General features: G+C 43.1%; 103 protein-coding genes, 4 tRNA genes and 5 pseudogenes (2 of these 112 running past the window's edge). 56 read left to right on the forward strand and 56 right to left on the reverse strand.

Annotation, left to right across the window (positions count from 1 at the left end):
* Both yegQ and E5Y90_RS04580 read right to left on the reverse strand, forming a co-directional pair.
* Nucleotides 1-240 carry the 5' portion of a tRNA 5-hydroxyuridine modification protein YegQ gene (yegQ, locus tag E5Y90_RS04575; RefSeq protein ID WP_174659537.1) on the reverse strand. The gene continues 1,152 nt to the left of window position 1, outside the view, so only the first 240 of its 1,392 coding nucleotides appear in the window; its start codon is at nt 238-240; its stop codon lies beyond the left edge, outside the window.
* Nucleotides 241-389: 149 nt separating this feature from the next.
* On the reverse strand, nt 390-800 hold the full coding sequence (locus E5Y90_RS04580) for a Cd(II)/Pb(II)-responsive transcriptional regulator (RefSeq protein ID WP_174659538.1): 411 nt from the start codon (nt 798-800) through the stop codon (nt 390-392).
* Nucleotides 801-886: 86 nt separating this feature from the next.
* On the opposite strand from E5Y90_RS04580, the gene E5Y90_RS04585 reads away from it, so the two are divergent.
* Nucleotides 887-1,507, forward strand: a complete 621-nt coding sequence (locus E5Y90_RS04585) for a cation transporter (protein WP_151204653.1) — start codon at nt 887-889, stop codon at nt 1,505-1,507.
* 65 nt (nt 1,508-1,572) lie between these two features.
* On the opposite strand, the gene E5Y90_RS04590 is transcribed toward E5Y90_RS04585, so the two are convergent.
* On the reverse strand, nt 1,573-2,352 hold the full coding sequence (locus E5Y90_RS04590) for a ferredoxin--NADP reductase (RefSeq protein ID WP_151204652.1): 780 nt from the start codon (nt 2,350-2,352) through the stop codon (nt 1,573-1,575).
* 105 nt (nt 2,353-2,457) lie between these two features.
* Between E5Y90_RS04590 and tsaA the strand changes: the two genes are divergently transcribed.
* The gene (gene tsaA, locus E5Y90_RS04595) at nt 2,458-3,162 is read left to right on the forward strand and encodes a tRNA (N6-threonylcarbamoyladenosine(37)-N6)-methyltransferase TrmO (protein WP_174659539.1); all 705 of its coding nucleotides are present in this window, start codon (nt 2,458-2,460) and stop codon (nt 3,160-3,162) included.
* A gap of 60 nt (nt 3,163-3,222) precedes the next feature.
* Here the strand turns inward: tsaA and E5Y90_RS04600 are convergent, their stop codons facing one another.
* Nucleotides 3,223-4,479 carry an MgtC/SapB family protein gene (locus tag E5Y90_RS04600; protein WP_174660557.1) on the reverse strand — a complete coding sequence of 419 codons (1,257 nt, stop codon included), beginning with the start codon at nt 4,477-4,479 and terminating at the stop codon, nt 3,223-3,225.
* Between the two features lie 212 nt (nt 4,480-4,691).
* Here E5Y90_RS04600 and E5Y90_RS04605 point away from each other — a divergent pair, with 212 nt between their 5' ends.
* The 4 genes from E5Y90_RS04605 to E5Y90_RS04620 all read left to right on the forward strand — a co-directional run bounded on the left by E5Y90_RS04605 (nt 4,692) and on the right by E5Y90_RS04620 (nt 9,056).
* Nucleotides 4,692-6,449: a GspE/PulE family protein gene (locus tag E5Y90_RS04605; protein ID WP_174659540.1), complete on the forward strand. Its 1,758-nt coding sequence runs from the start codon at nt 4,692-4,694 to the stop codon at nt 6,447-6,449.
* Nucleotides 6,450-6,540: 91 nt separating this feature from the next.
* Nucleotides 6,541-6,906 carry a NirD/YgiW/YdeI family stress tolerance protein gene (locus E5Y90_RS04610; RefSeq protein ID WP_174659541.1) on the forward strand — a complete coding sequence of 122 codons (366 nt, stop codon included), beginning with the start codon at nt 6,541-6,543 and terminating at the stop codon, nt 6,904-6,906.
* A gap of 135 nt (nt 6,907-7,041) precedes the next feature.
* The gene (locus tag E5Y90_RS04615) at nt 7,042-7,707 is read left to right on the forward strand and encodes a response regulator transcription factor (protein WP_174659542.1); all 666 of its coding nucleotides are present in this window, start codon (nt 7,042-7,044) and stop codon (nt 7,705-7,707) included.
* Nucleotides 7,708-7,709: 2 nt separating this feature from the next.
* The gene (locus E5Y90_RS04620) at nt 7,710-9,056 is read left to right on the forward strand and encodes an ATP-binding protein (protein ID WP_174659543.1); all 1,347 of its coding nucleotides are present in this window, start codon (nt 7,710-7,712) and stop codon (nt 9,054-9,056) included.
* Between the two features lie 64 nt (nt 9,057-9,120).
* Here E5Y90_RS04620 and hemP read toward each other — a convergent pair whose 3' ends face one another.
* Nucleotides 9,121-9,291 carry a hemin uptake protein HemP gene (hemP, locus tag E5Y90_RS04625; protein WP_151205563.1) on the reverse strand — a complete coding sequence of 57 codons (171 nt, stop codon included), beginning with the start codon at nt 9,289-9,291 and terminating at the stop codon, nt 9,121-9,123.
* A gap of 138 nt (nt 9,292-9,429) precedes the next feature.
* Between hemP and E5Y90_RS04630 the strand changes: the two genes are divergently transcribed.
* A complete protein-coding gene (locus tag E5Y90_RS04630; RefSeq protein WP_174659544.1) occupies nt 9,430-10,329 on the forward strand; it encodes a thiamine phosphate synthase in 900 nt (299 codons plus the stop codon).
* A 40-nt stretch (nt 10,330-10,369) separates the two neighbouring features.
* Here E5Y90_RS04630 and E5Y90_RS04635 read toward each other — a convergent pair whose 3' ends face one another.
* Nucleotides 10,370-10,915 carry a tetratricopeptide repeat protein gene (locus E5Y90_RS04635; protein ID WP_174659545.1) on the reverse strand — a complete coding sequence of 182 codons (546 nt, stop codon included), beginning with the start codon at nt 10,913-10,915 and terminating at the stop codon, nt 10,370-10,372.
* A gap of 14 nt (nt 10,916-10,929) precedes the next feature.
* On the reverse strand, nt 10,930-13,317 hold the full coding sequence (mrcB, locus tag E5Y90_RS04640; protein ID WP_151205151.1) for a penicillin-binding protein 1B: 2,388 nt from the start codon (nt 13,315-13,317) through the stop codon (nt 10,930-10,932).
* Nucleotides 13,318-13,792: 475 nt separating this feature from the next.
* Between mrcB and E5Y90_RS04645 the strand changes: the two genes are divergently transcribed.
* Nucleotides 13,793-14,731, forward strand: a complete 939-nt coding sequence (locus E5Y90_RS04645; protein WP_151205150.1) for an NAD(+) kinase — start codon at nt 13,793-13,795, stop codon at nt 14,729-14,731.
* Nucleotides 14,732-14,733: 2 nt separating this feature from the next.
* Nucleotides 14,734-15,006, forward strand: a complete 273-nt coding sequence (locus E5Y90_RS04650) for a YeaC family protein (RefSeq protein ID WP_151205149.1) — start codon at nt 14,734-14,736, stop codon at nt 15,004-15,006.
* Between the two features lie 615 nt (nt 15,007-15,621).
* On the opposite strand, the gene E5Y90_RS04655 is transcribed toward E5Y90_RS04650, so the two are convergent.
* Complete coding sequence (locus E5Y90_RS04655) at nt 15,622-16,623, reverse strand: glycosyl transferase family protein (protein WP_174659546.1); 1,002 nt, start codon at nt 16,621-16,623, stop codon at nt 15,622-15,624.
* Between the two features lie 428 nt (nt 16,624-17,051).
* On the opposite strand from E5Y90_RS04655, the gene E5Y90_RS04660 reads away from it, so the two are divergent.
* Nucleotides 17,052-18,395, forward strand: coding sequence for a dicarboxylate/amino acid:cation symporter (locus tag E5Y90_RS04660; protein ID WP_174659547.1), 1,344 nt, complete (start codon nt 17,052-17,054; stop codon nt 18,393-18,395).
* Nucleotides 18,396-18,558: 163 nt separating this feature from the next.
* Nucleotides 18,559-19,701, forward strand: a complete 1,143-nt coding sequence (locus tag E5Y90_RS04665) for an acyl-CoA dehydrogenase family protein (protein ID WP_151205146.1) — start codon at nt 18,559-18,561, stop codon at nt 19,699-19,701.
* A gap of 112 nt (nt 19,702-19,813) precedes the next feature.
* On the opposite strand, the gene E5Y90_RS04670 is transcribed toward E5Y90_RS04665, so the two are convergent.
* A complete protein-coding gene (locus E5Y90_RS04670) occupies nt 19,814-20,332 on the reverse strand; it encodes a DJ-1/PfpI family protein (RefSeq protein ID WP_151205145.1) in 519 nt (172 codons plus the stop codon).
* Nucleotides 20,333-20,821: 489 nt separating this feature from the next.
* Here E5Y90_RS04670 and pheA point away from each other — a divergent pair, with 489 nt between their 5' ends.
* The 4 genes from pheA (at nt 20,822) to E5Y90_RS04690 (ending at nt 25,804) form a co-directional block, all read left to right on the forward strand.
* The gene (gene pheA, locus E5Y90_RS04675; protein ID WP_151206388.1) at nt 20,822-21,931 is read left to right on the forward strand and encodes a prephenate dehydratase; all 1,110 of its coding nucleotides are present in this window, start codon (nt 20,822-20,824) and stop codon (nt 21,929-21,931) included.
* A 65-nt stretch (nt 21,932-21,996) separates the two neighbouring features.
* Entirely contained in the window at nt 21,997-23,088 is a 1,092-nt protein-coding gene (hisC, locus tag E5Y90_RS04680) for a histidinol-phosphate transaminase (protein WP_151206387.1), read from the forward strand.
* 3 nt (nt 23,089-23,091) lie between these two features.
* Nucleotides 23,092-25,338, forward strand: a complete 2,247-nt coding sequence (locus tag E5Y90_RS04685; RefSeq protein ID WP_174659548.1) for a bifunctional prephenate dehydrogenase/3-phosphoshikimate 1-carboxyvinyltransferase — start codon at nt 23,092-23,094, stop codon at nt 25,336-25,338.
* Nucleotides 25,339-25,438: 100 nt separating this feature from the next.
* Nucleotides 25,439-25,804, forward strand: coding sequence for a hypothetical protein (locus E5Y90_RS04690; protein ID WP_151204464.1), 366 nt, complete (start codon nt 25,439-25,441; stop codon nt 25,802-25,804).
* 70 nt (nt 25,805-25,874) lie between these two features.
* Here the strand turns inward: E5Y90_RS04690 and E5Y90_RS04695 are convergent, their stop codons facing one another.
* Nucleotides 25,875-26,507: an alpha/beta hydrolase gene (locus E5Y90_RS04695; protein ID WP_151204465.1), complete on the reverse strand. Its 633-nt coding sequence runs from the start codon at nt 26,505-26,507 to the stop codon at nt 25,875-25,877.
* Nucleotides 26,508-26,631: 124 nt separating this feature from the next.
* Between E5Y90_RS04695 and yaaA the strand changes: the two genes are divergently transcribed.
* From yaaA to rnhB, 7 genes are all read left to right on the forward strand, one after another.
* Nucleotides 26,632-27,414: a peroxide stress protein YaaA gene (yaaA, locus tag E5Y90_RS04700; protein ID WP_174659549.1), complete on the forward strand. Its 783-nt coding sequence runs from the start codon at nt 26,632-26,634 to the stop codon at nt 27,412-27,414.
* Nucleotides 27,415-28,199: 785 nt separating this feature from the next.
* Nucleotides 28,200-28,951 (forward strand): IS5 family transposase gene (locus E5Y90_RS04705; protein WP_373688395.1). Its coding sequence is split into 2 segments (ribosomal slippage): nt 28,200-28,434 and nt 28,434-28,951, totalling 753 coding nucleotides; the frame shifts between segments, so codons are not numbered across the junction.
* A 408-nt stretch (nt 28,952-29,359) separates the two neighbouring features.
* Nucleotides 29,360-30,682, forward strand: a complete 1,323-nt coding sequence (locus tag E5Y90_RS04710) for an NCS2 family permease (RefSeq protein ID WP_174659550.1) — start codon at nt 29,360-29,362, stop codon at nt 30,680-30,682.
* 73 nt (nt 30,683-30,755) lie between these two features.
* Nucleotides 30,756-31,757: an adenosine deaminase gene (locus tag E5Y90_RS04715; RefSeq protein ID WP_174659551.1), complete on the forward strand. Its 1,002-nt coding sequence runs from the start codon at nt 30,756-30,758 to the stop codon at nt 31,755-31,757.
* A gap of 64 nt (nt 31,758-31,821) precedes the next feature.
* Nucleotides 31,822-32,172, forward strand: a complete 351-nt coding sequence (locus E5Y90_RS04720) for a hypothetical protein (RefSeq protein WP_174659552.1) — start codon at nt 31,822-31,824, stop codon at nt 32,170-32,172.
* A gap of 937 nt (nt 32,173-33,109) precedes the next feature.
* Complete coding sequence (locus E5Y90_RS04725; RefSeq protein ID WP_174659553.1) at nt 33,110-33,484, forward strand: hypothetical protein; 375 nt, start codon at nt 33,110-33,112, stop codon at nt 33,482-33,484.
* 56 nt (nt 33,485-33,540) lie between these two features.
* Entirely contained in the window at nt 33,541-34,131 is a 591-nt protein-coding gene (gene rnhB, locus E5Y90_RS04730) for a ribonuclease HII (protein ID WP_151204471.1), read from the forward strand.
* A gap of 88 nt (nt 34,132-34,219) precedes the next feature.
* Here the strand turns inward: rnhB and csrA are convergent, their stop codons facing one another.
* The 3 genes from csrA to alaS all read right to left on the reverse strand — a co-directional run bounded on the left by csrA (nt 34,220) and on the right by alaS (nt 38,765).
* On the reverse strand, nt 34,220-34,474 hold the full coding sequence (gene csrA, locus E5Y90_RS04735; protein WP_151204472.1) for a carbon storage regulator CsrA: 255 nt from the start codon (nt 34,472-34,474) through the stop codon (nt 34,220-34,222).
* A 251-nt stretch (nt 34,475-34,725) separates the two neighbouring features.
* Nucleotides 34,726-36,006, reverse strand: a complete 1,281-nt coding sequence (locus E5Y90_RS04740; RefSeq protein WP_174659554.1) for an aspartate kinase — start codon at nt 36,004-36,006, stop codon at nt 34,726-34,728.
* A gap of 65 nt (nt 36,007-36,071) precedes the next feature.
* Nucleotides 36,072-38,765 (reverse strand): alanine--tRNA ligase, encoded by a 2,694-nt coding sequence (gene alaS / locus E5Y90_RS04745; protein WP_174659555.1) that lies wholly within the window; start codon nt 38,763-38,765, stop codon nt 36,072-36,074.
* Between the two features lie 385 nt (nt 38,766-39,150).
* Between alaS and E5Y90_RS04750 the strand changes: the two genes are divergently transcribed.
* The 6 genes from E5Y90_RS04750 (at nt 39,151) to E5Y90_RS04775 (ending at nt 45,635) form a co-directional block, all read left to right on the forward strand.
* Nucleotides 39,151-40,179 carry a type I glyceraldehyde-3-phosphate dehydrogenase gene (locus E5Y90_RS04750; RefSeq protein ID WP_174659556.1) on the forward strand — a complete coding sequence of 343 codons (1,029 nt, stop codon included), beginning with the start codon at nt 39,151-39,153 and terminating at the stop codon, nt 40,177-40,179.
* 184 nt (nt 40,180-40,363) lie between these two features.
* A complete protein-coding gene (locus tag E5Y90_RS04755; protein WP_151204475.1) occupies nt 40,364-40,657 on the forward strand; it encodes a hypothetical protein in 294 nt (97 codons plus the stop codon).
* Nucleotides 40,658-41,685: 1,028 nt separating this feature from the next.
* A complete protein-coding gene (locus E5Y90_RS04760; protein ID WP_174659557.1) occupies nt 41,686-42,852 on the forward strand; it encodes an ATP phosphoribosyltransferase regulatory subunit in 1,167 nt (388 codons plus the stop codon).
* A gap of 71 nt (nt 42,853-42,923) precedes the next feature.
* Entirely contained in the window at nt 42,924-44,243 is a 1,320-nt protein-coding gene (locus E5Y90_RS04765; protein WP_174659558.1) for an adenylosuccinate synthase, read from the forward strand.
* Between the two features lie 194 nt (nt 44,244-44,437).
* Complete coding sequence (locus E5Y90_RS04770) at nt 44,438-44,746, forward strand: hypothetical protein (protein ID WP_151206750.1); 309 nt, start codon at nt 44,438-44,440, stop codon at nt 44,744-44,746.
* 112 nt (nt 44,747-44,858) lie between these two features.
* Nucleotides 44,859-45,635: a M48 family metallopeptidase gene (locus tag E5Y90_RS04775; protein WP_174659559.1), complete on the forward strand. Its 777-nt coding sequence runs from the start codon at nt 44,859-44,861 to the stop codon at nt 45,633-45,635.
* 158 nt (nt 45,636-45,793) lie between these two features.
* Here E5Y90_RS04775 and slyD read toward each other — a convergent pair whose 3' ends face one another.
* The 3 genes and pseudogenes from slyD to E5Y90_RS04785 form a co-directional block, all read right to left on the reverse strand.
* Nucleotides 45,794-46,276 (reverse strand): peptidylprolyl isomerase, encoded by a 483-nt coding sequence (gene slyD / locus E5Y90_RS04780; RefSeq protein WP_151204480.1) that lies wholly within the window; start codon nt 46,274-46,276, stop codon nt 45,794-45,796.
* Between the two features lie 136 nt (nt 46,277-46,412).
* Nucleotides 46,413-46,587, reverse strand: a pseudogene (locus E5Y90_RS17450) (NAD(P)/FAD-dependent oxidoreductase); the annotation flags it as partial.
* Nucleotides 46,588-46,845: 258 nt separating this feature from the next.
* Nucleotides 46,846-48,159, reverse strand: a complete 1,314-nt coding sequence (locus E5Y90_RS04785) for a D-alanyl-D-alanine carboxypeptidase PBP6B (RefSeq protein WP_151204481.1) — start codon at nt 48,157-48,159, stop codon at nt 46,846-46,848.
* A gap of 175 nt (nt 48,160-48,334) precedes the next feature.
* On the opposite strand from E5Y90_RS04785, the gene E5Y90_RS04790 reads away from it, so the two are divergent.
* On the forward strand, nt 48,335-50,038 hold the full coding sequence (locus E5Y90_RS04790) for a M61 family metallopeptidase (RefSeq protein ID WP_174659560.1): 1,704 nt from the start codon (nt 48,335-48,337) through the stop codon (nt 50,036-50,038).
* Between the two features lie 171 nt (nt 50,039-50,209).
* Nucleotides 50,210-50,674, forward strand: coding sequence for a BLUF domain-containing protein (locus E5Y90_RS04795; protein WP_151204483.1), 465 nt, complete (start codon nt 50,210-50,212; stop codon nt 50,672-50,674).
* Nucleotides 50,675-50,777: 103 nt separating this feature from the next.
* Here E5Y90_RS04795 and E5Y90_RS04800 read toward each other — a convergent pair whose 3' ends face one another.
* The 3 genes from E5Y90_RS04800 to E5Y90_RS04810 all read right to left on the reverse strand — a co-directional run bounded on the left by E5Y90_RS04800 (nt 50,778) and on the right by E5Y90_RS04810 (nt 54,150).
* Nucleotides 50,778-51,509: a carbonic anhydrase gene (locus tag E5Y90_RS04800; protein ID WP_174659561.1), complete on the reverse strand. Its 732-nt coding sequence runs from the start codon at nt 51,507-51,509 to the stop codon at nt 50,778-50,780.
* A 554-nt stretch (nt 51,510-52,063) separates the two neighbouring features.
* Nucleotides 52,064-52,837 (reverse strand): glucose 1-dehydrogenase, encoded by a 774-nt coding sequence (locus tag E5Y90_RS04805; protein ID WP_174660558.1) that lies wholly within the window; start codon nt 52,835-52,837, stop codon nt 52,064-52,066.
* A gap of 98 nt (nt 52,838-52,935) precedes the next feature.
* On the reverse strand, nt 52,936-54,150 hold the full coding sequence (locus tag E5Y90_RS04810; RefSeq protein WP_410553621.1) for an alpha/beta hydrolase family protein: 1,215 nt from the start codon (nt 54,148-54,150) through the stop codon (nt 52,936-52,938).
* Nucleotides 54,151-54,772: 622 nt separating this feature from the next.
* Between E5Y90_RS04810 and E5Y90_RS04815 the strand changes: the two genes are divergently transcribed.
* Nucleotides 54,773-57,001, forward strand: a complete 2,229-nt coding sequence (locus E5Y90_RS04815) for a phosphocholine-specific phospholipase C (RefSeq protein WP_174659563.1) — start codon at nt 54,773-54,775, stop codon at nt 56,999-57,001.
* 169 nt (nt 57,002-57,170) lie between these two features.
* Here the strand turns inward: E5Y90_RS04815 and E5Y90_RS17455 are convergent.
* Nucleotides 57,171-57,607 (reverse strand): annotated as a pseudogene (locus tag E5Y90_RS17455) (IS3 family transposase); the annotation flags it as partial.
* Nucleotides 57,608-57,696: 89 nt separating this feature from the next.
* Between E5Y90_RS17455 and E5Y90_RS04825 the strand changes: the two are divergent.
* From E5Y90_RS04825 to tnpC, 3 genes are all read left to right on the forward strand, one after another.
* Nucleotides 57,697-58,080: a transposase gene (locus tag E5Y90_RS04825; protein WP_001055589.1), complete on the forward strand. Its 384-nt coding sequence runs from the start codon at nt 57,697-57,699 to the stop codon at nt 58,078-58,080.
* The gene (gene tnpB / locus E5Y90_RS04830) at nt 58,077-58,412 is read left to right on the forward strand and encodes an IS66 family insertion sequence element accessory protein TnpB (RefSeq protein WP_004733288.1); all 336 of its coding nucleotides are present in this window, start codon (nt 58,077-58,079) and stop codon (nt 58,410-58,412) included. Before E5Y90_RS04825 ends, tnpB begins: the two co-directional genes overlap by 4 nt.
* A gap of 74 nt (nt 58,413-58,486) precedes the next feature.
* Nucleotides 58,487-60,112 carry an IS66 family transposase gene (gene tnpC, locus E5Y90_RS04835; RefSeq protein ID WP_160255506.1) on the forward strand — a complete coding sequence of 542 codons (1,626 nt, stop codon included), beginning with the start codon at nt 58,487-58,489 and terminating at the stop codon, nt 60,110-60,112.
* 29 nt (nt 60,113-60,141) lie between these two features.
* Here tnpC and E5Y90_RS04840 read toward each other — a convergent pair.
* Both E5Y90_RS04840 and E5Y90_RS04845 read right to left on the reverse strand, forming a co-directional pair.
* Nucleotides 60,142-60,506 (reverse strand): annotated as a pseudogene (locus E5Y90_RS04840) (IS3 family transposase); the annotation flags it as partial.
* 122 nt (nt 60,507-60,628) lie between these two features.
* Nucleotides 60,629-61,420 carry an rRNA large subunit pseudouridine synthase E gene (locus E5Y90_RS04845; protein ID WP_151206756.1) on the reverse strand — a complete coding sequence of 264 codons (792 nt, stop codon included), beginning with the start codon at nt 61,418-61,420 and terminating at the stop codon, nt 60,629-60,631.
* A 640-nt stretch (nt 61,421-62,060) separates the two neighbouring features.
* Between E5Y90_RS04845 and E5Y90_RS04850 the strand changes: the two genes are divergently transcribed.
* Entirely contained in the window at nt 62,061-63,146 is a 1,086-nt protein-coding gene (locus E5Y90_RS04850) for a glycerophosphodiester phosphodiesterase (RefSeq protein WP_174659565.1), read from the forward strand.
* 307 nt (nt 63,147-63,453) lie between these two features.
* Here the strand turns inward: E5Y90_RS04850 and E5Y90_RS04855 are convergent, their stop codons facing one another.
* The 3 genes and pseudogenes from E5Y90_RS04855 to E5Y90_RS17670 form a co-directional block, all read right to left on the reverse strand.
* Nucleotides 63,454-63,630, reverse strand: a complete 177-nt coding sequence (locus tag E5Y90_RS04855) for a hypothetical protein (protein ID WP_174659566.1) — start codon at nt 63,628-63,630, stop codon at nt 63,454-63,456.
* A 384-nt stretch (nt 63,631-64,014) separates the two neighbouring features.
* Nucleotides 64,015-64,343, reverse strand: a pseudogene (locus E5Y90_RS04860) (IS5/IS1182 family transposase); the annotation flags it as partial.
* Nucleotides 64,341-64,517, reverse strand: a pseudogene (locus tag E5Y90_RS17670) (IS5/IS1182 family transposase); the annotation flags it as partial. The pseudogenes E5Y90_RS17670 and E5Y90_RS04860, both read right to left, overlap by 3 nt.
* 320 nt (nt 64,518-64,837) lie before the next feature.
* On the opposite strand from E5Y90_RS17670, the gene icd reads away from it, so the two are divergent.
* From icd to E5Y90_RS04870, 3 genes are all read left to right on the forward strand, one after another.
* Nucleotides 64,838-66,094 (forward strand): NADP-dependent isocitrate dehydrogenase, encoded by a 1,257-nt coding sequence (gene icd / locus E5Y90_RS04865; RefSeq protein WP_174659567.1) that lies wholly within the window; start codon nt 64,838-64,840, stop codon nt 66,092-66,094.
* 300 nt (nt 66,095-66,394) lie between these two features.
* Nucleotides 66,395-66,523 carry a hypothetical protein gene (locus E5Y90_RS17570; RefSeq protein WP_257234961.1) on the forward strand — a complete coding sequence of 43 codons (129 nt, stop codon included), beginning with the start codon at nt 66,395-66,397 and terminating at the stop codon, nt 66,521-66,523.
* Between the two features lie 178 nt (nt 66,524-66,701).
* Nucleotides 66,702-67,223: a M23 family metallopeptidase gene (locus E5Y90_RS04870; RefSeq protein ID WP_151204758.1), complete on the forward strand. Its 522-nt coding sequence runs from the start codon at nt 66,702-66,704 to the stop codon at nt 67,221-67,223.
* Here E5Y90_RS04870 and E5Y90_RS04875 read toward each other — a convergent pair.
* Nucleotides 67,202-68,413 carry a YbfB/YjiJ family MFS transporter gene (locus E5Y90_RS04875; protein ID WP_174659568.1) on the reverse strand — a complete coding sequence of 404 codons (1,212 nt, stop codon included), beginning with the start codon at nt 68,411-68,413 and terminating at the stop codon, nt 67,202-67,204. The two genes, E5Y90_RS04870 and E5Y90_RS04875, sit on opposite strands and share 22 nt — an antisense overlap.
* A gap of 214 nt (nt 68,414-68,627) precedes the next feature.
* Nucleotides 68,628-69,863 (reverse strand): pyridoxal phosphate-dependent aminotransferase, encoded by a 1,236-nt coding sequence (locus tag E5Y90_RS04880; RefSeq protein WP_151204751.1) that lies wholly within the window; start codon nt 69,861-69,863, stop codon nt 68,628-68,630.
* Between the two features lie 152 nt (nt 69,864-70,015).
* On the opposite strand from E5Y90_RS04880, the gene msrB reads away from it, so the two are divergent.
* Both msrB and E5Y90_RS04890 read left to right on the forward strand, forming a co-directional pair.
* Nucleotides 70,016-70,435, forward strand: a complete 420-nt coding sequence (msrB, locus tag E5Y90_RS04885; protein ID WP_151206759.1) for a peptide-methionine (R)-S-oxide reductase MsrB — start codon at nt 70,016-70,018, stop codon at nt 70,433-70,435.
* On the forward strand, nt 70,432-70,908 hold the full coding sequence (locus E5Y90_RS04890) for a glutathione peroxidase (protein ID WP_174659569.1): 477 nt from the start codon (nt 70,432-70,434) through the stop codon (nt 70,906-70,908). The genes msrB and E5Y90_RS04890 overlap by 4 nt, the downstream gene beginning before the upstream one ends.
* Nucleotides 70,909-71,029: 121 nt before the next feature.
* Here the strand turns inward: E5Y90_RS04890 and dapC are convergent, their stop codons facing one another.
* From dapC to E5Y90_RS04915, 5 genes are all read right to left on the reverse strand, one after another.
* Nucleotides 71,030-72,199 (reverse strand): succinyldiaminopimelate transaminase, encoded by a 1,170-nt coding sequence (gene dapC / locus E5Y90_RS04895; protein WP_174659570.1) that lies wholly within the window; start codon nt 72,197-72,199, stop codon nt 71,030-71,032.
* A 22-nt stretch (nt 72,200-72,221) separates the two neighbouring features.
* Complete coding sequence (gene glnD / locus E5Y90_RS04900) at nt 72,222-74,888, reverse strand: [protein-PII] uridylyltransferase (RefSeq protein WP_174659571.1); 2,667 nt, start codon at nt 74,886-74,888, stop codon at nt 72,222-72,224.
* A gap of 26 nt (nt 74,889-74,914) precedes the next feature.
* Nucleotides 74,915-76,129, reverse strand: a complete 1,215-nt coding sequence (purT, locus tag E5Y90_RS04905) for a formate-dependent phosphoribosylglycinamide formyltransferase (protein ID WP_171480657.1) — start codon at nt 76,127-76,129, stop codon at nt 74,915-74,917.
* 785 nt (nt 76,130-76,914) lie between these two features.
* Nucleotides 76,915-77,262, reverse strand: coding sequence for an L-valine transporter subunit YgaH (gene ygaH, locus E5Y90_RS04910; protein ID WP_174659572.1), 348 nt, complete (start codon nt 77,260-77,262; stop codon nt 76,915-76,917).
* Nucleotides 77,259-77,987, reverse strand: coding sequence for an AzlC family ABC transporter permease (locus E5Y90_RS04915; RefSeq protein WP_174660559.1), 729 nt, complete (start codon nt 77,985-77,987; stop codon nt 77,259-77,261). The genes ygaH and E5Y90_RS04915 overlap by 4 nt, the downstream gene beginning before the upstream one ends.
* A gap of 127 nt (nt 77,988-78,114) precedes the next feature.
* Here E5Y90_RS04915 and E5Y90_RS04920 point away from each other — a divergent pair, with 127 nt between their 5' ends.
* On the forward strand, nt 78,115-78,612 hold the full coding sequence (locus E5Y90_RS04920) for a hypothetical protein (RefSeq protein WP_174659573.1): 498 nt from the start codon (nt 78,115-78,117) through the stop codon (nt 78,610-78,612).
* A gap of 76 nt (nt 78,613-78,688) precedes the next feature.
* Here the strand turns inward: E5Y90_RS04920 and E5Y90_RS04925 are convergent, their stop codons facing one another.
* Nucleotides 78,689-79,942 (reverse strand): L,D-transpeptidase family protein, encoded by a 1,254-nt coding sequence (locus E5Y90_RS04925; protein WP_151203866.1) that lies wholly within the window; start codon nt 79,940-79,942, stop codon nt 78,689-78,691.
* A 204-nt stretch (nt 79,943-80,146) separates the two neighbouring features.
* Between E5Y90_RS04925 and hemE the strand changes: the two genes are divergently transcribed.
* The 5 genes from hemE to E5Y90_RS04950 all read left to right on the forward strand — a co-directional run bounded on the left by hemE (nt 80,147) and on the right by E5Y90_RS04950 (nt 86,208).
* A complete protein-coding gene (gene hemE, locus E5Y90_RS04930) occupies nt 80,147-81,217 on the forward strand; it encodes a uroporphyrinogen decarboxylase (protein WP_151203865.1) in 1,071 nt (356 codons plus the stop codon).
* Nucleotides 81,218-81,227: 10 nt separating this feature from the next.
* Nucleotides 81,228-82,034 carry a DUF817 family protein gene (locus E5Y90_RS04935; protein ID WP_174659574.1) on the forward strand — a complete coding sequence of 269 codons (807 nt, stop codon included), beginning with the start codon at nt 81,228-81,230 and terminating at the stop codon, nt 82,032-82,034.
* A gap of 148 nt (nt 82,035-82,182) precedes the next feature.
* Complete coding sequence (locus tag E5Y90_RS04940; protein WP_151203863.1) at nt 82,183-82,653, forward strand: DUF3015 family protein; 471 nt, start codon at nt 82,183-82,185, stop codon at nt 82,651-82,653.
* Nucleotides 82,654-82,717: 64 nt separating this feature from the next.
* Nucleotides 82,718-84,604, forward strand: a complete 1,887-nt coding sequence (locus tag E5Y90_RS04945) for a DUF4105 domain-containing protein (protein ID WP_174659575.1) — start codon at nt 82,718-82,720, stop codon at nt 84,602-84,604.
* Between the two features lie 203 nt (nt 84,605-84,807).
* Nucleotides 84,808-86,208 (forward strand): diguanylate cyclase, encoded by a 1,401-nt coding sequence (locus E5Y90_RS04950; RefSeq protein WP_174659576.1) that lies wholly within the window; start codon nt 84,808-84,810, stop codon nt 86,206-86,208.
* Nucleotides 86,209-86,227: 19 nt separating this feature from the next.
* On the opposite strand, the gene E5Y90_RS04955 is transcribed toward E5Y90_RS04950, so the two are convergent.
* The 7 genes from E5Y90_RS04955 to E5Y90_RS04985 form a co-directional block, all read right to left on the reverse strand.
* A complete protein-coding gene (locus tag E5Y90_RS04955; RefSeq protein WP_174659577.1) occupies nt 86,228-86,782 on the reverse strand; it encodes a DUF4385 domain-containing protein in 555 nt (184 codons plus the stop codon).
* A 222-nt stretch (nt 86,783-87,004) separates the two neighbouring features.
* Entirely contained in the window at nt 87,005-87,361 is a 357-nt protein-coding gene (locus E5Y90_RS04960; RefSeq protein ID WP_174659578.1) for a cupin domain-containing protein, read from the reverse strand.
* A 56-nt stretch (nt 87,362-87,417) separates the two neighbouring features.
* Nucleotides 87,418-87,966 (reverse strand): GTP cyclohydrolase I FolE, encoded by a 549-nt coding sequence (gene folE / locus E5Y90_RS04965; RefSeq protein WP_171478796.1) that lies wholly within the window; start codon nt 87,964-87,966, stop codon nt 87,418-87,420.
* Nucleotides 87,967-88,060: 94 nt separating this feature from the next.
* A complete protein-coding gene (locus E5Y90_RS04970; RefSeq protein WP_174659579.1) occupies nt 88,061-88,744 on the reverse strand; it encodes a Smr/MutS family protein in 684 nt (227 codons plus the stop codon).
* Between the two features lie 406 nt (nt 88,745-89,150).
* Nucleotides 89,151-89,957: an indole-3-glycerol phosphate synthase TrpC gene (trpC, locus tag E5Y90_RS04975; protein ID WP_174659580.1), complete on the reverse strand. Its 807-nt coding sequence runs from the start codon at nt 89,955-89,957 to the stop codon at nt 89,151-89,153.
* Between the two features lie 20 nt (nt 89,958-89,977).
* Nucleotides 89,978-91,024 (reverse strand): anthranilate phosphoribosyltransferase, encoded by a 1,047-nt coding sequence (gene trpD, locus E5Y90_RS04980; RefSeq protein WP_151203856.1) that lies wholly within the window; start codon nt 91,022-91,024, stop codon nt 89,978-89,980.
* 17 nt (nt 91,025-91,041) lie between these two features.
* A complete protein-coding gene (locus E5Y90_RS04985) occupies nt 91,042-91,626 on the reverse strand; it encodes an anthranilate synthase component II (RefSeq protein WP_217485915.1) in 585 nt (194 codons plus the stop codon).
* A 1,085-nt stretch (nt 91,627-92,711) separates the two neighbouring features.
* Here E5Y90_RS04985 and glnA point away from each other — a divergent pair.
* From glnA to E5Y90_RS05015, 6 genes are all read left to right on the forward strand, one after another.
* Nucleotides 92,712-94,127: a type I glutamate--ammonia ligase gene (gene glnA, locus E5Y90_RS04990; protein ID WP_171480655.1), complete on the forward strand. Its 1,416-nt coding sequence runs from the start codon at nt 92,712-92,714 to the stop codon at nt 94,125-94,127.
* 88 nt (nt 94,128-94,215) lie between these two features.
* Nucleotides 94,216-94,491: a hypothetical protein gene (locus tag E5Y90_RS04995; RefSeq protein WP_174660561.1), complete on the forward strand. Its 276-nt coding sequence runs from the start codon at nt 94,216-94,218 to the stop codon at nt 94,489-94,491.
* 77 nt (nt 94,492-94,568) lie between these two features.
* A complete protein-coding gene (locus tag E5Y90_RS05000) occupies nt 94,569-95,048 on the forward strand; it encodes a chorismate--pyruvate lyase family protein (RefSeq protein WP_174660562.1) in 480 nt (159 codons plus the stop codon).
* Between the two features lie 8 nt (nt 95,049-95,056).
* Nucleotides 95,057-95,935, forward strand: coding sequence for a 4-hydroxybenzoate octaprenyltransferase (gene ubiA, locus E5Y90_RS05005; protein ID WP_174659581.1), 879 nt, complete (start codon nt 95,057-95,059; stop codon nt 95,933-95,935).
* Nucleotides 95,936-96,044: 109 nt separating this feature from the next.
* Entirely contained in the window at nt 96,045-97,292 is a 1,248-nt protein-coding gene (locus E5Y90_RS05010; protein WP_228723976.1) for a lipase family protein, read from the forward strand.
* Nucleotides 97,293-97,390: 98 nt separating this feature from the next.
* Complete coding sequence (locus E5Y90_RS05015) at nt 97,391-97,636, forward strand: hypothetical protein (protein WP_151203851.1); 246 nt, start codon at nt 97,391-97,393, stop codon at nt 97,634-97,636.
* 276 nt (nt 97,637-97,912) lie between these two features.
* On the opposite strand, the gene E5Y90_RS05020 is transcribed toward E5Y90_RS05015, so the two are convergent.
* From E5Y90_RS05020 to E5Y90_RS05055, 8 genes are all read right to left on the reverse strand, one after another.
* Entirely contained in the window at nt 97,913-98,902 is a 990-nt protein-coding gene (locus tag E5Y90_RS05020; protein ID WP_174659582.1) for a diaminopimelate dehydrogenase, read from the reverse strand.
* A gap of 312 nt (nt 98,903-99,214) precedes the next feature.
* Nucleotides 99,215-99,658 (reverse strand): DUF2726 domain-containing protein, encoded by a 444-nt coding sequence (locus E5Y90_RS05025; RefSeq protein WP_151203849.1) that lies wholly within the window; start codon nt 99,656-99,658, stop codon nt 99,215-99,217.
* A 61-nt stretch (nt 99,659-99,719) separates the two neighbouring features.
* A tRNA-Asn gene (locus tag E5Y90_RS05030) sits at nt 99,720-99,795 on the reverse strand.
* 6 nt (nt 99,796-99,801) lie between these two features.
* Nucleotides 99,802-99,877, reverse strand: a tRNA-Asn gene (locus tag E5Y90_RS05035).
* Nucleotides 99,878-100,160: 283 nt separating this feature from the next.
* A tRNA-Asn gene (locus E5Y90_RS05040) sits at nt 100,161-100,236 on the reverse strand.
* Between the two features lie 6 nt (nt 100,237-100,242).
* Nucleotides 100,243-100,318: transfer RNA gene (locus tag E5Y90_RS05045), tRNA-Asn, on the reverse strand.
* A 146-nt stretch (nt 100,319-100,464) separates the two neighbouring features.
* On the reverse strand, nt 100,465-101,091 hold the full coding sequence (locus E5Y90_RS05050) for a superoxide dismutase (protein ID WP_151203848.1): 627 nt from the start codon (nt 101,089-101,091) through the stop codon (nt 100,465-100,467).
* 153 nt (nt 101,092-101,244) lie between these two features.
* Nucleotides 101,245-102,003, reverse strand: a complete 759-nt coding sequence (locus E5Y90_RS05055) for a Nif3-like dinuclear metal center hexameric protein (protein WP_174659583.1) — start codon at nt 102,001-102,003, stop codon at nt 101,245-101,247.
* A gap of 170 nt (nt 102,004-102,173) precedes the next feature.
* Between E5Y90_RS05055 and E5Y90_RS05060 the strand changes: the two genes are divergently transcribed.
* The 3 genes from E5Y90_RS05060 (at nt 102,174) to E5Y90_RS05070 (ending at nt 104,538) form a co-directional block, all read left to right on the forward strand.
* The gene (locus E5Y90_RS05060; protein WP_174659584.1) at nt 102,174-103,352 is read left to right on the forward strand and encodes a S1C family serine protease; all 1,179 of its coding nucleotides are present in this window, start codon (nt 102,174-102,176) and stop codon (nt 103,350-103,352) included.
* Between the two features lie 586 nt (nt 103,353-103,938).
* Nucleotides 103,939-104,118 (forward strand): hypothetical protein, encoded by a 180-nt coding sequence (locus E5Y90_RS05065; RefSeq protein ID WP_267314039.1) that lies wholly within the window; start codon nt 103,939-103,941, stop codon nt 104,116-104,118.
* Between the two features lie 93 nt (nt 104,119-104,211).
* Entirely contained in the window at nt 104,212-104,538 is a 327-nt protein-coding gene (locus E5Y90_RS05070; protein ID WP_267314042.1) for a transposase family protein, read from the forward strand.
* A gap of 53 nt (nt 104,539-104,591) precedes the next feature.
* Here the strand turns inward: E5Y90_RS05070 and E5Y90_RS05075 are convergent, their stop codons facing one another.
* The 4 genes from E5Y90_RS05075 to lipA all read right to left on the reverse strand — a co-directional run bounded on the left by E5Y90_RS05075 (nt 104,592) and on the right by lipA (nt 110,586).
* A complete protein-coding gene (locus E5Y90_RS05075) occupies nt 104,592-105,566 on the reverse strand; it encodes an IS110 family transposase (protein WP_150378074.1) in 975 nt (324 codons plus the stop codon).
* Nucleotides 105,567-106,063: 497 nt separating this feature from the next.
* Complete coding sequence (locus tag E5Y90_RS05080; RefSeq protein WP_174659585.1) at nt 106,064-106,456, reverse strand: carboxymuconolactone decarboxylase family protein; 393 nt, start codon at nt 106,454-106,456, stop codon at nt 106,064-106,066.
* A gap of 112 nt (nt 106,457-106,568) precedes the next feature.
* A complete protein-coding gene (locus tag E5Y90_RS05085; protein WP_174659586.1) occupies nt 106,569-109,145 on the reverse strand; it encodes an acyl-CoA dehydrogenase in 2,577 nt (858 codons plus the stop codon).
* Nucleotides 109,146-109,572: 427 nt separating this feature from the next.
* Complete coding sequence (gene lipA / locus E5Y90_RS05090; protein ID WP_174659587.1) at nt 109,573-110,586, reverse strand: lipoyl synthase; 1,014 nt, start codon at nt 110,584-110,586, stop codon at nt 109,573-109,575.
* A gap of 212 nt (nt 110,587-110,798) precedes the next feature.
* Between lipA and sthA the strand changes: the two genes are divergently transcribed.
* Nucleotides 110,799-112,214 (forward strand): Si-specific NAD(P)(+) transhydrogenase, encoded by a 1,416-nt coding sequence (sthA, locus tag E5Y90_RS05095; protein WP_151203842.1) that lies wholly within the window; start codon nt 110,799-110,801, stop codon nt 112,212-112,214.
* A gap of 126 nt (nt 112,215-112,340) precedes the next feature.
* Here the strand turns inward: sthA and E5Y90_RS05100 are convergent, their stop codons facing one another.
* The 4 genes from E5Y90_RS05100 to E5Y90_RS05110 all read right to left on the reverse strand — a co-directional run.
* Nucleotides 112,341-112,670, reverse strand: a complete 330-nt coding sequence (locus E5Y90_RS05100; protein WP_174659588.1) for a four-helix bundle copper-binding protein — start codon at nt 112,668-112,670, stop codon at nt 112,341-112,343.
* Nucleotides 112,671-113,089: 419 nt separating this feature from the next.
* Nucleotides 113,090-113,224 carry a hypothetical protein gene (locus tag E5Y90_RS17575; protein ID WP_257234967.1) on the reverse strand — a complete coding sequence of 45 codons (135 nt, stop codon included), beginning with the start codon at nt 113,222-113,224 and terminating at the stop codon, nt 113,090-113,092.
* Entirely contained in the window at nt 113,217-114,431 is a 1,215-nt protein-coding gene (locus E5Y90_RS05105; protein WP_174659589.1) for an MFS transporter, read from the reverse strand. Before E5Y90_RS05105 ends, E5Y90_RS17575 begins: the two co-directional genes overlap by 8 nt.
* Nucleotides 114,432-114,603: 172 nt before the next feature.
* Nucleotides 114,604-115,343, reverse strand: the 3' portion of a protein-coding gene (locus E5Y90_RS05110; RefSeq protein ID WP_174659590.1) for an OmpW/AlkL family protein. 340 nt of this gene lie beyond the right edge of the window; the window shows 740 of its 1,080 coding nt (coding positions 341-1,080); its start codon lies off the right edge, out of view; the stop codon is at nt 114,604-114,606.

The following is a 115,343-nucleotide window of genomic DNA, read 5'->3' on the forward strand; positions in this document are numbered from 1 at the left end:
ACTTTTCAGTTTAGAATTGTGAGGCTGGATATTGACCACCACATAAAATTTCTTACCCAGTTCATGGGCTTCTTGAATGCCAATCGCAAGATTGTCATGATCAAATTCATTGTTACGAACACGCAGACTATAACGCGGCTGTCCTGCATAGACTGCATCTGCACCATAAGCAAAAGCGTAGCGCATATTTTTGAGTGAGCCAGCAGGTGAAAGAAGTTCTGTAACGGTCGTGATGCTCATGCTTGATCAAAAGACATAGAAAAAGTATGGCTTTATTCTAATCATCTAAAAACAGGATTCAACCTAGTAAATAACTCGGAATTGGCCAATGGCGCTTAAATTTTGAGCTAAATATACAGCAGTCATTACCTTAAAAATGGAAAGTAAACTCAGCTAGTTTCACCTGCTTCCAGCATTTTTAAAATCTGGCAATGGTCGATAGTGGTCGGGGTATTACAGCTTTCCCGCAGTGCCTTCAATTGCTGCTTAAATATATATAACTCTTTAATTTTATTAGAAACATCTGAGAGATGCTGGTCGATAAGCTGATTGACTGCACAGCAGTCCTGATCCGGATTTTGTTCTAGTTGAATCAGATGTTCAATCTCTTTTAGAGACATACCTAAGGCACGACAACGCTTGATAAAAATTAAGCGTTTAAGAGCATCTTCCGTATAATAACGATACTGATTGCTTGCTCGAAAATTCGGCTGAATCAGGCCTTTTTTTTCATAAAAGCGAACGGTATCGGTGCTGAAACCGGCTTTTTGGGCGACTTCTGAAATTAAATATAAAGACATTTTTATTCCGGGCTTGACCTTGGAGTTACTCCATAGTTTCTAATTAATCTAACCTATTTTTTTAGATAAAAACACTGGAGATTATAATGGCCTGTAGCTGTAGTCATGAACCTGCTCCTCCCAAGCCTAACAGCAAATTTAGAACGGCATTGTGGATTGCCCTGTTCATTAACCTTGCCATGTTCGTGGTGGAGCTGATAGGTGGAACCTATGCACATTCATCGGCATTATGGGCAGATGCGCTGGACTTTTTTGGAGATGCAGTCAATTACGGTATTTCACTTGCGGTATTAGGTGCAAGTCTGTATTGGCGTGCAACCGTTGCACTGCTAAAAGGGGTGACCATGGCCTTATTTGGTATTGTCGTGATTGGCAAGGTGATTTATGCCTATCTTCAGGGTATTCCGCCTGAAGCCATTACGATGGGTGTAATTGGAGTGGCCGCCTTGATTGCCAATGTCACTACCGCAGTGATTCTCTATGCCTTTCGTGATGGGGACTCCAATATGAAATCAGTCTGGCTGTGTAGCCGAAATGATGCGATTGGTAATGTCGCGGTGATTCTGGCTGCAATTGGGGTATTGGGTACAGGCAGTTTATGGCCGGACATCATTGTGGCAGTCATTATGGCCAGTTTAGGATTAACTGCAGGCTATCAGATCGTTAAACAGGCGATCAATGAAAGAAAAAATTATACAGTGGTTTAATCTGTATGAAAAAACCGAGCTAAACAGCTCGGTTTTTTTGAGTATGCTTCTAAAGAATCGAAATCTTATTTTTCCACAAAAGCACGTTCAATTACGTAATCGCCTAGAACACCCATACGAGGAGATTCTTTTAAGCCATGCTGGTCTAGCAGTGCGGCAACATCATCAAGGAAGGCCGGGCTACCGCAAAGCATCGCGCGGTCAGTTTCAGGATTGAAACGTGGTAGCCCGATTTTTTCAAACAGCTCACCGCTTTCAATCGCAGTCGTTACGCGGCCCTGGTTTGGATATTCTTCACGGGTTACGGTTGGGTAATAAACCAGTTTTTCACGAATACCCAGCTCTTCAAAGAACTCATGGTTCGGAAGTTCGTTCAGAATCAGGTCCTGATAAGCCAGTTCAGAAATGAAGCGGGTTCCGTGAACCACGATAACTTTTTCAAAACGCTCATACGTTTCAGGATCTCGAATCGTTGCCAGGAACGGTGCAAGCCCTGTACCAGAAGAAAGCAGATACAGGTTTTTACCCGGGTTCAGGTCATCCAGAACCAGTGTGCCTGTCGGCTTTTTAGACACCAGAATTTCATCTCCCACTTTTACTTTTTGCAGGATCGAGGTCAGCGGGCCATCGGGTACTTTAATAGAGAAAAACTCTAACTCTTCTTCATAATTTGCGCTTGCAATCGAATATGCACGCATTAACGGCTTGCCGTTCATTTCAAGGCCGATCATCACAAACTGACCGTTTTTAAAACGCAGTGCAGTGTCGCGAGTCGTTTTAAAAGAGAATAAAGTATCATTCCAGTGGTGGACGTGAGTAATCTTTTCGACGTTAAAAGCAGCCATTAAAGGTCTCAATAAATTATCAAATTAGAACAGCTTGCTATTCTAATCTAAAATCATTCTTGATAAACTGAATATATTTAATTGAACTTATCAGAAAAAGTTATTATGACTGGGTTGAAAATGCCGATTATTGGCTATATGCGTTCTCCTTACAAAGAAAAATTTGGTATTCCTCGTCAGCCTAATCTGGTTCAGGTGGAGAGTTATATTGAAATGACTGGCCCTTATAATGACTTGCTGGCATTTGAAGGAATTGACGCATTCAGTCATCTGTGGCTGGTCTGGCAGTTTCATGCGAACAAGAACCAGCAGCATAACCAGTTTCGTCCGCAGGTACGGCCACCGCGTCTGGGAGGGAATAAAAAAATTGGGGTATTTGCGACCCGGAGCATGTATCGTCCCGCAGCACTCGGTTTATCGGTTGTAAAACTGAAAGACGTGCAAAAAGTGGGTAAAGATGTCCGTGTCTATGTTACGGGCAGTGACCTGCTAGATGGGACGCCAATTATTGATATTAAGCCTTATATTCAATATTCGGATGCGTTGGTTGATGCGCAAAGTGGTTATGCCCAGGAAGAACCAGCCCGTAAAATTGTGATCTGGAGTGATAGGGCAGAACAGCAAAAGCAGGCTTTACTGGCGGCTCAAAAAATCTTACCCAAGACTTTTCAAGAGCTGGAGGAGGTATTATCTCTGGACCCAAGGCCCGCCTATCAGGATGATGAAGAACGGATGTATGGAATGAAGTTTGCTGACTTAGATGTGAAGTTTAACTTTCAGCAAAGCTGTATAGTCATACAGGAGCTATAAGTTCCTGTATGAATTAGAACCTAAGCAATTGATTCTCAATATCGAGTTTGTGGTGGTATATTAAAAAACCATCCACCACATCAGAGCAATCAACACTGCCATATGCAGGATTTGTACCGGAACAAAATACAGGGCAAATTTAATACCGCCAGTCAGCGCCGCATTGACCGACTTTGCCAAGGCATGAGCACCGAGTCCCAAAAGTAGAGCATAAATCAAGTGGCTATTTGAAGGATCTCCTTGAACGGTGACACCAGCCATGGCAGCATGAATTTCGAACAGGGAGGCGAGCAAGGTGCCGGCCAGTAAGCCGGCATTTCCCAACAGCTGTTCCAGTCCATAAACTCCAGCCTGAATCAGGGTTAAAGTCACCGCAATAATTACTGCTTCCTTTAAGCTAAACATCCGGCTGTCTGAAGATTCCAGATTTGAACTCGGTTTAGCCTTGCGCAGTAATAAAAATGCACAGGCTGCCAGAATGACCCCAGCGACCAAGGTAGGCAAGAACAGAATTCTCAGCCAGCTCAAGGATACACCCCCCACCACAACCAACAGTAGCACTAGGGTTGAGATACAGGACATCAGTGCGGCACCCGCATTCGATTTGGCATCCACTTTACTTTTACGTACCTGTAAACCCAAATGCGCAATAGTCGCAGTACTAGAAACGAAACCCGAAGCAATAGACGACAGCATCAAGGCATTTTTACTCGACAATAAGCGTTTGGCAATATGTGCAAGAGCCTGTACCACTAAGATCAAAGTCAACAGTCTTAAAATCAGATGCGGATTCAGGACTTCGCCCCATAGGGGCTTATCAGGCGTCAGCGGTAAAGCAATCAGAATGAGTGCCAGTAAAAGTATGCCATCTCTAAATTCAGCTTCGCTAATCCATTGTCCGGCAATATTATGCATGGAGTGTTTGGCCATCAGAATAATCGTGACCAAGACCGCCAGTCCTGCGGCCAGCGGAATATTCCACAGGCACATGGCCCCAATAAAATAGGTCATCATAAAGGCCAGTTCTGTGGTAATACCGGGATCTTGCAGCTGATTCCGAAGGGAAAACATGACTATTCCACCGACTAACAGGGCGCCTGTCAGACCAATATTCATGCCAAATAAAAAACACAGCGCACCCAACAAGGCACAGAGGGCAAAAGAGCGTAATCCGGCAAAGCTAGGCTGCTGTTCACGCTGTTTATGCCGCTCACGTTCCAGGCCAATCAGCAAACCACAACCAAGCGCCGAAGTGAGGATAGTCAGCAGTTCCTGAAAAGAACCGCTGCTATTGAGAGGCACCACACTAAAATCCATATTAGTCTCAGTCATTTAAAAGACGGTCTGTTTGAAATATAGGCGATAAACTAAACTATGAACAAGCAGGAAAAATTATATTTTGAAATAATCAGCAGGCGTGAAGATGAATTGCTGTGAAAATCTGCCGCTCAACCATGACATGCAGACACAAAATGCGAAAAACAAGAAAAACTTGTTATAGTGAATACTGCTTTGGGGAGCAATAAAACATGAACTTTGATTTTGAAATTGATACAGGCTGGTGCTTAGACCAGTTATTAAAAGATGGCAAAATAGCTGAATGCGACCGAATGCGGGTTCAGACCACCCATCGCCAGCGTGAGCAGATTAAATGGCATCCTTTGCAATGGATTGCACATTTTAATCTGGTCGATCAGTCTCATCCTCAAAGCACCCTTACATTAAACCGTCTATGTCAGTGGTTGGCAGAAAAAACCGGATTAATGTTCTATATCATCGATCCTTTAAAAGCGGACGTACAGGCATTGACCCATGTTATGTCACAGGAGTATGCCGTACGCAACCATATTTTGGCGGTAGAGATTCAGGCAGACAAAGTCCTGATTGCCACGGATCAGCCTTATAAAACTGAATGGGTGTCGAATCTCGAGCAGAATATTTCCCCGAAAAAAATACAACGGGTACTGCTAAATCCGGAACAGCTACAACGTTATATTACTGAATATTATCAGGTCAGTCGCGCTGTCAGCGGCTCACAGAAATCATCAGCCTATGACCGGGAAAATAAAGGCGTAGAAGCCTTATTACAGCTGGGCGATTCACAAAACCCGGATGCCAATGACCAGCATATTGTCAAACTGGTAGACTGGGTGCTGCAATTTGCCTTTGAACAGGGCGCCAGTGATATTCACATGGAGCCGCGCAAAGATACGGGCAAGATTCGTTTTCGGATCGATGGTGTACTGCATACCATTTATAACATGCCGGCCAATACACTGACCGCGGTCATTTCCCGGATCAAGATTCTGGGACGGATGAATGTGGCGGAAAAACGCAAGCCTCAGGATGGCCGCCTGAAAACCCGGACACCCAAAGGACAGGAAACTGAACTGCGTCTGTCAACTTTGCCGACGGCATTTGGTGAAAAACTGGTAATGCGTATTTTCGATCCAGAAGTGCTGGTCAGGAGTTTTCAGCAACTCGGTTTTGAAGAGCATTTGCTCAATGACTGGAATAATCTGACCAACCACAGTCATGGCATTATTCTGGTGACCGGGCCAACGGGTTCCGGTAAAACCACCACCTTATATTCAACCTTGAAGCAGCTGGCGACGGAGCAGGTGAATGTCTGCACCATTGAAGATCCGATCGAGATGCTGGAGCCGAGCTTTAACCAGATGCAGGTCAATCACGGCATCGATCTGGGGTTTGCGGACGGGGTGCGTGCACTGATGCGTCAGGACCCTGACATTATCATGGTGGGGGAGATCCGTGATCAGGACACTGCCAATATGGCGATTCAGGCGGCACTGACCGGTCATTTGGTACTGTCTACCTTGCATACCAATGATGCACCGTCGAGTCTGACCCGTTTGCACGATCTGGGGGGGCAACCCTTTCTGACTGCCGCAACGATCCTGGGGGTTCTAGCCCAACGTCTGGTGCGTAAGCTCTGCCCACACTGCAAGCAGGAAAGTTTCCTGAATGAGCAGGAGTGGCAACATCTGGCAGCCGATTATCCTCTGCCGCGACCAGAATTCGTCTTTAAAGCGGTGGGCTGCGAAGAATGCCGGCATACCGGTTATAAAGGCCGTATCGGGATTTATGAGTTTATGCCACTGAGTCTGGCCACTAAACAGCTGATTGGTGCCGATGCGAACCTGAACCAGTTGCGTCAGCAGGCGAAAAAGGAAGGGGTAGAGCCGCTCAGAATTGCCGGGGCGCGTAAGATTCTGGAAGGTGTGACCACACTGGAAGAAGTCCTCAGAGTCGTGCCTTTAACTTAATTTTAAAAATGAAGCCATCTTAAGATTCAATTCATCTTCGGCTGTTTTAATAGCATCATCGAAATAAGGCAACTTTAAAGAGGTAACTTCAATGAAAATGATGATAAATACAGTTCTGGCAGCTGCATTGATGGGTTCTATTGCCACCGCTACGGTAGCAAGTAGTGACACCGCTGTGAATCAGGCCGCTTTTGCTCAATCGACTACGGTCAAACAGGCACTGGCCATGAAAGATGACAGCAAGGTTCAGCTGAAAGGATATGTAGTCAAAGCAGTCGGTGATGAAAAATACCAGTTCCGTGACAGCACCGGAACCATTACGGTTGAGATTGATGACGAACTTTGGCAGGGTAAACCAATTTCAGCCAAAACACCGGTAATCATCACAGGTGAAATTGACATTGATTATAAACCGGCCAAACGTGTTGAAATTGAGGTTGATCAGGTTCGTTTCTAATATCGCCTGATTTGCTGAAAGCAGCTCGAACACAGCAACAAAAAACCACATGCAAGTTACCAAAAAGCATGTGGTTTTTTTGAGTCTGGAACTTTTTCAAGGCAAGATAGAACAAGGAAGCAAACGGAGCAAAGTATGCGTATTCTTTTGGCGGAAGATGACTCCTCTCAGGCAGACAGTATCCAGACCTGGCTGGAGATGGATGGCTATGTGATTGACCGGGTCGAGCGCGGTGATCATGCGATTCTGGCAATTGAGCAGCACCAGTATGACTGCATTTTACTGGATCGTGGTCTGCCGAAGGCCAACGGAGATGAGATTCTTAAAAATTTGCGCAGTCGACAGAAAGATACTCCGGTGATTTTTATTACCGCCAAAGACAGTATTGATGATCGGGTAGAAGGGCTGGATTTAGGCGCCAATGATTATCTGGTCAAACCTTTTAGTCTGGAAGAGTTGTCGGCCCGGGTGCGCACCCAGCTCAGACTTCGACAGCAAACGCCGAATCATATTCTGCACTGGCAGGATCTCAGCCTCGACACTCAGGCCAAGACCCTGCACAAAGCCGGTCAGAATATTAACCTGACGGCAAAGGAATTCCAGATTCTGTATAAACTGATGCAGCAGCCTGAACATATTGTCACCCGTGAACAGCTGGAAGAGTCGCTTTATGCTTGGGGCGATGAAATTGAAAGCAATGCCATCGAAGTATTTATTTACCAGTTGCGTAAAAAAATCGGCAGCCAGATGATTAAAACCCTTCGCGGTTTGGGTTATCGCATGTATAAACCGGAAACATAATTATGTCAGCGCCTATTTCCCTGCAAACCCGGTTGATTCAACACGCTCTGTTCAGTTCTGTATTGGCGGGGCTGTTGGCGTGGTTGCTCTCTTTGGGAATCTCCAGTTATCAGGCAATCCAGCTGCATGATGACTTGATGCAGCAGATTTCCGAGCTTCTATTGGGCGATCTGACCCAGATGAAAGATACCCAGGTGGATGAAATTAGTGAGCAGTTTGACATCCAGTATGCGTTATTACTGGATCAGAAGATTCTTACCACTTCGGTTGAGCATGAACTATTAACTGAAATACCGCTTGTGCAGAAAAACGGCTTTCACTTTGCTTATGAACAAGGCCATTTTATTCGGATTCTTAACGCTGAAGATGACGGTTTGCAGGTTAAGGTAGTACAGCCGCTGTCGGTACGCTTTGAAGAACTCTGGCAAACGACTTTGAGTTTTCTTGGTATTTTACTGGTGTTATGGTTATTACAATGGTTAATTTTATATATTGCGATCAAACGTCAGTTAAGGCCGTTAAATAAAATTTCCCAGGCCATTGCATTCAAATCCGCTCAGGAACTCAGCCCGATCGATCGTCCGGAACCTGAAATTACGGAGCTGCAGCCGATTGTACGTCAGTTGAATGCCATGCTCGGCCGGCTGGAAAAATCACTGACTGCCGAACAGCGTTTTACCGCAGATGCTTCCCATGAACTGCGTTCGCCACTTTCTGCGATTCAGATGCGCTTACAGGTGCTGAAACGTCAATATCAGGATGATGCATCATTAGCTCATGCCTTGCAGCTGATCCAAAATGATGTCAATCGCGGCACGCTGGTACTGGAAAATCTGCTCTTGCTGGCACGACTCGATCCGGAGCGGGCAGAGCAACTACCCAAACAGGTGGTCAATCTTAAACTTCTGGTTCAGGATGCTTTGCAAGCCTTACAACCAGTGGCTCAGGAAAAAAACATCCATTGGAATTTATGGCTTGAAGATGCCGTGATTGAAGCCAATGCAGAACTCATTTTTAGTTGTATCCGCAATCTGCTGGATAATGCCATCCGTTACACACCAGTCCAAGGACAGGTGGACATTCGAACCAATATCCAGCAACAGCAGATCCAGTTGCTGATCGAAAATTCAGGTGAGGGTATGACGGCTGAAGTCATAGAACGTTTGGGTGAGCGTTTCTATCGTGCCTTGGGCACTCAAACGCAAGGTTCAGGCTTGGGCTTGTCTATTTGTCAAAAGATTATGCAGCTGCATGCGGCCAGAATAGATTATGCAGCTTCAGATTTGGGCGGGCTGAAAGTGTCATTAAGCTTTGCAGGTCAGGCGCAGAATTTAAAGTCATGCCAATAAAAAAAGCAGTAGGGGCTGATTCATACTGCTTGTTCCCACGTTGGTTATTATTGAACTATGCTAATTATTTAGTAAGAATGAGTCGGTTGTTGCGAGTCAGACGCAAACGGTATTCCTCACCAGCATGCATGATTCGGATTTCACGGCCAAGAGCAAAAAGATTATTTGAGTGCAGCATGGGCAAGGTATGGTGAGTTTCGGTATTGCGAGTAAACAAGCTAAATGGTGCATTCATTCCATCGACTCCGTGGTGTATTTTGGATTGGTTTAAATGATAATCATTATCAAATTGGTCTGTCAACGGAATATTGAATAATTTATAAAAAGCTCTAACTTGCTTACAATCTGTAAAACTTTCATGGTTCATCATATTATGTCTAAACCTACCATTCATGTCGCAATTGCTATCTTGTTTTATCAAAATCAGATCCTGGTTGGCTGGCGTGAAGCCGAGCAACATCAGGGGAACAAGTCTGAATTTCCAGGCGGTAAAGTAGAGCAAGGTGAATCACCGCTTGAGGCATGTCGACGTGAGGTTCTTGAAGAGGTGGGAATTGATCTAGATGTCTGGCATGCATTTGATTTTATTTTGCATGAATATGAAGATGTCATTGTCAATTTACATATTTTCCATAGCTCGGTGTCATCTGAACAGTTGGCGCACATCAAAGCACCTTGGGGCTGGTATCGTCGTGAACAGCTCAGCCAGCTGAATTTTCCTAAAGCCAATCAGGCCATGATTCAAAAGCTGCAATGGCCACAGAGAATAAAAATTTCTGACAACCTGAATGTTTTAAATCATCTTGAGGCCAATCAAATGCTGTATTGGCGGGCAGAGGCCAGTCCTGAGCGAGTAATGCAACTGCAACAACTGCCGATTGAGCAGCTATCTAAATTGATCGTTAATCAGGCTATGTGGGAGCAATTGAATGAATTACAGCAGCACACCATTCGCAGCATTCATTTAAAACAGTCGCAATTAATGGCCTTGCAAAAAGGGGAGCTTCACTGTGGTTACCGCTATATTGCTGCCTGTCATGACTTGAAGGCATTAATCCAGGCGCAGCAGATTGGCTGTGAGGCGGCTTTACTCAGTCCAGTGCTGGCCACAGCGACACATCCCGATACCCCTGCACTCGGCTGGGAGCAGTTCAAGGAGATGGCAGAACAGGTACAAATTCCGGTATTCGCCCTTGGCGGGATGAAAGCGGAAGATCTGAGCTATGCACAAGCTCAACATGCTTATGGCATTGCCGGAATTCGCCATATGTAAGACATTCACATACAGCGTTCAGTATTTGCCAAAGCAGGCCCTAATATTTGCTGAGGGCCTGGCGGGCTTGCTGAATGGCTGTGCTATTTTTCTGCTGTTGAGCCGCTTTCAGGCGAACTTGCCAGAGCTGCTTTTTCATGGCCTTGGACTGGGCATAACTCAGACCACGCAAAGCAAAAGCATCGGCGCGGGCGGGCTGGTTGGTGCGGTTGGCAATCATTCCCAGATAGAGATAGGTTTCAGGCGCTTGAGGTGCCAGACGCTGGGCTTGCAATACAGTGGTTTCAGCCTGAGCAAACTGCTGCTTGCTATACGCTTTCTGGGTTTGTTGCATCAGCTTTTTAAAGGCAGGCAGATTGCGGCCATCATTAAATTTTTGTGCCTGTGGTTTCTGCTCAGGAAGGATAATCTTCTGGCGTTTAATTTCCGGGCGCTCATAAGGACGAATCACCACACCATCCGGTGTGGCAACTTTCGGCTGCTCCTGTGCCGGTTTAGCCGGGGTAAGAGGCTGCTCTGGTTCAGAAATGGTCTGGCAGCCCACCAGACCGAGAATGAGCAGACCAGGAATGACTTTATCTAACATGATGACAGGCTCAATTATTGACTATAACTTCCACTCGAGATAATACGGGTTTCGCTAGACAGATCACGTTCTATTTCTGTTTCAGTTTCTTGTATATAGCGGCTGATTTCATCCATTTCTTCAGTTTCAGCAGGTTCTGAGTCAATGGTATAAGGTTCAGTGGCATAGTGCGATATACCACACGCCGTAGCCTGATTCGGTATGGCATGGCTGGAGATTGGAATATACATGGCACCTTCACAACCTTGTGCAGATAACTGTCCTGTATAGCGGTCTAGCCAGTGCCATTGAATCTCATTCGGTTGTGCCAGATTAACCGGTTTTTGACGCAGCTGCTTCATCACATTGGTCCAAACCGGCAGGGCACCTGAAGAACCGGTTAAACCGGTTGTCTTGTTATCATCTAAGCCCAACCAGACCACAGCCATATAGTTACCGGAATACCCTGCAAACCAGGAGTCACGTGTGTCGTTGGTGGTTCCCGATTTTCCGGCCAGATTCAGGCTACGTGGCAGGCTGTTATAGGCTGCACGGCCAGTCCCGCTATTCATAACCTGCTGCAAGCCATAATTCAGCGCATAGGCCGATGCCGGATTAATCGTCGGCTGTACATCCAGGCTATAGCGATCCAGAGATTTGCCATTGGCATCCACCACTGAGCGAATCGCTTTGACCGGATATTTAAACCCGCCAGTCGCGAAGTTGCCATAAATGTTCATCACTTCCATCGGTGACAGATCGACCGCACCTAAAAAGATCGATGGATAAGATGGAATATCCGAGCTCACACCAAATTTTTTCAGATGATTGATAAAGGAGGATAGACCGAATTCTTGTCCTAAACGTACCGTAGACAGGTTATAGGATTGAGACAGGGCTTGTACCATCGGCACCACACCATATTCACGCCCACTATAGTTTTTAGGAGTCCAGGCTTTGCCATCACTTTGTATACTGAGCTGGCTATCCTCAATCGGGCTGGCCCAGTGATAGCGGTTAGACTCCAAAGCAGTGAGATAAATGACCGGTTTTAATAAAGAACCGACCTGACGCTTGGCATCCAGCGCACGGTTAAAGCCGGTAAAATCCTGAGTAGACCCGACAGCTGCGACCAGCTCACCATTTTCAGGATGTGCCACCAAAACAGCGCCCTGTAAATCTTTCAGGCGACGCGGATTAGATTTACTTAAACTGCTTACCGTATTTTTGAAACTCTCCTGAATGCGCGTTTGTGCCAGTGGATCAAGTGTCGTGAAAATCCGCAGGCCCTGATTGGTCAGATCGGCTTCCTGATAATCGGTACGCAGCTGACGACGCACAATGTCCAGAAAATCCGGGAAGCGCGCCGGACCTAAGGTCGGCTTGGCAATCACATTCAGCGGACGTGCCGTTTCAGTTTCATACTGTTCCTGAGTCAGATAACCCATGACTTGCATATTGTTCAAGACAATATCACGACGCTTTTTAGCAGCTTCTGGATTACGCCACGGGTTATATAAACTCGGGCCCTGGACCAGACCGACCAGAAATGCTTGCTGGGAAATATTTAATTCACGTAGAGGAAGGCCAAAATAGAACTGTGAGGCCAGACCGTAACCATTAATAGAATAACTGCCGTTTTGGCCCAGATTTACCTCATTTAAATAGGCTTCCAGAATTTCATCTTTACTGTAGTGCAACTCAATCAGCATGGCCATAAAGGCTTCATTCACCTTACGCTTTAAGGTGCGTTCAGGGGTGAGATAGAAGTTCTTGACCAGTTGCTGGGTCAGGGTTGAACCCCCCTGACGTTTACCCCCGGTAATATTGCTGACCACCGCACGGGCAATACCACGCGGCGACACCCCATGATGATGGTAGAAGTTACGGTCTTCTGTGGCAATGAGTGCTTCAATCAGCGGTTTAGGAACCTTATTAAGCTTAATCAGAACCCGGTCTTCATTATGCTGCGGATAAATACCACCGATTAATAAAGGTTCTAAACGGGCAATTCCCGAGCTGGAAGGCTTGGTTGCACTGACATCACTGATCTGTTCGCCATTGAAGCTGACTTTTAGGACTTGTTCCGGTTCAACCCGGTCACCAAAATCAAAGCCACGGGTATGTACATATAAGATATTCCCCGTACTGACAAAGCTGCCCGATTTGGCATAGCTGTCAGAGTTTTTATAACCTAATAGTTTTAATTCTTGCTGTACGTCCTGCTGGCTGACTGGCGCATTGACATAAACTTCCATCGGGCGTGCAAATACTTTAGCCGGAATATCCCAGCGCTGGCCTTCAAACTTGTCACGTACTATATTATCTAGACGAATCAAATAGATACTAAAAGCAACGAAGGCGGAAATGACGAGAATGGAGAAGAGTAAGGCGAGCAGACCCAGGCCACGTTCAGACTTCATAAATAATGATAAGATCCTGTGAAATTGTGCTAATCATGCGAAGCTTTTCATTATTTTGCAATAATTATTCAAGTATTGTGATTAAAATTAAAATCTAAAACCACAATTTCTCCTTAATTGGAGACTGTTGACACTGTTTATACATGCAGTGTGCTATAACTAAAACCGAGTACACCAGGCATGAAATGAGAGAAATAACCAGACTTGCCAAGTTTTATAATGAAAGCCGAGAGCGTCTTCGCTATGGCCTTTCAGAACAAACCTGTTTTTTGCTGCTATCTCGTTTATGGGGTCATGCCTTTAGCATGGCTAAATCTTTGAACTCAGGCCTGATATCAGCTAAAAAATCTTGCGCGATATCTCTCTTAAGGTCGCACACATAGATAGAGTGTCAACAGGCCTTAAATATATATCGAAGAAACGAAGACATAATCAGCCTGCTTTATAAATTGTCAACCGGGTATGGCTTAATGTTATGATAGCGAAGATTCGTAATGGAGCGACGATACTGGTGCAAATTTCCCATAAGACATTTCGAAATATCGGGTTAATAGGACGTCCTGATAAATCATCTGTGGTTGAAACCTTATGTCTTATCCATGATCATCTACTGAACCTCGGTCTGCATCCGGTATTTGATGCTGACACTGCTGAGCTGGTGCCTTATCAGAATACGCAAACGGTTAGCCGGGCCTTACTGGGTGAAGTGGTCGATCTGGTGATTGTGGTAGGCGGTGATGGTTCACTGCTGCATGCAGCACGTGCACTGGTCAAGTACAATACCCCGGTCATCGGAGTAAACCGTGGACGTTTGGGTTTTCTCACTGATATCAAGCCTACAGAAGTGATCTTTAAGCTGGATCAGGTGTTAAAAGGGGATTTTCAGACCGAACGCCGTTTTCTGCTAGAAGTGGAAATCCGCTCCAAAGGCGAAATTATTTACGATGCCATTGCCCTGAATGATATTGTTTTACACTCGGGTAAGTCGGTACATATGATCGATTTTGAGCTGAATATTGATGGACAGTATGTCTACCGTCAGCACAGTGATGGCTTGATCGTAGCGACTCCAACCGGCTCAACTGCTTATGCCTTGTCTGGTGGTGGACCCATTTTGAATCCAAGTATGGATGCCATTGTGTTAGTGCCCATGCATCCACATACTTTATCTTCCCGACCGATTGTGGTGGGGGGGCATAGCGAAGTGAAATTACTAATTCGTGAAAATCGCGTACTGCCGATGGTAAGTGCGGATGGACAACACAGCGTGTCTTTGAATATTGACGATAGCGTCCATATTCGTAAGCATCCATTTAAACTGAATCTTCTGCATCCACCAGGTTATGACTTCTATAATGCGTGTCGAACCAAACTGGGCTGGAACCAGGACTTTGATTATTTTAAGCAGGATTAAACATGAATATTGAACAAATGCTTGCCGTACTCAATCCTGAAATTGTTGAGCGCCTGAGAACAGCAATTGAGATTGGAAAATGGCCAAATGGTGTGGCATTAACCGAAGAACAGCGCCAGACCTGTATGCAAGCCGTCTATGCCTGGGAAATTAAGCATCTGCCGGAAACTGAACGTAGTGGCTATATTGACCGCGGGACCAAAGAGGAAGGTGAGCAATGTGATGATGATCATCACAAAAATGAACCAGAATTCAAGCCGATCCGTTTTGTATAATCTGGCCCGACATTTTAAAGAAGTGTTGAAAACTAAAAAAGCATTGTGATGTTCACAATGCTTTTTTCATGGGCGCAGAAATCCAGACTTAACTTTCCATGCAAGATGTTGACCGGCTGCCCATCTTCAAACTGGCTAATCTCATCAGCTAATTCAAAGTTCAGATGATTGTCATAATAATTCAGCTCTTCCTGCTCCAGGTCGTCTTTATCCAGAAATGGACGGGCACTGCCTTACAGCTTATGCAGGAGCTGCTCGGCATCAGGCTAGAGTATCAAAATTTTGCTGCCTGTAAGCAGCCGCAATTTCGGCCAGAGGATACTGAATAAAAAAATGCTGATTGTTTCGTCAAGATGATTGGAATTTATCAGGGTGTGCTGAAGGGGAAGCCGTACCTGATGTTCTTTGCTCGTTAGAGTATTCATGAGAAGGTCATAAACAGGATCTTCAACTCACAATTTATTTTGAGCTGAATAATGGGGCGGCCGAAAGATCAACTTACCGGCGAACCTGCTGCTGTTTCTATACGTTGGCATCACACTTTATGTCAGCCGGTTCAGATTACAGCAGAGGCTTAGCATACGAGCCGATTCGCCGTTAAATTAAGGAAAAACTTTATAGTGGATGGCGCTGCGCCCACAGAGTTTTCGCTTGCTGCATAGCGGCCGCATAGCTGTCACATACACCCATGGTATAGAGCGCAATCCCCATGGTTTCAGTCACCGCCATTTCCCCATAGTCATGCTGCTCCCTGCCCTCCCAAACTGCTTTGAAAACCTCCAGATCCAGCTCTTCCTCAGTTGGACTGCGGTTATCAGTCAATTTAGGCAATTCATGCTCATAAAGTTCGCCATTTTTAATCCCGCAGATTAAAGTTCTGGCATCCGGATTGCGTTCGAACTCGCCCCCTTCACCTTTAATGACCGCACTGTTTTGATAGCCCAGTTTAAATGCAGCCTGTTGATGTGAACTGCGATAAGCCGGGTGGAAAATAGCCTGTAAAGTGGCTTTGGCGTTAAAGGGATTGATCAGACGTGCCAAAGTATGAATCGGGGAGCGTAGGCCCATAATATTACGTAATGCAATTAAATCGGCCAGAATCGGTGAAATAACCTCGAGGGGGAGATAAGCAAAATGCTGTTGCTGAAGCTGTTGCTCCACGTCCTGATCATCCTGACAGATTGGATAGCCTAAGTAAGTCAGGACTTGCTCAGTATAGATCCGGTTCATTGTATGCCCGGAAGCACCATGCATGACTATCTTGTAGCCATGTTTGGCCAAAGTTAAGGCAGACAGAATAAACCACGGATAATGCTTGCGCTTACCTGCATAAGAGGACCAGTCCAGATCAACTTCCAAGGCTTTAAAGTGAAGCTGATCACGAGTGGCCTTTACAAATCCGGCCAGCTCATCTACCGATTCTTCTTTGACCCGAAGCAACATTAAGAAGGCTCCCAGTTGAACATCCAGTACTTCATCTTTCAAAATCATGCTAAAAGCCTGATAGGCTTCTTCATAACTTAAAGAGCGTGCGCCATTTTTTCCTTTCCCAATAATCCGTACAAACTGGGCAAAAGGATGTTCAAAATCTTTATAAATATTTCTTTTGCTATTCATAACTTACTCGGCATGCCCTGAAAAATGATCATTAAGATAAAGAATATGTCAACTCATCTGGAGATGGATTTCAGTATACGATAAACCGGAATATATAGTTCACTATCGACTAAGGTCTAATTGGGTCTCGCCCAAAAAGTGACCAAATGTGTATTTACCTCTACACATTCAGGCTAATTATTCGGTAAAATTTAACCAATCCTTAGAGTGTGTTTAATTTTTCTTAATCTCTTTCTCCCGTTCTCATACTTTCGTCGGATGCTAAGCATCAGATGAGAGCATTGGCGTTTCACAATTGTGAAACGCTATTTTGACTGAATGAATATTTGGTTGAATTTCACTCTTTTGCCAGAGGGGGCAGGTCGTGCGCTTAAAAAAGTGCATTTTTTTGTTTGTTTTTATTGAAACATCGTTCAAGTAGATTTGTTATGGCGAAACAACCAATTTATAAATCACTTTATTTCCAAGTGATTGTAGCCATTATCGCAGGTATTTTGGTAGGACATTTTTCACCAAGTGGTACACAAATCATCAATGGCGTAGAACAGTATGTTCCGGGCCTGGGTGAGCAGCTAAAACCTTTAGGTGATGCATTTATTCGTTTGATCAAAATGATCATTGCACCCGTGATTTTCTGTACGGTCGTGAGTGGTATTGCGGGTATGGAAAGCATGAAGTCAGTCGGTAGAACCGGTGGGGTTGCTTTACTTTACTTTGAAATCGTATCGACCATTGCACTGATTATTGGTCTGCTGGTGATTAATATTGCCAAGCCGGGTGTGGGCATGAACGTTGATCCTGCCTCACTTGATAGCAGTGGGATTAGTAAATATGTAGCCTCAGGTGAGTCGCAGTCTACCATCGACTTCCTGATGAATATTATTCCAAATACAGTCGTAGGTGCATTTGCAGAAGGCGAAATTTTACAGGTTCTGTTATTTGCCATCATGTTCGGTTTTGCATTGCATAAACTGGGCACCCAAGGCAAGCCAGTCCTGAAATTCATTGATCAGATCTCGCATGTATTCTTTAACATCGTGAATATGGTGATGAAGCTTGCTCCACTTGGTGCTTTCGGTGCGATGGCTTTTACCATCGGTAAATACGGCATCAGTTCACTGGCGCAGTTGGCACAGCTGATTATTTGTTTCTATATTACCTGTCTCCTGTTTATCTTTATTATTCTAGGTACGATTGCACGTATTGGCGGCTTTAGCATCATGAAAATGATCCGTCTGATCCGTGAAGAGCTGCTCATTGTTCTGGGAACGTCATCTTCAGAATCGGTGCTGCCACGTATGCTGAAAAAACTCGAGCTGGCAGGTGCAGAAAAATCTGTGGTGGGTCTGGTTATTCCAACAGGTTATTCGTTTAACCTGGATGGAACCTCAATCTACCTGACCATGGCGGCAATCTTCATTGCGCAAGCGACCAATACCCAGCTGGATCTTTCACATCAGATCACTTTGCTGCTGGTACTCTTGATTTCATCAAAAGGTGCAGCAGGGGTCACAGGTTCCGGCTTTATTGTTATGGCTGCAACGCTGTCTGCGGTAGGTCATATCCCAGTTGCCGGTCTGGCCTTAATCCTGGGTATTGACCGCTTTATGTCTGAAGCACGTGCCTTGACCAACCTGGTGGGTAACTCTCTGGCAACTTTAATGGTTGCAAAATGGGTGGGCCAGCTGGATAAAGAAAAACTGGATTGGGCGCTGGCAAATCCGGCTGAAATTGATAAACAAATGCTACAGGACGGCCCACAAGCAAATTAATGCGCTGTCTGGATAGAAAAGGAAGCTACGGCTTCCTTTTTTTATGGGAAAAACTTATTGACTCAGGAGTTTGGGAAAAAGTCAGCTTCAGCACATGACAGTGGCTTTAAAAATAGCTAGTCTGTGCTCGGGATATAATGATAAACGCCATAAGGATAAAAGAATGCTGGCCTATGATGCTGACCTAGAATTATTTCGCGATAACTTTAAACGTTTTATGAATGAACATGTTGCCCCGCATTATGCGCAATGGGAGCGCGAAGGCATGATACCGCGTTCTGTCTGGCATGCGATGGGCGAAAATGGTTTCCTGTGCGTAGATGTGCCGGAAGAGTATGGCGGTTATGGAGTGCCGACGCATTATTCCCTGATGCTGATTGAAGAGTCTGCACGGGCAGGCTATAGCGCAATTTCCACCGGGTTGTCGTGTCATTCAGATATTGCTGCGCCTTATATTCTGCATATTGGATCAGAAGAACAGAAAAAATACTGGTTACCTAAAATGGTGACGGGAGAAGTGGTGGGTGCCATTGGAATGACCGAACCGGGTGCCGGCTCAGACTTGCAAGCCATACGTACGCATGCGATTTTGCAAGATGATCATTATTTATTAAATGGTTCCAAAACCTTTATTTCAAACGGGCAACATGCAGATCTGGTGGTGCTGGCGGTAAAAACCGACCCGCAGGCACGTGCGAAAGGAGTCTCACTGCTATTAGTCGATACCCATCTGGAGGGCTTTAAAAAAGGCACCAATCTGGAAAAAATTGGTTTGCATTCTCAGGATACTTCAGAGCTGTTCTTTGATCAGGTCAAAGTGCCCAAAGATCAGTTGCTGGGCCAGCCGGGTCAGGGTTTTGCCTATTTAATGCAGGAATTGCCACGTGAACGTACTGCCATTGCAGCAACTGCCTTGGGTGCAATACGCGGTTCTATTGATGTCACCACACAATATGTCAAAGAGCGTCAGGCTTTTGGTCAGGCTATTGCCCAGTTCCAGAATACCCGTTTTGTACTGGCTCAGGCCAAAATTGATGAGCTGGCAACTGCTGCATTCTATAATCAGAATGTCGAGCTTTATATGCAGGGCAAACTGGATGTTGAAACCGCAGCAGCCTTAAAAAGCTTCTCGACCGATATGCAGATGAAAGTTGCTGATAATCTGCTTCAGTTGTTCGGTGGTTATGGCTATATGACGGAATATCCAATTTCCCGTTTCTTTGTGGATGCGCGTATTCAGCGAATCTATGGGGGTACCAATGAAATTATGAAGGAAATTGTGGCACGAGGTCTGCTAGGACGGTAAGTTTCAAGTAAAAAAGAGTTCGTTATGAACTCTTTTTTTACAGGGGAAATATTTAAAAATCCAAGGAGAAAACAGGATGTAAAAATCTGGAAAGTATCAATATATTATTGTTTTAAGATTTAAGTACATTCAGGCATTCGTGAATAAAAATAGGCAAGTCGTTGGGAACTCGTGATGAAATCAGCTGATTATTATCGTTGACCAGTTCGGCATCATAATAGGTTGCTCCTGCATACTGTACGCGCAGTGCATGGGCACGGATACTGGTAATCATCCGGTTTTTTAATACATCGGCTTCACTGAGTAATAATGAAGCATCGCACAGACTAAAAATGGTTTTTCTGGCCTGATTAAAAGCCTGAATAAAATGCAGCACCCGAACATCATGGGCCAGTGCAAGCGGAGACTCACCCCCTGGAATGAGTAAAGCATCAAAATCATCAATACTGATCTGTTCAATACTACGGTCAATAGTAACGGCTAGACCACCATGCAAGCCATAAACCACCTTGCCTGCACGTAGTTCAATATTGCAGATAGTATGCTGGGCTGCGCGTAAGGCTTCCACAGGTTCCAGATATTCCTGATCATCAAAATTGTTCGTCACCAGTACAGCTATTCTTTTTGGCATGATAAACACCCCAATCCTCGTTTCAAATCAGACTAGCGACTTAAGGTTAAAAAAACGTCTCTGCTTTGTAAGCGATCAGTATTTTACTGTAAAAAAGTTAAGCTAAATCAAGCAAAAGTGGGTAAATACCTTGATGAGCATGTGCTTAATATTGTGAACAGTCCAGCAAGTCACTGGGGCAGGAATGGGGGAGGTGAGTTTGCTTTATTTTTAATTTTCTTATGCTTAAAAAAGTTATCAAGATTCAGAAATAGTGATATTTCATCTTGCTTAAAATCAGTTAAGATGGGCAGACCAAATTTACAATTTAATAATGTAAATGCGGTGAAAAGGCTGCCATGAGTGTTACCAGATATGACGAAAACCGATAAGCGGTTAAAAACAAATGACTGTTTTTAAAACTTAATCCAATAAAGTTATATTGCGTAACATTTGCAGCTGACTATTGTTATACTGGAACAGATAAGGTTTATGAAGGGCGATATAATAATGATCAACGACGATCAAGACACCACGACTTCTCTAGATTTGGCTAACATTCGTGAAGATATCGATTCTGTTGATCAGCAAATCCAGCAATTGATTAACCGCCGTGCACGTTTGGCTGAAGCAGTAGCGAAAGCAAAGTTCGCTTTGGAAGAGAATCCACTGTTTTACCGTCCGGAACGTGAAGCGCAGGTATTGCGTAATGTTATGGAGCGTAACGAAGGTCCATTGTCAGATACCACCATGGCACGCCTGTTCCGTGAAATTATGTCAGCCTGTCTAGCCCTTGAAGCGCCACAAAGTATTGCCTTTTTGGGGCCGGTAGGAACATATACGCACTCGGCAGTACTTAAACATTTTGGACACGATGCAGTGGTGCGTCCATTGCCGACCATTGATGAAGTTTTCCGCGAAGTGGAAGCGGGAGGTGCCCATTATGGTCTGGTACCAGTTGAAAACTCGTCTGAAGGTGTAGTGAACCATACGCTGGATTGCTTTAAAACATCGAACCTGAATGTGATTGGCGAAGTGGAACTGCCAATCCATCATCAATTCCTGATTTCTGAAAATACTCGTAAAGATAGTATCAAGCAGATTTATGCCCATCAGCAGACTTTGGCGCAATGTCGTAAGTGGCTGGATGCACATTATCCCGGTGTAGAGCGTGTGGCTTTAAGCTCAAATGCCGAAGCAGCACGCCGTATTCGCAATGAATGGCATTCGGCTGCAATTGCGTCCGAGATTGCGGCAAATATTTATGGCCTTGAAATCATGCATGGCAATATTGAGGACAACCCGGAAAATACCACACGTTTCCTGGTAATTGGCCGTGAAAAAGTACCGCAAAGTGGTAATGATAAAACCTCATTACTGGTGTCTGCTCATGACCGTGCAGGTGCATTGCTGGAAATTCTGACTCCGTTTGCCAAGCACAATATCAGCCTGACCAGTATTGAAACCCGTCCGGCACTTCCGGAAAAATGGGCCTATGTGTTCTTTATTGATCTGGAAGGACATATTGAACAGGAAAATGTCAAAGCGGCAATTGCAGAAATTCGCCCACTGGTTAAAGAAGTTCGGGTATTAGGTTCATATCCTCAAGCTGTACTTTAAGTCAACCATTTGTGGCCAGTGCGAGGGTATTGGTCACTGTTTCATCTGTAAATCGGAATTCAAAAATGTCATTTGTCCCAGCCAATGAAGGCATCTCTAAATTAAAGCCATATCAACCAGGCAAGCCAATCAGTGAGCTTGAGCGTGAATTGGGTATCACCGACATCGTGAAACTGGCTTCTAATGAAAACCCGTTGGGTTGTTCAGATAAAGTCAAAGAAGCTGTCGCTGCTGAAATTGCTGAAATTGGCCGTTATCCGGATGGCGGCGGTTTTATTTTAAAAGACCAGATCAAGGCACAGTTTGGTTTTAATCATGACCAGATTACTTTAGGTAATGGTTCAAATGACCTGTTAGAAATTTTTGCCCGAGCTTTTGTCTCCGAACAAGATTCTGTGGTGTATAGCCAGCATGCATTTGCTGTCTATGCCCTGGTGACCCAGGCGATTAATGCAGAAGCGATTGAAGTCCCGGCAAAAGGTTTTTCGCACGATCTTGATGCGATGGCTGCGGCTATTAAAGACAATACCAAGCTGATCTTTATCGCAAACCCGAATAACCCGACAGGCACCTGGTTTGAAGAAGCTGAATTTGAAAGCTTTATGCAAAAAGTGCCTGCCAAGGTCATCGTCGTGCTTGACGAAGCTTATGTGGAATATTTCCCGGAAAATTTTAATAGTCTGAAATTCCTGAAACAGTATCCAAACCTGATCGTGAGTCGTACTTTATCTAAGTGCTATGGTCTGGCTGCACTGCGGGTAGGTTTTGCTCTGGCTTCTGCTGAAGTAACGGATTATCTGAACCGCATTCGTCAGCCATTTAACGTTAACCATTTGGCGATGGTCGCTGCTGTTGCGGCCCTGAAAGACGAAGCGTTTATTGAAAAATCTCGTGAAGCGAACAAAGCGGGCATGGCTCAGCTTGAAGCAGGTTTTCAGGCTTTAGGTCTGAACTACGTGCCTTCACGCGCCAACTTTATTCTGGTTGATATACAGGCTGATCCGGCACAAATATTCAATAGCCTGTTGAAAGAGGGTGTGATTGTACGCCCTGTAGGGATTCAAAATCATTTGCGTGTATCGATTGGAACCGAAGCAGAAAATGCCAAATTCCTGAGCGCACTTGCCAAAGTACTCGGCTTAGAGGCTAAAGCGTAAACCATGTCGCAGCCACTGTTTGAAAAAGTTGCATTTATCGGGTTTGGACTGATTGGTTCAAGCCTGGCGCGGGTCATTCGTGCCGAGCATTTGGCGAATGACATCGTGGCTTCGACACGCTCACAAAAAACCCTAGAAGATGCCAAAGTACTGGGGCTGATTTCTGCGGGTTATACTGATCCGGTACAGGCAGTTCAGGGTGCAGATCTGGTTGTTTTGGCCTTGCCAGTTCGTGCTACGCAAAAGGTACTGGAAACCATTCAGCCTCATCTGGCTGAAAATGTCATCATTACAGATGTTGGCAGTACTAAAGCCAATGTAGTCGCTGCTGCCAAGGCGGTATATGGTGAGCAGCTTCCAGCCGGTTTTGTGCCAGGGCATCCTATTGCAGGTGCAGAGCACACCGGTGTACATGCCGGGAAGGTCGATTTATTTGCCAACCATAAGGTCATTTTAACACCATTGCCGACCAGTGCAGACTGGGCTGTCGATAAAATGATTCAGCTTTGGCAGGCCGCTCATGCGGAAGTTATTTGTATGGATGTGGACAAGCATGACGAAGTGCTGGCTCATACCAGTCATTTGCCGCATTTAATGGCCTTTAACTTGGTCGAACAGCTGGCCAAGCGTGAAGACAATTTAGACATTTTTCGTTATGCTGCGGGAGGCTTTCGGGATTTTTCGCGGATTGCCGCCAGTGACCCACAGATGTGGCATGACATCTTTTTTGCCAATAAAAAAGCGATACTCAACGCCGTGGATGGCTTTGAGGCACAGCTTGCCATTATTCGTAAACTGATTGAAGAGGAAGACTCCCAGACATTAATGGGTTTGTTGGGACATGCTCAAGCAGCGCGCCAGCACTTCAATCATATGCTTGTCAAGAAACCTTTCATGGAGAAAAGTAAAGTGACACAACAATTTACCATTCAGCCGGGTGCCAAAAAATTCCAGGGCAAATTTAGCGTGCCTGGTGACAAATCTGTGTCACACCGTTCTATCATGTTTGGTGCCATTGCAGAAGGTACCACGCATGTGACTGGTTTTCTGGAAGGCGAAGATGCACTGGCAACCTTGCAGGCATTCCGTGATATGGGCGTGAGTATTGAAGGCCCTAAAAATGGTGAAGTGACCATTCATGGGGTGGGCATGCACGGTCTGAAAGCACCGGAGTCTGCAATCTACATGGGGAACTCGGGTACTTCGATGCGTCTTCTTTCGGGGATACTGGCTGCACAAAAATTCGATTCAGTCATGACCGGTGATGCATCGCTGTCTAAACGTCCGATGGAGCGTATTGCCAATCCTTTACGTGAAATGGGCGCCCAGATTCAAACCACAGGTGAACGCGGTACGCCGCCGGTGTCTATCACCGGAAACCAAAACCTGAAAGGCATTCAGTATGACTTGCCAATGGCATCGGCACAGGTGAAATCCGGCATTTTGCTGGCAGGTCTGTGGGCAGAGGGTGAAACCGCAGTCACCGAGCCTGAACCAACGCGCGACCATACCGAGCGTATGCTGCGTGCTTTTGGTTATGAAGTCAAAACCGAAGCTAACCGTATTTCCCTACAAGGTGGCGGAAAGCTTGTCGGTACGGATATTCAAGTACCTTCCGATATTTCTTCTGCGGCTTTCTTTATGGTGGGCGCCGCTATTACTGAAAATGCGGATATTACTCTTGAAGCAGTGGGGGTTAACCCGACACGTACCGGAATCATTGAAATTCTGAAACAGATGGGTGCGGACATCGCTGTTGAGAATGAACGTATCGCAGGCGGTGAACCGATTGCGGATATTCGTATTCGTGGTACACGTACCTTAAAAGGAATTCATATTCCGGAAGATCAAGTGCCTCTGGCGATTGATGAATTCCCTGCGCTATTCATCGCTGCAGCTTGTGCTGAAGGCCGCACTATCCTGACGGGTGCTGCTGAGCTACGGGTAAAAGAATCAGACCGTATCCAGGTCATGGCTGATGGTTTGCAAACAATGGGGATTGACTGTACGCCAACAGAAGATGGCATCATTATCGAAGGTAAAGGCAAGTCAGGCGACTGGTCAGCTATCTTTGAAGGTGGGGAAATTGAATCACATCATGACCACCGCATTGCCATGAGCTTCTCGATTGCAGGTCTGCGTAATTCGGGTGTAATCAAGATTATTGGGACTGAAACGGTGGCAACCAGCTTCCCGACCTTTACTCAATTAACTGCTCAAGCAGGTCTGACGATTGACGTAACAGAATAATTTCTGAATTTGTGTAAAACAGCCAAGCTTTTGCTTGGCTGTTTTATTTATATTGGCTTATGCTAAACCCATACAAGAAAAAAGCCATTTGGAAGTAGTGATGCGAATATTAAAATTTATGGCCCATGCTCAAGGTCAGCAGCAATTACAGGATCATCATAAAACTCAGCAATACATCGCGCAATTGCTTGCTGGTGAACTGGGTAAATATGGTTTTCAGACCTTGCCACAAAGTGGAGGGCAGGTGGCGGTTGCGGTTGAAGATCATGAACTGCCGCTTTCTGTCAGCTGTGAGACCCAGGACAGTGAAGGACACTTTATTTGTGAGATTGCATCCTATCCTGATGAAGAACAGGACTGGCTAGAGCGTATTGCCGAGCGGAGCTTGCTGAATCAGCTGGCGCAGGCTGTAGAAGCTTCATTAAAAGAACAGGAAGGCTTTAGTGGTTTTGAATGGAAAGATTAACCGAGAAGCCGGATCATAAAATGCCGGAGAGATATAAAAAACCTCATCTGATATGAGGTTTTTTTAAAAATTAGCCTAATGTTAGAAAACGGGCCATAGCGATCCGCAATTGTTTGAGATAGCCGGTAAAAAAATGGTTTGCTCCGGGTAAAACCGTCACTAGATGACGTTGTGGTTTGGCCCAGGCCATCATGTCGGATAATAGGGTAATATCATCCGCTTCGCCATGAATGAATAAAATATCTCCTTTAATATGTGGAGTTTCATAGTGACGAATACCTGCAACAGTTGCAGTGGGTAAGCCGCATAAAATGGTTTGACTTGGTTGTAGCTCTACAGGCAGTGCAGCATAGCTTTTCGCAATAACATGGGCACCGAAGCTAAAACCGCCTGCATAAAAGGGTAGGCCAGTGTGCTGCTCACGTGCGTACCGGATAATTTCCAGTACATCATCCGTTTCGCCGTAGCCATCGTCATGCAGACCTTCACTTTGACCAGAGCCACGGAAACTTGGACGATAAACTACACAACCGCGTTCCAGATACATTTGTGTTAACAGAACTGGAACTTTGTGCTGTGGAGTACCGCCTTGCAATGGATGAGGGTGGCAAACAACCGCGAATCCTTTCACTTCACCTTGAGGATAATCCACAAAAACTTCAAGTTGTCCCACAGGACCCTGAAGGAAAATTTGCTCGGACATGGGAGAATCGATTCATTACAGGAGTGTGGCTTATTTTAACGATTGTGGTCAGTAAAAACATGAATTGGAATTAAAATAAGTTGGCTGATATAGTGTGATTAATCACTTTTTAACCAGGTTAATCATGCTTGCACTCATTTCTCCTGCAAAGACCCTCGATTATGCTTCAAATTTACCGACGGATACTTTTACCCTACCAAGATTGCTTGAGCATTCACAAGAGCTTGTCGACCTTAGTCGTAAGTTATCTGCTTCAGAAATCGCCACATTAATGAGTGTGAGTGAAAAAATTGCCCAGTTAAATGTAGAGCGTTTTCGTGACTGGCAGCCCGATTTTAACTTGTCGAATGCCCGACAGGCGATTTTTGCCTTTAAAGGCGATGTCTACACCGGCCTGGATGCTTATAATCTGAATGATGCCGAGCTTGCTCATGCCCAGATACATTTACGCATGTTGTCCGGGTTATATGGCCTGTTACGCCCCCTAGATTTAATGATGCCTTATCGTCTTGAAATGGGAACTAAACTGGCAAACACACGCGGCCATAACCTGTATGACTTCTGGGGCAGTATCATTACTGATCAGATTAATGCCGATCTGGCAGCGGCCAATTCAGAGTTATTGGTCAATATTGCTTCAGATGAGTATTACAAGTCCGTCAAGGAAAGCCAGATTCAGGCACACATCATTAAGCCAGTATTTCTAGATCAGAAAAATGGAAAATATAAGATCATTAGTTTTTATGCTAAAAAAGCCCGTGGTCTCATGGCTCGTTTTATTCTGGAAAATAAAATTGAACGGATTGAAGAGCTTAAGGCTTTTAATAGTGAAGGTTATTATTTTGATGCGGACAGTTCTTTAAAAGGCGAATTGATCTTTAAACGTGATGAACAATTAGATCGCTAATTTCAGAATCGGCTCACTCTACTTTAACGGCATTTGTATCAAGTGGAGTGAGCTTAAGTTAAATAAATAGCTGATTTATAGGGAGCTGTTAAATATCCTTAGATCAAATAGTGCCAAGAACAATATCCTTAATACTGTATAAATATTATTAATATAGGAAATTATGTACTGTATTTGAAGGGTTTTTTTGGAGACTCAATACAGATAAAATGAATAGGGTTTTAATGGTTTATATTGGAATAGATTTTACAGGTATTTAAATTCTAAAATATAAATAAATATTTGATCTTCATAATTTTAATATTATTAATGTATGGTATGAACTACGAGAAATAGATAGAAATAACGAAATTAATTAGATAAGTATTCAGTAAATTTTTAATCCAATAATTGAAAGCAGGGTTACAAAAATCACGCTTTATCGGGTTAAATGTAAACTAAGTCACATATTTGTTAGGTTTTTGTTAGTATTACTGTGATCGGGTAACAAAGTGGTTACAGAAAATGAAAACTTGCACGATTCCTATTTTTATAATCATTGTTAGTCTACTGAGCTATTATGTGCATCAGCAGGCACAGTTGAAAAGATATACAGAAATTCATCAAATTTTAAAGGAGGTTCAGCATTCACAAAAATTACTGGATTCTAATCGTCATCGGGATTAGATCGGAATTTTTATTTATAATTAAAACAATAAAGTTAAACTAGGGCGTGTTCTCATTTGAAGAATTGGTTTTAAATACTTAAAATCCTCCTTTGAGTTATTTTTATTTATACATTTTCAATGGCACGCACTCTTCTTACCGATGATATCTGGCAGAAAATTCAAGATACTATGCGATTACATGGTTGCTACTGTTCAAAGAATAGTAGAAATATCATGGAAGCGATCTTATGGAAACTGCGTACAGGCGCCACATGGCGGGATATTCCCCAAGAATTTTGTCCTTGGCAAACTGCTTACAATCGCTTTAATCGTTGGGCAAGCAAGGGATTGTGGGATAAATTTTTTTTAGATTACGAGGCGTCCTGGATCAAGAGTGGATATTCATTGACGGAAGCTACATACGCGTGCATCAACATGCAAGTGGAGCTCGGCATGGTTTCAAAAGAGCAATTGGACAATCACGTGGTGGACGAACAACAAAAATACATCTTGCAACCGACGCGAATGGATTACCGATTGATTTTAAAATCACTGGGGGTGACGTCCACGACAGTCAGGTTGCAAAACAACTGATTGATACTGTAGACGAGGCAACTTATCTTATTGCTGATAAGGGGTATGATGCTGGGCAGATTAGAATATATGCCCAGAATAAGGATATGATTCCCATTATTCCAATGAGATCAAATAGTAAAAGGTCGAATAAGGAGTTTGATAAATATCTATATCAATTAAGACATTTAGTTGAAAATGCATTTGCGAGATTAAAACATTTCCGTGCTATTGCTACCCGATTTGATAAGCTTGCACGAAATTATCAGTCTATGATTTACATTGCTTGCATGTTTATTTGGTGTAAAGCCAAATGAGGACACGCCCTAATTAAAAATAAATAAATAATAAATAAGACAAAATTAAGAAAAGACTTAAGCTGGACAGTTTGAATTTTAATAAATTATAAAATCAAAGAAGTAATAAGAAATCAATGTGTTATAATCTGAAAAATATAAATTTGGGTCGGCTTTTAGCTTTTTAAATGTCTGATCCGGATGAGGAAAAAGCTGCATAAAAGTTATGCAGCTTTTTTGTTTAAGTTGTTTTTGGGTGTTTATGGCGCGGTCCTTCTACTGTTGCTGTTGAAATATTTTGATCCGTCAGAGAGTAATGCTGGCATATTTATTGCTCACAAATCTTTAAGATTAATGAGGTATTTGATGAAATCTCATGAATCTGGCGGCATGCTCAAAGCATAAAATTTACTTCATAGGGGCTAGGTCATGGCGACTCCTAATCCATCTTCAGAAAATATGCTGGAACGTCTGTTTAAGCTGAGTGAGAACAAAACCAGTTTCCGTATAGAAGTTCTGGCTGGTGTAACTACATTTTTAACCATGTGTTACATCATTATTGTCAATCCAATGATTTTATCCGAAACCGGGATGGATCATGGGGCTGTCTTTGTTGCAACCTGTCTTGCAGCGGCTATTGGCTGTTTTGTGATGGGTTTAATCGCAAAATATCCGATTGCACTGGCACCGGGTATGGGGCTCAATGCCTTCTTTACTTATTCTGTCTGTCTGGGAATGGGGGTGCCTTGGCAAACCGCATTGGGTGCGGTATTTGTCTCGGGGCTGGTCTTTATTGCGATCAGCCTGTTCAAGATTCGAGAGGCAATTGTAAATGCGATTCCAATGTCGCTCAAACTGGCGATTGGTGGGGGTATTGGTCTATTTCTGGCGCTGATTGCCCTCAAAAATGCGGGAATCATTGTTGATAATCCGGCTACTCTGGTCGGTTTGGGAGATTTAAAGCAACCTTCAGTATTGCTGGCTTTATTTGGTTTTCTGATGGTGGTGGTCATGCATCACTTTAAGGTGCGTGGTTCAATTATCATCAGTATTCTGGTGTTAACCGCAATTTCTGCTGCAATGGGCTTAAGCGAGTTTAAAGGCGTTGTAGGTGCGGTACCTTCGATTGCTCCAACCTTCATGCAAATGGACTTTGACGGCTTGTTTACCGCAAGCTTGATTGGTGTCATTTTTGTTTTCTTTCTGGTCGATCTGTTTGACTCAACTGGTACGTTGGTTGGCGTTTCTCATCGCGCAGGCCTACTAAAAGATGGCAAGTTGCCACGTTTGAAAAAAGCATTATTTGCCGACTCGTCTGCCATTGTTGCCGGTGCTGCATTGGGTACATCGTCTACAACCCCTTATATCGAGTCTTCTGCAGGTGTCGCAGCGGGTGGTCGTACCGGCTTAACCGCAGTAATTGTTGGTCTGTTATTTATTGCCTGTCTGTTTTTTGCTCCATTGGCACAATCAGTGCCCGGATTTGCCACTGCACCTGCCTTATTGTTTGTGGGTGTATTGATGATTCAGGGCATCGTACATATTGACTGGAACGATATTACAGAAGCAGTACCAGCATTTTTAACCATTGTATTTATGCCATTTACCTACTCAATTGCAGATGGTATTGCAATGGGTTTTATCAGCTATGCATTGATCAAGCTACTGACCGGTCAAGCGAAGACCGTACCTTATATGGTATGGATTGTCGCTGTGCTGTGGGCCATTAAATTTGCGATGTTTGGCGGTTAATTTTTCTATATTTGGAAAGGGTGTAAACTCGGTTTGCGCCCTTTTTTATTTTCGGGATTTATGAGGAATCGTGATGAATCATCTTGAGTTGATCCGTGCTTTGCCTAAGGCGGAGCTGCATGTGCATATTGAAGGAACATTTGAACCTGAGCTGATGTTTGCAATTGCGCAACGTAATAAAGTTGCCATTCCATATCAATCGGTTGAGGAAGTTAAACAGGCTTATAATTTCCATAATTTACAATCATTTTTAGATATTTATTATGCAGGCGCAAATGTGCTGATTGATGAGCAGGATTTTTATGATCTGGCTTGGGCATATTTTGAAAAATGTGCAGAAGATCATGTGGTGCATAGCGAAATTTTCTTTGATCCACAAACCCATACTGACCGGGGTATTGCCTTTGCAACGGTAATCAACGGTTTGCAAAAAGCCTGTGAAGATGCAAAAACCAAGCTGGGGATTACCTCACATTTAATCATGTGTTTCTTACGCCATTTAAGCGAAGAGGCTGCATTTGAAACTTTGGAGCAGGCTTTAGCTTATAAAGATCAAATCATTGCTGTAGGGCTGGATTCCAGTGAAATTGGGCATCCGCCTGCTAAATTTGAACGTGTCTTTGCCAAAGCCCGTGAAGCTGGTTTTCTGGTGGTGGCACATGCGGGTGAAGAAGGGCCGGCAGAATATGTCTGGGAGGCTTTGGATCTGTTAAAAGTCAACCGTATCGACCATGGGGTGCGTTCAGAAGAAGATCCGGAACTGATGCAGCGCCTGATCGCTGAAAAAATGCCACTAACGGTTTGTCCATTATCCAACCTGAAGCTTTGTGTGGTAGAGAATATGCAGCAGCATAATATCCGTCGTCTATTGCAGCAGGGTGTGCATGTCACTGTCAACTCAGATGATCCATCTTATTTTGGTGGCTATATGAATGATAATTTCATTGCTATTACTGAAGCGCTGGATTTAAGCCAAGAGGAATTGAAACAGTTGGCGATTAATTCTTTTGAAGCTTCATTTATGTCTGAGACTGAAAAAACCCAATGGATTAGCAAGATTCATGCACTCGCCTAAGACCTAAAGCCTGCAAAAGACAGGACATACGCTGTCTTTGCTTGCTCAATTGAATGAATTGAACATGAACGTAAAATTATTGTGGCCAATGATTGCTGCTACCCTGATGAGTTCTGCCTGTAGCGATACCAGTATGGCCCGGAAAGCCCTGAAGCCTGTCATTGAATATCAGTGTAGCCAAGAGCTGAAAAGTTCTAAAGTCTGGAAAATAGGCACTTATCTGATGAGTGAATTACAGCAGCAAAAACTGGAAAAAGAGGTGTGTGGCTGCGTTGGTGAACATGCGCTGAAAGAGATACCGGCTACCACCTTATTAAAAGCCACTGTGGATGAGGAACTTAAGGCTGAGCTGACCAAGCAGGCAATTGCCAATAGTCTAAAAGGCTGTGCCACTGAGTATCTTCAAAATAAATAGCCTAAGCTATTAGTGCTATTTATTTGATTCTGCAATTATTTGGGGGTATGTCATGCTCTTCAGCACATGATCTTTATTGAAAAATTGATGTTTGAACGCCACTGTAATATGACTGAGCAATCAGACTGCTAGCATTCAGGATAGCCAGATAGCTAGTGGTTTGACAATACTAGTCATGGCTGGATTTTCTGAAATCAGAGCAAGCACATTAAATAAATATAAGACACGCGCCTAGCCTAAGCTCTAGCGATATGGGCAACCAGTAAGATGCATGACGATTAACAAGAAATATAAAGCCAGATGACCACATGTGCCATTTTTCATTAAGGGAGACATGCTAGCAGCCAGCTCTGGCTACGATAAAAATAATGTCATGATCCAGTGCAGCCACTATGTTGTAGGCGGGTGATATTTTGCTTTGTATGCTGTTATTACCAAGTTGGAAAGATAGCCAGATCCGTGTCAAACATAGAGGAGAGAAGCAATTCTAAATCTGCAAGGCTGTCCGTCGCATTCATGTCGCATTTGGCTGGCTGTAGATTAGGTTGTTCTCTTTGATGAATAGCGGCTGGCGCTGTAAGCTAAAATTGAGCAGATCAGGCATGAAACCTAGGAAATATCGAGACTATTGTCAGGCTTCATAAAATCTGAAAAATTTTTTAGCTACCTAAGCAAGAACAAAGCATCACTTTGTTCATAGCATAGGAGGATCAGTATGTTTTTTACTGCTACCTCATTATGAGACATTCATTTAGAATGACTCAATTTCCTGCCTCTTTCCTTATATCAGCTAAAAAATCTTGCGAGATATCTTCCTTACTTCGCAAACAGGTGAATGATTAACAGAGTCTAAGCGGTTTTGTTATTTTTAGATTCCTTAATCATTGGAATTTCGGCACAATACCCCATATTTTTCTATTTGAAAAAGGACATCCTGATGAAAAAAATAGTAGCTGTGATGGCTCCCCTGGCTCTGCTTCTTTCTGCATGTGCAGCCACAGGCCCAGAGAACACTCAGCCAAGCACAAGCCAGCAATTGGGTACAGCGGCCTTAAAAATTGCAATCAATGCAAAATGTACAACTGAATTGAATAATGTGCCTGCTTGGCAGACAGTCACCCGATTGATGACGGCTACGCAAAAACAGGAAGTCCAGACAGAAATCTGTGGCTGTGTGAGTGAAAAAGCACCACAAAGCGTGACAGCCGTTGATTTGGCAACAGCTGCTATTGATCCTGCTGCGCGCGCAACAATTGTAAGCAATGTCGTAGCAAAAACGATTCACGCCTGTGTCGCAGAAGCTCTAAACTAAGCGGCAATGAAATTTGAATAGGCTGACAGGTACAGCCTATTTTTATGGGAAATGAAATGAAAATTGCTGGTGTAGATGAAGCAGGGCGGGGTCCACTGGTGGGATCGGTGGTGGCTGCGGCTGTAATTTTGGATCCGGATAATCCGATTGAAGGCTTGAACGATTCTAAAAAGCTCAGTGAAAAGAAACGGGAAAAGCTTTTTATCGAAATTCAGGAAAAAGCCTTGGCTTGGGCCATTGCAGAGGCGTCAGCAGCTGAAATTGATGAACACAATATTTTACAGGCCTCATTATTGGCGATGCGCCGTGCCGTAGAAGCCTTAAATCTCCAGCCGGATCATGTGCTGGTGGATGGTAATAAAGTCCCTCAAGGTCTGATGATGAGTTGTGAGGCGGTTGTAGGGGGAGATGCTTTACATGCTGAAATCTCCGCAGCCAGTATTCTGGCTAAAGTCAGCCGTGATCGTCAGATGCTGGAGATGGACCAGAAATATCCGCAATTTGGTTTTGCCAAACATAAGGGCTATCCGACCAAAGCGCATTTTGAAGCCATTGCTTTACACGGTGTAATTGATGAACACCGTCGCAGTTTTGGGCCGGTAAAGAAAGTCTTGGCAGCTGTACTTGAGCAGCAGCAAGCAGTTTAAATCTTGATTTATACTGGGCTAAACGGTATAAAAGCGAAGGCAGATAAATTTAAAGCGGCTTTAAAGCCGCTTTATAATGGACACTTAATTAACGGTTAAAGTTATTGGGTGTCTGATTTTCATCTTCATACGAAGGTTGATAATCCTGATCGATATGTTGAAGATGTTCATGCATCGCGCGTTCATGCTGGATACGTTGGTAAATCTCTTCACGGTGCACAGAGACTTCTTTTGGAGCATTGACCCCAATACGAACCTGATTACCTTTTACGCCAAGTACAGTCACACTGACCTGGTCTCCAATCATTAAAGTTTCCCCGACACGTCGAGTCAAAATCAGCATGTTTTTCTCCTTGCAAAACGCAAAACCTGCAATTTATTGATGTACTAAAAACACAACCTAAAATCACAAAAATAAAATTTGAACCAAAAAAAGCCTGTTAGCTAAGCTACAGATTTGAATCTGTCCAAATTTACAAAAAATTCCTTAGGCTTAATATAACAGAGCCACTATAAAAAAAACTATAGTGGCTCTGCATTTTTGTAGAGATTTATAAAATACTGTCAGACAAACGCAGTATTTTGCAGGTTCTCTTAAGCGCGTGCGTTAGATTCACCTTGTTCGCGGTCTAGACCGAAGGTAGTGTGAAGTGAACGAACGGCAAGCTCCAGATAATTCTCTTCGATGATCACTGAAATTTTGATTTCAGATGTAGAGATCATCAGGATGTTGATACTTTCATCCGCCAGAGCAGTGAACATTTTGCTGGCCACGCCTGCATGAGAGCGCATGCCTACACCAACAATCGATACTTTTACGATGTCATCACGAGTTGCCACTTCACGTGCACCAATTGCGCGGGCTGTTTCTTCCAAAATAGCTTTGGCTTTGGCGAGTTCACTACGATTAACAGTAAAGGTGAAGTCCGTTGTACCATCTTCTTCAACGTTCTGGATAATCATATCCACTTCGACATTGGCATCACCAATTGGCTTCAAGATTTTAGACGCAATACCGGGTTCATCAGGAACACCTAAGATAGTCAGTTTTGCTTCGTCACGATTAAATGCGATACCCGAGATGATTGGCTGTTCCATATTGTCTTCCGATTCAGTAGTAATAAGAGTTCCGACGTTATTTTTGAAGTCTTCGTCAAATGCGCCATCGTCCTCATTATCAAAGCTTGATAATACGCGTAAAGGTACCTGGTACTTGCCTGCAAATTCAACAGAGCGAATCTGTAGAACTTTAGAGCCTAAAGACGCCATTTCCAGCATTTCTTCAAAAGAAATACGGTCTACTTTTTTCGCTTTAGGTGCAACACGTGGGTCCGTGGTATACACGCCGTCAACATCTGTGTAAATCTGGCATTCATCGGCTTTTAATGCAGCAGCAAGGGCAACACCCGAGGTATCAGAACCTCCACGGCCTAAAGTGGTTGTATTGCCATTGGCATCAAAACCCTGGAAGCCTGCAACCACAATTACACGGCCTGCATCAAGGTTCTCGGTCAACACTGCAGTATCGATAGACTCAATACGTGCCTTGGTGAACGAACTGTCAGTTTTAATACCAACCTGGCGACCGGTAAGGGAAGTCGCTGCCACGCCAATTGAGTTGAGCGCCATCGCCAACATGGAAATCGTTACCTGCTCACCCGTAGAAACCATCTGGTCAAGCTCACGTGGGTCAGGGGTTTCGGTAATGGCCTTCGCGAGAGCAAGCAAGCGGTTGGTTTCACCACTCATAGCAGATACAACCACAACCACCTTGTGGCCATGGTCATGCCAGCGCTTCACACGACGAGCAACATTTAAAATGCGCTCGGGAGTACCCATTGAGGTACCGCCATATTTTTGAACGATTAATGCCATAGTTGTTCCATCTAAACCATGACCCTGATCTACCTATCAGAGTCAGTTACACAAAATGAAGTTTTTTATTTTGCTTGCAGCCAGGCTGACAGATCAGCCATGACAGGAGCAAACTTCTCGTTAAGTGGCGCGCCACCTTGTGCCAAGTCAGGTTTACCACCACCTTTACCGCCTAGCTCAGTCGCCAGATGTTTGATGATGTCACCTGCTTTAATAGACGCAGTAAAGTCCTTCGCTACAGATGCGATCAAGCTCACCTTGTCACCCTCTACACCTGCAAGCACAATGACTGCATTTTCTAATTTTGATTTCACACCATCATGTAGGTTGCGCAGTGATTTGGCATCCACGCCTTCAACAGTGGTAATCAGTGTTTTGCGACCAGCAAGTTCTTGAACCTGGCTTAACAGTTCGCCCGCTTGTAAGTTCGCCAGCTTTTGATTGAGCTGTTCAATCTGTTTTTGCAGGCGGGATGCGGTATCTACCAGTGCTTCAACTTTTTCAATCGTTTGATCTTTCTGTGCTTTTAACAGACCATTAATAGTGTTGATGTCGCGATCTGCTTTTTGCGCCACTTCTATCGCTTTAGTGCCGGTCACTGCTTCGATACGACGTATACCCGCCGCAACACCACCTTCAGAGGTAATTTTAAACAGGCCAATGTCACCTGTGCGTTTGACGTGAATACCGCCACACAGTTCGATCGAGAAGTTTTTCTCATCAATCACTGAGCCCATAGAAAGTACGCGAACTTCATCACCATACTTTTCACCAAATAGCATCATTGCGCCTTTGGCTTTGGCTGATTCAATGTCTAGAAGCTCAGTGGTCACGGGAGTGTTGGCAATTACTTCCGCATTCACAAGACGTTCAATTTCTTGCAGCTGTTCAAATGTTACAGGCTGGTCATTGGCAAAGTCAAAACGCAAGATGTCAGAGGCAACCAGGGAACCTTTTTGTTGAACGTGTGAACCTAGAGTTTGGCGCAGGGCAGCGTGTAACAGGTGAGTTGCAGAGTGGTTGCGTGCAGTGGCTGCACGGATGTCCGCTTTCACTGTTGCTTCTACGTTTTGAGTAACTTTTAAGTTACCCATAGTCACAATACCCTGGTGTACAAATGCACCGCCCGATTTTTTGGTATCTTGTACTTCAAAAATGCCTGTGTCGTTTTTGAAGAGTCCTGTATCACCAATCTGACCACCGCTTTCTGCATAGAACGGTGTCTGGTTGAGTACGATGAGTGCTTCATCGCCTTCAACGACTTCATCAACCTGTTCACCATCTTTATAGATCGCGATGATTTGACCTTGGCCTTGAGTGGCATCATAGCCATCAAACTGGGTTTCACCTTCAACTTTAACCACGCTGTTATAGTCGATGGCAAATTTACCTGCATCGCGTGCACGTTGACGTTGTGCAGCCATTTCAACATCAAAGCCAGCTTCGTCAATGGTCAAATCACGCTCACGCGCGATATCTGCAGTCAGGTCGGTCGGGAAGCCATAGGTGTCATAAAGCTTGAATACTACTTCGCCCGGAATAACTGAACCTTTTAGATTTGCCAGTTCGCCTTCAAGTAATTTCAAACCTTGTTCAAGTGTTTTTGCAAACTGTTCTTCTTCTTTTAGCAATGCAGCTTCGATACGTGCTTTGTTTGCTTCAAGTTCAGGGTAAGCTTGACCCATGATTTCAATTAAAGGTTGCAGCATTTTATGGAAGAATGAGCCAGTCGCACCCAGCTTGTTACCGTGACGAACCGCACGGCGGATAATACGGCGCAGTACATAGCCACGGCCTTCATTAGATGGATTGACACCATCAGCAATCAGGAAGCAGCAAGAACGGGCATGGTCAGCCACGACTTTTAATGAAGCAGGGTACTGAACTGGCGTGCCTTTATCGGCAGCTTCAGCTTGAAGTGTGGCAGTATCCAGACCAATGATTTCAGCCGCAGCCTTAAGCAAGTGCTGGAACAGGTCAATTTCGTAGTTGGAATTCACATGTTGCAGAACAGCAGAAATACGTTCCAGGCCCATGCCGGTATCTACAGAAGGTGCTGGAAGCGGGTGAAGCACGCCATCTGCAGTACGGTTGAACTGCATAAAGACGTTGTTCCAGATTTCAATGAAACGATCACCATCTTCTTCAGGTGTGCCTGGCAAGCCGCCCCAGATATGCTCGCCATGGTCAAAGAAGATTTCAGAACATGGACCGCAAGGACCGGTGTCACCCATCGCCCAGAAGTTGTCTGATGCGTATTTTTCGCCTTTATTATCACCAATACGAATAATACGGCTTGCATCTAGGCCAATTTCTTTGTTCCAGATGTCGAAGGCTTCGTCATCGGTGTGGTAAACAGTGGCATACAGTTTATCTTTAGGCAGTGCCAGCCAGTCGTCACCTGTCAGGAAGTCCCAGGCAAATTTGATCGCATCCCGTTTGAAGTAATCACCAAAAGAGAAGTTACCCAGCATTTCAAAGAAAGTATGGTGACGTGCGGTATAGCCAACGTTGTCCAGGTCATTATGCTTACCGCCAGCACGGACACATTTCTGTGATGACACTGCACGCACATAGTCACGCTTTTCAAGCCCTAGGAAGCAGTCTTTGAACTGGTTCATCCCTGCGTTGGTAAACAGCAAGGTAGGATCATTGGCCGGTACCAGAGAACTCGAAGCGACACGTGTATGCCCTTGCGATTCAAAGTAACGCAAAAATGCTTCACGAATTTCAGCTGATGTCATAAAACGAGTACTCACAACCAAGTCACTCCATAATTTCTGGTTTGGCTAAAAGCAGGACAGTCTGACAAGAGGGTAAGTTCTTTGCTGCCGTGCAGGCTTAAATTTTTAAAAACGCCAAATTATAACGGAAAATGCCTGTTCGACCAATCATTTTAAAATCAATTGCTATGATTTATTTGCAGGGGCAGGCCGGAGATTTTCCAAATTAAAACTTATAAAGAAGAATATGACATTTCAGGCTTTTTTGAGCAGACTGAAAAACTGGATTTCTGAATATGGTCTGTTTGATCGGAAATGGAAACATCGAAAATTCCTATTTTCCCTAAAGTTTTTGCGGTACTGTGAGAGAAATCCATTAATATAGAAGCGTTTTTAATATCGGCACATAAAAGGTTAGGTCATGCAACGAGTGGCAATCAATGGGTTTGGGCGTATTGGACGAAATGTGCTGCGTGCCTGGTTTGAAAATCCGAAAGCTTTTAATTTTGAGATTGTTGCCATTAACGATATTGCCAATGTCGAAACTTTACTGCATCTGTTCAAGTATGATTCAACGCATGGCCGTTTTCCTGGACAGGTGGACTTAAGCTATGATGCTGAACATATTTATCTGCATGTTGCCTATCAAGAGGCGTGCTTAAAAGTCCAGGTCTTATGCCAGGCCAATCCGGTGCAGTTGCCGTGGAAAAACCTGGAAGTCGATGTGGTGCTGGAGTGTACCGGTCTGTTCCGTTCCCGTGAAGCTGCGACCCAGCATATTCATGCCGGTGCAAAACGTGTGATTATCGGTGCAGCACCCTTCGATACGGTAGATGCCGCGATTGTATATGGCGTTAACCATCATGAGGTCAAAGTGTCTGACCAGATCATTTCCAGTGTTTCCTGTACCACACAGGCTTTGGTTCCCTTGGTGAAAATCATTGATGATGCCTTTGGGATAGATACCGCCCTGATGACAGAAATTCATGCCGTCACCGCAGATCAAAGTGTACTGGATCAGGCGCATCGTGATTTAAGACGTGCGCGGGCTTCGGGACAGAATATTATTCCGACCACTTCAAGTGCGCTCGGTGCCTTAAAACAGGTCATGCCGAAAATGACTGACCGGATTGATGGATATTCAATACGGGTGCCAACCATTAATGTGGCTGCAATTGACTTGACCTTTATTTCTCAGTTACCGATTACTGAGCACAACTTAAATGAAGTGCTGATCAAGGCGGCGCGTCAGGACTTTGCCGAGATTATGTCCGTCACTGATGAGCCTTTAGTATCTTCGGATTTCAACCATTCGCCTTATTCGCTGATCGTAGACCTGACCCAGACGCTGGTCATTGGGCATCAAGCCAAAGTCTTTGCCTGGTATGATAACGAATGGGGATATGCCAACCGCTTATTAGACCTCTGTGAGTCTTTTCAGTCACATTAAGTTTATTTTACAAAAGCACCCTGAACCGGGTGCTTTTTGATTAAAAGGCAGATAACAAACAGAGCGGCAGAACAGGAGTGAAGCAATTGATCGAAAAGCACTGGATTTATGTATAAAAGCTCTATGAACTACAGGTTTTTTGGTTAAGATAAGGATAATTAAATGAAATAAGAGCAACGATACGATGTTGATTTGGGGATTTATTATACTATTGACTGTGGCTGTCATTTTTCTGATCTGGTTGCAATTCAATAATAATGATTATTCAACTGCTGTACAGGGGGTACCAGTTGAAGATAAGGTGGCACATTTAGAGGAAAATTTAAAAAAGACCTTGGAAATCGTTCAGGATCTGGCAAAGAAAATGCATGTACAGCAGGAAATGCTGGATCAGACTACGGCCAAGCTACAAAAAGTAGAGCTACAAAATGCCGAGCTGGTCAGTTTGCTGGCACAAGTGGTTGATCTGAAAAAATAACAAGAAATAAATTCATTTAAAAAGTGACCAATGTTACCCGATTTGTCTTGGAAAATATTCGGGAAGTTTTTCCCGAAGATCACCCTTTAAATAATTTTAGAAACTTTAGAAGGAAGCGGTGTCGGTATTCGCCGGCTCAATTTGTTATGGCAGCTGAGAATTAAAGATCTTGCTGAGCGCCTCGTTTTAGTAGTCGATATTGAGATCAAAACTCATATATGGAGCACTAATTTCAGCTGTCGCCATCTGGTGTGTGTGAGACATTCGGCATACTGATTATTCACAATTTTTTTGATTGCTGATGCGCTTCTAGCTATGTTTTTCAATAGAGTCTTTAAACTTTTTAAGTTTACGTTATTCATCCTGGCGCGGTTATCCAGTTGCATGATACCGCTTGTGATGAATCAACAGGAGTAAAGATATAGGTGACTTTCTGTTGCTTATCTACGCCGTAACCATTGGTTGCGACAACTTGACCTAGACTTATACCTATTTGTACCTAAGTCTTGCTACCTAAGTCGTTCCAGCTCGATAAATTGCATATCAGTGACTGATCGGTGGAACCCCAAGTTTAAAGCCTACTACCGGAGTTTCAGTTTTATTGTCATCTTCCTCTGGCCATCTGGATGAAATCTGGGTGCTATCTTCATTATTCTGAGTGGAAGAATCTCTGGCTACTGGATTTTGCGTAGGAATTGCAGGGGTATGTGGATTGCAGACAGTTCATAAAGCAATAAGATGGAATCGTACACAGCTCATGATCCTGTTTGGCATAAATATCTTTTTTATCTATAAACTTGAGTAAAATCAGGATCGTATGTAAAACGCTTAACTTTTTGAATGGCTCATTTATTCAGCTCGCTCTGATCTGGTCTAGGTGCGAGGGTGATTAACCTAAGTCAACTGTGAAAATTATAAAATTTGCGATGCATAGGCAAAACTATCGTGTTAGACTAGGAGAAATCGGGTGTGTTCCCGATTTTTTTATGCGGATTCGTTCCGCGCTGACAAGAATTTAGGTTTACAACATGCCCATTTCAGAGACATGGTTATTACCTGATGGTGTAGCTGATGTATTACCAGAACAAGCGCAAGTCATTGAAACTATGCGTCGTCAATCACTGGATTTCCTTGCATCTCGAGGTTATCAGCTGGTCTACACGCCATTTATTGAATACATCGAATCTCTTTCTTCTCTTTCAGAATCGAATCAAGATTTAGATCTGGCCACTTTTAAAGTCATCGACCAGCTTTCAGGTCGTTTGCTTGGTGTGCGTGCCGATATGACACCACAAGTGGCACGTATTGATGCGCATGTACATCCAGTAGAAGGCGTGGCGCGTTATTGCTATGCAGGTACAGTACTTCATACCAAGCCTCAGGGTTTTAATACCACGCGTGCGCCTTTGCAGTTAGGTGCGGAATTGTTTGGTTCAGACAGTATTGATGCTGATGTGGAAATGGTTGATTTGATGATCAGCCTGATTCAGGAAGCTGGTGTGGCTGAAGGGATTCATCTGGACTTGGGTCATGTCGGATTATTCCGTAGTATGGTAGCGCAAGCCGGTCTAACTAAAGCAGATGAGCGACGTTTGTCTGATCTTTACCAGCGTAAAGCCTTGCCAGAACTGCAGGAATACACTGCAGGCTTGAGTTTCGGACAAGATTTCTATGCACTGGGCCGTTATGCAAGTGATCTTGATGCATTGCAAGCCCACTTAAGTGAAGACGTGCTGGCAAACCCAGACTTTAAACAGGCTTTTGAAGCTTTATTCAGTACGAAAAATGAAGTGCAGGCCCGCTGGCCAAATTTGCACATCGGTGTGGATGTCGTGGAGCTGCGTTCATATCACTATCATACTGGCCTGATGTATGCTGTCTATGCGCCGAATCGTGCTGCCGCACTGGCACAAGGTGGGCGTTATGACGGAATTGGTCGACACTTTGGTCGTGCACGTCCTGCAACAGGTTTCTCGTGCGATTTATATGCATTGAGCACAGGTAAATTTAAAGCCATACAGGTTGTCGTAGCGCCAAAAGGCACCGATACAGCACTCGTGGCGGCCATTCAAAATGCGCGCGCTCAAGGCTTAAACGTGATTCAGTTATTAGGTAATGATGAATTGAGTTCAATTCCGTATGCCACTCACCAGCTGGTGAATGCAAACGGTGAATGGACTGTCAAAACCATTTAAATCGCTAGGCTCAGCATTCATGTCGCTGAGCAAAGCTTTCAATTTTAACAGCATGATGTAATGAGGCTATTATGGGCAAGAATGTTGTGGTACTTGGTACCCAATGGGGCGACGAGGGTAAAGGTAAGATCGTCGACCTGCTCACAGATCAAGCGGCTGCGGTAGTTCGTTATCAAGGCGGACACAACGCAGGTCATACTCTCGTGGTTGGTGGTAAGAAAACTGTATTACACCTCATTCCATCTGGTATTTTACGTGAAAACGTACTGTGCTTAATTGGTAATGGTGTGGTTCTTTCTCCTGAAGCCCTCATCAAAGAGATGGATATTCTTGAGAAAGAAGGTGTACCAGTTAAAGAGCGCTTACGTATTTCTCCAAACTGTCCATTAATCCTGCCGAACCATATTGCACTTGACCAGGCGCGTGAGAAAAAGCGTGGTAATGCGAAAATTGGTACGACAGGTCGCGGGATCGGTCCAGCATATGAAGATAAAGTGGCTCGCCGTGCAATCCGTGTGGCTGACCTGGTTCGTGGTGGCGAGCATCTGACCGCACTGCTGACTGAGCTGCTTGAATACCATAACTTCCAGTTAACCGAATTCTACGGTGTAGATGCAGTTAAACTTGAGGATGTGCTGGCGCTTTGTGACCAATGGCGTGAAGTTGTTGCACCGCTGGTAATTGACGTCACTGGCGAATTGCACAAATACCGTAAAAACGGTGACAACATTATGTTTGAAGGTGCACAAGGTTCACTGCTAGACGTCGATCACGGTACTTATCCGTACGTGACTTCTTCAAACACGACTGCGGGCGGTGTAAGTTCTGGTTCAGGTTTAGGACCATTACATCTGAACTATGTATTGGGTATTACCAAGGCATATACAACCCGTGTGGGTGCAGGCCCATTTCCGACTGAGCTGATCTATGATGCAGCCAATGATACAGGGGATTCTATCGGTAAGCACCTGGGTACAGTAGGTAATGAATTTGGTGCATCTACAGGCCGTCAGCGTCGTTGTGGCTGGTTTGATGCAGAAATCCTGCGCCGCTCGGTAGAGGTTAACTCCCTTTCTGGTATTTGCTTAACTAAACTTGACGTTCTGGATGGTTTGGAAGAAGTGAAAATTTGTGTGGGTTATGAGGCGGCTGATTCGGGTTGTGTCGGTTCTTCTGATGCGCTGGCATTTGAAACCTTAAAGCCAATTTATGAAACCATGCCAGGCTGGAAAGAATCAACTTTCGGAGCCAAATCCCTAGACCAGTTGCCACAAGCAGCAATCAACTATGTGAAACGTCTGGAAGAGCTGATTGAATGTCCAATCGACATCATCTCAACAGGCCCAGACCGTGAAGAAACTATTGTTCTTCGCCACCCGTTTGAAGCTTAATTTAAGCCAAGAATGATAAAAAAAACCCTGTGAATCCACAGGGTTTTTTATAGAAAAATATTATTTTTCAGGCTTTAAAATAGTTTGAGAATATAGAAATCATGGTCTTGTTCAGACTAAAGTTAATTTATTCCGTTATGTGTAAAGCGTGAAGCCTTGCTAGAATAAGAGCACGATAAAATCTGGAATGCAGGATGCATAAAAATATTTCAGGAACCATGTTCTATTCACTGCTGTTTGCCATGGGCGGTGCTCCGACCATTGCCATGCTGATTATTCGTGCCCAAACCCAAGACCCTGATATTATTTATGGTGCATTCATTGGTTTAAGTGTCATTATTGCCTGTGTACTGGTACCGGTAATTTTGCTGCAAAATGGGATACTGTTTTTTAAGCGTAAAAGTGTCGTTCTGGAAGAGAAAATTAGACCGCTCTGTCAGCTGTATTTGGGTTTAAATGTCGCCTGTCTGGTCTATTGGCTGGCCATACAGTATTGGGGTTAAAATTACATAAATTATAAGAAGATGAAGTAAATCAACGTTTAGTTGTTACAATCTTTCAACTATAATTTTTTACAAGATCAATTAGCGTTTGCTTAAGGTGGAAATGATTATAATGAAAAATAAACTTTTATGCGCGATGAGTGCCACAGTAGCTATTACTTTGTCGGGTTGTACAACTATTGCGGATATGGCGGGCGCAGACACGGTCACTTTAAATGCCACCGCTTCACAAAGTTATAATGCCATGGTGACAGATGCCAGAGCAAAAGGCCAGTTGGACACCAGCTCTGCTACTTATAAACGTATCAATACGGTATTTAACCGTTTAAAGCCTTATGCAAACCAGATGAATCAGACGGGTACAGCATTTCAGTGGCAATTGGCTGTACTTAAATCTGACCAGGTAAACGCTTTTGTGGCGCCAGGTGGTAAGGTAGTATTTTATACTGGTATTGTGACCAAGTTGAATCTGACTGATGCTGAAATTGCCGCAATTATGGGGCATGAAATGGTGCATGCGCTAGAAGAACATTCTAAGCAGAAAATCGGTGCGCAAGCCTTGACTGATCTGGCACTAGGCATTGGCCTGAGTGCAGCAGGGGTTGGACAGGGTGGAGCAGCCGTTGCTCAGTTAGGCAGCCAGATCGGTATAGGCCTGCCATATTCACGTAATCTTGAAAGCCGAGCTGACCAAGGCGGTTTAGGCTTGATGGCACGTGCGGGCTACAATCCGAATGCAGCTATTACCTTATGGGAAAAAATGAACAAACTTTCAGGTAGCAGCACAGGAGCAACATTCCTGTCTACTCACCCATCTAACGCACAGCGTATTGCTGCGATGCGTCAGAATCTGCCAGCTGCCATGCAGATTTATAATCAGCATAAATGATCATAGACGCACTGGTTCAGTAAGATCAGGGGAATTTAAAAAGCAGGGCACAGGCTCTGTTTTTTTATGGTGATTTATTTAGAAATGAAGTAGATATTAAATAAAAAAGGCAAAGTAAAATACTTTGCCTTTTATGCTTAACTTAAGATCGGATGATCTTAGTGGTTGTGACCACCCGCACCGTGTACGTGACCGTGATCCAGTTCTTCTTGAGAAGCTTCACGGATTTCAACAATTTCAACTTCAAAAGTCAAATCTTGACCAGCAAGCGGGAAGTTTGCATCAACAATAACGTTATCGCCTTCAACTGTTTTAACAGTTACGATTTGAACGCCATCATCAGTTTGAGCCTGGAACTGCATACCTGCCTGAATATTGTCTACGCCTTGGAACATTTGCTTAGGTACTTCTTGTACCAGATCCGGGTTATATTCGCCATAACCTTCTGCAGCAGGAACATTCACAGTGAATTTTTCACCTACGGTTTTGCCTTCTAGAGCTTTTTCTAAACCTGGGATGATGTTACCTGCACCGTGCAAATAGGCAAGTGGTTCACCTTGAGATTTGTCGAGAGTTTCACCCTCTGCGTTAGTCAATGTGTAGTGGAAAGAAACCACGAGGTCATTTGCAATAGCAGTCATGTTATTGATCCATTCAATTTTCTTAAGGGTACATCATAAAGTGAAATTGTATTTTTGTAGACTAAAATTAGCAAAAAAATGCAATTTGACCTTTTTAATGACGATTTTTTAAATAATGAGGACAAATTTCTGTATTTCAATGCAATTTTAGCTTTGGAGAAATTTTACCTGTAACAAAATCTTTAGCGATGAATAGGCCTGCATCGGCATAAGCATGAATAGTAGCCTGATGAAGTCGATATAAGGAGATCTATGAATTTAGCCATAAAACCTGACACATTGACCTGTCCTAATAATTCACCCACCACTTTTTGCTATTACAATGATTTTTAGGTTGTATGTTTCTTGTGCAAATACAGTAGCCATGGAATGCTTATTGTATGCATGGGCTTGAACCGGTCTTAAGTAAAATTGTTAGAAAAATTATAAAACGTAGCAATTTTATAAGCGTGATTCAGAAAAACGTTTTTCTTTAAAACTTAGAAGTATAAGTAGGAAAAGAGAGGAGAAAGCTAGAAGATAACATGCTTATCTTCTAGGCAGAATATTCAAAGCTAAATAGGGTGGGTTTATTTTTCAATTGGATAAAGCTTGACCTCGGGAGCACTGTCTGTAAAGAAACTGAACAGGCTTTTTAACCAGATGAACGCTTTTTGAAAAATATTTGCCTCTTCAATATCGACCCGATCTTCAATCTGGATGGTACGAATAAGCTGGTTGTTTTGGTAGATTTGTACCGTTGCTAACGGCACGACAGCTGCCAAAGGGGCAATCAATTCAGGCGTAGTAATTTCCACATTAATGTGGGTCTGGGTTTCTGGTAAGGGTTCGATACTTTGTAAAATACCATTACCAGTATCGAGCATGACACGCTGCTGGGCCTGATCAAACTGGTTCAGATCAATGGTGTAGTGCTGGTCATAGAGCGAAGTGGTCACAATCTGCGGCTGCTTAGTTTGCACCTTAAACATGTTTAAAGTTGATTTAATCACTGGCAGCTCAGCCAATAATTGCTGATCTTTAATCGCAACTTCATTACGGGTGTAGGTATAAGCCAAATTCATCAACTTATGCGCTATTTCCGCACGTTTTAGGGCGCTTTTGCTGCCCAGTACCACCACAACCAGACGACGATTCGGTATTTCAATATCATGGGTTAAACGGTTAGCAGTCAAGGCAAGATTATAACCAGCAGCGCGAGTAAAACCGGTTTTTAAGCCATCTACACTCGGATCAAGCTTGAGCACCAAGTTAGTGGCGCGGTGAAAATGGTTGTTATAGCTAAAACTCGGCTGCTTGGAATAATACAGATAATCCGGAGTTTCATTCACCACCGCCATCGACAAACGTGCCAGATCGGCTGCTGTTGAATAATGCTGAGGCATGGTAATACCGGCCGGATTTTGAAAATAGGTATGCTCCATGCCCAGAGCTTTGGCTTCCTGATTCATCCGGTCTACAAATTTAGGGATATTGCCAGAAACTTTTTCTGCTAAAGTCACTGCTGCATCATTTGCTGACATGATAATCAGACCAGCCAGTAACTGGTCAACGGAAATCTGCTCACCTTCTTTTAGGTACATCTGCGACTCATCCCACATGATGGTTTTCACCACAGGACTCGCTGTTAAAACGGTATGTTTATCCAGTTTCCCGGCCTGAATATCTTTGAGGACAATATAGGCCACCATCATTTTGGTCAGCGAAGCTGGCGCACGCTGAACATCTGCATTATGCTCGGCAATGACTTGACCAGACTGTGCATCAAGAATCGTCCAGGCTTCTGCTTCTACACTTTCTGGAAGAATATTCAGTAGGGCAGCATACGAAATTGCAGGGACAAACAGACTGAGCACTGCAATCAGTGAGATGATGTATTTCAAAGATGTTCCTTTATAACCAGATGGTCGATGAACGATTTAATTTTTAGGCATGCTATGCCTTTTTTTTCAGGATAGCTAGTCAGAAATGTAGACAAATGCGACAGCCGAGCAATACAGGTCTAAAAAATGCTAAGCTAAGCCATAACTTATTTATCTGTATTTTATATCGCCTATTATGTTGCATTATCAAATCGAATTTGACGATTACCGTCAGCATCTTATTCACGTAACTGTTCGCTTTTTGGCAGATCCAACGCAGGTGCTTTCTTTACCGACCTGGATTCCGGGCAGTTACCTGATTCGTGAGTTCTCTAAGCATATTGAAGCGGTCAAGGCTTATGATGAGGCAGGCCGTCAGCTAAAAATCCAGAAATTTGAAAAAAACAAATGGCGTTTATTTAATACCGATCATGAACTGATTACGGTGGAATATGATGTTTATGCCTATGATTTGTCTGTGCGTGGTGCCTATGTAGATCAGAACCGTCTTTATGTAAACCCAGCCTGCGCCTGTCTGGGACTGGAAGGCCATGAACATGACGAAGTGGAAGTGGAAATATTCCTGCCTGATGAGCTGAAGCATTTCCAGCTCGCTACTGGCATGCAAGCCAAAAGTCTGGTCAAAGGCCGCTTTACCCTTAAAGCTAAAAATTATGCCGAATTAATTGATGCACCATTTGAGCTGGCAGAGCAGACCCGTTTCAGTTTTGAGGCCAATGGCATTCCGCATGAGTTTGTTGTATCAGGTAAACACAGCATGAATGTGGAGCGCATGCAGCAGGATATTGAAAGAATCTGTGCTACAGAAATCGCCATGTTCGGCTCAGCTCCTTTTGAAAATTATACCTTTATGACCATGGCAACCGGGAATAGTTATGGTGGTCTGGAGCATCCGAACTCGACCAGCCTGATTACGCCACGTGATGACCTGCCTAAGGCGGATGAGCCGGAACAGCCTTCCAAAGATTATCAGCGTTTCCTCGGACTGTGCAGCCATGAGTATTTTCATTCCTGGTTAGTGAAATTTATCCGCCCTGAAAACTTTGTTAATTATGACCTGAACAAAGAAGGCTATACTTCTTTGCTGTGGATTTTTGAAGGTTTTACTTCATATTATGATGACCTGATTTTGCTGCGTAGCGGTGTGATCAATCAGGAAGCTTATCTGAGCTTATTAAAAGCACAGATTGACCGTTATCTGCAAAATCCGGGACGTTTTGTTCAGTCTGTGGTGGAGTCTAGTTTTGATGCTTGGGTGAAGTTCTATCGTCAGGATGAAAACACGAATAATGCCGGCACCAGTTATTATAATAAGGGCTGTCTGGTCGCTTTGTGTCTGGACCTAGGCCTGCGTCTGCGCGGTTCAAGTTTGGATGCTTTAATGCGTAAACTGTATGAAAATGCGCAAAACGGTATTCAGGTCAATGAGCGCACGATCTTTGAACTTTGTCAGGAACTCACGGGTGATGACTGGGTCGAGCAGATCAATCACCTGATCAATACGACAGATGAGTTACCGTTGGATCAGCTCTTCCCTGAGTTTGGCCTGCGCTATAGTCTGAAAAATGACAAATCGCTCCCATTCGGTCTGAAACTCTTAGATAAACCTGAAGGTGTGTTGATTCAATCTGCTCGCCGTAATGGTACTGGGGCGGCAGTTGGTTTATCTGCCCATGATGTGATTGTTGCGATTGATGGTCTGAAAGCGACGACTAAACTTGTAGAGAAATATGCGAAGCAAGATGGGAGTTATACTGTTCATGCTTTCCGCCGCGATGAGCTGATGCGTTTTGAAGTTCAGGCAGGTGGTTCTGAGTTGACAGAAGTGGAACTCAAAGTTGAAGATCAGGCCAAAGTTGAAAAATGGTTAAAAGCTTAATTGGTAAACTGGATTAATGTAAGGTAGAACCGGTGCGGTGTATTAATTCAGACTTGGTCGAATATTACCCACAAGAGATTTTATGTTAAATCAACAAATAATCCCCTAAAAATAGGGGATTATTTGTTTCTATTATATACTTAAGTCTATAAAGCTTAAAAAGAACTACCAATGACTAATATACGACTATTATATGTAAGCAAATTCAGATCTAAAGTTTATTCTAAGTCTGAACTTTATGAAATTTTAACCGAAGCATTAAAGTTTAATGGAGCGAATCAAATCTATGGGGCGCTTTATTATGGAAATGATTACTTTGTTCAATGTCTAGAGGGGCAAGAAGATAAAGTAAAACATCTTTTTCATGATAAAATTTTAAAAGATCCACGTCATGAAAATTGTGAAGTTCTTTATCTTGAGAAGATCGATACATATCTTTTTTCTAATTGGTATATGAAATATGCCAACATTGATCAGGAGGTAGTTGATTTTTTCTCAGAGAATCATAATGATATTTTTAATCCCTATTTATTAAGTAGTTCTACGATTCCACCTTTTATAGAATTACTCAGTCAGCATGCTGATAATTTTTCTATATTAAAAAGTAAAGCTTTAATTACTTCAAATCCAATTTGAAAAAGCCCATCTTTGAATGAATAAAATGAACATAAGACACATTAGATGAAGTCGAAAATGGGAGCCTTAAGCTCCCATTTTTATAAAATTAAGATTTGTAAAGTTATTCGAGTATTAATCTGGCATTTTGAGCTTGTATAGGGCGATTATTAGGATGTTCCATTAATTTTGAGAACGCTTTAATTTGCTTTGCTGATGCCTGTTGAACATCTTTGAGAACAATCCATCTAACGCCTTCTGAACAAGGTGGTGTAGTTAATGAACCATTAAAACGATAATAATCAAGATTTTCTGGTAAAAATGCACTTGCTATATCTTGGTGTTTTAAAGTTTTTGTATCACCTGCAGTTTTAGGAAATTCCTTCCATAATTTAGCAAGTTTTTCATTCTTTTTGCCTTCTTCAAACATTAGGGCCACCACTGTTAATTCACCTTCTGGTGATGCATGAACTAAATGCATTTCCATTGGGTAGGTTTTGCCATGAATTCTATTTTCACTCGGGCTGTGTAAATGGAATTGTTTTAATTCAAATTTTTTATTGTCTAATAACAAGTAATTACCTTCGTTGAAATTCACTTGTACCGTACGTGCATTATTAATAATGCTTTTAGAGTTAGATACATAATTGAACTTCAATGGAGGTAATTCTGCTTTTATAGTTTGATCAATGTTAATTGGTGACTGGTTTTTACCATTACATGCAGCATATTTTTCACTGATATCAGCCCAGTGCTCGGGTGCTTGTTGATTTGCATAGCCCCAATCTAAATTAGCTCCAGCGAATGCTGCATTAGACGCAAAGAGCGTTAAAACCATAAGTGCTTTAAATTTCATTTTTAACTCAATGTTGAGGTTGATAAAAGAATTTTAATTATAGTCAGTAATATAAAAGGAAACTTAAAAGCCTGTTTATTTATTAAACAACTATGTTTTTATGAGTCATAATTATCATTTGTATGGGCTGATTTTAACCAATATTAAAGAAAATACTTTATCCAATAGATAGACAATAAAGTCCAACTTATTGCTATGCATTAAAAATAGAGAAAATTTTTAAACTACCGCTCTTCTAAAAAGTTATCTCTAGCGGATTAATCAGCATCACCTAAAGCTGTATTAGAACGTGATTAAGTTTCCCTGAAATTAACCTAATACCAATTATATTAAGCTGCACAATATATTCTATGCTATTAATTCTTATATGTTTTTTAAGTTAAAATCCTAGACACTGGTCTAGGATTTTCTTATTTCATATACACCCATTATATTAAATGGAGATAGATTCAGTTGAGATCTATGTAGCAGCTTTAGGCCTGTTACTATGCCGGCAAATACAGATAGCACATCCTATTCAACTTAAAATAATTTTAGGTTTTAGATCGCACTCTTTAATCCAGTGTTTGTACACCACCACCATTTACAAATAAGGTTTGGCCAGAAACCCATGATGAAAGAGGTGAGGCAAAGAATAATACAGCTCTCGCGATATCTTCTGGCTCACCTAATCGTTGTAATGGGGTATGGGAAAGCATTCTTTTTTCAATGTCAGGCTGCAGTACTTTTTCTAATGCTGCGGTACGAATCGCTCCAGGTCCTACCGCATTAATACGTATATTCGGACCAAAATCATGGGCCAAATTAGCGACCATATGGTTTAAAGCAGCTTTTGATGATGCATATCCGCTCATAGCAGGGCTTTTGTTAATTGAACTCATAGAGCTGATATTTATTATTGAACCATAGCCAGCTTTATTCATATGCGGTGCGACGAGTTGACACAATCGCCAAGCAGCAAACACATTAAGCTGAAAATCACGCTCTATAGTATCTACGCTAATTTGATCAGGAGATTCACGGCCGCCGCCGCCGCCTCCCGCATTGTTCACTAAGATGTGAATATGGCCAAAGGTTTCGATTGTTTTATTCACTGCATTGACCAATTGATCATCTTGCAGAATATTGCATGCAACATATTGTATGTTGCGTCCGGTCAGCTGCTTGATTTCTTCTGCTGTATGTTTAGCTGCTTCTACATTTAAATCGGCAATCATAACGTCCGAGCCTGCTTGTGCAAGAATGAGAGCGCTGGCTTTCCCAATACCTGCTGCACCGCCTGTTACAAGTGCTATTTTATTCGTCAGTGATAATAAACTTTGTGGCATCATTTTGATTTATTCCCATATGTATATTAAGACTCGAAATATTTTAACTGTTCTACGGCAGAGTTTTATTTTGAGTTCAAAATCCTAAATCTACCGCATCATTTTGAATTGCAGGTATTTACAATTTTCCCTTGTTCAACTGAATTGATAAAGCTTCCAATCAGGAGTTCACTTTGTCTTAAAGAGTCACGATGATCTCCATTTTTGATTAGGTGAAAGGAAATAGGTTTTTGCTTCTTACATACTTGCTGATAGTAAGCATAAGTACCACGGTAATCTACCAGCTGATCTTTATCACCTTGTACAATGAGCGTTGGCACAATAGGTGTCATATTCTCAATAGACTGTTTTTTTAAATAATTTGTCAAAGGTGCCAAATTTACATTTGGTTTAAAAACTGTTTGAGGTGCTGCCTTTAGCTCAGATTGTAATTCTGACAAACAGCGATTACGTGCATAATTTAGAACTTTAGCCATGTCTGAGCTAACTAACTTTGCTGGAGCCAGGCTAGGATCTGCGGCTTCTGCTCCCAAAAGCACAATTGGAAAAAATGCGGCCACACCGGTTTCAATTGGAGTATGGGTTGTTACGTATTCAGCGATTCCTTGGTATTGATAGCCACCTGGTGCGAGTGCAATGGCACCTTTTAAATTGAGCTCAGGTGCATCTTTTCGGCCATCAGTAGCAACCTTAAGGGAAGCTGCACCTCCTTGACTATGACCCATAACATACCAGTCTTTACTAAATTTATAAGGCTTTAAAAGGTGGGCTGCCCGGACAGCATCAACGACAGTATATAACTGACTTTGTGCATTCATATAAGGATGTCCACCGGGGGTACCTAAACCCTGATAATCAGGGGCGACGACTGCATATCCGCGAGCAAGCCAGGCATTTAGTGCTTTCGCAGCAATTTGTTGATAAGGATGAACTGGACCGTCGGCATAATCTCCTGAAGGCGCACAAGTGTCTGCTACACCAGTTGTCCCATGAGCCCAAGCAAGAACAGGCCAACCTCCTTGGGGTACTTTACCTTTAGGGAGTAAGAGATATCCTGAAGTTACAATTGGTTCAGACTGTACTCCACGACTACGGTAAGTGATCAAGAACCGCTGTGAAGCATTGGTAAATAGATCGATATTCTCTTCTTTTATCGATAGGATTGTTCCTGGTGTTCTACTGGAGATATTCGACGTTTGGACTTTATCATTATTGGGAAAGACAGGAGAGGCTATTGCATATGTGGAGTTGAAGCAAAGGCAGCTTACGACCAATTTTAGAATGGGATATTTAATTTTCATTACTGGTACCATCTTTATAATGTCATTCTTAATGTATCAGCTTTATCCTGCTTTCTAAATAAAGTATTAAAAATTCGGTATGAACCTAAGTTTTATAGTGATACTTGAAGCTTCTTTTATTATGTCACTTTCACAAAGATTATAAAGTTTTCCTAAAATTAACCTAATACACGTTATATGAAGCTTAAAAATTAAGTCTACGAAATTGATTTTTATGTATTTTTTAAGTTTAAAGCCTAGGTTGTGGTCTAGGCTTTTCTATTTTGTATAACAGCCATTATATTAAATGGATGATAATTATATGTAACCTTATATATTTTCTTATATTTTTTACTTTCCATTTTAAGGTTACAAGAAAAAGCAATCATGTTGATGTGAATCATATATCTGTGAAGTCATATTAGATATTACACCCTATTGTCATATCACTTATCTAAGGTATTAGCTTCTTTTCTATGGATAAAGCAAATGCTGAAAAAATTAAAGGGCAGTTTTAAGCCAACATATTTTCTGCCAATTTTACTCCTACTCACTGCCTGCAATGATTCAAATGATGATCAGTCTATAACTCCACCTGATAACTCCAAAGAACCATTAATACGTTGTGCACCATAAAAGTAAAAAGGGAAATACTGTGATTAATCGTCGTCAATTTTTAGTAAATACGCTTAAGACAAGTTTTGGTGCTGCTGCCTTATCTACATTTCCAGCCAGTATCCAAAAAGCATTAGCTATTCCTGCAAATAATAAAACAGGAACAATCCAGGATGTTGAGCATGTCGTTATTTTAATGCAAGAAAACCGCTCATTTGACCATTATTTTGGAACATTAAAAGGGGTTCGCGGTTTTGCAGATCGTTTCACTATTCCTTTACAAAATGGGCGTAATGTTTGGCAACAACAACGTCGTGATGGTTCATTATTAACGCCCTTTCATTTAGATGGATCAATGAATAATGCGCAACGCGCACCTGGTACGAATCATACTTGGATAGATAGCCAAAAAGCTTGGGACAATGGCCGAATGACCAATTGGCCAACGTATAAAACTGATTATGCAATGGGTTATTTTAAAGAACAGGAAATCCCTTATCAGTTTGCTTTAGCTAATGCCTTTACCATTTGTGATGCATATCATTGTTCGATGCATACAGGTACAGATGCCAATCGTTCATTTCATTTAACAGGTACTAATGGAGCAGTACCGACTGGTACGGCTTTTGTTAATAATGAATGGGATTGGATTGATGGCGACCCCAAAAATGTTGATATCGGCTACACATGGAAAACTTATGCTGAACGTTTAGAAGAAGCTGGTATTAATTGGATTTGTTATCAAAATATGCCTGATGAATGGGGCGATAACATGCTAGGGGCGTTTCGTACTTTTAAAAAAGCCAATATTGCTTCAGGTTATCCAGTTTCGAGTGGCGGTGCACCCAATAGCCCATATAATAAGGCAGCACAAACTTTACCTTATAAAGCTTATGATGCGTCAACTGATAATGCTCAAAATCCACTCTATAAAGGCATAGCCAATACTTTACCTGGGAATAACCCTGAAGAGTTTTTAGATGCTTTTAAAAGGGATATAAAAACAGGAAAATTACCTCAAGTTTCCTGGATCAATGCACCATCAATCTATTGTGAGCATCCTGGACCATCAAGCCCAGTACAAGGTGCCTGGTTTATTCAAGAAATTTTGGATGCTCTAACAGCAGTACCGGAGGTTTGGAGTAAAACAGTTTTCTTAATTAATTTTGATGAAAATGATGGTTATTTTGATCATGTTCCATCTCCATCTGCTCCCACGCTTCAAGCAAATAATACATATGCAGGAAAATCAACGCTCAGCGAAGCCGATATGCAACATGAATATTATGTACATGATGCGCCACTGGGAAGTACCAGTCAGCCTAAAAAAGATAATGGCGTGTATGGGCCTGGTCCACGTGTACCATTATTTGTAATTTCACCTTGGAGTCGTGGTGGGATCGTTAATTCTCAAGTATTTGATCATACTTCGGTACTAATGTTTTTAGAAAAGCGTTTTGGTGTAACAGAAAGCAATATCAGCCCTTATCGTCGCGCAATTTGTGGTGACCTCACTTCGGCCTTTAACTTTGAGAATCCAAATGATGATGTGTTACCAGAATTGAGTGGTAAAAAAACTCGTGAGCAAGCAGATCTGCTCCGCTCAGAACAACAAAAATTACCGAATGTTCCAATTCCAACCCATTTAAAACTCCCAATTCAAACTAGCGGAATTCGGCGTTCTAAAGCATTGCCTTATGAATTACATACCAGTGCCCGTTGTCAAAACGATGGAACAGTTAAGCTCATCTTCTCTAATACAGGTACACAAGGCGCAGTTTTTCATGTCTATGACAAGTTAAACCTTGATACGATTCCGCGTCGGTACATTGTAGAAGCAGGAAAAACACTAGATGATGTCTGGAAGGTACAACAGGATAACCAGGGAATGTACGACCTTTGGGTGCTCGGTCCAAACGGCTATCATCGACATTTTCGAGGAGATCTAAACCGCAATAAATACTTAGAAATCAATCCTGAAATACGAGTGTGTTATGACATTAATAATGGCAATGCCTATGTGGATTTGCTTAATATTTCGACTAAAGAAATCGATTTTATTTTAACACCTCTTGCTTATCGTACAGATGAGTCTATTAAAATTAATGTTAAAGCTCAACAGACTGTTACTCATTACTGGGATTTGGGAGAAGCATGGCAATGGTATGATTTTGCTGTTACATGTAGTCAAGATAATAAGTTTTATAGGCGCTTTGCTGGTCGTGTAGAGATAGGTAAAGACTCTGTTAGCGATCCAGCAATGGTTTAAGAGTTTCCATTATCGAATTTCAATATTCACCTTTTAAGCTTATTCAGTACTATATTTCATAACTGAATAAGCTTTTTTATAATGGTTTTTTTAGCATTAGTTATAAGAGCTAAACTATGGTTGCTACACTTTAAATATTATCGCTCTAATGGTTTATGTTTTTTCGATCCTAGACAGTATCGTGGACAATCGATTTCTCTAAATTCTTAAAATATTTCTGCTTAAAGACTTAACCGACCATTTGCAGAATGCCTTCTGACCCGATTGTAATAGACTTTAATATAGTCAAATAAGACAGCTTTTGCCTCTTTTCGAGTGATCAACACATTGCCATGTAGCACATGGGCTTTTAAATGGGTGAAAGAAGCTTTTGCATAATTAAACGCATCACACCAATGGATGGTCTATTCGATGGCTGGTTTGCCAACCGAAAATAGAACGCTAAACAGATCCAACATTACACATCAATACAGCTAACAAGGTTTGGATAAGGGATATAGTGAATATCTGTTGTCCTGAGACGCATTGCTTCGCAAGGCTTGGCTGAGTGACTGTAAATTGGCGTGTAGGCAAACGATGGTTCGAATCACTTGTATGCTTGCATTTACCGTAAGCATCCGGCTAACACAGCCTTACCAAGCGATCCTATAAGCCTTAATTTAGTTCCCACCTAAAAACAAGTGGGGACTTAATCCATGAACATGGATATATATTCAGCAACACCTCCTGTTGCTAAAAAACGCAGAACATACAGCAAAGAATTCAAACTCAGTATTGTCAATGCCTGCAAAAATCCTAATACCTCGATCGCTTCGGTCGCACTGCAACATAGTATTAATGCCAACCTTGTCAGTCGTTGGATCAGGATCTTCAGCCATCATGAGGGTGCCGTGCAGGATCCTACTCATGTGAATCCAGCATTTATTGCTTTGCCTTACACTGCTGCAATCAGCCAACCTATTGATGAGAGGATCACGTTGTGTATCACCGTGCCTCATACGAATAATGATATTCAGCTAAAATGGCAGACATCAGAAATACCTGCCTTGGCAGAATTACTCAAGGCACTTGCAACATGATCCGCATTGATGAAATCTGGTTGTCTACTCAGCCCATGGACATGCGTGCAGGTATGGATACGACCATGGCTCAGGTGGTGAGAGCCTTTGGCTACATCAAACCGCATTGTGCTTACCTGTTCTGTAATAAACGTGGCCATCGCATGAAAGTACTGGTACATGATGGATTGGGCATCTGGCTGTGTGCCAGGCGGCTGGAACAGGGCAAATTTCACTGGGCTCAAGTTCACCAAGGTGAAAGCGTGGCCCTCAGCCCGGAACAGTTACAGGCACTGATCCAAGGTTTGCCCTGGCAGCGCATTGGACGACAGCAGGTGGTGACGATGCTTTAAACCAGGCTGTTCCATTCTGCTATTCTCCAAACGTTCTATTTCATTCTTCTCATGACCTCAGGCATACTGCGGTCATGAATACGCTGCCTGACTTAAGCCAACTGACCCATGAACAACTGCTGGAATTCACCAGGCAGTTGGCGCTGCAGCATCAGTCTCTAGCACAATCAAACCAGCAATTAGATGCCAGAGTTCAACATCTTGAAGTCACCAATCAGCAATTAGATTCTAAAGTTCAACATCTTTCTATTCTCAATCAAAAATACGAGCATGAACTCGCACTATTTAAACAGCACAAATTCGGCAGTAAAAACGAACATCTCACTGCAAAACAAATCCATCTTTGGGATGAAGCGGTCGAAGAAGATATTGCAGCCGTTGATCTGGAACTGGAACGGCTGAATGCAGATAAAACCGATGCAGCGACACACAAAGCCAAAGCAAATAAACCTAAACGTCGACTGCTGCCCGATCATCTACACACCATCCGTATTGAGCATGAACCTGCATCAACCCAATGCAGTTGTGGCTGCCAGTTACGTCGTATCGGCGAAGATATCAGTGAAAAACTGCATTTCAGACCGGCACAGTTCTACAAGGAACAGCATGTCCGTGGCAAATGGGTCTGTGATCAGTGTGACACCCTGACTCAGCAAGCGATGCCTGCCTATGTGATTGATAAAGGCATTGCTTCACCTGAACTGCTCAGCCATGTGCTGGTATCGAAGTATGCCGATCATTTACCGCTGTACCGTCAGCGTCTGATCTATCAGCGGGCGGGAATCGAGCTTTCTAGATCAACGTTATCTGACTGGATAGGTCGCTGCGGTGTAGAACTGGAGCCTCTGGCCAATGCCTTAAAAGAGGTGGTACTACAACAGCAGGTGCTGCATGCAGATGAAACACCGGTCACCATCATGCGGATGGGTGAGAATGATAAAAAACCGAAGAAAGGTTATGTCTGGGCCTATGCCACTACACAGTACAATCCAGTTCAGGCGGTGATCTATGACTTTCAGGATAGTCGTTCAGGCCAGCATGCTGCAGAGTTCTTGAAAGGCTGGCAGGGTTATCTAGTCTGTGATGATTACAGTGGTTATAAAGCACGCTTTAAATCAGGCCAGGTCATTGAGGTGGGCTGCATGGCCCATGCACGTCGTAAATTCCATGAACTGCATGTAACTGGGAAAAGTCAGGTCGCTGAACAGGCATTAGTGCTGATTCAGAAACTGTATGCGATAGAAGCAGAGCTCAGGAAAAAGACCGATGGTACAGCGGAAGACCGCCGCGAATACCGACAACAGCATAGTCAACCAGTGATGCAACAACTATATGAATGGCTCAACCAACATCATCTGACGGTGCCATCGAGTTCTCCCACCGCCAAGGCCATCAATTACACTCTGAAGCGTTGGCCAGCTTTAAGCCGCTATTTGGATGATGGCAATCTACCGATTTGCAATAATTGGGTAGAGAATCAAATGCGACCTTGGGCCTTAGGGCGCAAGAACTGGCTGTTTGCTGGCTCGCTGCGCAGCGGCCAGCGAGCGGCGAATATCATGACTTTAATCCAGTCAGCAAAGCTGAATGGCTTGGATCCGTATGCCTATTTAAGTGATGTGCTGAAAAGGCTGCCGACACATAAAGTGACCCAGATTGAAGAGTTACTGCCACACTGCTGGAAACCTAAATCGAATTAAAAATTGGTATGGGATTCAGCGGACGCTTACCATTTACCTGCAATCTTGCTACGTAAACCAAGCTTTTTTTCTAGCATCTTTCCAACAGTACGTTCGCTCATGCTGTAACTTAAATCATGTATGTCATGTACCAATGAAAGAGCACCAATCGTGCATGCTTGCTGCCAATATACGGCTTTTAAGCGCTGTATCGGCCTGGCGTTTGCGCCAGGCATAATAGCCTGAAGTGCTGATACCTAACATTTACAGGCAGAAGATACCGTGACTTCATTCACATTCAGATCTTGCATTACCGTGTACTTTTCTTGGCATGATCTGTCAGAAAGTACACACGCGCTTTTTCTAAGGTGCTATTGGCTTCCTTGAGCTGTTTGACTTCTTTCTCTAATTCCAGATCCCCTTAGGACTTGAGCAGCACTGTTGCACAAGATAGCCCTCAATATGTCTCCAAAGATTAAAGTTAGGTTATCTTTAGAGGCAGGAGCTGTCTATCATTTTGGCCAGAAGCACTAAATATTAACGACCATTTCGTCCACGACCACGTGATTTGGTATTTGGACGGGTAGTACCATTGGTCTTGCGACGAGGCTTTTCACCTTCTTCCATTTGCCAGATACGTGGGGTACCAGTTTTTTTCTTGGCTGCCCCAGCTTTACTGGCATTTTTATGCATAGGTTTGCCGCCGCTGCCGCCCGGTTTCTTCACATAAGAACGTGAACGATAAGGTTCTTGCGCAGGCACATCTTTAAAGTCTGGATACAGCAGCGGTTCGATTTCTTTGGTTTCACCCGGTTGTAGGCCCATTTGTACCAGATCAATTGAACCGATTTTAGTACGAATCAGGCGCAGCGTTGGAAAGCCAACAGCAGCGGTCATACGACGAACCTGACGGTTACGGCCTTCACAAATCGAAACTTCCACCCACGACGTCGGCACTGAAGCGCGATAACGTACTGGAGGATTACGCTCCCATAACCATTCCGGTTCAGCGACTTTAATCGCCTGTGCTGGCAAAGTCATTCCATCATTCAGCTCGACACCTTTACGAAGCTGCTCTAGCGCTTCTTCAGTCATCTCGCCATCGACCTGAACCAGATAGGTCTTGAATTTTTTATTGGCCGGGTTGGTAATAAACTGGTTCAAGCCGCCATGATCGGTCAGGAACATCAGACCTTCCGAATCCATATCTAGACGGCCTGCGATGCGTAAATCCGGATCATCAATGAAATCCGCCATGGTCTGATGTTTTTCATCAGCGCGGAATTGGGAGAGGACGTCATAAGGTTTGTTTAGAATGACAATTTTCACTGTAACCTACTAAAAAATATAAGATAATTTTATTGTGGTTTTAATCTTACCCGTTTGGTTACCCGCTTTGGGAGAAGTAGGGGTAAAAGTTGGTAAATAAAAGCCCACTATGTGTGGGCTATCATAGCAGATTCTGTTTTATGTTCTTCAACTTTATTCTTGACGTAAGATGGCTACCAGCACACGTCTTCTTCGGACAAATTGGTTGCTGAAGGTCGCCAGAATTTACTAGCACATAAAATTTATCCTTTTCAATAGCCAGTAATTGCATAAACTCTTTCACTCGGATTCCACGAGCACTTTCCAGCATGACACCTCTTCAACCTTTGTGGAAATCGTTGTGGTGCTATTGCTTCAATCCAAGATATGACGGAGATCATTCTTTTAAATATGCGTGATGAGATAGTTTTTATGCTGGTATTTACCGTGAAAACTTGAGAAAAGCTGAATTGACAGAAAAGCCTTATATAAGACACTACTATTTGTAGAGTAGTCGTTCTATACAAAATTGACCCGGTATTAAAAGCTCATCAAATGATGGGCTTTTTATTATTAAACACTATGAAATTATAGCGTTCTAATCATCTTGTAATATGCATGACTTAATCTTGCTGCTTCTTAAAAAATATGAAGCTTTAATATGAGTAAGTCACTTTTAGCAATTTTAATCGGTTCAGTACTTTTTTTATCAGGGTGTGATAATGAAAATGATGATATCCAAGTATCAAATCCTGATTCAGAAGAGAAACATTTGTTCTTTAAAGACAGGGACTTTGATCTTCAGGCACATAGAGGAGGATTAGGTTTAAGAACAGAGAGTAGTATTGCCTCATTTAGCAATGCGCTTGAAATGGGAGTAACCACATTAGAATTAGATACACAAGTCACTAAAGATGGAAAAGTAGTAGTAACACATGATCGTCAAATTTCTAAAAATAAGTGTCTAGATACAGGCCCTGCTTTTGTGGGGGATCTAGATTACCCGTATGTTGGAAAATATATAAAAGACTTAACTTTAGAGCAGATTAAAACAATGGATTGTGGTTCTTTGCGTTTAAAAGATTACCCACAGCAGCTGACTAGCCCTGGTGCTAAAATGCTAACTCTTAAAGAATTTTTTACTTTAGTTAAAAAATATAAATCAGAAAATGTCTTAATGAATATTGAGACCAAGATAGAGGCTGGAGCGCCAGAGCAAACTGCACCGCGCGAGCAATTTGTTAAAGCTGTTTTAGATGAAGTGAAAAAATCAGGACTTGAAAATCAGATTACAATCCAGAGTTTTGATTGGGGAGCTTTAATGGTTGTGAAAGAGCTAAATCCTAAATTACCGATTATTGCTTTAACAAATGGACAGCAGTTTTTACAAGTAGGTCAACCAGGTAAATCCCCTTGGTTAGGTGGGTTAGATATTGATGATTTTAATGGTGACTTAATAGCAGCGGTTAAGTCCTTTGGTGCAGATGCTGTTTCACCCGTACATGGTAATCCACAGAATGGAAAAATAGGCGATTTTAACTATGTGCCATATACGACTAAAGAAATGGTGGAAAAAGCACATCAAAATAATTTAAAAGTTATTCCGTGGACTGTATCTGATATTGAAACTATAAATCATTTGATCGGTATTGGTGTGGATGGTGTTATTACCGATTTGCCAGATGTAGCCAGAAAAGCAATGTCTGAAAATAGAATGGATTTACCTGATCCGATTTATAAAAAATAAGCTGCAGCATTCATTATTTTTAAAACCTCCTGCGGGAGGTTTTATAGAATCAGTTTCAATAAAGCTATTAATTCTGGTTTTGCCTATTTGGCTTGCATAGTATGCCTGAAATTGAGTCCACAGTTAATGATGAAAAAATTAAAGTGTGTCGGGATTATTTGAGAGACATTTAATAATTCGCAGAAAGTATGGCGCTGTGCAAACCTGTAATTTGCTCTGCTTAGGTCTATGCCAAAGTGTTTTGGATAAAATAAAAAAACCCACTAAATATGTGGGTTCTTTAGGTTTGTGCAGACCTGGATTAAAATTATTTTGTTGCTTCTTGAGTTGCAGCACTTTCGTTGGTTGTAGCTTCAGAAGCGCTAGCTTCTTGAGTCGCGACTTCTGATGCAGGAGCTTCAGTAGGTTGAGCTTCAGCAGCAACAGCAATTGCACAGTTAGCAGAAATTAAAGTAGCTAAAGCGATTTTAGATAAATTATTCATGTATTTACTCTTACATTAGACAAAAAAATAAGACTAAACCTTAATGAAGAAATTACTTGGAGGGTGTTATTGTTTGTCTTGGTTCTGTAAGAAAACCAAATGAAAAGTAACACAAAATTCTATCCAGTCGTCAAATCTAATAATTTAAGTGAACTCATCTGGAAAATCCGAAGACGGATCTTCGGTATTAGTCGTATAGTTTTATATTTTTCGTCAGACAGATTACAGCATACAAAACCCTGCTAAATATGCATTATTGGTGGGGGATTTTTTTATCGGCAGCGGATAAGGATTAATGGGCAATTTCAAAATTGTGAGTATTCGGTAAAATTAAAACTGGCTTTGTTGCATAAAGATTTAGAAGTCAGAGTTACCCCAAACAATTCAAATCCAAGACACAATATGGGTATGAGGTTGACCTAATTCTGTGAATCTGTTGAGAACTGCTAAACGTGTGTGAATTTTATCCACCTGACCAGGAAAGTTTCTAGCCCTTAATTTATCGCTCAATAGTTGGATGCAATGCAGCTTAGTTTCGACCAAGCTGCGGTGATGAGACTCAAACTATTTTCCCAATCGCTCTTCCTGGACGTTTGATGATTTTCAATAATTCATTTCTCTCTCAAGATCCAATTTTTTGTCTTTCTAAGGCTTTACATTTTTTCTTGGAGGAATCATGGCATGTGCTGAACGATCTGAATCAATTGTCTACAGCATTGAAGCACTGTGTCAGCATAAGTTGGATTTGCCCGTGTTTACCTTATGGCTGGGCCATATCCTTGAGTCTTAGGATCAAACCAGATGGAGAGATTGCCTGGCTCAATTAAAGCTTGGTTATAAGAAGAGCAATGGGTGGTGCGATAGATTGTAGATACTGGCTTCTTGATTGTGAAATGATCGTGTTGAAGAGGCCTTTAAGAGCAGCGGTATGTAACAAAGCCAGGCGGTTCTCACAGACTAATATCGATTAAGACAGAATCTGATATAGAGTTGTTGAGAATGAAGATTTTCATAGGAAATGGCTTCTGTAATTACATAAAACTGCAAAACGTTGCGTTTTATTTAACCGGGAAATGTGGCTATTGCCCGTATAAATCTCGAACAGTTTAAAATACGATTAGAATATGATGCGTGAAGAAAAGTTGAACGTATTGTCTATTTGGCAAATATTTTTAAATTCGCCAGCTACAAAGGGAGAGCTTGTACAATGGGTTATCAAAAAATCGTGGTGCCTGCGGATGGGAATAAAATAACCGTCAATGCAGATCTCTCATTAAATGTACCCAACAATCCTATCATTCCTTTTATTGAGGGTGACGGTATTGGTGTAGATATTACCCCGACCATGCAAAAAGTGGTAGATGCTGCCATTTTAAAAGCTTATCGAGGTAAGCGTTCCATTGAGTGGATGGAGGTTTATTGCGGTGAAAAGGCCAACAAGATTTATGGCATCTATATGCCGGAAGAAACCTTTGAAGCGCTACGTGATTATGTAATCTCCATCAAAGGCCCGCTGACTACCCCTGTGGGTGGTGGGATTCGCTCCTTGAATGTTGCATTGCGTCAGGAATTAGACCTGTATGTCTGTGTGCGCCCGGTACGCTGGTTTGAAGGCGTACCTTGTCCTGTACAAAATCCTGAATTGACCGATATGGTTATTTTCCGGGAAAACTCCGAAGATATTTATGCGGGTATTGAATGGAAGGCGGACTCACCAGAAGCTAAAAAAGTCATCAAGTTTTTAAAAGAAGAAATGGGCGTGACCAAAATCCGCTTTGAGGAAAATTGCGGAATTGGCATTAAACCGGTATCTAAAGAGGGGACGCAGCGTCTGGTACGTAAGGCCATCCAGTTTGCAATTGACAATAACAAGCCAAGTGTAACGCTGGTGCACAAAGGCAATATCATGAAATATACCGAAGGGGCGTTTAAGGATTGGGGCTATGAAGTCGCGCTAGAGCGCTTTGGCGGTGAACTGCTCGACGGCGGCCCATGGGTAAAAATTAAAAATCCTAAAACAGGTAAAGACATTATTATTAAAGATGTGATTGCAGATGCTTTCCTGCAGCAGATTCTGATGCGTCCTGCTGATTATTCTGTAATTGCGACCCTGAACCTGAATGGGGACTATATTTCCGATGCGCTTGCAGCCGAGGTGGGTGGTATCGGTATTGCTCCAGGTGCCAATATTGGCGGTTCGATTGCGGTCTATGAAGCCACGCATGGTACAGCACCTAAATATGCCGGACAGGATAAGGTGAACCCGGGTTCAATCATTCTTTCCGCCGAAATGATGCTCCGTGATATGGGCTGGACTGAGGCAGCCGATCTGATCATCAAGGGGGTTTCTGGTGCGATTGCCGATAAAACTGTGACCTATGATTTTGAACGCCTCATGCCAGATGCTACCTTATTGCGCTGTTCCGAATTTGGTGATGCCATTATTGACAATATGGATGAATAGGGCGCGGTGTACTGTCCTGCAAAGCCCGTATTTAATGCGGGTTTTTTATAAAAAGAAACTGGGAGACTTAAGTAAATTGGGTTTAAAAAACAAACAAAAGTTAAAACAGGTATCAGCATGAAGTTTTATGTAAAATTTGTAAAAAACTAAAAAAGTACCCACATAATTTCAAGCGTTTAATGGAAGTCATTTTACATTGACGTGTTTAGATACAGCTTGGTGATTGGCTTATTTCATATAAACGTTAGAGTGATGAATGAACTTCCAGTGATAGAGATCTTCTCCAAAGGAGTGTAACTTATGGCAAAAACCAAGGCTAAACATCGTCAAGTCCAGCAAAAGGACAAAAAAGATAATATTCAGAATGACGAGCAACAACAGCAACAGCAACAACCTTCCAAGCCATCTCGTGCGAAAAAGCGTAAATAGATTTCTCTCAACCCTCATTTAAACAACAAAGCCCTCTTGTGAGGGCTTTGTTTTAGTCTTTTGCTTATAAGAATCATCACTCAAAATAACAGACCCGAATATATTGAGATTTTTACTTAAGAGGGGAAACGGAAAACTTGGTATATAAGTAGGAGTGAAAATTATAAAAACCATTATTATGCTATTCAGTTTGGCGGTGCTTTTAATGGCCTGTCAGCCACCCCCTTCAGGTGAGGCTGGAAGCTGGAAGACGCCTTATCTCTATTGGCAGTTGCAGAAAGCGGAACTGGTCGGACCGCTGACCATGCCGGTACAAGGCATTCAACCCGGCCAGATTCAAGATACCTGGGGTGCTGCGCGCAGTGAAGGACGTAAACACCAGGGAATTGATATTTTTGCCAGACGTGGAACAGCTGTGCTGAGTACAACCCAAGGGATTGTTCGCCGTGTGGGAACCAATTCATTGGGTGGAAAAGTCATCTGGATAACTGGGCCGAATTTAAGCCAGCATTATTATGCCCATCTGGAAGATTATGCTGCACACATTCAGGAGGGTGACTGGGTGGAAGCCGGAGAAGTCATTGCTTATGTGGGGAATACGGGCAATGCCAAAAACACTCCACCGCATTTGCATTATGGTATTTACTTTAGCAAGCAAGGCGCCACTAATCCCTATCCCTATTTGCTACCTTCCTCCTGAGCAGCAAGAGAGCGGGTGGATTCATGAGGCTTGAATCGGGCGGGGCGTGTGCACCAGAATAATTGTAGTGCTCCCAACAAAAGCACACACGCAGCCAATACAAATTGCTGATAATAGCTTAAGCCTAAATATTGCAAAGCACTAAAACTAAGGCCACCAATCAGTTGAACAGCAGCAAAACATAGGGTGGCGATACTCCAGAGCTTTTTATAAGCCAGTCCGTACAGCTGTAAAATGGTATAAGAAGTCAAAAACACCACCGCCGGGTTAAGCAGGCCGGTAAAAAAAGAAGAGCCGAAAGTGAGTAGAGAACTCTGTTTTGCTGTTGCCAGTAATATAGCGACAATATACAAGCTGTAAAGAATTTTCAGGGCGCTAAAGTTACCGAATTTTCTCGCCAGTGCATAGGCCGTTAAGGCACCTAATGCACTTCCTAGGCCATATAAAATCCAGTTAAAGTTAATCCAGAATAAACTGAGTTCGAGCTGATGGCTTAAGTAATCAACCCAGAAAAGTGAATGCGGAATATAGGCAAACGCACTACAGGCGTAAACGGTCAATAAGCTATAAAAAACTGAATTTAGAGAATTTTTGGGTAAATTGGTGGCTGCTTGTGTGGACAAATAGGGTTTAAACTGTTGGAGCAATAAACTTAAACATAAACAAATAAACAAGGCAAAACCGCATAAGATGAGCCAGGCAGTCTGGATAGACATCTGATCCAGATAAGGCAGGAACAGGGTGGCGACTAGCACACCTAGGCCAATTCCGCTAAATCCAATAAAGTTGATTTTCAGCCGATCCTGAAGGTCGCAACACTGCGCCACCACACTCGGCGATAAGATCATCAAGAGTCCACCACTGATTCCGGAAATGACACGCCAAGAGATATACCAAATCTCGGAAAATCCTGAAAAAGCACAGCATAGTAAACTGAACACGCCTGCAATGGCTGCCATTTGAATATAATGAGCCATGCTCCGGTCTTGCGGCAGCCGCATGGCTGTAAACGCCCCGATCAGGTAACCGAGCAAATTGGCACTGCCCAGCAGGCTGGCAAAATTTGTCGTCCAGGCAAATGCTTCTCGGGTGCCAGGCAAAAGTGCCGTATAAGAAAAGCGCAGGATACCAATGCCGAGGCACATGCTCAGGCAGAGAAACAGACTGAGTTTGATTGTATTTGAGGACATCCATGTGCTCATCAAATTATAATATTTGATTAAAAAATAGCATGAATAGTCGGGTTTGTGGCAAAAATCACCGTTTAAGGAACCCATGGGTTCAGTAAATGGCCTCTAGAGAGGCCAGTTTTAAAGAGTTCAGCCACGGTACACACTGGAAATTTGCTGCAGATATAAAAAAACCACATAGATATATGCGGTTTTTTTATTGGGCTCTGGAAAATTAACGCATTTTTGCGAAGAAACGGCCCAAGCGGGTGATGGCTTCACGCAGTTCATTTTCAGCTGGCAGGAAGACGACCCGGAAATGATCTGGGGTTGGCCAGTTAAAGCCCGTACCTTGAACCAGTAAAACTTTCTCGGCACGTAGCAGATCAAGCATCAGTTTTTCATCATCTTCGACTGGGTAGACATTTGGATCAAGTTTCGGGAAGCAGTACATTGCACCTTCAGGTTTGACACAGGAGATACCTGGAATCTCGTTCAGCATTTCCCAGGCAATATTGCGCTGCTCATATAAACGTCCGCCTGGACGGATCAGGTCATTAATTGATTGATAGCCGCCGAGCGCCGTTTGAATTGCATATTGTGCCTGATGGTTGGCACAAAGACGCATTGAGGCCAGCATGTCCAGACCTTCGATATAATCCATGGCACGTGATCTGTCGCCCGTGATTGCCATCCAGCCAGAACGGTAACCTGCAATACGGTAGGCCTTGGATAAACCGTTAAACGAGATACATAGCTGGTCACCGGCCAGAGCAGCGACAGAAACATGCTCAATCCCGTCATAAATGATTTTGTCGTAAATTTCGTCAGCAAACAGGATCAGGTCATATTTTTTAGCCAGATCGACAATTTGTTGCAGCACATGGCGCGGATAAACTGAACCGGTCGGGTTATTCGGGTTAATAATCACGATACCACGGGTATTTGGCGTGATTTTACTTTCCATATCCGCAATATCCGGATACCAGTGATTTTCTTCATCACATTTATAATGGATGGCTGTACCGCCAGACAGATTGACTGCCGCAGTCCAGAGCGGATAATCCGGCATCGGAATCAGCATTTCATCGCCATCATCCAGCAGGCCTTGCATGGCCATTACAATCAGCTCGGAAACACCATTACCGACATACACGTCATTAACGTGCATATCCAGAATGCCTTTCTGCTGATAATACTGGCAAATGGCCTTACGTGCCGGGAAAATCCCTTTAGAGTCGGTATAACCGACTGCATTTGGCAGATTGAGCGCAACATCATTAATAATTTCCTGAGGCGCTTCAAAGCCAAAGGGGGCGGGGTTGCCAATATTTAACTTGATAATTTTATGTCCGGCTTCTTCCATTTCATTGGCCGCTCGTAACACAGGTCCGCGAATGTCGTAGCAAACATGCTCGAGCTTAGATGATTTTTTGATTTCGCGAGGGGTTGTGTTAGCAATGCCGGACATAATTCCATCCAATTAATTTAGAGTTTAAAACTATAGATTACGCAAATGTCACAATCTATGCTGAAATTTCGCTAGAATTTTTTTCATCTCTAGCGTAAATATGGAAGTACTGAAGCATGACACTGAATGTCAAAGATTTAAAGGAGTTAGTGATGGGAAAACTCAATAAAACCGACCGGGAATGGCAAAGAGAGTTATCACCAGAAGAGTTTCGCATTACTCGCGAGAAAGGAACCGAGCCGGCATTTACCGGGAAGTACTGGAATACCAAACAGGATGGCGTGTATGTCTGCCGTTGCTGCGGAACGCCGCTCTTTTCTTCAGAGACAAAATATGACAGCGGCTCTGGTTGGCCAAGTTTCTTTCGTCCGGTAAATAACTCGGCCATTGAAGAAATATCAGATCATTCGCATGGCATGATCAGAACTGAAATTGCCTGTCATCATTGTGACGCACATTTAGGGCATGTTTTTCCAGATGGCCCAGAACCGACAGGTTTACGCTATTGTGTAAACTCAGCCTCTTTAGACTTAAAAACACAAGAAAAAAATGATGAGGAAACCTATCCATGACCAGCATCTATCAGCTTGAAGCTGAATTGTTAGATGGAAAAAATAAAAGCCTTGCAGATTATGAAGGTAAAGTTCTCTTAATCGTGAATACTGCAAGTAAATGCGGTTTTACCCCGCAATTCGCCGGATTAGAAAAACTGTACCAGAAATATAAGGAACAAGGGCTGGAAGTATTGGGTTTTCCGTGTAACCAGTTCGGCGGCCAGGACCCGGGTACGAATGAGCAGATCGGTACATTCTGCCAGAAGAATTACGGAGTATCTTTTCCGATGTTTTCCAAAGTCGATGTAAAAGGTCCGGAAGCTCATGCGATTTTCCGTTATCTGACCAATAATTCTAAAGGCATTCTGGGCAATGGCATTAAATGGAACTTCACTAAATTTCTGATAGGGCGTGATGGCAAAGTATTGAACCGTTTTGCACCCACGACCAAGCCGGAAGATCTGGAAGAAGAGATTCAAAAGGCGTTGTGATTGAAGTGAAATCGAAAGCTAAGGCGTAGGGATTCTGACTACAAATATCTAAACTAAAATAAACCTTCATGAAAAAACCCACTTCTGGCAAGTGGGTTTTATTTTGATTGAGGCACTACAATCAGAGAATCATTTTTAAACGCTGCACCACCTGTTCACACTGGGCAAGGTCAGCAACCAGAGCCAAACGTACATGATTTTCACCCGGATTGCCCGCTGGAGTTTCACGCGACAGATAACGGCCCGGCAGCACCTTGATATGGACTTTTTTCATCAGAGTTTTAGCAAATTCTTCGTCATGATCGACTTTTAGCCAGTAGTAAAAACCGGCATCTGGTTTTTTGAGGGGCAATAAAGTGCCTAGCTCGTTTTGGAACAGGTCAAACTTGGCTCGGTACTGTATGCGGTTTTCTTCCACATGGGTTTCATCATTCCAGGCTGCAATAGAAGCCAGTTGATGCTGGACCGGCATGGCTGCGCCGTGGTAGGTCCGGTACTGTAAATAGGAGTGTAGTAATGCCGCATCACCTGCAATAAAGCCTGAACGTATCCCGGGCAGATTGGAACGCTTAGACAGCGAATGGAAGACCACACAGTTTTTATAATCATCACGGCCAATTTCAGCACAAACTTTCAATAAGCCGGTCGGGGCTTCGTCAAACCAGAGTTCGGAATAACATTCATCTGAGGCAATTACGAAACCGTATTGATCTGAAAGGGCAATCAGCTTTTTAAACTGTTCTTTGGACAGTACCGCACCTGTCGGATTGCCAGGCGTACAGACAAAGAGTAGGGCAGTTTTTTCCCAGACTGCGGCCGGCACAGCATCAAAATCACCCAAGTAGTCATTTTCTTCGGTACAGTTAATGAAATAAGGCTGGGCACCTGCCAATAAGGTCGCCCCTTCATAAATCTGGTAGAAGGGATTGGGCATGACCACATAAGGGGCATCTTCCCGGTTAATGAGTGCTTGAACAAAGGAAAAAATTGCTTCACGGGTGCCTGAAACTGGCAAAATATGGCTTTCAGCGCTGACTGTATTCAGCTTGAAACGTCGGCTCAGCCAATTGGCAATACTGATACGTAACTCGGGTAGACCCTTGCTATTTGGATAAGTCGAAAGGTGCTGTAAATTATCAATAATTGCTTGTTTTACAAACTCAGGTGCAGGATGTTTGGGTTCGCCAATAGACAGAGGAATCAGAGGCAGATCCGCGGGCTGAATGCCGGCAAAAAGCTGGTTTAACTTTTCAAAGGGATAAGGATGTAATAAAGACAAGCTGGAGTTCATGCGTATATTCCCGAGTAAAGGGTTAGTGTTGAGCATTGACCTGATGAGACGCCTCATCCAAAGCCGCTTTGAGCGCAGTTGCAAAGCTAAGCGACTCAGCCTGAGTCATCGGAATTCCATCCTTTTTGGTGACGAAGAAAATATCTTCAGCACGTTCGCCTAGGGTGGCAATCTTGGCAGAGTGAATATCCAGGCCACGCATCATAAACAGGCCGCCAATCTTGGCCAGCAGACCCGGCTGATCCAGCGTCGCAATTTCAACCATATTCTGATTTAAGGCCGGGTTTAAAGTAATATCGACCGTATTTTCAATATCAAAATGGCGTAACTGGCGAGGAATACGACGCTGCATCAGGCCCGGATATTCATCTGAATGGCTCAAGGCCTCTTTCAGGGCGTCAATGACAGTTGCTTCACGTTCTGGATCAGTGAGTAGAGTGCCAAAACGGTCCAGCACCACATAGGTATCCAGACTAAAGGCTTTGGTCGCAGTAATAATCCGGGCATCCTGCACATCCAGATTCATGCGGTCCAAAATAGCCACAGTGGTGGCAAACAGGTTCGGCTTGTCTTGGGTATAAATGAAGATCTGGACTGCATCTTGTGCATATTTGCGGTGCGCGCGCATTAATACCAAAGGTGCAGGATTGTCCCCATGCTCCAAAATGGCGCGTGTGTGCCAGGCAATCTCATCGGCTGATTCTTTCAGGAAATAATCATCACCCAGCTCCTGCCAGACGGTTTCTACATCGTAGAGTGAGAAATCATTAACCAAGAGTTCACTGGCTGCAAACTTGGTATCTTCAATCAGCATTCTATAGTCGACCGGGCGGCCCAGACCGGACCGAATGACATCACGGGCATGGGTGTATAGCTGACGCATCAAAGAGGCACGCCAGGTATTCCAGAGTTTTGGATTGGTTGCATTGATATCGGCGACGGTGAGGGTATATAGATAATCCAGATGTTCCATATCTCCCATTTTTTCTGCAAATTCCCGTACTATATCCGGGTCAGAAATGTCTTTTTTCTGTGCAGTAACTGACATGAGCAGATGGTTTTGAATCAGCCAGGCAACCAGATTACATTCGCGTTCGGTAAAGCCATGCGTCCGGCAGAACTTGATGGCATCAGCTGCTCCGAGTTCGCTATGGTCACCGCCACGTCCTTTGGCAATATCATGAAAAATAGCAGCCAGATAGACAATATCGCGGCGGCTGAGACGCTGGAACACAGAGCTGACCACTGGAAAATCTTTGGCAAAACCGGGTTCCTTAAAGCGGTTCAGATTACGCAGTAAGAGCAGAGTATGAGCATCCACGGTGTAAATATGGAATAGGTCATATTGCATCAGGCCGGTAATCTGGCCAAAGGCTGGAATATAATTGCCCAGTACGCCATAACGCTTCATCGTCACTAGAGTGTCATACAGGCGATATGGCGAGCGGATAATTGCCATGAAAAGTGCCTGATGAATTGGATTATCGCGAAAACTCTGGTCAATCCGTTTCGCTGCCAGCGTCAGCAGACGCAATGTGCGGGCACGGATACCTTCAATTTCCGGGCGGTTGGCCAGTAAATAAAAAATTTCCAAGATAGCGCTGGGATTTTCTGAAAAAACTTTGTGATGCTGAACGGCAAGCTTGCCATCGACCAGCTTGAAGTTTTCGTTAATTTCTTCAATTTGACGTTCATACTGCGGTAAACGTGGCGTAATCACCGATTCACTAAAGTAAGCCAGCAACATTTCATTCAGGGTAGATACCTGTTGTGCGCTGCGATAATAGCGCTTCATGAACTGTTCAATCGGATAATTCTGATGATGGCCTTCTTCGCGTACATAACCGAATTTGGCCGCAATTTCCCGCTGATAATCAAACAGCAGGCGGTTTTCATCACGCTTGGTCAGACGGTGCAAATGATGGCGGATTTCCCAGAGAAAGCTTTCTGCCTCTTCAAGTACGGCCAGTTCAAATTCTGAAATAAAACCCAGATGCACCAAGTCATAAATACGGTTGACCCGAAAATGTCGTTTGGCAATCCAGCCAATCTGGTTAATATCCCGGATGCCGCCTGGGGCATTTTTGATGTCTGGTTCCAGATTGCTTTCGGTGTCATTGTGCTGAGCATAGCGCTTATGCTGTTCATTGACCTTGGCATCAAAGAAGGTCTTATCCGTCCAGGTCTGTGAAACAATCCGCCGAGGCCATTTAGACAGGTTTTCATTGCCAATAATCAGACGAGCTTCAATCAGGGAGGTGGCCACTGTTAAGTCACTGCTTGCCTGAGTCACACATTCATTAATCGTACGGACACTGATGCCGGGCTTGAAATTACCCACATCCCAAAGAGAGGAAATAAAGGTCGAAATACGCTGTTCCTGTTCAGGAACAATCTTATTTTCGGACAGGATCATGATGTCGACATCGGAATAAGGCAGCATTTCGCGGCGGCCATAACCACCTACAGCAAACAGGCTGAGCTCCGTCTGATCCAGCGCGGCATGTTTCCAGAGGAACTGCAAGGCTTCATCAATCAGGTTGGAGCGCGCCAGAATGATGTCACGAATCGACTGTCCATTTTCAAAACATTCCTGCAGCTGATTTTCAACATCGCTACGCCACTGGTTAATGGCCTGAATGTCATGGTTGCTTTGAATATAATTCAGCAAAGGTAAGGTATTGATCATGAACAGGGATCCGTTAGTATTTCAGCTTAATTTTGATGAACGCTAATTTGGTCGGCAGTCTGCTGGGCCAGTTCGCGTGCCTGGTCAATGGTTTCTGCGCGTGCAGTCGCCACACCCATACGACGACGCTTAAAGCCCTCAGGTTTGCCGAACAGGCGCACATCCGTATTCGGATTTGCTAAAGCAAGATTTAAGCCAGAAAATGAAAGATTATGGTCATCTACACCTGCATAAATCACGGCACTGGCTGCAATGCTATGACGTTCGGTGTTGACAGGCAGGCCAAGAATCGCACGGGCATGCAGTTCAAACTCGCTCTGGAATTGTGAAGCTAAGGTGACCAGACCAGTATCATGCGGGCGCGGTGAAACTTCACTAAACCATACTTTGTCACCTTTAATAAAGAGTTCCACACCGAAAATCCCGCAGCCACCGAGTGCTGTTGTGACTTTATGGGCAATGCGTTGCGACTCTTCCAGTGCAGCCGGGGTCATCGGCTGAGGTTGCCAGCTTTCCACATAATCGCCTGAATCCTGACGGTGCCCGATTGGATCACAATAGGATGTTTCGATTACACCGGTTTGCGGATTTTTTGCACGTACTGTCAGCAAAGTAATTTCAAAATCAAAATCAATCTGCGACTCAACAATCACTTTACCATGATTGATCCGGCCACCAGTCTGTGCATGGTCCCAGGCAGCATCTACTTCTGCAAAGCTTTTTACGCGGGACTGACCTTTGCCTGAAGATGACATCACCGGTTTCACAAAGTTTGGATAACCAATGTCATCACAGGCAGCACGGAACGATTCTAGGGTATCTGCAAAACGATAAGCGGAGGTCGGCAGGCCCAGTTCTTCGGCGGCCAGACGGCGAATACCTTCACGGTTCATGGTCAGATTCACCGCTTTAGCAGAAGGAATCACCGTTGCAATTTTCTGTTCTTCAATTTCTAGCAGAACTTCGGTGGCAATCGCTTCAATTTCCGGAACAATCAGATGAGGCTGAACTTGCTGAATCAACTGTCTGAGTTCTGTGGCATTTGCCATATTGAGCGTATGGGAATAGTGGGCCACCTGCATGGCAGGCGCGTCCGCATAACGGTCAGCCGCATGGACTTCAACACCCAAACGTTGGAGTGAAATAACCACTTCCTTGCCGAGTTCTCCTGAACCCAGTAAAAGAACTTTATACGCTGAAGCCTGTAGTGGAGTACCAATCGTCACGTTCATGTGTATTATCCATGCTTGATTTTATGGGCTTTTAGCATAGCAGAACTGCGTGTTCAGATAACCCTTGATTCACATAAAATTATGATATTGCCCAGCAGCTTTATTCATAAGGTTCTGATCATTTTATTATGTTGATGTGGGCGCAGGTTTCGGTTGGCTGTTGGGGAAATTTTGCAGGGGATAAATACAGCTTTGAGGATGGGTTTTTCCACTTAGAGGATTTGATTGGGCTGAAGACCAAGCAGTACACGTTTTTAAAGTCTGCATGCGCCGAAAATAATACAAACGGCCTAGCGGTAGAGCGATAAAGAGGAGAGCTAAGCCGCTTTCGACACCTGTAAAAAACATTGCATCATTAAGCAATTGAGTGAAATTTCCTTTCATCAGCAAGAAAAAGTCAGAGTATTTTGAATGTATAGTGGGAAGAGTGGAGGAAATTAGACTCCAAAGACTAATAATTATTTTTAGGACATAAGTGTAGAACCAGCTGGGTTTAAGTCAGCATGGCAATGATTTTATTTTGATCATGTTTTTGAAGATAAATGATAGGAATCAGATCGGCAGCATGGTAATGAACTTCAGTGAAATGGCCACTAAAATTTTGTGCATTGATGACACACTCAAAATAACTGCTCGGGAATTTGTTTTGAAAATAGGTAGAGTGTCATCCTGCTTAAGATGAATAAAGACTTTTCATGCTCTGCACAATGATTTTCATGTTTTTCTTCTGACTTATAAAGCCTTATGCTATTAATAGCATAAGGCTTTATGTGCTTGGATTATTGAATAAAAAATTAAAAAGACACCGGAACATAGGTATAAACCAGACCGTAGGTTAAAGCGGCAATCAAGGTCGCCATGACAATTTTCTTAAATTTAAAATACAGACTACTCAGCACCATGAAGCCTATCAGCATGGCGAAACTTTTATTGGGCGTTTCTAAAAGGGGGGGCAAGGTTGCAACGACCAGCATCGAACTAATTGCAGCAATTCCAATGGAACCCAAGGCAATTTTTAACCATAAGGCACCACGTTTTTGTGAGCCTTGCTGAAATTTTTGAATAACAAAAAATGGCCCAAAGCGGGAAGCAAAATTGGCAATCCCCACCAGAATTCCGACCAGAATAATTTCGAGATTCATCGAGGGTCTCCTGTATGTTCAGGATCAGGTCTCTGTAAAACATAATGCTTGAACAGGCCAGCAAAAATACCGGAACTGATACCGATAAAAATGGCTGCGGACAGGTCAATAAGATAGCAGGCAACAGCCGAGACAATAATGGTAACTGCCACGACAAAGCTATGTTTCTTCTCAAAGGCTGCCAGCAGAAAACTCAGGAATAAGGCAGGGAGCAAGAAGTCCAGTGCTGCTTGCAAAAATTGCAGTAAATTACTGACCTGATCGGCAAATAAACCACCCAGAAAAGAACCCAATGCCCATGATAGCCAGCTGAACAGACTGAGGCCAAGCATCCAGGATTCAGACCATTCCTGACGCCGCTGTGATAGTTTGATCATGCCAGAAGCAAAGACTTCATCGGTCAGACCCCAAGACCAGACAGCTGTTTTTTTCAGGTTCAGACGATCCTGAATCAGGTTTTGCAGGGCAGGGCCATACAACAAGTGACGAATGTCTAAAGCAATGACAGTCAGCGCCGTCATCCAGATGGAAGTACCGCTGCCGAGTAACGCAACCACCAGAAACTGACTGGCACCAGCATACATCGAACAGGACAGGAACAGGGCTTCCCAGGCCGTAAAGCCGAATTGAGTCGCTGAAACACCGAAAGCAAACGACACCGGCAGATAGGTGAAGATAATCGCCTGGCTGTCTTTTGCACCTTGCCAGAATCCGGCAGGCTGCATTGCGGATGGATTGTGCTCTGTCACGAAACACCTGCAGGAGAGTTGAACAAGAGGTCAAATGAAGATTGTGTATTGTACGCGAATTTACTAGCATAGTGCCGAATTTTTTTAAAAAGGCGAGCCTGATATGCTGATGTTTAAGACACGTGCACTGCTGACTGTTTCTTTAATAAGCAGTGTATTGTTGCTGCAAGCTTGTGGAAATGACCACCAGTCGCCTGAACAAGCTCAGATTAAACCTGCACCAAAGCTGACAAATGATGCTACGACCTATGCCAATGCGGCCTGGAAACTGATCAATGAAGTCGACCCTCTGGTGTATAACAGACAGCTTGATCAACTGGAAAAACAGGTACGTGAACCTGCCCGTAAGCTCAGCACCGACTGGCGGATTAATGTCAAAATGACCGACTCGGTGACTGAAGGTAAATACGCATTATGCCGTAAGGCCTTAACCAGTCTGGAAATCTGGGCACGCACTACCCTGGAAAATGGGAGTAGTGTGGCTCAAAAGCAGGCAGATTATGGACGGGACAAAAAGCAGTGTGAAAATGCAATTGCCAATCCGGCCTTAGGAAATACTGACCCTAAGCAAAAGGGTACCGCAATTGCCGAGATGCAATAAAAAACCAATTATCAATTTAGATTCTCAAACAAAAAGCCAGTCTTCACGACTGGCTTTTTGTTTGAATATTCAAAGATTATTCAAGGAACTTAACAGTCACACCAGACTTTACTTTTTTACCCAGGTCATTAGCATCCCAGTTGGTTAGGCGGATACAACCGTGTGAATAAGATTTGGAAATCAGAGAAGGATTCGGTGTACCGTGAATACCAAATGATTTTTTATTCAAGCCAATCCAGATATTCCCTACCGGACCGTTTGGACCTGGTGGTAAAGACAGCGGCTTTAAGTTTTTACCCTGAATAAAGTTTGACGGTGAGTAGCTATACCAAGGGTTTGGCGCAACACCAGTAATTTTGTATGTACCCGTTGGTGAAGGGGTGCTGGTGTTCCCGATACTGGCAGGGAATGAACCAATCATTTGATTTTTACTGTTAAATAAGTACAGCTGTTTTGCACCTTTATGCGCCACGATCAAATGAATACCTTCTGGAAGTTCATTACGTACATTTGTTACCAGAATTTTTTGGCCGACTTTGTTAAAGTTCGCATTCGGGTTTAACTTCTGCATGAAGTTTTGATCCATATGGAACTTTTCACTAAGCATTTCTAGCGAGCTGGTGTAATACAAGCCTTTCATTTTTGCCTGTTCAGCGTAATTGGAAGGAATAGACTTGACAAAAGGACCCGCCAGATCTTTTTCAGTGATAGTGTATTCAACAAAAGCAGGCTTGGAACCTTGACGTTCAATCAGTTTATCCCAGGTTTCTTTGGTCAGTACACCTGTAGGCTTAATGCCGTTCATTTGCTGAAAAGACGCGATAGCTTTCAGGGTGTTTTTACCGCTGGTTCCATCAATTGCACCTGGTGAAGCATGAGCATTATTCAACATGACATGCGCACGTGCATATACCGGGAACTGACCCGCACCAATATTTTCATACCAGGTGGCGTTATTGAGACCATCTAGGGTCCACGACGCTTTAGTTGCTACCGAACTGGCATTTTTACTGGCAGCTGCAGGTGCAACGCCGCTATCGGCATTTTGGTCTTCAGTATTCTGCAAGGTATTTAAAGCTGCAGATGCTTGATCCAGCTCTTTTTTTTCTTGTGCTGTAATTTGAGCTTCTTCTGTTGGGGCATTGGTCGTCTGGCGGGTTGCAGGAGCTTGTGCCGCCGAGGACTCAAGTGCCAGAGGATCAATAGGGTCTTGCACTGAAACATCAGTGGCCATTTGCGGGTTCAATGGTTGTTCAGCAGTAGACGCAGCGAAAACAGTACCTGCGAAAATGCAACCTAGACTCACAGCGAGCATTGTGCGAACGAACATGTAACTCAACCTTAATTTACTTCTTTAACTATGTGAAAAAACACTGTAAGTATTACAGAAAAAATGTGTAGATGCAGTAGTTCTTTTGTGTAAATCTATCCCTTGCCATTTCTCATGATCGGTTTTTAAAGTTATGAGAAGTTATTCAAAATGCGGGCTTTTTGTTATGATGGGTTTCATCTTCAAGTATAGATAGGAAAGTGAATGACGACCTTAAAAAATGATCGTTTTCTGCGCGCATTATTACGTGAACCTGTAGATACCACACCTGTGTGGATGATGCGTCAAGCAGGCCGTTATTTACCAGAATATCGTGAAACCCGTGCCCAGGCGGGAGACTTCCTTTCTCTTTGTAAAAATACTGAGTTGGCGTGTGAGGTCACTTTACAGCCTTTACGCCGCTATGATCTGGATGCTGCGATCCTGTTTTCAGACATCTTGACCGTACCCGATGCTTTGGGTTTGGGATTGTATTTTGAAGCGGGTGAAGGTCCAAAGTTTCATAAGACAGTCCGCACCGAGCAGGATGTAGCAAATTTACCTGCATTTAATGCCAAGTCTGACCTGGACTATGTCATGAAGGCGGTATCTACCATCCGTTCGGCCTTGGGGGGGCAGGTGCCATTAATCGGTTTCTCTGGCAGTCCATGGACGTTGGCCACTTATATGGTTGAAGGTGGTTCGAGCAAAGATTTCCGCTTTACCAAACACATGATGTATGCCCAGCCTGAAGTCATGCATGCATTGTTACAGCGTCTGGCTGATGCAGTGATCGAATATCTGAATGCCCAGATTGACGCAGGTGCCCAGGCCGTACAGATTTTTGACAGCTGGGGCGGGGCGTTGGCGCACCGTGAATATATTGAGTTTTCACTGAATTATATGCAGAAAATTGTGGCTGGCTTGCAGCGTGAGAAAGATGGTCGCAAGATTCCGGTCATCCTGTTCACCAAAGGTGGCGGACAGTGGCTGGAGCCAATGGTTGCTACTGGTGCAGATGCTTTTGGTCTGGACTGGACGACGCCACTGAATGTAGCGCGCCAAACCGTTGCGGGCCGTGCCGCGCTACAAGGTAACCTTGATCCGGCAACTTTGTATGGATCCCATGAGTCGATTGTGAAAGCCACCAAGCTGATGCTGGATGATGCCTATGCCAATGGCGAAAAAACAGGTTATATCGCTAACTTGGGGCATGGTATTACCCAGTGGGTTGATCCGGCCAACCCGACAGCCTTTGTTGATACCGTACATGAGTATAGTGCCAAGTACCTGTAGGATGTAAGCCTTGATCGATTTTATAAAATCAGGGTTTGAATTTACTTATAAGGCAGCTTCGGCTGCCTTATTTGGGATTCTACTGTTGCTCGCCTTTGCCCTGACAGCTTCCATGGGAAGCGAACTGCTGTATGGTTTCTATCGTTACGACTATCTCTTGTTTTTTGCCCTGATGATTCAGGTGGTTCTGCTATATACCAAGCTGGAATCCTGGGCAGAAGCGAAAGTGATTGCGTTGTTTCACCTGATGGCCATGGTGATGGAAATTTTCCTGACCCATCCGGCGATTGGCTCGTGGCATTACCCGCAACCCGCCATTTTTAAAATTCTGACTGTGCCTTTATTTGCCGGATTTATGTATTCGGCTGTCGGAAGCTTCTTTGCGCGTTCCTTACGTCTTTATCAGGTGTCATTTGAGAGATTACCGAGCTTTGCTAATATGCTGGCGCTGGCGGTTCTGTCCTATATCAACTTTATGAGCAAATTTTTTATTCCGGATTACCGGATGATTTTATTTGCCTGGAGTGTGGTGATTTTCTGGAAAACCAAAATCCGTTTTCAATTGAATCGACATACTTTTCAGTTGCCGATGTTGCCCGTGCTGCTGCTATTGGCATTTATCATTTGGGTCGCTGAAAATATCAGTACCTTTTATCAGATCTGGCTTTATCCGAGTCAGATTGAACAATGGCATATGGTGGGCTGGGGGAAACTCGGCTCATGGTACTTGCTGCTACTGCTCAGTCTGGTGCTGGTATTGAAAATTCTCGGGCAACGTCAGCTCGATGGAGCCTGGCATTTAAAAGAACAAGATTGAGCTGGTTGCTGAGAAAGCAACCTGTCGAACTTGAAACAAAATGTTTTGCCTTTAAGCACCGTTGACGTTATTCTAGCCAAGGTGTAATAAAAATTACCTAATTGTGAATAATTAAAAACACTTAGATAAACTTTTTGGAGAAGTAATCATGTTGAAAAAACTAGCTTTAGCTGCAGTACTTGCAGTGGGTTCAACTGCAGCATTTGCTGACCGTGATGCAGGTTGTGGTATTGGAAGTCAAGTATGGGCAGGTCAATCTGGTAAAGTGCCTAAAATTTTGGCAGCAACGACCAACGGTATTTTTGCTAACCAGTTATTCGGTATCACTTTTGGTACTTTGGGTTGTAGTGGTACAGGTACAGTAACCGCCCAAGTGGTTACATTTACCAATGAAAATGCTGAATCACTCGCGCGTGATATGGCGGTTGGTCAGGGCGAAAGCTTAAACGTATTGGCTGAATTGCTAAATATCAAAGCTGAAGATAAAGCACGTTTCTTCGCTATTTCTAAGCAAAACTTTGCTTCAATCTATGCAACTGAAAATGAAACTTCACTAGAAGTATTATCTTCTCTGCAAACTGTCATGGCAAATGACGACGTATTAAAAGCTTACGTTTAATATGTCAAAAACCCTGTCGCTTGACAGGGTTTTTTCTATCTAAAAATAAATTTCCTGTTCTAATATGAAATCTTGCGTTGCCCTTATTGTCCTTGCTGCACTGTCTACACTAAGTTGTCCATCCTTTGCTAGTCCGGCAGATCCATTTATTCAACAGGCTCAAAGTAATAAGCTGGCTCAAGATATCACTTGGCAACGTTTAATGTACGCTGATGCCAAACAGCATAGCGAAGTGAGCTATTCAGGCTATTTCTATCATGAACAGGGTGCCCAAAATCTGGAACTGGAGTTGGCCAGTAATATTCAGGCACTGTTTCAAACGGCTGAACCTGATCAATCTATTCGTTGTCGTTTCCCGGCGCGGAGCCAGTTTCTCATTGAAAGCTTAAAGATACCTCATGCTGCTTTACCAGAAGTGGCTTGCCCTGAGTTGAATCAGTGGCTGACCGAAATTAAACCGTATAAAGCGACGCTGATTTATGCCACCGACTTTATGGGCAATCCTAGCTCAATGTTCGGACATACTTTGCTGCGTTTGGACCCTAAAGACCAGCAACAGCTAAATCTGGTGTCTTATGCGGTGAACTATGCGGCCACCGTCGAAGGTGAGCAAAACTGGTCTTATGCCTGGAAAGGTTTAACCGGGCAGTATCCAGGTGAATATTCCCTGATGCCGTATTATCGTAAAGTTAAAGAATATGGGGATTTCGAAAGTCGCGACCTTTGGGAATATGAACTGGCTTTAAGTCCAGAAGAAACCAGATTTCTGGTCCAGCATATTTGGGAAATGAAACATGTACAATTTCCCTATTATTTTATTCAGGACAATTGTGCTTACCGTTTATTAGGCTTAATTGATCTGGTACGCCCACACGCCAATTTGCAGCAGCAGTTTAAGGCAGTCTCCATTCCGCTTGAGACTATTAAAGCCTTGGATGATGAACAGCTGATCAAAGACGTGGTATATCGTCCTGCTCTGGAAACCCAGTTACTGGCACAGGCCAGACAGCATGGTCACAAGCTGGCAAAAGTAGCCCATCAAATTGCCATGTCTGAACCGCGGGAACATGGTCAGATACTCGAATCTTACTCAGCTGAAAACCAGGCCAAGATTCTGGAAATGGCCTATGACGACTTGTATCTGCATTTTCTCGCCCGAAAAATTGATCCTCAGGTGGCGCAGCCACGTTTAAGACAGATTCTGGTGCAACGAAGCCAGTTGGCCCTTGAGAAGCAACGCCTGAATGTCGCCGTACCCAAGACCAATCCTGTGCAAGCGCATGATGCACGTCATCTTTCTTTTAAAGCTGGTGAGGTTCAAGGCCAGACCTTTGTCGAGATCGGTCATCGTCAGGCTTATCATGACCTGATTGATCCACAAGGAGGATTGCGTACCGGAACCCAACTGCTGTTTTTGGATGGTGCTCTGCAATATCGCCAGGATCGGTTGAAGCTGAAGCATCTGGATCTATTAACCGTCAATTCCTATAATCCGATTCATGCTTTTAAAACGCCCTTATCCTGGGGATTTAACTTCGGCTGGCAACAAGAAGCTCTGGATTCAGCGGGCCATTTTAGTCGTGAAAGCCAGCATGGGGTCGCTAACTTAAACGTGCAGGCCGGTTATAGCTGGGCCAATGCAACACGTGAACATCTATGTTATACACAGCTACAAAATCATTTACAGGCAGGCAAAGCCCTGGATCAAGGTTGGCGTGTAGGAGCTGGTCCGACCATCGGCTGTCAGAATGTCTGGAATGAGCAGCTCAATAGTCTGATACAAGTAGAATTGCCATATTGGGAAGATTCACATCAATGGCAGCTGAAATTGAAGACCCAATTTCAGTATACCTGGACCCCACAATATGCAATTCGGGGGGGCTGGGAATATCAGCGACAAAACCATCAAGATTGGGAACAGTGGAGTCTGAGCCTGATCCGTTATTTCTAGAGAATAAAAATTGAGTTGGCTATTCTAACTTTTGACCTGAGCTTAAAATATAGGCGGTATTATTATAGGGGTGGTTGGTTATTTTGTTAACTTGATCACCATTATTTGAATAATGGTGATAATATTCATACTATAATGTATAAATTGTATTGTATTTGTTAAATAATGTCATTGAAAATTGCAAATATCAGGAACTCCATCCTATGAATAATGAAAATATGGCAATGCTGGCCGAGCAGTGGGAACAGATATGTCAAAATTATTCATCTGATGCTTTATTACAAGCCTTACAGTTTGTTCAGGAGCATTCGGTTATTCTGGTGGATGAGTTTTATAAAAATATGCTGCTCGAAAAAGAATCTGCACAATTTTTAACAGATAAACTGGTCCAGCAGCGCTTGCATACGACCTTAATCCAATGGTTATCGGAAAGTTTTAGTGTTCCGGTAAATAAGGATTATATGCAAGCGGTACAAAGACAGGCGATGGTCGGCCATGTCCATGCGCGTATTGGTATTCCTGCCTGGCTCATTATGCGCGGTGTGCGTGAAATCCAGTATATGGTCTTTCAATTATTGGGTTTAAACCCATCTGCCCATGCTTTTACCACCTGTAGTTATATTATAGAAGTCATGGGATTTGCTACAGAAATTATGTGCCGCTCCTATGAGGCTAAAACAGTAGCGAATCAGGAAATCAAGCATAGCTATCGTGTATTTTCTGCGATGCAGGATGTTGCAGTACAAAAAGACAAGCAGCGCAGTGCCTTGCTGGACTGGGAAAATGATTTGATGTTCAAGGTGTTTTCAGGCACTGGCCCGTTCAGACATCCGATGTTGTCCAAGTCTGAATTTGGACTTTGGTTTATTCATAAGGCAGCCTATGCTTTTGCGGAGTCAGATCAGGTCGATCTGGTCATCAAGCGGATTTATCAGGTTGATGAAGTGAATAAAGCTGTAGGGGAATGTACAGAAAACACTAACATGCTGGGGTTGATTCAACACATCCGTGATATTAACCGTGAAATCCAGCATCTGGTAGACCAATTGTTTCAGGTGGCTGATTATATTGAAGCCGGGAATGATTCATTGACTCAGCTGCTCAATCGCCGTTATTTAAATACAATTATTTCTCGTGAAATCAGCTACTCGCGGCAAAACCAGACACCTTTGTCCCTATTGGCAATTGATGCCGACTTTTTTAAAAATATTAATGACAAGTTTGGTCACGCAGCGGGGGATGTTGCGCTGAAATTTATTGCTGAAGCGTTGCAGAGGTATAGTCAGGGCAGTGATTATGCTTTTCGTCTCGGTGGCGAAGAGTTTTTACTGCTGCTAGTAGATGCCGATGAGAAACGTACGCGCCATATTGCAGAGAGTATTCGTCAATATGTGGAAAATAGCCTGATCAATGACGGACAGGGACAGTGCTTTAAACTGACGGTCAGTATCGGCTGTGTCTTATTTGATGGTCATCCTGATTATCAGAAATTCCTGGATGCAGCTGATGCTGCATTGTATATGGCAAAAAATACTGGCCGAAATCTGGTGTATATGGCTAAGTCTCCATCTTGTGGACAGATTAAACAGCAAAGAAGGGCTTAAATGCTGGAGAGCGTATGTTTTAATCTGAGGGCTGCTGCTGGATAAAAGCCAGAAACTTTTGTTTTAGCTGAATATAATCGGGATGAGCTTTGGCTTCATCCCACTTTTGCTTAAATATTTTTGCTGCCGCTGCTTTGACAGGGTCTTCTGGACTTCGTGGGAGTTCATCCCGGCCATGTGAACCGCTTAACCCTTTTTTATCTTCAGGTACAGGGCCTGCATACTTTTTACCGCTTTTATGATTGGCATAACGCCGGGCACGGGTATAACCCATCTGCAAAAACTTGCGTGCCATATCTGCGCCTACAAAATCATTCTGCTGTAAATATTCTAAGAATAGAGCATAAATTTTTGCGCTGCTAAGCTGAGCTTTTTCTGCATCGGCAAAGCGCCAGTACGGCAAAATTTCCGATTTATAAGGCTCGACCAACAACACACCTTGTTCTCCACGACCAATCCGGTATAAATCCGGACGCTTGCGAAAATCGATCTTTTTAAAATCAAGAGAATAATCAAAGCTAGATGAATATACACGTGAAGTACGTTTAGGTGGATCTAACGGTTTCTTGTTCATGCCTTTACTACTCCAGCAAATAGAAGTGCTATATATGATGCAAGGGGAGCAGTAAAAAATCAGTAGGACATTATAGCAGGAAATGTATTATCAATTTAAAATAAAGCAAAAGTAGCTGATTCTTATGATTGTTTTGAATGGACTAACACTGAAATGATTTCAGCATTAAGGAGTCAGGGGCTGAATCAAACAGTTTAAAATTTCTTATTGTGTAAAAGATATTTAGTATTCAACCACCACATAATACTTTTTAACCGCTTCGACGACTTCAAACGTGCCGGTAAATGCAGGGGGAATGATACCGGCTTCGCCCGCTTTTACCTCAATAAATGACTGGTTCTGGGTATCATGTATACGGACTACACCTTCAATCACCTGAAAAAATTCCTGTTTATTTTCAGCGAATTGAATATTCCATGCCCCTACTTCACAATTCCAGATTCCGCAGTCCATATGTGGATGCTCATAAGCGCTATAGGTCAGACGTTTTGGATTTCCCTGAACCAGACGCTCCGGCCTTGGATAGTCGACACTGGCCTCAGTTTGACTTAAACCCTGACCTGCAATCCAAATTGACATTCTGATAACCTTATCCGGATAAAAAAAGCCTCGACATGCGTTGAGGCTTTGAGGGATTAATAACTTTCTGGCACAGCACTTAAAAATTCACGACGTTCTTCTTTATTGGTTTTAAAATCTCCGATAAAAGAAACCGTACGTGTCGTTGATTCCTGTTTGCCTACACCACGCATCATCATACACATATGTGCAGAATCGATCATGACCGCAACACCGCGCGCTTTGGTCACTTCTGCGACAGCTTCGGCAATTTGCTGGGTCAGGTTTTCCTGAATTTGCAGGCGACGCGCAAACATTTCGGTAATACGGGCAAATTTGGACAAGCCGAGCACATGACCTTCAGGCAGATAGGCAATATGTACACGACCATAGAATGGCAATAAATGATGTTCACAGAGTGAATAGAACTCGATATTTTTTACCAAAACCATTTCACGGTTATCCGAAGGAAACACCGCGCTGTTGGTGACTTCTTCAAGAACTTGGCTATAACCTGAGGTCAAATACGAAAAGGCTTTCGCAGCACGCATGGGCGTATCTTTGAGGCCAGGGCGATTTAAATCTTCACCAACGGCAGTAAGAATGTTTGCGTAGGATTGCTGCATAGTCATATGACATATTCACTTAAACTGAGAATGAAACAAGGAGGGCATTGTAGCAGAAAACTATTACAATGCCTTATTTTAGGGTGGAATCCGATTAATGTTTAAACTTTGGATTTTTTTCTGCGCGTTTTAGCAGAACCAGCACGGCACCAGTGCCTCCCTGTCTTTCCGGTGCACTGACAAAGGCCAGAACATCACGATGTTGACGTAACCAGCCGTTGACATAGGTTTTTAAAATTGCTTCAGGACCTTTGCCATGAACAATTTTGATCACATTCTGGTTTTCGTCTTTGGCCATCTGAATAATTTGGAGTACAGCCTGACGGGCTTCCTCGACAGTACAGCCATGTAGGTCAACAGCTTCAAACCAGCGTAAATTGCCGGCTTTTAAATCTTCAAAGACTTTGTGCTGTAAAGTTGCAATACGGTAACTTAAGTTTGCCTGACTTCCAACAGGATTGAGCATCGCCTGAGTATCGGATAACGCGGCCTCATCCGTTTCCATTGGGCCTTCGGCAGCTGCACGCTTGGCCAGCGTCTGGGCATCCACTTTCTTTTTTGGCATTTTCTCTATTTTGGCAATATTGCCCTGAGTTATTTTTTGCACTCCCTGCATCTGCTTGCGAAACAGCTCAAGATCCTCCTCCTGCGCTTGTTCAGGTGTCTTTTCAACAGGCGTAACAGGAGCCACCTGTGGGTGTGGATTGCTGATTTGTTTTTTAAACTGTTTCAGCAAATTGAACTGGTCTTTGGAAAGTGAAGAATCGTGTTTGCTCATAATGAAAAAAACAGGAGAGAAATGCAAAATTTAACTAAATTATAGTCCTGAATTGCATAAAAGAGAACTGACTTGCATTTATAGCTGCATATAGAAAAAATTAAGGCCGGAGAGTTACAGGGAAATCATAAGATCTTCACGTAGTTATGAGGATAAAGAAGTATGATTTAAGTCTCTATCAGGGGGATTGAGTAGACAAAAATATAATCAGAAGGACTTGTCAGAAGAGCTATTTATGTGGAGAGGATGAAAGCAGCAGCTGGCCCATATGCGCTTATTGTATTATCAAAGGGTCTTTTTTACTTAAGCGCTTAGAGCTGCTGTTGATACTTAGGCCATAGTAAAGCTTGAGTGAAAAATTAAAAACCCGATTCTGAAATCGGGTTTTTTAAAAGCTTGTTAATTCTTAAACAGTTTCTGGCTCACCAAATAACTCATAGAAAGCATGGTCAGGACGCGGCTGTTTCATAAAGCTTTCACCGACCAGAAAGGCATGAATATCCTGTTCCTGCATCATGCTGACGTCAGCAGGTGTAGCAATACCACTTTCAGTGACCAGTAAGCGTGACGGATCAAGTAATTTTTTCAGCCGAATTGAGGTGTTTAAGTCCACCTCAAAGGTTTTTAAATTACGGTTATTCACACCAAGCAGACAGCGGTCAGAAAGTTTTAAGGCACGTCCTAGCTCTTCCTCATCATGTACTTCGACCAGCACATCAAGATTATGTTCAAATGCAGTCTTGGACATTTCCTCTAATTGCTGGTCTGATAAAGATGCCACGATCAGCAAAATACAGTCAGCATGCAGGGCACGTGCCTCGATGACTCCATACGGGTCGATCAGGAAGTCTTTACGCAGGGCGGGCAGGCTAGAATGTGAACGTGCGATCTGAATATTTGCATCTGCACCGTGGAAAAAATCTTCATCGGTCAGTACCGATAAACAGGCTGCACCAGCTTCTTCATACTGCTGTGCAATCTCTGCAGGATTAAAATTTTCCCGGATAATCCCTTTTGAAGGTGAGGCTTTCTTGATTTCAGCAATCACCCCGGGACGTTTAGACAGGAGCGATTGGGTAAAACTACGCACTGGCGTCGCTGCCTGTGCCAGCTCTTCCTGGTCTTTGTAGCTGTGCTGCTTTAAACGTAGCGCAAATTCTTCTTTCTTGCGGTCAATAATTTTACCTAAAATTGTATTGGCGATATCAACCATGATAAAAACTCCTGACCTGTTTAAACTTCATATTGCTTAATGGTTTTTGTAAATTCAGAAAGTACACTCATTTTCTCAAGTGCCTGACCGCCATAAATAATATCATGCGCCAGCGCCACACCTTGCTTATAGCTGGTGGTTAAACCAGATACATAGATTCCGGCACCTGCATTCAGAGCAATCATATTGGCTGCCTTATAACCAATCTCGGATTTTTTCTTGCCGAGTGCATCTTTAATCAACGCCAGACTTGTTGCAGAATCTTCCACAATTAAGCCAGTTAATGTCTGGGATTCAATATCCACCAGTTCAGGCGTAATTTCCCATTCACTCACTTCACCATTTTTAAGCTCGGCCACATGGGTTGCAGAAGCCAGACTGATTTCATCTAAACCATCACGTGAATGCACCACCATCACATGTTCTGCCCCGAGCTGTTTCATGACCTCTGCAATTGGGCGGCATAATTCATTAGAAAATACACCAATCACCAGACGCTTTACTCCGGCCGGATTCGTAAGCGGGCCAAGTAAGTTAAAAATACTGCGAATACCCAGCTCTTTACGTGGACCAATCGCATATTTCATGGCCTTATGATGATTGGGTGCAAACAGGAAGCCGATACCAATGTCACGGATGCAGCGCTCAGTCTGCTGCATGTTCAGGTCAAGATGGATACCGGCCTGTTCCAGTAAATCAGAAGAACCAGATTTACTGGAAACTCCGCGGTTCCCATGTTTGGCAATAGTTGCGCCTGCCGCCGCAATCACAAAGGCCGAGGCGGTAGAGACGTTAAACAGGTTCTGCCCATCGCCACCCGTACCGACAATATCGACCAGATGCGGTATGTCGCTGACTTCAATTTTAGTTGCAAGTTCACGCATGACCCGTGCTGCGGCGGTGATTTCATCAATGCTTTCACCTTTCAGGCGTAAACCCATGAGTAGGGCACCAATCTGTGCATCGGTAGTTTCGCCCGACATGATGCTACGCATCACATCTTCCATTTGTTCCTGAGTCAGATGAATATTTTTTGTAATATTACTTAATGCTTGTTGAATGTTCATTTATTGTGCTTCGCCCATTATGCATAAATTTCAAGAAAGTTTTTAAAGATCTGATGACCATGCTGGCTCAGGATGGATTCCGGGTGAAACTGCACGCCTTCGATCGGCAATGTCTTATGTTTAATTCCCATAATTTCTTCCATCGAACCATCTGTTTCGTTGGTCCAGCAAGACACTTCCAGACAGTCCGGTAACGTCGCTTGATCAATCACCAAAGAGTGATAACGGGTCGCCGAAAAGGGAGAAGGCAGGTGACTGAAAATCCCGGTATCGCTGTGATACATATCAGACAAACGTCCATGCATTACGCGTTTGGCGCGAACAATCTCACCGCCAAAGGCCTGTCCAATACTTTGATGACCTAGGCAGACGCCGAGTAAAGGGATTTTCCCGCCAAAGTGCTGAATGGCCGGAATAGAGATACCCGCTTCACTTGGAGAGCAGGGACCAGGACCAATGACCAGATACTTCGGTTGCCATCGCTCAATATTCTCCAAAGTCACGGCATCATTACGGACTACTTTTACTTCCTGTTGCAGTTCGCCAAAATATTGGACGATGTTATAAGTAAAAGAGTCATAGTTGTCGATCATGAGAAGCATTTTGAGCATAACCTCTTGAAGTTTATATATTTTATAACACTGCGGGAGTTTGTTGACCACAATGTTACTCACTTTGTATAAAGTGATTGATTTTGCAGGCATTAAGATAGCTGCATTATCAAGCGGCTACTTTAGCAGTTTTTGAATGTCTTGTGATGATTTCATTCGTCCAATTATTTGGGTGCTATTTATTTCTTATGCTTTGTTTTTTAGAGGCTGTGATTGATTCACAATCATTTTCTTTTTATTAGCCTACAATGTGAGGGCTGCCCAATTCAAAGCGTTACTCTAATTCAGGCATAGCTGTAAAATGATAAAAGTAGCCTTGATGTAAGCATGCTAAGGATACTTCTCTTCCTGGAATATTTTTTCATGAATGATATGTGTTTGAGAAATAGTATTTTTGGCAAACCGTACTGCTTGGATTTTGCGATGCTCCAGCAATGATGTACCTGAATCTTATTATTTTAGGTTGCATATAAACTGATAATGAGTAACCGACTCTCTTAAAGTTATAAGCTTACTTTTAGATAGATTGTTGGTGAAAAATGAAAAAAAACGATGGGATAAAAATAAAAAACGATAAAACAGCCTATCCACAATTTGATCTAAAAAGCATCACTTAAATGGTTGTCAATACTCTAAGAAAAGCAGAATAATTGTACGGATTTTGCAAAAAATCATATAAAACAGAAAAGAGAGCAGCCGGTGTACTTCTCTTTTATGTTGCTGAATTGTTATAGCTTTATGGCTATTTGCCAGAATTGGGCAATCTTTAAGCTAAAATTTACTAAATTTATAGAAATATGTTTAAGAATTATATTTTTATCTTTAAAAAAGGTTATGCGCACTATTTAAGTGCGTTAGAAAATAAGTACCAATAAAATATATCAAGCGTGCCTGAATATAGTGCATTTCCTTTCACTCCCAGTATAATAGGCGCAAAGTATTTTTAGCTTAAGATGTTTTCTTATAAAGAATTCAGAATTTTAACTATGCTTTTAAGAGTTGGTACGATAATTGCATTAATGAATGCCAACTACTAACACGCACTTTGCGAGTGCAACAAAAACCATCGGAGCAAAATGAGCATGGCGAACAAGGTCCTTCAACTCATACAAGAAAGTGGCGCAAAATGGGTCGATTTTCGCTTTACTGATACCAAGGGTAAAGAACAGCATGTCACTTACCCATCAGACAGTATTGATGAAGATACGTTTGAAGACGGGAAAATGTTTGACGGTTCGTCAATCGCTGGATGGAAAGGCATTGAAGCATCCGACATGATTTTACGTCCAGATGCAGAAACTTGCTTCTTAGATCCGTTCTTCGCAGAGCCAACAGTTGTTGTAACTTGTGATGTCATTGAACCATCGACTGGTCAGGGTTATGACCGTGATCCACGCTCTATCGCTCGCCGTGCAGAAGAGTATTTAAAGTCGACAGGTATTGGTGATACAGCATTCTTTGGCCCAGAACCAGAATTCTTCGTATTTGACGAAGTAAAATGGGAAATCGACATGTCTGGCGCACGCCATACATTGATCGCTGAAGAAGCTGCATGGTCAACCGGTAACGATTATGAAGCCGGTAACTCTGGTCACCGTCCACGTGTTAAAGGCGGTTATTTCCCGGTTCCTCCTGTAGATTCTTCACAAGATATGCGCGCAGATATGTGTGCAAAAATTGAAGATATTATGGGGCCAGGCCGTGTAGAAGTACATCACCACGAAGTTGCATCTTGCCAATTAGAAATTGGGGTGAGCTTTAATACTATGGTGCGTAAAGCTGATGAAGTTCAACAGTTCAAATATGCGGTTTGGAACGTTGCCCATCAATACGCGAAAACTGCAACCTTTATGCCTAAACCGATGGTTGGCGATAACGGTTCTGGTATGCATGTTCACATGTCGATCTCTAAAGATGGCAAGAACCTGTTTGCAGGTGATGAATATGCAGGCCTTTCAGAAATGGCCCTGTATTTCATTGGCGGTATCATCAAACATGCGCGTTCATTAAATGCGATCACTAACCCTTCTACTAACTCGTACAAGCGTTTAGTACCACATTTTGAAGCACCCATTATGCTGGCTTATTCAGCGCGTAACCGTTCTGCATCAATCCGTATTCCATACGTATCTAGCCCGAAAGGCAAACGTATTGAAGCGCGCTTCCCTGATCCAATGATGAACCCGTACCTGGGTTTTGCTGCTTTGTTGATGGCAGGTCTGGACGGTATCCAAAATAAGATCCACCCAGGTGAAGCTGCTGATAAAAACTTGTATGATCTTCCTCCTGAAGAAGAAGCAAAAATCCCTACAGTGGCTCATAGTCTGGAAATGGCACTGGAGGCACTCGAAGCTGACCATGACTACCTGTTAAAAGGTGGCGTGTTCTCTAAAGATATGCTTGATGCCTATATCGAAATTAAAACGGAAGAAGTTCGCCGTTTAAATACCACAACTCACCCGGTTGAATTCGATATGTACTACAGTCTTTAATTCTTTATAGAATTTCACTGTAAAAAATGCCCGCCTTGCGCGGGTTTTTTTGTATCATCTGTTTAGAGATTTACAATTAGTAGATAATATGGCGCAACGTAAAAAGCACACAGGATTTTTCCCCTGGAATGATCCGAACGATCATGCAAAAGGTTTCAAACTCAATTTTTCAGAAGTAACTTATATTGAAGTTGGACGTACCCCCGAAGGCTATAAACAGGCGCAATTTATTGCATTGAAAAACCCTGAGCTGGCACTGGATTGTGATTATCCGCAAAGTTTTTATTTAAGTGCTGAGGGTTTTATCTTGCAGAAAAAGGCAAATGGTCAATTTGAAATTATTGCCAAAACAGACAATGGCTAAACATTGGTTATGGAATAAATTGCAAGATGCATATTAAGCAGTCAAATATCTTGCAGATTGAGTGTACAGGTAAACTTATGCAGCAAATCCCTGCTGAATTGAAATCATGGCTGTATGCTTCAGGGTCTTTAACGCAGCAGCTGACAGATTTAGCGAATGGAAAATTCAATGTTCAGCCAGTCAAAGAGCATTTTCAGCGCTTAAGCTTCAGTGATGCACGGTGGATGGGAATGCCACATCAGCATACCTCATGGGTACGGGAAAGCCATTTATATGGCTGTGAAGCTCAGCCTTGGGTGAAAGCAAAAAGTATTTTTCCTATTTTAAGTTTGCAAAAACGGGCACGGATTTTTCAGCATATTGGTAAAAAGCCGATTGGCTGGTTTTTATTTCAACGTACCAATCCTCAGTGTGAGCGCCGTGTGTTATGGCTTGAAGATGGCTGGACCAGGCAGAGCTGCTATACTTGGCACGGTTGTAAATTTATTGTGCAAGAGACTTTTTTGCCCAGTTTTGAGCAGTTTTTACAACATCAGACTTCATTACAACATCGTTAAGGATAAACATGGCAACTTTGCAAACGATCACATGGCGTCAGCGTTTTGAGGCTTATTATTATCTCTGTCGTTTTGATAAGCCGATTGGTACAGAACTGGTATTCTGGCCAACCATGTGGGCGTTATGGATTGCTGCGGAAGGTGTTCCTGATTTAACCATCTTAATTGCCATGATTTTAGGCACTATTTTTATGCGAGCTGCGGGTTGTGCGATCAACGATTTTGCCGACCGAAAAGTGGATGCTCATGTAGACCGCACCAAAAACCGGCCGCTGGCAACCGGAGTTATTTCAGCACGTGAAGCGGTTTGGGTATTTTTGGCTCTGGTCGCTGCCAGCGCCTGCACCTTGTTTTTTCTGCCCATAGCGACATTCTATTGCGCGCTTGCTGGTCTGGCGCTTGCGTTTATTTACCCCTTTATGAAGCGATATACGCATTTGCCGCAAGTCGTGCTGGGCATGGCATTTTCATGGGGAATTCCCATGTCATTCACAGCAATGGGCAAGCCGCTCGATTGGAGTTGCTGGCTGCTGTATTTTGGTAATCTGGCCTGGACTGTGGCTTATGACACTCAATATGCAATTACTGACCGTGAATACGATTTAAAAATCGGGGTAAAATCGACCGCTATTCTTTTTGGGAAATACGATATTACAATGATTTCTGCGCTACAGGCTGTGAGTGTTGTGCTCATAGGTAGTGCACTATATATAGAACACCTGTTGGTGCCATTTGGCCTGATTGCTTTACTGGTGGTGATTGCAGATTTTATCTATCAATGGACTAAAACCAAAGAGAAAGAGCCGCACTGGTGTTTCTGGGCATTTCGTCATAATCGTTGGGTAGGTTTGATAATATTCACCGGAATTTTTCTGGCACTCTGGTAAAAAAACTGGTGATTGCAGACTTACAAAAGCATCCTATAAGGATGCTTTTTTTTATGTTTTATTCAAAGCTCTTGCATGAGAATTATAAAGAACAATAAGGGATTACCATATGAATAAGATAATGAAAAACGGTTTTAAAAAGACCTGTCTGGCAGTGATGTGTTCAATGACATTATTCCTGACGGCGTGTCATAACGATGATGATAACAGGTCATTTCAGCCCCAGGAAAAAGTATTCTTGGGTCAGAAAGCCTATAGTGCAGATATACTTGCGGAAGCATCCAATATTCAGGTCATGCGCTATAACATGCCAAATGTACGTGGTGAGCGGGCTGAGGCTACGGCGATGGTTTTGTATCCGAATACACCACAGCCAAAAGATGGCTGGCGTGTCGTTGTCTGGGAGCATGGTACGGTAGGTAGTGGCGATTCATGTGCGCCAACGAATAACCTGCTCAACTCTAACCTTAAAGTGCTTGCACGTAGCCTGCTTACACAAGGATATGTCATTGTGGCACCAGATTATGAGGGCTTGGGCACCCAGGGAATCCATCCTTATTTGAATCTGGATAGTGCTGCTCAATCAGCAATTTATGCAGTAAAAGCATTTAAACAGCAGCAGGGCAGTAGATTTAATGGGGCTTGGGTATCTGTCGGGCAATCTCAGGGAGGGCATGCCTCTCTGGCAACAGCAGAGTTTGCGGATCGTGATTCAAATTATAAGGCAGCAGTTGCAGCAGCTCCGGCATCAAGCTTAGGACGTATTATTGGTGAAATAGCACCACAAGCTTTAAAAGCTATGGTGGATGCTGGGCAAGATGAGAGGGCCAAAGCGGTCTATGCTGAGTTGCTGGCTTATGCAGCCTATGTGGGCGTCGGGATTAAGGCCTATGAACCAGCTTTTAACTATCGCAATATTTTTTCGGAACGAGCTGGCATTGTTGCTGAAAAAGCCGAAGGGACGACGGGGGAAAATGGATTATGTCTACAGCCTCTAATTACTGAATATATTAATGATATTAATCTTTACCTGAATACTAATCCGGGGAAAACTGTTATTGATTATCCAGGATTGGTTGCGAACTTTCAGGATAATTCTTCAGTCAAAAAGTTCCTGCTTGAAAACCAGCCTGCAACTGAAAAAATCAATGTGCCAGTCATGATTATCCAGGGAACGGCAGATACGGCAGTGCCTTATATAATCACTGATGCTTTACAGAAAAACTTGGCAAATATGGGTACCGCTGTCACTTTTGTACCTGTGTCAAATGCAACGCATACCGAAGCTATTGTAAAAAGTAATGATCTGCTGGTATCGTTTATTGAAACGCATATGCCGGCTGGTGTCAGTCCTTAATACCAAAGGAGCTTCGGCTCCTTTTTATAGCTTGAGCAATTGCTTTATTTTGTTATATTGGGCAGCGCAATGAATGATAGAGAAAAGCAGGTCGGTTTATGTCGCAACAGCCACAACAGCGCAGTATTAAAAAGCTGGTGATTCTTGGAACACTGGCTTTATGTATCCCGATTTTTTTAATTACCATGGCATTTTTGGCCGTCAACAGTGATGCGAAAAATCAGGAAAAATATAAGCAGCAGCAAGCTGAGATGATCGCGCGTATTGAAGCACGAGAGGCCGCCGAGAAATTAAAGGTAGAGCCGCAAGCTCAGGCGAGTCAAGCTGCTTCTGAAACCCAATAGGCTTCTCCTTACTAGTTGTTCTTATGATCTTCAATAGTGGGGTGATGGTTTGATACTTTATAGGTCTATACTGAACAGCTGCATAGTTGGCTATCAGGCGCAGAGCATCCGGGACGAGATTTCTTTTTCTTGTTTCAAATGTTGAAGGCTCATGCCATCCGCATACGAGTATTGTCTGATCTCATTATAAATATTTAATGTTGCATCACAGCATTCTGCTTAAATAGACAGGATATAACCACTGATCACCTGATCAGTGGTTATATTTAAATGGCCTTAGAGCAGTTCTTTACGTAATTGCTCAGGTGTTTTGATTGAAAGCAATCCAGGTGCTACATCGAATGCTGTTTTGGCACCATACTGCTGAGTTTGATTCAGGCGGTAGCAGGCACGGGCATATGCCACTAAAACGCTTGCAGTAAATTCAGGATTACTATTCAGTTTCAAAGAAAACTCAATGACTTGAGCCTGCTCATCACTGGTATTGCCGCTACGGATAACAAAACCGCCATGTGGCATACGCTGGTGATCTTTCAGTAAGGTTTCCTCACTGATAAAATTCACAGTCGTATTATAGTCGGCGAAGTAATCCGGCATTGTTACAATAGCCTGTTCAACTCTTACAGCATCAGCACCTTGTTCTAATACCACATAACATTCACGATGATGCTTATCTTTAGTGCTTAAGTTAGGGCGAGCGCCACTGCGTACCTGTTCAATTGCATCGCTAGATGGAATGGTATATTGAACACCGGCTTTCACGCCTGGTACACGGCGGACTGCATCGGAGTGGCCCTGACTTAAGCCTTTACCCCAGAATGTATAGGTTTCACCATCTGGCAATAAAGCTTCACCAAATAAACGATTAATTGAAAACATGCCTGGATCCCAACCAATAGAGATCAGGGCTGTTTTATTATTGGCAGTTGCAGGCCCATCTACTGCTGCATAGTATTCCGGAATGCGTGCATGGGTATCAAAGCTATCTACGATATTGAATTTACTTGCAAAAATCGGGCCTTGTTGCGGTAGGTCATCTTTAGAGCCGCCACAAAGAATAAGCACATCAATTTTATCGCTAAAATCATTTAATAATGCATCCATGCTATAAACCTGAGTTTCTGCAAAGCAGGGAGTAACACTGCTAGGTGCGCGGCGAGTGAAAATACCCACAAGTTGCATATCAGGATTTTTGTGAATTGCAGTTTCAACACCACGGCCAAGATTACCGTAACCTGCGATACCAATACGAATAGAGTTTTGCATAAATGGACGATCACTGAATAAGAAGGAGTATTAAAATAAGTAAGATGATCATGACCGGAAATGCAATAGCTGGCTCATTGCATCTTACTTATATGTTATTTTCTAAGAGATTATAAAACGATAAGTTAAATTTTATCACCCTAAAAATATACAAAGAAAAGTTTAAAAGGCAACTTTTTAAAAGTAGGGCGATTAATCAGGAAAATGATAAGTTGTGTTGGGGCAGGCAAGCAGCCAAAAGATTCAAAATCGAATCCTTGGCCATCAGGCGAGTTTTGAAGTTAAAATACCGCTGAGTATAAGCTGTTGTGCTTATCTTAAATTCTGTTGTAATTGTCGGATGCTTGGAATGTCTGTATAGCGGATGACTGTATAACCTGCTGCAATTAGCATGGCATCACGTTCCGCATCTTCCTGTTCTTTACCGATATGGCTGGGGTCGTCCAGCTCAATAATGGCAACCACCTTATACTCACGATCCAGTACCACAAAATCGGTTACTTTACGGTTAAATTGATTGCGCATTTTCATGTGGTCATGAGTGATTAAGGCGCTAAATGCAACTTGTGCCAAAATATGATGATGAGGAAAAGCTTCTTTTAGGCGTACAAACATTCTGCTTTCAAAAGCAGTAATGACCGGTTTGGGATAAAACTTCTGCCGACGGGTAAACAGGCGTGGAAAGAGCAGGCAAATTAAGGCAAAACTCGCCATGCAGCCAATCACAAAAAATATAAACTGACTCAAATTAAACACAGACTAAAACAGGGAAGAATAAAAAAACCCACTTCGCAATGAGTGGGTTTTATAAAAATCTTGGCTCTCCCACCTGGGCTCGAACCAGGGACCTGCGGATTAACAGTCCGTCGCTCTACCGACTGAGCTATGGGAGAATAGATTGGCTCTCCAACCTGGGCTCGAACCAGGGACCTGCGGATTAACAGTCCGTCGCTCTACCGACTGAGCTATTGGAGAATCTGACAGCGATTATAGAGGGATTTAAAAAGGGGTCAAGACACTTTTAAAAAAAAGCCAAAGAAATTGACTCAAGTGTTTTAAAAGTAATCGGAAATGGTTGTAGTTCAAGCTGTTATGTTTAGATCGAAGCTTGAGTAGGAATATAAAGCTGGGTGCTCATCTTTGAAAACGAGCTTGAAGATGATGAGGTCAGAGGCTAGCCCTACCTGATATAAACTAAAGCTGAAAAAAACAGATATAAAAAAACCCACTTCGTAATGAGTGGGTTTTATAAAAATCTTGGCTCTCCCACCTGGGCTCGAACCAGGGACCTGCGGATTAACAGTCCGTCGCTCTACCGACTGAGCTATGGGAGAATAGATTGGCTCTCCAACCTGGGCTCGAACCAGGGACCTGCGGATTAACAGTCCGTCGCTCTACCGACTGAGCTATTGGAGAATCTGAGGGGCATTTTAGGCAGGAAACCAAAAGCCGTCAATCAATTCATGTAAAGAAATGAATCATTTGCTTTTTTAATATGCAGCTTGGCCTTAAAAATAAAAAAATCACCCATAAAGGGTGATTTTTATGCAGGAAATAAAAAATTATTTCTCAACACCAGCAGGTTGGCCAGCATATTTTGCGTTTGCGTAATCCCAGTTTACCAAGCTTTCCAAGAAAGTCGAGATGTACTTAGGACGCGCATTGCGGAAATCGATGTAGTAAGCATGTTCCCAAACATCAATTGTTAACACTGCAACTTTACCGTGAGCCATTGGTGTATCTGCGTTTGAAGTTTTCATGATAGAAAGTTTACCATTCACTTCATCAGCTACTAACCAAGCCCAGCCTGAACCAAACTGAGTGGTTGCAGCAGTTGCAAACTCTTCGGCAAATTTTTCGTAAGAACCGAAAGCTTCGTCGATTTTTGCAGCTAAAGTGCCAGTTGCTTTACCGCCACCATTTTTAGCCATACAGTTCCAGTAGAACGTGTGGTTCCAAACTTGAGCTGCGTTGTTGAACACACCTGCTTTAGATGCATCACCAGCAGTTGCCATGATGATCTCTTCTAAAGTTTTACCTTCAAGGTCAGTACCTTTGATCAGGTTGTTCAGGTTAACCACATAAGTATTATGGTGTTTATCATGATGGTATTCTAAAGTTTCTTTGCTGATATGAGGAGCAAGATCTTCATAACCGTAAGGTAGAGCAGGTAAAGTAATGGTTGTCATGTTCTCAATTCCTTGCATTTAGCTGGGTTTTAACAATAAGTGGCTTTATTGTAATAGATAATCGGACAAAATGGGCATTGCGTATAAATAACAATACACAATAAATCCTGAAAATATATAAATAAAGCTCTTAGAAAATGCTGTCAGCGAGAATTAAATCGGATTGTTTAATTCGTAATAAGCATACTCAATATTAAACTGTTCTGAAATCGCTTTGGCCAAGCGCTGCACACCGTATTTTTCAGTGGCATGATGGCCACAGGCATAATAATGTACATTCAGTTCCTGAGCTTCATAAAAAGTACGTTCGCTCACTTCGCCAGAAATATAGGCATCACAATCTGCGGCCGCTGCTTTATAAATATAATCCTGCGCACCACCGGTACAGAAACCGACTTTATGAATTTGATTCTTGTCCGCAGGAAGATGAATTGCATCAAAGCCAAGTTTTTCTGAAACATGGCTTTTAAAATATTCAGGACTCATCGGTTGTTTTAAATAGCCAATATTGCCAATTGGATGGCGTTCACTCGGATCCAACTGTTCGATATTTTCCAGCCCTAATAAATCTGCAATCGCCGCATTATTGCCTAAAGTTGGATGACTGTCTAAAGGCAGATGATAGCCAACCAGAGAGATATCATTTTGGATTAAGGCTTTAATCCGTTTACCGCGCATACCGGTAATGGGGTAAGGTTCACCTTTCCAGAAATAGCCATGATGCACCAATAACAAATCGGCGCCCTGTTCAATCGCTGCTTCAATTGCGCCTTGTGAGGCACTGACTGCACATACAATTTTTTTTACTTCAGCGCGGCCTTCGATCTGTAGACCATTTGGTGCATAATCCTTGAACTCATGCGTAAGTAAAGTCTGATTACACCACTGAATAATATCGTTTAAATCCGCCATAAAATTTCCGCCAGTTTAAAAACTTGTCATCATTAAAATATAAGATTAATTGTAACTAAAGCTGCACAAATATCTTGGCATATTTTTGTGTTTAGTTATGTATTTGGCATTACAATAGAGCACAAATTACTTAGCCATCAACGAATTAAAATATTTTAGAGGATTGCAACGTGCGCCGGACCTTTACATGGTTACCATGGGTATTACTGATTTTAGTCATTATCGGTTTTTTGGGGTGGCAACAACTGCAAAAACCGAAAGCACCAATTGCGCCTGATGGCGTCAAAATGCCAGCCGAAAAAGTAGAACCCCTGATTGATACGACACGTTCAGGTGGAATTGTTTCTTATAACGCAGCAGTAAAAGTCGCGGCACCAGCCGTTGTCAATATTTTTACCACTCAAAAGGTGAAACAGCAGGCTCATCCCTTACTGACTGATCCGGTATTTCGTGAATTTTTTGGTGACCAGTTGCCAGAGCAATTTAGCCAAAGCCCGAATGAAAACAGTCTGGGTTCGGGGGTAATTGTACGTCCGGATGGTTATATTTTAACGAATAATCATGTGATTGCTCAGGCAGATCAGATTGTGGTTGCGTTACATGATGGCCGTCGTGCTGAAGCCAGAGTCGTCGGCACCGATCCTGATACTGATCTGGCTGTCATTAAAATTGAACTGGAACAATTGCCGGTACTGCCATTCAAGCTTAGTGGCAATGAGGTGGGTGATGTGGTTCTGGCGATTGGTAACCCCTTTGGTGTGGGACAAACTGTGACTCAGGGGATTATCTCGGCAACTGGTCGTTCGGATTTAGGGATTAATACCTATGAAGACTTTATTCAAACGGATGCGGCCATTAACCCGGGTAATTCAGGGGGCGCATTAATTGATGTGGCGGGTAATCTGATTGGTGTAAATACCGCAATTTTCTCGCAAACTGGGGGATCTTTGGGTATTGGTTTTGCCATTCCGGCTAAAATTTGTCAGCAGGTCATGAATGCAATTTTAAAAGATGGGCGTGTAGTGCGTGGCTGGTTGGGGATTAGCTTATTGCCAAGTGAGCGAAATGATGTGCTACAGCCGAAAGAAACTGGTGTCATGGTTGCGGAAGTACTTGCAGATGGTCCAGCAGCCAAGGCTGGTATCCAGCGTGGCGATAAAATTCTGAAGGTTAATAATGAAGTGATTACTTCGGCATCGCATCTGATTAACTTTGTCGCCATACAGGCGCCTAACAGTACGATGCAGGTTGAAGTCGAACGTAACGGTAAAATCCTGATATTGGACGTGGTGGTAAGTGAGCGTAAGACACAAAATAGTTCTTCACAATACATTCCTTTGCCAGGTTAAAGAATACATCATTAAAAAATCCCTCACCTGAGGGATTTTTTATTTTCTTATCTGTCGGGGAAAGTAGTACAGCAGTACTGATCATTTTTCCCCAGTATTATATCCACAGATAATATTCAGGCTTGGTCAGTCATGTGAGTTGAGCTAGACTTTTTAGGTTTTGAAGTACCAGAATTTTATTATCGTTTTAATAAGTGTCGGCTATAGTTCTAATATTTCTTGCTTACCGCTCTCAGAGCTTCAACAGGTTTGATGATGGTATAGAGGCGATTATGATGACAACTAGATCTCTTTCATAAATCAAAAAATGATCTTCTTTTTGGTTGATATTTGCACTCCAGATTTCTTGGCATTCGTGCATAATCTGCGGATGGAATACATCGATTCAAAGAAGCTTTCTGAAACACAGTTCAAGCGATACACAGGCATCTCATGGTCAACCTTTGATTTAATGGTTGAGCAATTGAAGATGCATGTTCCTGCCAAAGGCAGACCACCTAAATTGAGCTTAGAGGATCAGATCCTCCTGTGCTGAAGTTATTGGCGTGAATACCGAACCTTGTTCCATGTCGCAACAAATTATGGCGTGTCAGAGCCCACTGCTTCAAGAATCGTACGCCATGTAGAGGATTGTTTCATTAAGTCTAATCTGTTTAATCTACCGAAGAATTTGCCTGAAGGCGAAGGCATTGACTGGAATGTGGTGATCGTAGATGCCACAGAAATTCCAATCCAAAGGCCTAAAAAAACAGAAGAAAAGCTATAGCGGCAAGAAAAAGAAGCACACCTTCAAAGTACAGGTCATCATTCATTATAAAACTCAGGAAAAATCCTGAGTTTATGCGCTGATCGCGGTTCAATACATGATTTTGAACTCTTTAAATGCAACTTGAATCAGATTCCTGTAGGTGCCTTTATCCTTGCAGATAAGGGCTATCAGGGAATTTATACAGTGTATCCAAATAGCCTATTGCCTCTAAAAGCAAAGAAGCGCTGTAAACTGGATACTGAACTAAAAATCTATAATCAGGAAATCAACAAAAGAAGAATAGCAATTGAGCATGTATTTGGTCGCTTAAAAACCTTCAAAATTCTTGCTGAGCAATATCGCAATCGAGGCAAAAGACTGGGATTAAGATTCAATTTAATTGCGGCAATCTATAATTTGGAACTGAGTAAAAAATGATTTATGAAAGAGATACCGTCTGAAACGTCAAGCAAATTATTGAGAATTCATGCTCAATAATCCGCTTGATAAGGTTGTTGGTGTTTGAGTACACCATAACAAAGATGAACCAACTTCCTCATCGCAGCTCCAATCGCCATCATTTTGGTTTTACCATTGGCCAATAATCTTTCATTCATCCCTCTAATGTGGGGATTATGCCGAGTTGCGACAATGGCTGCCATATATAAACCGGCACGTATTTTGGAAGAGCCCGCTTTGGATAAACGGCTTCTGCCATGAATGGAGCTACCTGATTGCTTTTGAATGGGGACCAAGCCAACAAAGGCGGCCGCTTGACTAGCGCTTTCAAAAGTATGGCTGCGCAAGAAACTGAGCATTAATAAACTGGTTCGATCTGCAATAGCTGGAATACTGCTGAGCAGTTCTTTATCATTTCTTAAATCAGGATTCTGATCGATATGAGCATCAATTTGCTGGTCGATACCCTGAATGTGCTTGTTTAACTGCCTAATACTCTTATGGATAGACTGAAGTACAGGTTCCATCGTGAAGGTAGACTCTGCTTTTTCCAAACGATTCTTTTCACGTTGTAAATCTTCACAAAGCACAGCTCTTCTATCTAGCAAAGCATTCAGAAATTGAATAGGTTGGGGTAAAGGTTGCCAAAAATGTAGATCGGCAGTCATCGCAAATCGAGCTAGAACTTCACTATCCACCTTGTCTGTTTTATTTAGCTTAGACATACTCTGAGCAAAATATCGAGCTCTGGCAGGATTGGTTACACAGACTTGATAGTCCGCATCAAATAAATATTTAGCCAAGAGTTCATGATAAATAGATGTGGCTTCCATTAAGATAATGGTCTGCGTAGAAGTTGCAGCATGCTGCTTTAGCCAGGTTTGAAGTTGCTCAAAACCTTTTGGTGTATTTGAAAAAGTTTTGGTTTTCTTTTTACTTGCAGAATTTTCTAAAATTAAACAGCAATCAATTTTAGCTTTAGCAACATCAATACCAAGATAAAACATAATCTTTACCTGCTTTATTTATCCAATTATTGTTTTAGCATAACCACCGTCTTTTCTTGTGAATACAGCATCAAAGTGCTTAGTTACCGTCCAGAGTTGTGCAAGTGGTTAGGGCAAATTGTAGGTTTTATCTCTTTCACAGACTAAAAGTCTTAGGTCTATTACAAACTCTACAATTTGCATATAGTGGAAGCTAATCACTACAAGCTCCAAGATACAAGGTCTACTATACTGCTCAATTTTTAGAATGATTAAGGAAGCAGGATTCGATATATTCATTTATATCGGGAAGATTGGTAGTCCGGTTATATTTTTATCTGAAGTCTGAGAAATAAATCTGGAGTAACTGACCGAATGGCTCGGCTGATAAATATGCCCGGCATACATATATGTTTAAAGGGGGAAATTTTATCTTCAAGTCTTTAACTTGAAAATAGCCTAAGTATGTTGTTAATTTTAATCCTGCTTAAGCTATTGCCATAAGATAAACGGATTATTTAATTCTGCTGGTTTGCCTGATAGTCCTGAATTACTTCAAGTGCTGCGCGAAAGGCTTCCTGTGTCGCAGGTGCGCCACAATAAGGCAGACTATGGAGCAGGACTTCCTGAATTTCTTCAACAGACGCACCATTATTCAAGGCACCTCGAACATGGCCTTTAAGTTCGGTTGGGCTTTTGAGTGCGGTAAGAAATGCAAGCGTAATCAGAGAGCGGTATTTACGTGGCAATACACCTTCACGCTGCCAGGTCGAACCCCAGGCATGCTCATTAATCCAGTCTTGTAACGGCTGGGTAAAAGGCACGGTATTTTCCTGAGCACGTTGCACAAAACTTGCGCCCATCACTTCAGTACGGACTTTCAGGCCATTTTCATAATCTTGTTGTGACATTATCTTCCCTCACATTCATTATCAGTCTAGCTTAACGTTTTTAATCGTTGATACCCATAGTCAGATGGTCGTAAAAAAAGTGGCGGTTGCGCCACTTTTTTAAGGCTTTTATTTAAAAGCGCATGAAAGGTTCCTCTTCCGGTTCTTTATGATTGTGATGTTCATCTTTTGCAAGGGAGGCCACAGGCGCAGAAGAGGATTTATAGAGTCCGTTTTCAACCGCTATTTCTGGCTCCGGCTGGGCGGCTTGCGACAGATGTGGATTATCCAGTTCTAGTACCTCTTTAAGTTCCAGGTCAAAAATATCCGTCAGCATGCTGTCATAACGTTTGGCATTGTAATGACGCAGCTGTTCAGCTTCATGCTCATCAATAAAACCGTTTTGCTGTGCATCTATGAGCCGCTCTTCAAAACTCAGGCCTTTAAACTGATTTTTAGATTCGGCCTTTTTAAAACGATCCCAGAGCGGTTCTATTTCAAGTAACATATTAAAGGTAGATTCCATGCGCCCGGTAATATCATCTTCTAGAGTATTATAATAAACATGTTGTTTTAAAGACTGACGGAAGGCATTGTCTTCCATCATGCTCATGGCCACCTGCTGTCTCAGTTGATCTGATGGCTTTTTGAGTGGGCGGCCAAATGGGAAACATATTAACTTCACCATAGCTGCTGCGCTCCCTCGTGGGAAGTTTGCAAACAGGTCGTAAAATCCTTCTTGTGCAGTATAAAGTGATTTCTCTACCGCCAGCTGAGCATGTAAACGCTCAGCCTCGGTCTTTTTGCTGTGTTCAAAGTATTTCAAGATGGAGGAAGCAATAAAGAGATGCGCATGAATATCAGCCAGACGCCCAGATAGCATTTCCTTGCGTTTAATATCGCCGGCCAATAAACCCAGACACATATCGGCAGTCAGAGCAAAGTTGGCACTCAGACGGTTAATGACCTTGTAATAAGCACGGGTAAAATCAGTCGCGCTTTGAGGCGCATTACTTGAACCACCGCTAAAAGCATAAGCCAGAGAGCGGGCTGCGCGGTTAAACGTATAGCCGAGGTGCTGGAACAGTAAATTATCGAAAGGCTGTAGGGCAGTTGTCCGATCCTCTGCCTGTAATAGCTGTAATTCCTCATACAGATAAGGATGGCAGCGCATAGAACCCTGACCAAAAATCATTAGGGAGCGGCTCAGAATATTGGCACCCTCTACAGTAATGGAGACAGGAATGGCTTGGTAATTTAAAACCAAAAAGTTACGTGGACCCATCTGAATAGCACGGCCACCGACCACATCCATGCCATGATTTACCACTTTACGCATGGTTTCAGTGGCATAGTATTTGGCCATGGCCGTCATGACCGCAGGCTTACCCCCCTGATTCAGACCACATGTAACCAGATAACGGAATGCTTCCAGCATATAGGTATCACTGGCAATTTCACTATTGGCTTCCTGCACACCTTCAAATTTACCGATTGAAATCTTGAATTGCTGGCGAATGCGAGAAAAAGCGCCGACATTCAAGTAAGTCATTTCGGCACTAGCGGTAGACAGGGCAGGCAGGGAAATACCACGGCCTACCGCCAGGCATTCCATCAGCATGCGCCAACCCTTACCGGCATTTTTCACCCCACCGATAATCCAGTCCAGCGGAATGAATACGTCTTTGCCTTCAACTGTACCATTCATAAATGGCGAGCCAGGATTATGGCGTGGTCCGATTTTCACACCTTCATGACTCGCAGGGAGCAGAGCACAGGTAATCCCGTACTCGGCCTGTTCACCCAAAAGATGATCGGGATCATACATTTTAAAAGCCAGACCAATGACAGTGGCAATCGGTGCCAAGGTGATCCAGCGTTTAGAAAAGTTCATTTTAAGGCCTAACACTTCCTGACCCTCAAACTGACCATAACAAACCACGCCGGTGTCGGGGATGGCACCAGCATCTGAGCCAGCTTCGGGGCTGGTTAAGCCAAAGCAGGGAATTTCCTCACCTTTGGCCAGGCCAGGTAGATAGCGGTCTTTCTGCTCCTCGGTGCCATAATGTAAGAGCAGCTCACCTGGTCCAAGCGAGTTGGGCACCATGCAGCTAACCGCTGCAGTAAGAGAACGTGAGGAAATTTTGCTCATGACCCTGCTTTGGGCGAAGGAGCTAAATGCACGACCACCATATTCCTTGGGAATGATCAGACCTAAGAAACCGTGCTCCTTAATATATGCCCAGATAGCGTCAGGTAAAGCTTTTTGCTCATGGATTTCCCATTCATCCAGCATACTGCATAAGGTTTCAACCTCATTGTCCAGAAAAGCCTGTTCTTCAAGTGATAGTTTTGGATAAGGATAGTTATTAAAGTTTTCCCAGTTTGGAGCACCCATAAATAGTTCTTTTTCCCACCAGCTGGTACCAGAGTCCAGTGCTTCGCGTTCTGTTGGGCTGATGCTGGGCATAGCACTCGAGAGTGTCTTATACGCCGGTTTGGAAATCAGTGACAGGCGTAAAGGTGCAACGAGCAGTACTAGGCTGATGAGAATGAGTGGAATACCCAGAAGGAGTGACCAGGGACTGATAAAGGTACATACCATCGACATGACTAGCAGCACGATGGTTCCACTGCTACGTGAGAGCTGAAAATAGAAAACAGCCCATAAACTCAGGAGTAGAAGCAGTACAGCGAAAATAAAGAACATTGTTATATTTCTCCAGCGTTATGCAACAGTAGCTTTGCCTGAATTCCTCCTCTTTATTTCGCAATATTTCACAACTCTTTTTGCATCATTTGAGAATCAGGCAAGCGCAGCATTGTTCTTGTGAGAATTATCGTTTTCAAGTATTTCAACGATATCGTTAAGTCGTTTAGCTATTTTTTGAGATTGTTTGAAAAATGAACACTCTTCAAGTGAGAACGCGCAAAGAAATGTGAAGATAAGTAATGACTTAATTTTTAGTTAGTAGGCGTAAGAGGATTTAAAAACCAATCAAAGTAAATATCTTTGTTCGATCATTCAGCCCATTAAATTCTTTTATAGATATGGTCTTTAAACGTGCTAAAACGAGATTTATTTAAATACACACAAAAAAGCCCTCTAATTTAGAGGGCTTTGGCTTTAAAGCTTTTTAAGCTTCAATCGTCTGAACTGCAATTTTTTTAGCCGGGTCAGTTTTGCGGCGTACTGCTGGGACAGGTTCACCGTAATATTGACGGTCAGCGAAGTAACTTGAACGTACCATAGGTGCAGACCAGATATTCTTAAAGCCCAGTTTACGGCCGTGCTCAGCATAGCGTTCAAATTCTTCTGGGGTAACAAAGCGGTCAATTGGAGCATGCTGTTTAGATGGCTGCAAGTACTGACCAATGGTCACATAATCGACTTCATGTGCTTTCAGGTCATTGAGTAGCGCAATGACTTCTTCTTCCGTTTCACCAATACCGACCATCAGACCACATTTGGTTGGAATATCCGGGCAGTAGTCTTTAAACATTTTCAAAAGATTTAACGAGTGCTGGTAATCAGAACCCGGACGCATGGCTTTATATAAACGTGGCACAGTTTCAATGTTGTGGTTAAATACATCAGGGGGACATTCGGTCATGATACGCAGCGCGATATCCATCCGGCCACGGAAGTCAGGTACCAGAATTTCTAGCAGGGTATTTGGACTTAAAGTACGTGCTTCTTTAATACAATCCACAAAATGCTGTGCACCGCCGTCGAGCAGGTCGTCACGGTCTACGGAGGTAATCACTGCATATTTTAGCCCCAGATTGGCAATGGTTTCCGCCATATGGCGCGGTTCATCCGGATCAAGCGCATTTGGACGACCATGAGCCACGTCGCAGAATGGACAGCGACGGGTACAGATATCTCCCATGATCATAAAGGTTGCCGTACCGCCGCCAAAACATTCAGGCAGGTTCGGACAGGCAGCTTCTTCACAGACGGTATGCAGTTTCTGCTGACGAAGTGTAGTTTTAATACGCTGAACTTCTTCCGGAGCTGCCATCTTGACCCGAATCCAGTCGGGCTTCCGAGGCGTTTCAACCGTAGGAACAACTTTTACAGGAATACGAGCGACTTTCTCTGCGCCGCGAAGTTTGACCCCCTGTTCAGGTTTACGGTTCTCAGACATATTCAACTTTTCCACTATTTTGAAGGGAGATAATCACCATTAGTATTTTTTTATTATAACGAAACTTGGGCAAAATAGGGCGAAAAGGGTTATTCATTTAAAAAATGTTCTTATCACACAATATATGTAAGTTAAATACACCAAACTGACAGCAATTACGTCATAATATAGCGTAGATTAAAGCAAAATTTTTTAATTTTAAGGAGCGTTGAATGCCACGTAAGAAAGAGGTCATTAGTGGGACTTTCGTTAAGTACGATGCGGTAGTTCTAGGTTCGGGCCCTGCGGGCGAAGGCGCGGCAATGAAACTTGCCAAATCTGGCAAGCGTGTTGCAATCGTTGATATGCGTGAACAACTTGGTGGTAACTGTACTCATGTAGGAACCATTCCAAGTAAGGCATTGCGTCAAACGGTATCCAGTATTATCCGTTATCAACGTGATCCAATGTTCCAGAAAGTAGGAGACTGGAAACAGTTCACGATGAAGCAAGTGCTACGCAATGCACATAAAGTCATTCAGCAGCAGGTAGACACTCACTCACGCTTCTATGACCGTAACAAAATTGATATTTACCATGGCCGTGCCTATGTCCAGGACCAAAATACCATTTTTGTCTTTGCACCCGATGGGATTAAAGAAACGATCATGTTCCAGCAACTGGTGATTGCGACCGGTTCTCGTCCATACCGTCCGGATATTCTTGATTTCAATCATCCGCGTGTCTTTGATTCAGACAAAATTCTGGAGCTGGATTTTACCATTCAAAAAATTATTATTTATGGTGCAGGGGTAATTGGTTGTGAATATGCCTCGATCTTTATCGGCTTGGGTCATAAGGTTGATCTCATTAATACGCAGCCGAAGTTGCTCAGCTACCTAGATGATGAAATTTCTGATGCACTGTCTTACCACTTGCGTGAGCAGGGCGTGTTAATTCGTCACAATGAACAGATCGACTTCCTGGAAACTTCAGATGACTATGTGATCTTGCATACTCAAAGTGGCAAGAAAATCAAAGCAGATGCCATTTTATGGTGTAATGGTCGTTCAGGTAATACGGATGGTTTAGGCCTGGAAAATGTGAACCTGAAACCAAATAGCCGTGGTCAACTGACGGTGAATGATCAATATCAGACCGAAGTTGAAAATATCTATGCTGCGGGTGATGTGATTGGCTGGCCTTCACTGGCTTCTGCTGCCTATGACCAGGGCCGCTGTGCCGGTGCAAACATGAACGGTGAGGAAAACGTCGCACCAGTTACGGATATTCCAACAGGAATTTATACCATTCCGGAAATTTCATCTATCGGTAAAACTGAACAACAGTTAACCGAAGAGAAAATCCCATACGAGGTGGGGCAGGCGTCATTTCGTCATCTGGCACGCGCGCAGATTACCGGGGATACCGTTGGGGAATTGAAGATCTTGTTCCATCGTGAAACTTTAGAAGTTTTAGGGGTACATTGTTTTGGTAATAACGCTTCAGAAATTATCCACATCGGTCAGGCTGTGATGAACAGCCCGCACAATACCATCAAGTATTTTGTGGAAACCACCTTTAACTATCCGACTATGGCGGAAGCTTATCGTGTAGCAACATTAAATGGCATGAACCGTCTGTTCTAATCACCCGGTTCAGTTGTCAATAAAAATCCCTCAATCAAAGCAGATTGAGGGATTTTTGTTTTTTCTGATTTTTTTTAACTTTAAAATTTTGACTAAAGTAATTGTTCTACACTTCTTTGTGAATGATCAGGCAGCCATTTTTCGGCATTCAACCGCACAGCGACGGCAAGCTTCTGCACATTGCTGGCAGTGTTCATGCTCATGTTTGCCGCATTCTTCTGCGCAGTATTCACAGGCCTGAGCGCAAAGCTCACAAATTTCTTTCATAAAATGAGATTGTTTCTGCTCCATGCGGGCACAGAGCTGGCAAATATCTGCACAGTCCAGACAGCGTTGAATACATTCCCGCATCATCTCCAGATCTTCTTCTTTTAAACAGGCACTTGCACAATAGGTACAGGCAAGGGAACAGGTCATACAGGTTTTCACGCAATCTGCAAACTGGATATCATTCATCTTCCTCTCCTTGAGTGATTGGATTTAGGAATAAGCTAATCAGAAAAAGGCATATACACTAGGCGGATTAGGTGAGGAAAAGTAAAATAATCATAGGTTTTGTTACGTAATTTTAGAAGTAGATTGCCGCTTGTTTAAATTTAAGCCAGCAGAAATATAAACTGAATAACTCTTAAAAATCAAATCAATAGAGTAGAATTTGAATGGTAAAAAATACGGATTAATGGCTTCGGCCATTATCGCAGGCGGATGAGTTTTTAGTAGCGGTAATGTGAGAAAATTCAGCGTCTATGAAATCTAAAGAGTTTATAACTTTATGAAAAATTATATAAAAATAAATAATGGGTCGGAGTTTTTAGATTGGACAAGACTAATTTTACAAACACTTAGAACAGGTTGCATCTTTGAGTTTTTGCCAATCAGTGCGCGCAAAAAGCCTGATTAAAATATTCAAACAGCTGGGGTGTCTGACTCCAGAGCAGAATAGCCAGAATCAGTAATAAGATTAGGGCAACGATGATCAAGAGCTTTAGTAGCGCAGTAGAATCAGTCATGGACAATTTGCTCCTCATTAACCCAGAAATGCACCCATACCCCGAAAATACTCAAAGCAATCGACAGCATCCAGACTGCATTATAATTACCGCTTAAATCGTGGTTAAGACCACCGAGCCATCCACCAAAAAACGAACCGACCTGATGGGTAAAGAATACTATACCACTCAGCATTGTCAGGTATTTTACCCCAAACATATTTGCCACAATACCATTGGTCAATGGTACGGTAGAGAGCCATAACAGCCCCATAATGATACCAAAGGCATATACCGTCCAGGTGCTTAAAGGCAGGAGTAAAAAAGCACCGATCGCAATCGCCCGCAGGCCATATAATCCCATCAGCAAATGAGGCTTGGAATATTTTCCGCCCAGCCAGCCGGCAGTATAAGTCCCTACAATATTAAACAGTCCCACCAGTGCCAAGAAAGCCGTACCTGTCGTGGTATTAAAGCCATGATCAATCAGGTAGCCAGGTAAGTGAATGCCAATAAAAACCACCTGAAAACCACAAACAAAAAAGCCCATGGCCAGAAACCAGAACGGTTTATGATTTTTAACGACCACAAGAATCTGTTTAAAGCTAAGCGGGCTTTTAGATGCAGTAGCTACGGCATTTGGATCAACATACATAGGTGCCTTTAGCATCCAGGCCAAGGGGATAATCAGGGCAATTAAAATGGCACTGACCACCAAAGCGGCTGACCAGCCTACATTTTGTAAAAGGAGCAGAGTCGAAGGCAGCATAATAAACTGGCCAAAGGAACCGGCTGCACTGGCAATACCCATCGCCAGACTGCGTTTTTCTGGCGGAGCTGCCCGACCTACGGCAGATAATAATACCGGAAATGAGGTCGCAGATAAGGCTAATCCGAGAATCACTCCCACACTCAGGTTTAATAATAGCCCCGTCGAACTGACTGCCATGAGCAGCAAACCAAGTGTATATAAGACTCCACCCACCGCAACGACAATTTTACTGCCATATTTGTCAGCAATGGCGCCAGTTACGGGCTGGACTGCACCCCAGATCAGGTTCTGCATGGCAATTGCCAGACTAAAAACATTATGACCCCAGCCAAACTCCTCGCTCATTGGCATCAGATAGAGTCCAAAGGCATGACGGATACCTAAGGACAGTGCCAAAATTATGGCAGCACCAATTAGCATAAAAATGAGTGTTCTGGAAAATTGACTGTCAGCCATAAGTGCGTCGTGAATATAGAGTTAATTGTTATAGTATTCGATTCAATCAGGGGAGGCGATAAAATAAAAATTAATTGAATTATAATTTTTATTTATGAAAATTTAAAGTTTTATAGCTTAAAGTAGATTATAAAAAAGCAGAGTCCATGCTCTGCTTTTTAGCACAAGAGGGCTAGAAGCGAATACCAATACCTGCATAAGCGAGAATAGGATTAACCTCAATTTCTGCCTTAGATTCAATTAGTTTCCCGAATGTTGAGTCAGTGACAGTAATCGTTGTCTCATTATTTAAATGAGCATAAGACAGTGAACCTACCGCGAACCATCGGTCATTAAAATCATAAGTAAAACCGACAGTGGCAACCGGAGCGAAGGTATCCGAAGCTTCGACTTTTACTTTTGGATTTGCCTTGCTATTTGGTTTATTTTCTAAAGATGCGCCCGCTTTCCCATCGAGAATATTTGCAATCATATGTCCGGCAGCAATCAGATCTTGTTCTGTTCGAGGGTTAATTTCAAGCTCATTAAAATAAGCATACAGCAACCCTAAGCCAACATAGGGGCGGAATTTATTCACGCCAGTTTTTCCGAAGTGGTATTGAAACTCAAAAGCAGGTGTCCAGGCACGTGCAGAAGCGGCTGCACCATAAGCTTCTAAGTCTGTAATTTCAATATCTTTCTTTAACTCAATCTCTAGTGGAAGGGTAATGCTTCCCAGTGTAGGAGTAGCAGTGCCAGAGAAAGGAGCAAAAATCTTCCCTTTTCCTTGCAGATCAACTTTAGGGGGAATACCGGCTTTCATTTCGAAAGAAACATTATCGGTAAAGAAGTAGTTGGTCATGATCCCTAAGGTGGTCACATCATCTGCTTCTAAGCCACTCCCAGAATTGTTCCATTCAGAAAGACCATTGA

The organism is Acinetobacter sp. 10FS3-1, assembly GCF_013343215.1.
Lineage (GTDB): Bacteria > Pseudomonadota > Gammaproteobacteria > Pseudomonadales > Moraxellaceae > Acinetobacter > Acinetobacter lwoffii_C.

Excerpts from the sequence above, each read along its gene's own strand:
- rnhB (WP_151204471.1), top strand. The coding sequence starts at position 33,541 with ATGAAAATTGCTGGTGTAGATGAAGCAGGGCGGGGTCCACTGGTGGGA.
- E5Y90_RS04660 (WP_174659547.1), top strand. The coding sequence starts at position 17,052 with ATGGCGAAACAACCAATTTATAAATCACTTTATTTCCAAGTGATTGTA.
- E5Y90_RS04695 (WP_151204465.1), bottom strand. The coding sequence starts at position 26,507 with ATGTCCGAGCAAATTTTCCTTCAGGGTCCTGTGGGACAACTTGAAGTT.
- csrA (WP_151204472.1), bottom strand. The coding sequence starts at position 34,474 with ATGCTGATTTTGACTCGACGTGTCGGGGAAACTTTAATGATTGGAGAC.
- E5Y90_RS04615 (WP_174659542.1), top strand. The coding sequence starts at position 7,042 with ATGCGTATTCTTTTGGCGGAAGATGACTCCTCTCAGGCAGACAGTATC.
- E5Y90_RS04630 (WP_174659544.1), top strand. The coding sequence starts at position 9,430 with ATGTCTAAACCTACCATTCATGTCGCAATTGCTATCTTGTTTTATCAA.
- E5Y90_RS04890 (WP_174659569.1), top strand. The coding sequence starts at position 70,432 with ATGACCAGCATCTATCAGCTTGAAGCTGAATTGTTAGATGGAAAAAAT.
- hemP (WP_151205563.1), bottom strand. The coding sequence starts at position 9,291 with ATGAATGCACCATTTAGCTTGTTTACTCGCAATACCGAAACTCACCAT.
- hemE (WP_151203865.1), top strand. The coding sequence starts at position 80,147 with ATGACGACCTTAAAAAATGATCGTTTTCTGCGCGCATTATTACGTGAA.
- hisC (WP_151206387.1), top strand. The coding sequence starts at position 21,997 with ATGTCATTTGTCCCAGCCAATGAAGGCATCTCTAAATTAAAGCCATAT.
- E5Y90_RS04685 (WP_174659548.1), top strand. The coding sequence starts at position 23,092 with ATGTCGCAGCCACTGTTTGAAAAAGTTGCATTTATCGGGTTTGGACTG.
- E5Y90_RS05075 (WP_150378074.1), bottom strand. The coding sequence starts at position 105,566 with ATGTTTTATCTTGGTATTGATGTTGCTAAAGCTAAAATTGATTGCTGT.
- folE (WP_171478796.1), bottom strand. The coding sequence starts at position 87,966 with ATGCAGCAATCCTACGCAAACATTCTTACTGCCGTTGGTGAAGATTTA.
- E5Y90_RS04720 (WP_174659552.1), top strand. The coding sequence starts at position 31,822 with ATGAACGTAAAATTATTGTGGCCAATGATTGCTGCTACCCTGATGAGT.
- E5Y90_RS04810 (WP_410553621.1), bottom strand. The coding sequence starts at position 54,150 with ATGGTACCAGTAATGAAAATTAAATATCCCATTCTAAAATTGGTCGTA.
- ubiA (WP_174659581.1), top strand. The coding sequence starts at position 95,057 with ATGGCAACTTTGCAAACGATCACATGGCGTCAGCGTTTTGAGGCTTAT.
- E5Y90_RS04945 (WP_174659575.1), top strand. The coding sequence starts at position 82,718 with ATGAAATCTTGCGTTGCCCTTATTGTCCTTGCTGCACTGTCTACACTA.
- E5Y90_RS17575 (WP_257234967.1), bottom strand. The coding sequence starts at position 113,224 with ATGACTGATTCTACTGCGCTACTAAAGCTCTTGATCATCGTTGCCCTA.
- yaaA (WP_174659549.1), top strand. The coding sequence starts at position 26,632 with ATGCTTGCACTCATTTCTCCTGCAAAGACCCTCGATTATGCTTCAAAT.
- trpC (WP_174659580.1), bottom strand. The coding sequence starts at position 89,957 with ATGGTTGATATCGCCAATACAATTTTAGGTAAAATTATTGACCGCAAG.
- E5Y90_RS04650 (WP_151205149.1), top strand. The coding sequence starts at position 14,734 with ATGAATATTGAACAAATGCTTGCCGTACTCAATCCTGAAATTGTTGAG.
- E5Y90_RS04750 (WP_174659556.1), top strand. The coding sequence starts at position 39,151 with ATGCAACGAGTGGCAATCAATGGGTTTGGGCGTATTGGACGAAATGTG.
- E5Y90_RS04645 (WP_151205150.1), top strand. The coding sequence starts at position 13,793 with ATGATAGCGAAGATTCGTAATGGAGCGACGATACTGGTGCAAATTTCC.
- E5Y90_RS04755 (WP_151204475.1), top strand. The coding sequence starts at position 40,364 with ATGTTGATTTGGGGATTTATTATACTATTGACTGTGGCTGTCATTTTT.
- lipA (WP_174659587.1), bottom strand. The coding sequence starts at position 110,586 with ATGTCTGAGAACCGTAAACCTGAACAGGGGGTCAAACTTCGCGGCGCA.
- slyD (WP_151204480.1), bottom strand. The coding sequence starts at position 46,276 with ATGACTGCTATTGCAAATGACCTCGTGGTTTCTTTCCACTACACATTG.
- E5Y90_RS04775 (WP_174659559.1), top strand. The coding sequence starts at position 44,859 with ATGAAAAATAAACTTTTATGCGCGATGAGTGCCACAGTAGCTATTACT.
- mrcB (WP_151205151.1), bottom strand. The coding sequence starts at position 13,317 with ATGAAGTCTGAACGTGGCCTGGGTCTGCTCGCCTTACTCTTCTCCATT.
- E5Y90_RS04740 (WP_174659554.1), bottom strand. The coding sequence starts at position 36,006 with ATGGCATTAATCGTTCAAAAATATGGCGGTACCTCAATGGGTACTCCC.
- E5Y90_RS04805 (WP_174660558.1), bottom strand. The coding sequence starts at position 52,837 with ATGCCACAAAGTTTATTATCACTGACGAATAAAATAGCACTTGTAACA.
- E5Y90_RS04920 (WP_174659573.1), top strand. The coding sequence starts at position 78,115 with ATGCTGATGTTTAAGACACGTGCACTGCTGACTGTTTCTTTAATAAGC.
- E5Y90_RS05010 (WP_228723976.1), top strand. The coding sequence starts at position 96,045 with ATGAATAAGATAATGAAAAACGGTTTTAAAAAGACCTGTCTGGCAGTG.
- E5Y90_RS05020 (WP_174659582.1), bottom strand. The coding sequence starts at position 98,902 with ATGCAAAACTCTATTCGTATTGGTATCGCAGGTTACGGTAATCTTGGC.
- ygaH (WP_174659572.1), bottom strand. The coding sequence starts at position 77,262 with ATGAATCTCGAAATTATTCTGGTCGGAATTCTGGTGGGGATTGCCAAT.
- E5Y90_RS04985 (WP_217485915.1), bottom strand. The coding sequence starts at position 91,626 with ATGCTTCTCATGATCGACAACTATGACTCTTTTACTTATAACATCGTC.
- E5Y90_RS04940 (WP_151203863.1), top strand. The coding sequence starts at position 82,183 with ATGTTGAAAAAACTAGCTTTAGCTGCAGTACTTGCAGTGGGTTCAACT.
- E5Y90_RS04950 (WP_174659576.1), top strand. The coding sequence starts at position 84,808 with ATGAATAATGAAAATATGGCAATGCTGGCCGAGCAGTGGGAACAGATA.
- E5Y90_RS05100 (WP_174659588.1), bottom strand. The coding sequence starts at position 112,670 with ATGAATGATATCCAGTTTGCAGATTGCGTGAAAACCTGTATGACCTGT.
- E5Y90_RS04610 (WP_174659541.1), top strand. The coding sequence starts at position 6,541 with ATGAAAATGATGATAAATACAGTTCTGGCAGCTGCATTGATGGGTTCT.
- sthA (WP_151203842.1), top strand. The coding sequence starts at position 110,799 with ATGCCACGTAAGAAAGAGGTCATTAGTGGGACTTTCGTTAAGTACGAT.
- E5Y90_RS04970 (WP_174659579.1), bottom strand. The coding sequence starts at position 88,744 with ATGAGCAAACACGATTCTTCACTTTCCAAAGACCAGTTCAATTTGCTG.
- E5Y90_RS04875 (WP_174659568.1), bottom strand. The coding sequence starts at position 68,413 with ATGTCCTCAAATACAATCAAACTCAGTCTGTTTCTCTGCCTGAGCATG.
- E5Y90_RS04995 (WP_174660561.1), top strand. The coding sequence starts at position 94,216 with ATGGCGCAACGTAAAAAGCACACAGGATTTTTCCCCTGGAATGATCCG.
- E5Y90_RS04955 (WP_174659577.1), bottom strand. The coding sequence starts at position 86,782 with ATGAACAAGAAACCGTTAGATCCACCTAAACGTACTTCACGTGTATAT.
- E5Y90_RS04855 (WP_174659566.1), bottom strand. The coding sequence starts at position 63,630 with ATGAATAATTTATCTAAAATCGCTTTAGCTACTTTAATTTCTGCTAAC.
- E5Y90_RS04655 (WP_174659546.1), bottom strand. The coding sequence starts at position 16,623 with ATGAATAGCAAAAGAAATATTTATAAAGATTTTGAACATCCTTTTGCC.
- E5Y90_RS05015 (WP_151203851.1), top strand. The coding sequence starts at position 97,391 with ATGTCGCAACAGCCACAACAGCGCAGTATTAAAAAGCTGGTGATTCTT.
- E5Y90_RS04765 (WP_174659558.1), top strand. The coding sequence starts at position 42,924 with ATGGGCAAGAATGTTGTGGTACTTGGTACCCAATGGGGCGACGAGGGT.
- E5Y90_RS04605 (WP_174659540.1), top strand. The coding sequence starts at position 4,692 with ATGAACTTTGATTTTGAAATTGATACAGGCTGGTGCTTAGACCAGTTA.
- glnD (WP_174659571.1), bottom strand. The coding sequence starts at position 74,888 with ATGATCAATACCTTACCTTTGCTGAATTATATTCAAAGCAACCATGAC.
- E5Y90_RS05050 (WP_151203848.1), bottom strand. The coding sequence starts at position 101,091 with ATGACAACCATTACTTTACCTGCTCTACCTTACGGTTATGAAGATCTT.
- icd (WP_174659567.1), top strand. The coding sequence starts at position 64,838 with ATGGGTTATCAAAAAATCGTGGTGCCTGCGGATGGGAATAAAATAACC.
- E5Y90_RS04795 (WP_151204483.1), top strand. The coding sequence starts at position 50,210 with ATGACTAATATACGACTATTATATGTAAGCAAATTCAGATCTAAAGTT.
- E5Y90_RS04800 (WP_174659561.1), bottom strand. The coding sequence starts at position 51,509 with ATGAAATTTAAAGCACTTATGGTTTTAACGCTCTTTGCGTCTAATGCA.
- E5Y90_RS04880 (WP_151204751.1), bottom strand. The coding sequence starts at position 69,863 with ATGTCCGGCATTGCTAACACAACCCCTCGCGAAATCAAAAAATCATCT.
- E5Y90_RS04590 (WP_151204652.1), bottom strand. The coding sequence starts at position 2,352 with ATGGCTGCTTTTAACGTCGAAAAGATTACTCACGTCCACCACTGGAAT.
- pheA (WP_151206388.1), top strand. The coding sequence starts at position 20,822 with ATGATCAACGACGATCAAGACACCACGACTTCTCTAGATTTGGCTAAC.
- E5Y90_RS05085 (WP_174659586.1), bottom strand. The coding sequence starts at position 109,145 with ATGTTCTTTATTTTCGCTGTACTGCTTCTACTCCTGAGTTTATGGGCT.
- E5Y90_RS04915 (WP_174660559.1), bottom strand. The coding sequence starts at position 77,987 with ATGCAGCCTGCCGGATTCTGGCAAGGTGCAAAAGACAGCCAGGCGATT.
- E5Y90_RS05055 (WP_174659583.1), bottom strand. The coding sequence starts at position 102,003 with ATGGCGGATTTAAACGATATTATTCAGTGGTGTAATCAGACTTTACTT.
- E5Y90_RS04665 (WP_151205146.1), top strand. The coding sequence starts at position 18,559 with ATGCTGGCCTATGATGCTGACCTAGAATTATTTCGCGATAACTTTAAA.
- tnpC (WP_160255506.1), top strand. The coding sequence starts at position 58,487 with ATGAATACGCTGCCTGACTTAAGCCAACTGACCCATGAACAACTGCTG.
- E5Y90_RS05080 (WP_174659585.1), bottom strand. The coding sequence starts at position 106,456 with ATGTCACAACAAGATTATGAAAATGGCCTGAAAGTCCGTACTGAAGTG.
- E5Y90_RS04690 (WP_151204464.1), top strand. The coding sequence starts at position 25,439 with ATGCGAATATTAAAATTTATGGCCCATGCTCAAGGTCAGCAGCAATTA.
- E5Y90_RS04925 (WP_151203866.1), bottom strand. The coding sequence starts at position 79,942 with ATGTTCGTTCGCACAATGCTCGCTGTGAGTCTAGGTTGCATTTTCGCA.
- E5Y90_RS04770 (WP_151206750.1), top strand. The coding sequence starts at position 44,438 with ATGCATAAAAATATTTCAGGAACCATGTTCTATTCACTGCTGTTTGCC.
- E5Y90_RS04790 (WP_174659560.1), top strand. The coding sequence starts at position 48,335 with ATGTTGCATTATCAAATCGAATTTGACGATTACCGTCAGCATCTTATT.
- E5Y90_RS05000 (WP_174660562.1), top strand. The coding sequence starts at position 94,569 with ATGCAGCAAATCCCTGCTGAATTGAAATCATGGCTGTATGCTTCAGGG.
- E5Y90_RS04825 (WP_001055589.1), top strand. The coding sequence starts at position 57,697 with ATGAACATGGATATATATTCAGCAACACCTCCTGTTGCTAAAAAACGC.
- E5Y90_RS04580 (WP_174659538.1), bottom strand. The coding sequence starts at position 800 with ATGTCTTTATATTTAATTTCAGAAGTCGCCCAAAAAGCCGGTTTCAGC.
- E5Y90_RS04670 (WP_151205145.1), bottom strand. The coding sequence starts at position 20,332 with ATGCCAAAAAGAATAGCTGTACTGGTGACGAACAATTTTGATGATCAG.
- E5Y90_RS17570 (WP_257234961.1), top strand. The coding sequence starts at position 66,395 with ATGGCAAAAACCAAGGCTAAACATCGTCAAGTCCAGCAAAAGGACAAA.
- tnpB (WP_004733288.1), top strand. The coding sequence starts at position 58,077 with ATGATCCGCATTGATGAAATCTGGTTGTCTACTCAGCCCATGGACATG.
- trpD (WP_151203856.1), bottom strand. The coding sequence starts at position 91,024 with ATGAACATTCAACAAGCATTAAGTAATATTACAAAAAATATTCATCTG.
- E5Y90_RS04635 (WP_174659545.1), bottom strand. The coding sequence starts at position 10,915 with ATGTTAGATAAAGTCATTCCTGGTCTGCTCATTCTCGGTCTGGTGGGC.
- E5Y90_RS04960 (WP_174659578.1), bottom strand. The coding sequence starts at position 87,361 with ATGTCAATTTGGATTGCAGGTCAGGGTTTAAGTCAAACTGAGGCCAGT.
- E5Y90_RS04870 (WP_151204758.1), top strand. The coding sequence starts at position 66,702 with ATGCTATTCAGTTTGGCGGTGCTTTTAATGGCCTGTCAGCCACCCCCT.
- E5Y90_RS04715 (WP_174659551.1), top strand. The coding sequence starts at position 30,756 with ATGAATCATCTTGAGTTGATCCGTGCTTTGCCTAAGGCGGAGCTGCAT.
- E5Y90_RS04600 (WP_174660557.1), bottom strand. The coding sequence starts at position 4,479 with ATGGATTTTAGTGTGGTGCCTCTCAATAGCAGCGGTTCTTTTCAGGAA.
- E5Y90_RS04710 (WP_174659550.1), top strand. The coding sequence starts at position 29,360 with ATGGCGACTCCTAATCCATCTTCAGAAAATATGCTGGAACGTCTGTTT.
- glnA (WP_171480655.1), top strand. The coding sequence starts at position 92,712 with ATGAGCATGGCGAACAAGGTCCTTCAACTCATACAAGAAAGTGGCGCA.
- dapC (WP_174659570.1), bottom strand. The coding sequence starts at position 72,199 with ATGAACTCCAGCTTGTCTTTATTACATCCTTATCCCTTTGAAAAGTTA.
- E5Y90_RS04725 (WP_174659553.1), top strand. The coding sequence starts at position 33,110 with ATGAAAAAAATAGTAGCTGTGATGGCTCCCCTGGCTCTGCTTCTTTCT.
- E5Y90_RS04620 (WP_174659543.1), top strand. The coding sequence starts at position 7,710 with ATGTCAGCGCCTATTTCCCTGCAAACCCGGTTGATTCAACACGCTCTG.
- E5Y90_RS05105 (WP_174659589.1), bottom strand. The coding sequence starts at position 114,431 with ATGGCTGACAGTCAATTTTCCAGAACACTCATTTTTATGCTAATTGGT.
- E5Y90_RS04760 (WP_174659557.1), top strand. The coding sequence starts at position 41,686 with ATGCCCATTTCAGAGACATGGTTATTACCTGATGGTGTAGCTGATGTA.
- tsaA (WP_174659539.1), top strand. The coding sequence starts at position 2,458 with ATGACTGGGTTGAAAATGCCGATTATTGGCTATATGCGTTCTCCTTAC.
- msrB (WP_151206759.1), top strand. The coding sequence starts at position 70,016 with ATGGGAAAACTCAATAAAACCGACCGGGAATGGCAAAGAGAGTTATCA.
- E5Y90_RS04850 (WP_174659565.1), top strand. The coding sequence starts at position 62,061 with ATGAGTAAGTCACTTTTAGCAATTTTAATCGGTTCAGTACTTTTTTTA.
- E5Y90_RS04585 (WP_151204653.1), top strand. The coding sequence starts at position 887 with ATGGCCTGTAGCTGTAGTCATGAACCTGCTCCTCCCAAGCCTAACAGC.